The organism is Flavobacterium sp. PLA-DH12 (assembly GCF_059511845.1).
This window is the reverse complement of the sequence record NZ_JCAMPD010000005.1, coordinates 230,686-346,028: the sequence shown is the minus strand read 5'-3', so window position 1 is coordinate 346,028 and position 115,343 is coordinate 230,686. Positions and strand designations below refer to the sequence as shown.

Annotated in this window: 122 protein-coding genes, 2 tRNA genes and 1 pseudogene (2 of these 125 only partly in view); 105 read left to right on the top strand and 20 right to left on the bottom strand. The window is 31.7% G+C overall.

Features of this window, described 5'->3' with window-relative positions:
* From rplB to ctlX, 30 genes are all read left to right on the top strand, one after another.
* Window positions 1-532, top strand: the 3' portion of a protein-coding gene (rplB, locus tag AC5ZCW_RS12505) for a 50S ribosomal protein L2 (protein WP_008464287.1). 293 nt of this gene lie to the left of the window's left edge; 532 of the gene's 825 nt are visible here — the last part of the coding sequence; its start codon lies beyond the left edge, outside the window; the stop codon is at window positions 530-532.
* A gap of 6 nt (window positions 533-538) precedes the next feature.
* Complete coding sequence (rpsS, locus tag AC5ZCW_RS12500) at window positions 539-817, top strand: 30S ribosomal protein S19 (RefSeq protein ID WP_008464288.1); 279 nt, start codon at window positions 539-541, stop codon at window positions 815-817.
* An 8-nt stretch (window positions 818-825) separates the two neighbouring features.
* Window positions 826-1,239: a 50S ribosomal protein L22 gene (gene rplV / locus AC5ZCW_RS12495; protein ID WP_343544807.1), complete on the top strand. Its 414-nt coding sequence runs from the start codon at window positions 826-828 to the stop codon at window positions 1,237-1,239.
* Window positions 1,240-1,244: 5 nt separating this feature from the next.
* Window positions 1,245-2,003 carry a 30S ribosomal protein S3 gene (gene rpsC / locus AC5ZCW_RS12490; RefSeq protein ID WP_008464292.1) on the top strand — a complete coding sequence of 253 codons (759 nt, stop codon included), beginning with the start codon at window positions 1,245-1,247 and terminating at the stop codon, window positions 2,001-2,003.
* Window positions 2,004-2,022: 19 nt separating this feature from the next.
* On the top strand, window positions 2,023-2,448 hold the full coding sequence (gene rplP / locus AC5ZCW_RS12485; RefSeq protein WP_008464295.1) for a 50S ribosomal protein L16: 426 nt from the start codon (window positions 2,023-2,025) through the stop codon (window positions 2,446-2,448).
* A gap of 12 nt (window positions 2,449-2,460) precedes the next feature.
* Entirely contained in the window at window positions 2,461-2,652 is a 192-nt protein-coding gene (gene rpmC / locus AC5ZCW_RS12480; RefSeq protein WP_008464297.1) for a 50S ribosomal protein L29, read from the top strand.
* Between the two features lie 17 nt (window positions 2,653-2,669).
* A complete protein-coding gene (rpsQ, locus tag AC5ZCW_RS12475; RefSeq protein WP_012022485.1) occupies window positions 2,670-2,930 on the top strand; it encodes a 30S ribosomal protein S17 in 261 nt (86 codons plus the stop codon).
* A gap of 2 nt (window positions 2,931-2,932) precedes the next feature.
* Window positions 2,933-3,301, top strand: coding sequence for a 50S ribosomal protein L14 (gene rplN / locus AC5ZCW_RS12470; protein WP_007803649.1), 369 nt, complete (start codon window positions 2,933-2,935; stop codon window positions 3,299-3,301).
* Between the two features lie 11 nt (window positions 3,302-3,312).
* On the top strand, window positions 3,313-3,627 hold the full coding sequence (gene rplX, locus AC5ZCW_RS12465; RefSeq protein WP_496120122.1) for a 50S ribosomal protein L24: 315 nt from the start codon (window positions 3,313-3,315) through the stop codon (window positions 3,625-3,627).
* A 2-nt stretch (window positions 3,628-3,629) separates the two neighbouring features.
* Window positions 3,630-4,181, top strand: a complete 552-nt coding sequence (gene rplE / locus AC5ZCW_RS12460) for a 50S ribosomal protein L5 (protein ID WP_012022484.1) — start codon at window positions 3,630-3,632, stop codon at window positions 4,179-4,181.
* Between the two features lie 3 nt (window positions 4,182-4,184).
* Complete coding sequence (rpsN, locus tag AC5ZCW_RS12455; RefSeq protein ID WP_008464305.1) at window positions 4,185-4,454, top strand: 30S ribosomal protein S14; 270 nt, start codon at window positions 4,185-4,187, stop codon at window positions 4,452-4,454.
* Between the two features lie 104 nt (window positions 4,455-4,558).
* The gene (rpsH, locus tag AC5ZCW_RS12450; protein ID WP_008464306.1) at window positions 4,559-4,957 is read left to right on the top strand and encodes a 30S ribosomal protein S8; all 399 of its coding nucleotides are present in this window, start codon (window positions 4,559-4,561) and stop codon (window positions 4,955-4,957) included.
* A gap of 18 nt (window positions 4,958-4,975) precedes the next feature.
* Window positions 4,976-5,518 (top strand): 50S ribosomal protein L6, encoded by a 543-nt coding sequence (gene rplF / locus AC5ZCW_RS12445; protein WP_263522122.1) that lies wholly within the window; start codon window positions 4,976-4,978, stop codon window positions 5,516-5,518.
* 11 nt (window positions 5,519-5,529) lie between these two features.
* Complete coding sequence (rplR, locus tag AC5ZCW_RS12440; RefSeq protein WP_008464310.1) at window positions 5,530-5,880, top strand: 50S ribosomal protein L18; 351 nt, start codon at window positions 5,530-5,532, stop codon at window positions 5,878-5,880.
* A 3-nt stretch (window positions 5,881-5,883) separates the two neighbouring features.
* Window positions 5,884-6,408, top strand: coding sequence for a 30S ribosomal protein S5 (rpsE, locus tag AC5ZCW_RS12435; RefSeq protein ID WP_085949269.1), 525 nt, complete (start codon window positions 5,884-5,886; stop codon window positions 6,406-6,408).
* An 11-nt stretch (window positions 6,409-6,419) separates the two neighbouring features.
* Window positions 6,420-6,602 (top strand): 50S ribosomal protein L30, encoded by a 183-nt coding sequence (gene rpmD, locus AC5ZCW_RS12430; RefSeq protein ID WP_008464315.1) that lies wholly within the window; start codon window positions 6,420-6,422, stop codon window positions 6,600-6,602.
* An 11-nt stretch (window positions 6,603-6,613) separates the two neighbouring features.
* On the top strand, window positions 6,614-7,066 hold the full coding sequence (gene rplO / locus AC5ZCW_RS12425) for a 50S ribosomal protein L15 (RefSeq protein ID WP_109190654.1): 453 nt from the start codon (window positions 6,614-6,616) through the stop codon (window positions 7,064-7,066).
* 13 nt (window positions 7,067-7,079) lie between these two features.
* Window positions 7,080-8,426 (top strand): preprotein translocase subunit SecY, encoded by a 1,347-nt coding sequence (gene secY / locus AC5ZCW_RS12420; RefSeq protein ID WP_007803669.1) that lies wholly within the window; start codon window positions 7,080-7,082, stop codon window positions 8,424-8,426.
* 7 nt (window positions 8,427-8,433) lie between these two features.
* Entirely contained in the window at window positions 8,434-8,649 is a 216-nt protein-coding gene (gene infA / locus AC5ZCW_RS12415; RefSeq protein ID WP_007136545.1) for a translation initiation factor IF-1, read from the top strand.
* Window positions 8,650-8,661: 12 nt separating this feature from the next.
* Window positions 8,662-8,778 (top strand): type B 50S ribosomal protein L36, encoded by a 117-nt coding sequence (ykgO, locus tag AC5ZCW_RS12410; RefSeq protein WP_002987490.1) that lies wholly within the window; start codon window positions 8,662-8,664, stop codon window positions 8,776-8,778.
* A gap of 2 nt (window positions 8,779-8,780) precedes the next feature.
* The gene (gene rpsM, locus AC5ZCW_RS12405; protein ID WP_008464322.1) at window positions 8,781-9,155 is read left to right on the top strand and encodes a 30S ribosomal protein S13; all 375 of its coding nucleotides are present in this window, start codon (window positions 8,781-8,783) and stop codon (window positions 9,153-9,155) included.
* 8 nt (window positions 9,156-9,163) lie between these two features.
* Window positions 9,164-9,547 (top strand): 30S ribosomal protein S11, encoded by a 384-nt coding sequence (gene rpsK, locus AC5ZCW_RS12400; protein WP_026727866.1) that lies wholly within the window; start codon window positions 9,164-9,166, stop codon window positions 9,545-9,547.
* Window positions 9,548-9,639: 92 nt separating this feature from the next.
* Window positions 9,640-10,245: a 30S ribosomal protein S4 gene (gene rpsD, locus AC5ZCW_RS12395; RefSeq protein WP_008464326.1), complete on the top strand. Its 606-nt coding sequence runs from the start codon at window positions 9,640-9,642 to the stop codon at window positions 10,243-10,245.
* A 21-nt stretch (window positions 10,246-10,266) separates the two neighbouring features.
* The gene (locus AC5ZCW_RS12390) at window positions 10,267-11,259 is read left to right on the top strand and encodes a DNA-directed RNA polymerase subunit alpha (protein ID WP_008464329.1); all 993 of its coding nucleotides are present in this window, start codon (window positions 10,267-10,269) and stop codon (window positions 11,257-11,259) included.
* A 62-nt stretch (window positions 11,260-11,321) separates the two neighbouring features.
* Window positions 11,322-11,813, top strand: a complete 492-nt coding sequence (gene rplQ / locus AC5ZCW_RS12385) for a 50S ribosomal protein L17 (RefSeq protein ID WP_095931493.1) — start codon at window positions 11,322-11,324, stop codon at window positions 11,811-11,813.
* 245 nt (window positions 11,814-12,058) lie between these two features.
* Complete coding sequence (gene carA / locus AC5ZCW_RS12380; protein WP_343544809.1) at window positions 12,059-13,168, top strand: glutamine-hydrolyzing carbamoyl-phosphate synthase small subunit; 1,110 nt, start codon at window positions 12,059-12,061, stop codon at window positions 13,166-13,168.
* Window positions 13,169-13,279: 111 nt separating this feature from the next.
* A complete protein-coding gene (gene eno / locus AC5ZCW_RS12375) occupies window positions 13,280-14,572 on the top strand; it encodes a phosphopyruvate hydratase (protein WP_177212028.1) in 1,293 nt (430 codons plus the stop codon).
* A 153-nt stretch (window positions 14,573-14,725) separates the two neighbouring features.
* Window positions 14,726-16,003: a citrate synthase gene (locus AC5ZCW_RS12370; protein ID WP_111379752.1), complete on the top strand. Its 1,278-nt coding sequence runs from the start codon at window positions 14,726-14,728 to the stop codon at window positions 16,001-16,003.
* Window positions 16,004-16,065: 62 nt separating this feature from the next.
* Window positions 16,066-16,980, top strand: a complete 915-nt coding sequence (locus AC5ZCW_RS12365; RefSeq protein WP_496120113.1) for a dimethylarginine dimethylaminohydrolase family protein — start codon at window positions 16,066-16,068, stop codon at window positions 16,978-16,980.
* Between the two features lie 68 nt (window positions 16,981-17,048).
* Complete coding sequence (ctlX, locus tag AC5ZCW_RS12360; protein WP_496120111.1) at window positions 17,049-17,984, top strand: citrulline utilization hydrolase CtlX; 936 nt, start codon at window positions 17,049-17,051, stop codon at window positions 17,982-17,984.
* Between the two features lie 83 nt (window positions 17,985-18,067).
* On the opposite strand, the gene AC5ZCW_RS12355 is transcribed toward ctlX, so the two are convergent.
* Entirely contained in the window at window positions 18,068-18,694 is a 627-nt protein-coding gene (locus AC5ZCW_RS12355) for a MarC family NAAT transporter (protein WP_177212032.1), read from the bottom strand.
* Window positions 18,695-18,846: 152 nt separating this feature from the next.
* On the opposite strand from AC5ZCW_RS12355, the gene AC5ZCW_RS12350 reads away from it, so the two are divergent.
* The 61 genes and pseudogenes from AC5ZCW_RS12350 to AC5ZCW_RS12050 all read left to right on the top strand — a co-directional run bounded on the left by AC5ZCW_RS12350 (window position 18,847) and on the right by AC5ZCW_RS12050 (window position 87,844).
* Window positions 18,847-19,212: a CoA-binding protein gene (locus AC5ZCW_RS12350; RefSeq protein WP_496120109.1), complete on the top strand. Its 366-nt coding sequence runs from the start codon at window positions 18,847-18,849 to the stop codon at window positions 19,210-19,212.
* Between the two features lie 96 nt (window positions 19,213-19,308).
* A complete protein-coding gene (gene recR / locus AC5ZCW_RS12345; RefSeq protein ID WP_281633923.1) occupies window positions 19,309-19,929 on the top strand; it encodes a recombination mediator RecR in 621 nt (206 codons plus the stop codon).
* A gap of 72 nt (window positions 19,930-20,001) precedes the next feature.
* Window positions 20,002-20,793, top strand: coding sequence for a polysaccharide biosynthesis/export family protein (locus tag AC5ZCW_RS12340; RefSeq protein WP_496120106.1), 792 nt, complete (start codon window positions 20,002-20,004; stop codon window positions 20,791-20,793).
* 15 nt (window positions 20,794-20,808) lie between these two features.
* Window positions 20,809-23,256, top strand: coding sequence for a polysaccharide biosynthesis tyrosine autokinase (locus AC5ZCW_RS12335; protein WP_496120104.1), 2,448 nt, complete (start codon window positions 20,809-20,811; stop codon window positions 23,254-23,256).
* A gap of 22 nt (window positions 23,257-23,278) precedes the next feature.
* Window positions 23,279-24,250 (top strand): SDR family oxidoreductase, encoded by a 972-nt coding sequence (locus tag AC5ZCW_RS12330; RefSeq protein WP_343544815.1) that lies wholly within the window; start codon window positions 23,279-23,281, stop codon window positions 24,248-24,250.
* Between the two features lie 28 nt (window positions 24,251-24,278).
* Entirely contained in the window at window positions 24,279-25,670 is a 1,392-nt protein-coding gene (locus tag AC5ZCW_RS12325; RefSeq protein WP_496120102.1) for a UDP-glucose 6-dehydrogenase, read from the top strand.
* Window positions 25,671-25,752: 82 nt separating this feature from the next.
* Complete coding sequence (locus AC5ZCW_RS12320; protein ID WP_496120100.1) at window positions 25,753-26,217, top strand: UpxY family transcription antiterminator; 465 nt, start codon at window positions 25,753-25,755, stop codon at window positions 26,215-26,217.
* A gap of 282 nt (window positions 26,218-26,499) precedes the next feature.
* Complete coding sequence (locus AC5ZCW_RS12315) at window positions 26,500-27,786, top strand: nucleotide sugar dehydrogenase (RefSeq protein ID WP_496120098.1); 1,287 nt, start codon at window positions 26,500-26,502, stop codon at window positions 27,784-27,786.
* Window positions 27,787-27,815: 29 nt separating this feature from the next.
* The gene (locus AC5ZCW_RS12310; RefSeq protein WP_496120096.1) at window positions 27,816-28,823 is read left to right on the top strand and encodes a mannose-1-phosphate guanylyltransferase; all 1,008 of its coding nucleotides are present in this window, start codon (window positions 27,816-27,818) and stop codon (window positions 28,821-28,823) included.
* A gap of 16 nt (window positions 28,824-28,839) precedes the next feature.
* Window positions 28,840-29,886 carry a dTDP-glucose 4,6-dehydratase gene (gene rfbB, locus AC5ZCW_RS12305; RefSeq protein WP_343544820.1) on the top strand — a complete coding sequence of 349 codons (1,047 nt, stop codon included), beginning with the start codon at window positions 28,840-28,842 and terminating at the stop codon, window positions 29,884-29,886.
* A gap of 51 nt (window positions 29,887-29,937) precedes the next feature.
* Window positions 29,938-32,427 (top strand): SLBB domain-containing protein, encoded by a 2,490-nt coding sequence (locus AC5ZCW_RS12300; protein WP_343544821.1) that lies wholly within the window; start codon window positions 29,938-29,940, stop codon window positions 32,425-32,427.
* Between the two features lie 8 nt (window positions 32,428-32,435).
* On the top strand, window positions 32,436-33,512 hold the full coding sequence (locus tag AC5ZCW_RS12295) for a Wzz/FepE/Etk N-terminal domain-containing protein (protein ID WP_343544822.1): 1,077 nt from the start codon (window positions 32,436-32,438) through the stop codon (window positions 33,510-33,512).
* Between the two features lie 107 nt (window positions 33,513-33,619).
* Entirely contained in the window at window positions 33,620-34,570 is a 951-nt protein-coding gene (locus AC5ZCW_RS12290; RefSeq protein WP_343544823.1) for a GDP-L-fucose synthase family protein, read from the top strand.
* Between the two features lie 45 nt (window positions 34,571-34,615).
* On the top strand, window positions 34,616-35,740 hold the full coding sequence (gmd, locus tag AC5ZCW_RS12285) for a GDP-mannose 4,6-dehydratase (RefSeq protein WP_343544824.1): 1,125 nt from the start codon (window positions 34,616-34,618) through the stop codon (window positions 35,738-35,740).
* Between the two features lie 73 nt (window positions 35,741-35,813).
* Window positions 35,814-36,938 carry a non-hydrolyzing UDP-N-acetylglucosamine 2-epimerase gene (gene wecB, locus AC5ZCW_RS12280; protein ID WP_343544825.1) on the top strand — a complete coding sequence of 375 codons (1,125 nt, stop codon included), beginning with the start codon at window positions 35,814-35,816 and terminating at the stop codon, window positions 36,936-36,938.
* Window positions 36,939-36,943: 5 nt separating this feature from the next.
* Entirely contained in the window at window positions 36,944-38,167 is a 1,224-nt protein-coding gene (wecC, locus tag AC5ZCW_RS12275; RefSeq protein ID WP_496120092.1) for a UDP-N-acetyl-D-mannosamine dehydrogenase, read from the top strand.
* A gap of 57 nt (window positions 38,168-38,224) precedes the next feature.
* Entirely contained in the window at window positions 38,225-39,532 is a 1,308-nt protein-coding gene (locus tag AC5ZCW_RS12270; protein ID WP_343544827.1) for a lipopolysaccharide biosynthesis protein, read from the top strand.
* A complete protein-coding gene (locus AC5ZCW_RS12265) occupies window positions 39,525-40,784 on the top strand; it encodes a hypothetical protein (RefSeq protein ID WP_343544828.1) in 1,260 nt (419 codons plus the stop codon). Before AC5ZCW_RS12270 ends, AC5ZCW_RS12265 begins: the two co-directional genes overlap by 8 nt.
* A gap of 21 nt (window positions 40,785-40,805) precedes the next feature.
* The gene (locus AC5ZCW_RS12260) at window positions 40,806-41,900 is read left to right on the top strand and encodes a glycosyltransferase family protein (protein WP_496120089.1); all 1,095 of its coding nucleotides are present in this window, start codon (window positions 40,806-40,808) and stop codon (window positions 41,898-41,900) included.
* Between the two features lie 338 nt (window positions 41,901-42,238).
* Window positions 42,239-42,388 (top strand): annotated as a pseudogene (locus AC5ZCW_RS12255) (DapH/DapD/GlmU-related protein); the annotation flags it as partial.
* A gap of 7 nt (window positions 42,389-42,395) precedes the next feature.
* Window positions 42,396-43,463: a glycosyltransferase family 4 protein gene (locus AC5ZCW_RS12250; RefSeq protein ID WP_496120087.1), complete on the top strand. Its 1,068-nt coding sequence runs from the start codon at window positions 42,396-42,398 to the stop codon at window positions 43,461-43,463.
* Entirely contained in the window at window positions 43,456-44,574 is a 1,119-nt protein-coding gene (locus AC5ZCW_RS12245; RefSeq protein ID WP_343544832.1) for a glycosyltransferase, read from the top strand. Before AC5ZCW_RS12250 ends, AC5ZCW_RS12245 begins: the two co-directional genes overlap by 8 nt.
* Window positions 44,575-44,576: 2 nt before the next feature.
* Window positions 44,577-45,713 carry an N-acetyl sugar amidotransferase gene (locus AC5ZCW_RS12240; protein WP_343544833.1) on the top strand — a complete coding sequence of 379 codons (1,137 nt, stop codon included), beginning with the start codon at window positions 44,577-44,579 and terminating at the stop codon, window positions 45,711-45,713.
* A complete protein-coding gene (gene hisH / locus AC5ZCW_RS12235; RefSeq protein ID WP_496120085.1) occupies window positions 45,710-46,324 on the top strand; it encodes an imidazole glycerol phosphate synthase subunit HisH in 615 nt (204 codons plus the stop codon). Before AC5ZCW_RS12240 ends, hisH begins: the two co-directional genes overlap by 4 nt.
* Window positions 46,324-47,091 (top strand): AglZ/HisF2 family acetamidino modification protein, encoded by a 768-nt coding sequence (locus AC5ZCW_RS12230; RefSeq protein WP_343544835.1) that lies wholly within the window; start codon window positions 46,324-46,326, stop codon window positions 47,089-47,091. Before hisH ends, AC5ZCW_RS12230 begins: the two co-directional genes overlap by 1 nt.
* Window positions 47,092-47,103: 12 nt before the next feature.
* Window positions 47,104-49,215, top strand: a complete 2,112-nt coding sequence (locus tag AC5ZCW_RS12225) for a bi-domain-containing oxidoreductase (RefSeq protein ID WP_343544836.1) — start codon at window positions 47,104-47,106, stop codon at window positions 49,213-49,215.
* A gap of 5 nt (window positions 49,216-49,220) precedes the next feature.
* On the top strand, window positions 49,221-51,098 hold the full coding sequence (locus tag AC5ZCW_RS12220) for an alginate lyase family protein (RefSeq protein ID WP_343544837.1): 1,878 nt from the start codon (window positions 49,221-49,223) through the stop codon (window positions 51,096-51,098).
* Complete coding sequence (locus tag AC5ZCW_RS12215; protein ID WP_343544838.1) at window positions 51,099-52,331, top strand: glycosyltransferase family 4 protein; 1,233 nt, start codon at window positions 51,099-51,101, stop codon at window positions 52,329-52,331. It begins immediately after the preceding gene.
* A 1-nt stretch (window position 52,332) separates the two neighbouring features.
* On the top strand, window positions 52,333-52,938 hold the full coding sequence (locus tag AC5ZCW_RS12210; protein WP_343544839.1) for a sugar transferase: 606 nt from the start codon (window positions 52,333-52,335) through the stop codon (window positions 52,936-52,938).
* The gene (locus AC5ZCW_RS12205; protein WP_343544840.1) at window positions 52,925-53,545 is read left to right on the top strand and encodes an acetyltransferase; all 621 of its coding nucleotides are present in this window, start codon (window positions 52,925-52,927) and stop codon (window positions 53,543-53,545) included. Before AC5ZCW_RS12210 ends, AC5ZCW_RS12205 begins: the two co-directional genes overlap by 14 nt.
* Window positions 53,538-54,683, top strand: a complete 1,146-nt coding sequence (locus tag AC5ZCW_RS12200) for an aminotransferase class I/II-fold pyridoxal phosphate-dependent enzyme (RefSeq protein ID WP_343544841.1) — start codon at window positions 53,538-53,540, stop codon at window positions 54,681-54,683. Before AC5ZCW_RS12205 ends, AC5ZCW_RS12200 begins: the two co-directional genes overlap by 8 nt.
* Window positions 54,684-54,697: 14 nt before the next feature.
* Window positions 54,698-55,246 (top strand): dTDP-4-dehydrorhamnose 3,5-epimerase, encoded by a 549-nt coding sequence (gene rfbC / locus AC5ZCW_RS12195; protein WP_343544842.1) that lies wholly within the window; start codon window positions 54,698-54,700, stop codon window positions 55,244-55,246.
* Window positions 55,247-56,098 carry a dTDP-4-dehydrorhamnose reductase gene (gene rfbD, locus AC5ZCW_RS12190; RefSeq protein WP_343544843.1) on the top strand — a complete coding sequence of 284 codons (852 nt, stop codon included), beginning with the start codon at window positions 55,247-55,249 and terminating at the stop codon, window positions 56,096-56,098. It abuts the gene before it with no gap.
* Window positions 56,099-56,157: 59 nt separating this feature from the next.
* Window positions 56,158-57,042, top strand: coding sequence for a glucose-1-phosphate thymidylyltransferase RfbA (rfbA, locus tag AC5ZCW_RS12185; RefSeq protein WP_343544844.1), 885 nt, complete (start codon window positions 56,158-56,160; stop codon window positions 57,040-57,042).
* 84 nt (window positions 57,043-57,126) lie between these two features.
* On the top strand, window positions 57,127-59,094 hold the full coding sequence (locus tag AC5ZCW_RS12180) for a polysaccharide biosynthesis protein (protein ID WP_343544845.1): 1,968 nt from the start codon (window positions 57,127-57,129) through the stop codon (window positions 59,092-59,094).
* 129 nt (window positions 59,095-59,223) lie between these two features.
* On the top strand, window positions 59,224-60,087 hold the full coding sequence (locus tag AC5ZCW_RS12175) for an ABC transporter permease (RefSeq protein WP_496120081.1): 864 nt from the start codon (window positions 59,224-59,226) through the stop codon (window positions 60,085-60,087).
* A complete protein-coding gene (locus AC5ZCW_RS12170) occupies window positions 60,088-61,374 on the top strand; it encodes an ABC transporter ATP-binding protein (protein ID WP_343544847.1) in 1,287 nt (428 codons plus the stop codon).
* Between the two features lie 9 nt (window positions 61,375-61,383).
* On the top strand, window positions 61,384-62,190 hold the full coding sequence (locus AC5ZCW_RS12165) for a class I SAM-dependent methyltransferase (protein WP_343544848.1): 807 nt from the start codon (window positions 61,384-61,386) through the stop codon (window positions 62,188-62,190).
* Window positions 62,191-62,691: 501 nt separating this feature from the next.
* Window positions 62,692-62,847 carry a hypothetical protein gene (locus AC5ZCW_RS12160; RefSeq protein WP_343544849.1) on the top strand — a complete coding sequence of 52 codons (156 nt, stop codon included), beginning with the start codon at window positions 62,692-62,694 and terminating at the stop codon, window positions 62,845-62,847.
* 335 nt (window positions 62,848-63,182) lie between these two features.
* The gene (locus AC5ZCW_RS12155) at window positions 63,183-63,824 is read left to right on the top strand and encodes a glycosyltransferase (RefSeq protein ID WP_343544850.1); all 642 of its coding nucleotides are present in this window, start codon (window positions 63,183-63,185) and stop codon (window positions 63,822-63,824) included.
* 179 nt (window positions 63,825-64,003) lie between these two features.
* Entirely contained in the window at window positions 64,004-64,915 is a 912-nt protein-coding gene (locus AC5ZCW_RS12150; RefSeq protein ID WP_343544851.1) for a glycosyltransferase family 2 protein, read from the top strand.
* Window positions 64,912-65,874, top strand: coding sequence for a glycosyltransferase family 2 protein (locus tag AC5ZCW_RS12145; RefSeq protein WP_496120077.1), 963 nt, complete (start codon window positions 64,912-64,914; stop codon window positions 65,872-65,874). Before AC5ZCW_RS12150 ends, AC5ZCW_RS12145 begins: the two co-directional genes overlap by 4 nt.
* Window positions 65,871-66,722, top strand: a complete 852-nt coding sequence (locus tag AC5ZCW_RS12140; protein ID WP_496120075.1) for a glycosyltransferase family 2 protein — start codon at window positions 65,871-65,873, stop codon at window positions 66,720-66,722. Before AC5ZCW_RS12145 ends, AC5ZCW_RS12140 begins: the two co-directional genes overlap by 4 nt.
* A gap of 255 nt (window positions 66,723-66,977) precedes the next feature.
* Window positions 66,978-68,021 carry an N-acetylneuraminate synthase family protein gene (locus AC5ZCW_RS12135; protein ID WP_496120073.1) on the top strand — a complete coding sequence of 348 codons (1,044 nt, stop codon included), beginning with the start codon at window positions 66,978-66,980 and terminating at the stop codon, window positions 68,019-68,021.
* A 95-nt stretch (window positions 68,022-68,116) separates the two neighbouring features.
* Complete coding sequence (neuC, locus tag AC5ZCW_RS12130) at window positions 68,117-69,274, top strand: UDP-N-acetylglucosamine 2-epimerase (RefSeq protein WP_496120071.1); 1,158 nt, start codon at window positions 68,117-68,119, stop codon at window positions 69,272-69,274.
* Window position 69,275: 1 nt separating this feature from the next.
* Window positions 69,276-69,974: an acylneuraminate cytidylyltransferase family protein gene (locus AC5ZCW_RS12125; protein ID WP_496120070.1), complete on the top strand. Its 699-nt coding sequence runs from the start codon at window positions 69,276-69,278 to the stop codon at window positions 69,972-69,974.
* Window positions 69,940-70,890 (top strand): NAD(P)-dependent oxidoreductase, encoded by a 951-nt coding sequence (locus tag AC5ZCW_RS12120; RefSeq protein WP_496120068.1) that lies wholly within the window; start codon window positions 69,940-69,942, stop codon window positions 70,888-70,890. The genes AC5ZCW_RS12125 and AC5ZCW_RS12120 overlap by 35 nt, the downstream gene beginning before the upstream one ends.
* A gap of 36 nt (window positions 70,891-70,926) precedes the next feature.
* On the top strand, window positions 70,927-72,645 hold the full coding sequence (gene asnB / locus AC5ZCW_RS12115) for an asparagine synthase (glutamine-hydrolyzing) (RefSeq protein ID WP_496120066.1): 1,719 nt from the start codon (window positions 70,927-70,929) through the stop codon (window positions 72,643-72,645).
* Between the two features lie 9 nt (window positions 72,646-72,654).
* Window positions 72,655-73,440, top strand: a complete 786-nt coding sequence (locus AC5ZCW_RS12110) for a glycosyltransferase family 2 protein (protein WP_496120064.1) — start codon at window positions 72,655-72,657, stop codon at window positions 73,438-73,440.
* Window positions 73,433-74,332 (top strand): FkbM family methyltransferase, encoded by a 900-nt coding sequence (locus AC5ZCW_RS12105; protein WP_496120062.1) that lies wholly within the window; start codon window positions 73,433-73,435, stop codon window positions 74,330-74,332. Before AC5ZCW_RS12110 ends, AC5ZCW_RS12105 begins: the two co-directional genes overlap by 8 nt.
* A 15-nt stretch (window positions 74,333-74,347) precedes the next feature.
* Window positions 74,348-75,745: a UDP-glycosyltransferase gene (locus AC5ZCW_RS12100; RefSeq protein ID WP_496120061.1), complete on the top strand. Its 1,398-nt coding sequence runs from the start codon at window positions 74,348-74,350 to the stop codon at window positions 75,743-75,745.
* Between the two features lie 31 nt (window positions 75,746-75,776).
* Window positions 75,777-77,210: an MBOAT family O-acyltransferase gene (locus AC5ZCW_RS12095; RefSeq protein WP_496120059.1), complete on the top strand. Its 1,434-nt coding sequence runs from the start codon at window positions 75,777-75,779 to the stop codon at window positions 77,208-77,210.
* Window positions 77,210-78,091 (top strand): hypothetical protein, encoded by an 882-nt coding sequence (locus AC5ZCW_RS12090; protein ID WP_343544862.1) that lies wholly within the window; start codon window positions 77,210-77,212, stop codon window positions 78,089-78,091. Before AC5ZCW_RS12095 ends, AC5ZCW_RS12090 begins: the two co-directional genes overlap by 1 nt.
* Window positions 78,092-78,093: 2 nt before the next feature.
* Complete coding sequence (locus tag AC5ZCW_RS12085) at window positions 78,094-79,251, top strand: glycosyltransferase family 4 protein (RefSeq protein ID WP_496120057.1); 1,158 nt, start codon at window positions 78,094-78,096, stop codon at window positions 79,249-79,251.
* Window positions 79,251-80,798 (top strand): glycosyltransferase family 2 protein, encoded by a 1,548-nt coding sequence (locus AC5ZCW_RS12080; protein ID WP_496120055.1) that lies wholly within the window; start codon window positions 79,251-79,253, stop codon window positions 80,796-80,798. Before AC5ZCW_RS12085 ends, AC5ZCW_RS12080 begins: the two co-directional genes overlap by 1 nt.
* Window positions 80,795-81,805: a glycosyltransferase family 2 protein gene (locus AC5ZCW_RS12075; RefSeq protein WP_496120053.1), complete on the top strand. Its 1,011-nt coding sequence runs from the start codon at window positions 80,795-80,797 to the stop codon at window positions 81,803-81,805. Before AC5ZCW_RS12080 ends, AC5ZCW_RS12075 begins: the two co-directional genes overlap by 4 nt.
* A 39-nt stretch (window positions 81,806-81,844) precedes the next feature.
* Window positions 81,845-82,975, top strand: coding sequence for a glycosyltransferase family 4 protein (locus tag AC5ZCW_RS12070; RefSeq protein ID WP_496120051.1), 1,131 nt, complete (start codon window positions 81,845-81,847; stop codon window positions 82,973-82,975).
* A gap of 3 nt (window positions 82,976-82,978) precedes the next feature.
* Entirely contained in the window at window positions 82,979-83,968 is a 990-nt protein-coding gene (locus tag AC5ZCW_RS12065) for a glucosamine inositolphosphorylceramide transferase family protein (protein ID WP_343544867.1), read from the top strand.
* Window positions 83,953-85,041 (top strand): glycosyltransferase, encoded by a 1,089-nt coding sequence (locus AC5ZCW_RS12060; RefSeq protein WP_343544868.1) that lies wholly within the window; start codon window positions 83,953-83,955, stop codon window positions 85,039-85,041. The genes AC5ZCW_RS12065 and AC5ZCW_RS12060 overlap by 16 nt, the downstream gene beginning before the upstream one ends.
* A gap of 1 nt (window position 85,042) precedes the next feature.
* Window positions 85,043-86,392: an O-antigen ligase family protein gene (locus tag AC5ZCW_RS12055; RefSeq protein WP_496120048.1), complete on the top strand. Its 1,350-nt coding sequence runs from the start codon at window positions 85,043-85,045 to the stop codon at window positions 86,390-86,392.
* Window positions 86,393-86,449: 57 nt separating this feature from the next.
* Window positions 86,450-87,844 carry a sugar transferase gene (locus AC5ZCW_RS12050; protein ID WP_343544870.1) on the top strand — a complete coding sequence of 465 codons (1,395 nt, stop codon included), beginning with the start codon at window positions 86,450-86,452 and terminating at the stop codon, window positions 87,842-87,844.
* Window positions 87,845-87,846: 2 nt separating this feature from the next.
* Here the strand turns inward: AC5ZCW_RS12050 and AC5ZCW_RS12045 are convergent, their stop codons facing one another.
* The gene (locus AC5ZCW_RS12045) at window positions 87,847-88,983 is read right to left on the bottom strand and encodes a lipoprotein N-acyltransferase Lnb domain-containing protein (RefSeq protein ID WP_496120046.1); all 1,137 of its coding nucleotides are present in this window, start codon (window positions 88,981-88,983) and stop codon (window positions 87,847-87,849) included.
* A 35-nt stretch (window positions 88,984-89,018) separates the two neighbouring features.
* On the bottom strand, window positions 89,019-90,086 hold the full coding sequence (locus AC5ZCW_RS12040; RefSeq protein WP_496120044.1) for a putative type IX sorting system protein PorV2: 1,068 nt from the start codon (window positions 90,084-90,086) through the stop codon (window positions 89,019-89,021).
* Between the two features lie 192 nt (window positions 90,087-90,278).
* Here AC5ZCW_RS12040 and AC5ZCW_RS12035 point away from each other — a divergent pair, with 192 nt between their 5' ends.
* The gene (locus AC5ZCW_RS12035; RefSeq protein ID WP_496120042.1) at window positions 90,279-90,989 is read left to right on the top strand and encodes a CDP-alcohol phosphatidyltransferase family protein; all 711 of its coding nucleotides are present in this window, start codon (window positions 90,279-90,281) and stop codon (window positions 90,987-90,989) included.
* Window positions 90,990-90,998: 9 nt separating this feature from the next.
* Window positions 90,999-91,853 (top strand): glycoside hydrolase family 25 protein, encoded by an 855-nt coding sequence (locus AC5ZCW_RS12030; protein WP_343544873.1) that lies wholly within the window; start codon window positions 90,999-91,001, stop codon window positions 91,851-91,853.
* A gap of 13 nt (window positions 91,854-91,866) precedes the next feature.
* Here AC5ZCW_RS12030 and AC5ZCW_RS12025 read toward each other — a convergent pair whose 3' ends face one another.
* The 5 genes from AC5ZCW_RS12025 to AC5ZCW_RS12005 form a co-directional block, all read right to left on the bottom strand.
* Window positions 91,867-92,094: a DUF5808 domain-containing protein gene (locus tag AC5ZCW_RS12025; RefSeq protein ID WP_343544874.1), complete on the bottom strand. Its 228-nt coding sequence runs from the start codon at window positions 92,092-92,094 to the stop codon at window positions 91,867-91,869.
* 155 nt (window positions 92,095-92,249) lie between these two features.
* Window positions 92,250-92,990: an LPS export ABC transporter ATP-binding protein gene (lptB, locus tag AC5ZCW_RS12020; protein ID WP_132036427.1), complete on the bottom strand. Its 741-nt coding sequence runs from the start codon at window positions 92,988-92,990 to the stop codon at window positions 92,250-92,252.
* A gap of 235 nt (window positions 92,991-93,225) precedes the next feature.
* A complete protein-coding gene (locus tag AC5ZCW_RS12015; RefSeq protein ID WP_111379891.1) occupies window positions 93,226-93,576 on the bottom strand; it encodes a carboxymuconolactone decarboxylase family protein in 351 nt (116 codons plus the stop codon).
* Entirely contained in the window at window positions 93,569-94,387 is an 819-nt protein-coding gene (gene tatC / locus AC5ZCW_RS12010; protein WP_202005759.1) for a twin-arginine translocase subunit TatC, read from the bottom strand. The genes AC5ZCW_RS12015 and tatC overlap by 8 nt, the downstream gene beginning before the upstream one ends.
* Window positions 94,387-95,352, bottom strand: a complete 966-nt coding sequence (locus AC5ZCW_RS12005) for a KpsF/GutQ family sugar-phosphate isomerase (RefSeq protein ID WP_496120039.1) — start codon at window positions 95,350-95,352, stop codon at window positions 94,387-94,389. The genes tatC and AC5ZCW_RS12005 overlap by 1 nt, the downstream gene beginning before the upstream one ends.
* 86 nt (window positions 95,353-95,438) lie before the next feature.
* Between AC5ZCW_RS12005 and recQ the strand changes: the two genes are divergently transcribed.
* A complete protein-coding gene (gene recQ / locus AC5ZCW_RS12000; RefSeq protein WP_177212110.1) occupies window positions 95,439-97,634 on the top strand; it encodes a DNA helicase RecQ in 2,196 nt (731 codons plus the stop codon).
* 71 nt (window positions 97,635-97,705) lie between these two features.
* On the opposite strand, the gene AC5ZCW_RS11995 is transcribed toward recQ, so the two are convergent.
* Window positions 97,706-97,945 (bottom strand): hypothetical protein, encoded by a 240-nt coding sequence (locus AC5ZCW_RS11995; protein WP_354591603.1) that lies wholly within the window; start codon window positions 97,943-97,945, stop codon window positions 97,706-97,708.
* Between the two features lie 428 nt (window positions 97,946-98,373).
* On the opposite strand from AC5ZCW_RS11995, the gene AC5ZCW_RS11990 reads away from it, so the two are divergent.
* The 3 genes from AC5ZCW_RS11990 (at window position 98,374) to AC5ZCW_RS11980 (ending at window position 101,820) form a co-directional block, all read left to right on the top strand.
* Entirely contained in the window at window positions 98,374-99,933 is a 1,560-nt protein-coding gene (locus AC5ZCW_RS11990) for an NAD(P)/FAD-dependent oxidoreductase (RefSeq protein WP_496120037.1), read from the top strand.
* A gap of 76 nt (window positions 99,934-100,009) precedes the next feature.
* A complete protein-coding gene (locus tag AC5ZCW_RS11985) occupies window positions 100,010-100,711 on the top strand; it encodes an SMI1/KNR4 family protein (RefSeq protein ID WP_496120035.1) in 702 nt (233 codons plus the stop codon).
* A 23-nt stretch (window positions 100,712-100,734) separates the two neighbouring features.
* Window positions 100,735-101,820, top strand: coding sequence for a DUF6630 family protein (locus AC5ZCW_RS11980; RefSeq protein WP_496120033.1), 1,086 nt, complete (start codon window positions 100,735-100,737; stop codon window positions 101,818-101,820).
* Window positions 101,821-101,912: 92 nt separating this feature from the next.
* Here the strand turns inward: AC5ZCW_RS11980 and AC5ZCW_RS11975 are convergent, their stop codons facing one another.
* The 3 genes from AC5ZCW_RS11975 to AC5ZCW_RS11965 form a co-directional block, all read right to left on the bottom strand.
* Entirely contained in the window at window positions 101,913-102,872 is a 960-nt protein-coding gene (locus AC5ZCW_RS11975; protein WP_496120031.1) for a quinone oxidoreductase family protein, read from the bottom strand.
* 106 nt (window positions 102,873-102,978) lie between these two features.
* Window positions 102,979-103,506 carry a hypothetical protein gene (locus tag AC5ZCW_RS11970; protein ID WP_496120029.1) on the bottom strand — a complete coding sequence of 176 codons (528 nt, stop codon included), beginning with the start codon at window positions 103,504-103,506 and terminating at the stop codon, window positions 102,979-102,981.
* A 10-nt stretch (window positions 103,507-103,516) separates the two neighbouring features.
* Window positions 103,517-104,929, bottom strand: a complete 1,413-nt coding sequence (locus AC5ZCW_RS11965; protein WP_496120027.1) for an aminopeptidase P N-terminal domain-containing protein — start codon at window positions 104,927-104,929, stop codon at window positions 103,517-103,519.
* A 259-nt stretch (window positions 104,930-105,188) separates the two neighbouring features.
* Between AC5ZCW_RS11965 and AC5ZCW_RS11960 the strand changes: the two genes are divergently transcribed.
* Window positions 105,189-105,626, top strand: coding sequence for an META domain-containing protein (locus AC5ZCW_RS11960; protein ID WP_496120025.1), 438 nt, complete (start codon window positions 105,189-105,191; stop codon window positions 105,624-105,626).
* A 250-nt stretch (window positions 105,627-105,876) separates the two neighbouring features.
* On the opposite strand, the gene AC5ZCW_RS11955 is transcribed toward AC5ZCW_RS11960, so the two are convergent.
* From AC5ZCW_RS11955 to msrB, 5 genes are all read right to left on the bottom strand, one after another.
* Complete coding sequence (locus AC5ZCW_RS11955; RefSeq protein ID WP_496120023.1) at window positions 105,877-107,121, bottom strand: RNA polymerase sigma factor; 1,245 nt, start codon at window positions 107,119-107,121, stop codon at window positions 105,877-105,879.
* Between the two features lie 63 nt (window positions 107,122-107,184).
* On the bottom strand, window positions 107,185-107,523 hold the full coding sequence (locus AC5ZCW_RS11950) for a YciI family protein (protein ID WP_308068737.1): 339 nt from the start codon (window positions 107,521-107,523) through the stop codon (window positions 107,185-107,187).
* 81 nt (window positions 107,524-107,604) lie between these two features.
* Entirely contained in the window at window positions 107,605-108,057 is a 453-nt protein-coding gene (locus tag AC5ZCW_RS11945; protein ID WP_496120021.1) for a carboxymuconolactone decarboxylase family protein, read from the bottom strand.
* A 337-nt stretch (window positions 108,058-108,394) separates the two neighbouring features.
* Window positions 108,395-109,000, bottom strand: coding sequence for a peptide-methionine (S)-S-oxide reductase MsrA (msrA, locus tag AC5ZCW_RS11940; RefSeq protein ID WP_343544888.1), 606 nt, complete (start codon window positions 108,998-109,000; stop codon window positions 108,395-108,397).
* Between the two features lie 7 nt (window positions 109,001-109,007).
* Complete coding sequence (gene msrB / locus AC5ZCW_RS11935) at window positions 109,008-109,562, bottom strand: peptide-methionine (R)-S-oxide reductase MsrB (RefSeq protein WP_496120018.1); 555 nt, start codon at window positions 109,560-109,562, stop codon at window positions 109,008-109,010.
* 295 nt (window positions 109,563-109,857) lie between these two features.
* Here msrB and idi point away from each other — a divergent pair, with 295 nt between their 5' ends.
* From idi to AC5ZCW_RS11900, 7 genes are all read left to right on the top strand, one after another.
* Window positions 109,858-110,385: an isopentenyl-diphosphate Delta-isomerase gene (gene idi, locus AC5ZCW_RS11930; protein ID WP_177212124.1), complete on the top strand. Its 528-nt coding sequence runs from the start codon at window positions 109,858-109,860 to the stop codon at window positions 110,383-110,385.
* A 21-nt stretch (window positions 110,386-110,406) separates the two neighbouring features.
* The gene (locus AC5ZCW_RS11925; RefSeq protein WP_343544891.1) at window positions 110,407-110,817 is read left to right on the top strand and encodes a 6-carboxytetrahydropterin synthase; all 411 of its coding nucleotides are present in this window, start codon (window positions 110,407-110,409) and stop codon (window positions 110,815-110,817) included.
* A gap of 3 nt (window positions 110,818-110,820) precedes the next feature.
* Window positions 110,821-111,279, top strand: a complete 459-nt coding sequence (locus AC5ZCW_RS11920; protein WP_343544892.1) for a peroxiredoxin — start codon at window positions 110,821-110,823, stop codon at window positions 111,277-111,279.
* Between the two features lie 56 nt (window positions 111,280-111,335).
* Entirely contained in the window at window positions 111,336-112,304 is a 969-nt protein-coding gene (locus AC5ZCW_RS11915) for a type I phosphomannose isomerase catalytic subunit (RefSeq protein WP_496120015.1), read from the top strand.
* A gap of 57 nt (window positions 112,305-112,361) precedes the next feature.
* Entirely contained in the window at window positions 112,362-112,628 is a 267-nt protein-coding gene (locus AC5ZCW_RS11910; RefSeq protein WP_012022371.1) for a hypothetical protein, read from the top strand.
* 76 nt (window positions 112,629-112,704) lie between these two features.
* Window positions 112,705-112,778 (top strand) — tRNA-Thr (locus tag AC5ZCW_RS11905).
* Between the two features lie 112 nt (window positions 112,779-112,890).
* A tRNA-Thr gene (locus AC5ZCW_RS11900) sits at window positions 112,891-112,964 on the top strand.
* Between the two features lie 247 nt (window positions 112,965-113,211).
* On the opposite strand, the gene AC5ZCW_RS11895 is transcribed toward AC5ZCW_RS11900, so the two are convergent.
* From AC5ZCW_RS11895 to AC5ZCW_RS11885, 3 genes are all read right to left on the bottom strand, one after another.
* On the bottom strand, window positions 113,212-113,964 hold the full coding sequence (locus AC5ZCW_RS11895) for a DUF4369 domain-containing protein (RefSeq protein WP_343544896.1): 753 nt from the start codon (window positions 113,962-113,964) through the stop codon (window positions 113,212-113,214).
* 132 nt (window positions 113,965-114,096) lie between these two features.
* Window positions 114,097-114,930, bottom strand: a complete 834-nt coding sequence (locus AC5ZCW_RS11890) for a hypothetical protein (protein WP_281633841.1) — start codon at window positions 114,928-114,930, stop codon at window positions 114,097-114,099.
* A gap of 145 nt (window positions 114,931-115,075) precedes the next feature.
* On the bottom strand, window positions 115,076-115,343 hold the 3' portion of the coding sequence (locus AC5ZCW_RS11885) for a patatin-like phospholipase family protein (RefSeq protein WP_496120012.1). Its footprint extends 998 nt past the window's final position; only the last 268 of its 1,266 coding nucleotides appear in the window; its start codon lies beyond the right edge, outside the window; the stop codon is at window positions 115,076-115,078.

Sequence of the window (115,343 nt, the reverse complement as noted above, 5' to 3'; positions counted from 1 at the left end):
TGGAGAGAAAACTTATATTATCGCTCAAAACGGATTGAAAGTTGGTCAGAAATTAGTTTCTGGGCCAGAATCTCAACCAGAGATTGGTAATACATTACCTTTAAGCAGAATTCCTCTTGGAACTGTTATATCTTGTATTGAGTTACGTCCAGGACAAGGAGCTGTTATTGCTCGTTCAGCTGGAACTTTTGCTCAGTTAATGGCAAGAGACGGGAAATATGCAACAATTAAAATGCCATCTGGTGAGACAAGATTGATCTTGTTGACTTGTTCGGCTACAATTGGAGCTGTTTCTAACTCTGATCATCAATTAGTTGTATCTGGAAAAGCAGGTAGAACAAGATGGTTAGGAAGAAGACCTAGAACTAGACCAGTAGCGATGAACCCAGTTGATCACCCTATGGGAGGTGGTGAAGGACGTTCTTCTGGAGGGCACCCACGTTCAAGAAACGGATTGCCAGCTAAAGGTTACAGAACTCGTTCTAAGAAAAACCCGAGTAACAAGTATATCGTAGAACGTAGAAAGAAATAATAAGATATGGCACGTTCATTAAAAAAAGGACCTTTCGTTCATTATAAATTAGACAAGAAAGTTCAAGAAAACGTAGAAAGTGGTAAGAATGCAGTTGTAAAGACTTGGTCTAGAGCTTCAATGATTACTCCAGATTTCGTTGGACAAACTATCGCAGTTCATAACGGTCGTCAATTTGTACCAGTTTACGTAACAGAAAACATGGTAGGTCACAAATTAGGAGAGTTTTCGCCAACTAGATCTTTTAGAGGTCATGCTGGAGCAAAAAATAAAGGTAAAAAATAAAAGAAGCAATGGGAGTTCGTAAAAGAGAAACAGCAGATGCGAGAAAAGAGACTAATAAGTCTATCGCTTTCGCAAAATTGAATAACTGCCCTACTTCACCTAGAAAAATGCGCTTAGTAGCGGACTTGGTAAGAGGTCAGAAGGTAGAAAGAGCACTTAACATTTTAAGATTCAGTTCTAAAGAAGCTTCAAGAAAATTAGAAAAACTATTATTATCTGCAATCAATAACTGGGAGCAAAAAAATAGTGAAGGTAATTTAGAAGAGGCTGGATTATTTGTTAAAGAGATCAGAGTAGATGGTGGAATGATGTTGAAAAGACTTCGTCCAGCTCCACAAGGTCGTGCACACAGAATAAGAAAACGTTCTAATCACGTAACAATCGTGCTTGGAGCTATCAATAACACACAAAGCAATTCTTAAGCAGCATGGGACAAAAGACAAATCCAATTGGAAATAGACTTGGTATCATCAGAGGATGGGACTCAAACTGGTATGGTGGAAATGATTACGGTGATAAATTAGCCGAAGATCACAAAATCAGAAAGTATATCCACGCTCGTTTATCAAAAGCTAGTGTATCAAAAGTAATCATCGAGAGAACTTTGAAACTTGTAACCGTTACTATCACTACTGCTAGACCTGGTATTATTATCGGAAAAGGCGGACAAGAGGTAGACAAGTTAAAAGAAGAACTTAAGAAAGTTACTGACAAAGAGGTTCAAATTAACATCTTTGAAATTAAAAGACCTGAGTTAGATGCTTATCTTGTGGCGACAAGCATCGCTCGTCAAATCGAAAGCCGTATTTCTTACAGACGTGCAATCAAAATGGCTATTGCTGCTTCTATGCGTATGAACGCTGAGGGTATCAAAGTTTTGATTTCTGGTCGTTTGAATGGTGCTGAGATGGCGCGTTCGGAAGGTTTCAAAGAAGGTAGAATTCCTCTATCAACTTTCAGAGCTGACATTGATTATGCTCTTGCTGAAGCTCATACTACTTACGGTAGAATGGGAATTAAAGTATGGATCATGAAAGGTGAAGTTTACGGTAAGAGAGAACTTTCTCCACTTGCTGGAATGGATAAAAAACAATCTGGTACAGGTGGTGGAAAAGGTGGAGATGCTCCTAGAGGCAAATCTAACTTTAACAAAGGTGGAAAACCAGACGCTCGTAAAAGAAAGTAAATTTTTAAACTAAAGAAAAATGTTACAGCCTAAAAGAACAAAATACCGTAAGGTACAAAAAGGTAGAATGAAAGGTAACTCTCAAAGAGGGCATGAGCTTTCAAATGGAATGTTTGGTATTAAATCTGTACATGAAGATGGAATGTTCTTAACTTCTCGTCAAATTGAAGCTGCGCGTATCGCTGCAACTCGTTACATGAAAAGAGAGGGACAATTATGGATTAAAATTTTCCCAGACAAACCTATTACTAAGAAGCCTCTTGAAGTACGTATGGGTAAAGGTAAAGGAGCAGTTGAGTATTGGGCTGCTGTTGTTAAACCAGGAAGAATTATGTTTGAAGTTGGAGGAGTTCCATTGTCAGTTGCAAAAGAGGCTTTGCGCCTTGCAGCTCAAAAACTTCCAGTAAAAACTAAGTTCGTCGTTGCTAGAGATTTCGAAGCATAATTTATATTTATTATGAAACAATCAGAAATAAAAGATCTTTCTGCAGCGGAGTTGCAAGAAAAGCTTAGTCAAACTAAGAAAGTATATGCTGACCTAAAAATGGCTCACGCAATCTCTCCAATTGCTAACCCACTTCAGATTAGAAGCGTTAGAAGAACAGTTGCAAGATTAGCTACAGAGTTAACTAAAAGAGAGTTACAATAATTGTATTCTGCTGAAAGATGGAAGAAAAAAGAAATTTAAGAAAAGAAAGAATAGGTGTTGTTACTTCAAACAAGATGGATAAATCTATCGTGATTTCTGAAGTAAGAAAAGTAAAACACCCATTATACGGTAAGTTCGTGTTGAAAACTAAGAAATATGTTGCACACGACGAAACAAACGACTGTAACATTGGAGATACTGTAAGAATTAGCGAAACGCGTCCTTTAAGTAAAACAAAATGTTGGAGATTAGTTGAAATCTTAGAAAGAGCTAAATAATTATGGTACAACAAGAATCAAGACTAAAAGTAGCAGATAACACGGGAGCTAAAGAAGTTTTAACTATTCGTGTTTTAGGAGGTACTAAAAGAAGATATGCCTCTGTTGGTGACAAAATTGTAGTTTCTATCAAAGATGCAACTCCAAACGGAAACGTGAAAAAAGGAGCTGTTTCAACTGCAGTTGTTGTACGTACCAAAAAAGAAGTGAGAAGAGCTGATGGTTCTTATATCCGTTTCGATGACAATGCATGTGTTCTTTTGAACGCTGCAGGGGAAATGAGAGGAACTCGTGTTTTTGGTCCGGTAGCAAGAGAACTTCGTGAAAAACAATTCATGAAAATTGTATCATTAGCACCAGAAGTGCTTTAATTCGTTTTAAGATGATAAAGCTAAAAATAAAATCAGGAGATATCGTAAGAGTTATTGCTGGAGACCATAAAGGTGCTGAAGGTAAAGTTTTACGTGTTTACCGTGAGAAAAATAAAGCGATAGTTGAAGGTGTGAACATGGTTTCAAAACATACAAAACCAAGTGCTAAAAACCCTCAAGGTGGTATCGTTAAGAAAGAAGCTTCTATTCAAATTTCTAACATTTCTCTAATTGATCCTAAAACTAAGGAGACAACTAGAGTTGGTATTAGAATAGAAGGAGATAAGAAAGTAAGATTTTCAAAAAAATCTAATCAAGTACTATAGTAATGGCATATACACCTAGACTAAAAGAAGAATATAAGAGTAGAGTGATCTCTGCTCTTAAAGAAGAGTTCGGATATACAAACGTAATGCAAGTTCCTAAACTTGAAAAAATCGTTTTGAGCCGTGGAGTTGGTGCAGCTGTATCTGATAAAAAACTTATTGACTATGCTGTTGATGAGTTAACAAAGATCACTGGACAAAAAGCAGTTTCTACAATCTCTAAGAAAGACGTTGCGTCTTTTAAATTGAGAAAGGGAATGCCTATTGGAGCAAAAGTTACATTACGTGGAGAAAGAATGTATGAGTTTTTAGATAGACTTATCACTTCAGCTTTACCACGTGTTAGAGATTTCGGTGGTATTAAAGCTACTGGTTTTGATGGAAGAGGTAACTACAATCTTGGAGTTTTAGAGCAAATCATTTTCCCAGAAATTGATATTGACAAAGTAAACAAAATTTCAGGAATGGATATTACTTTTGTTACTACTGCAAAAACAGACAAGGAAGCAAAGTCATTATTGGCTGAATTAGGATTACCTTTTAAAAAGAATTAAGACATGGCTAAAGAATCAATGAAAGCCCGCGAGGTTAAAAGAGAGAAAACGGTAGCTAAATATGCTGAGAAGAGAAAAGCTTTATTAGAAGCTGGAGACTACGAAGGTTTACAAAGATTACCTAAAAATGCTTCACCAGTTCGTTTGCACAATCGTTGTAAATTAACAGGTAGACCTAGAGGTTATATCCGTCAATTCGGTATTTCACGTGTAACTTTCCGTGAAATGGCTAACAATGGGTTAATTCCAGGAGTTAAAAAGGCTTCTTGGTAATCTCGCAATAAGTTATTACTTTTGCAAACCAGAAAATAATTTTAATTGATTAAAGGTTCGGGAGACGGGTGTCTCCCGAAAACCATAATCGCAATCAAATACATATGTATACAGATCCTATTGCAGATTATTTGACTAGAGTTCGTAACGCTGTGGCTGCAAACCACAAAGTTGTTGAAATTCCAGCATCTAATCTTAAAAAAGAGATAACTAAGATCTTATTTGATCAAGGTTACATCTTAAGTTACAAATTTGAGCAGAACACTGTACAAGGTTCTATCAAAATCGCTTTGAAGTACGATAAAGATACTAAAGAGCCTGTAATCAAAGATATCCAAAGAATTAGTAAACCAGGTTTACGTAAGTACGCTGGTGCTGCCAAATTACCTAGAATCCTTAATGGATTAGGAATTGCTATTGTTTCTACATCAAAAGGTTTGATGACAGGAAAACAAGCTAAGCAATTAAATGTAGGTGGTGAGGTAATTTGTTACGTATACTAATTTTAAACACTAGATAAGATGTCAAGAATAGGTAAAAGTCCAATTGTAATCCCTGCTGGTGTAACTGTTGAAGTTAAAGATGGTATTATTACAGTAAAAGGAAAAAGAGGTCAACTAGTTCAGGAGTTTTCGGACGTAAATGTAACAGTTGAAGGCGATCAAGTTTTAGTAGAAAGATCGTCTGATCATAAAGACCATAGAGCAAAACACGGATTATTCAGATCTTTGATCAATAATATGATTGTTGGTGTTTCTGAAGGTTTCACAAAAGAACTAGAATTAGTTGGAGTTGGTTATAGAGCTTCAAACCAAGGTCAAAAGTTAGATTTAGCTCTTGGATATTCTCACAATATTGTTTTAGAGATTGCTCCAGAAGTATCTTTAGAAACAGTATCTGAAAAAGGTAAGAACCCAATCGTAAAATTAACATCATTTGATAAACAACTTTTAGGACAAGTTGCTGCGAAAATCAGAAGTTTCCGTAAGCCAGAGCCATACAAAGGTAAAGGTGTTAAATTTGTGGGTGAAGTATTAAGAAGAAAAGCAGGTAAATCAGCTTAAAATATAAGATTATGTCATTAACAAAATCTGAAAGAAGACAGAGAATTAAATTCAGAATTAGAAAATCGGTTAGTGGTACTGCTGCAAGACCTAGACTTTCTGTTTTTAGAAGTAATAAAGAAATTTACGCTCAAATCATTGATGATGTAAATGGAGTTACTATATTAGCTGCATCTTCAAGAGAAAAAGAAATAGGAAAAGGTACTAACGTTGAAGTAGCTGCTGCTGTTGGAAAACTAGTTGCAGAGAAAGCGTTAAAAGCTGGGATTGATACCATCACTTTTGATAGAGGTGGATATTTGTATCACGGTCGTATTAAATCATTAGCAGAAGGCGCAAGAGCCGCTGGACTTAAATTCTAATATATTATGTCTAAATACAAAAATGTAGAATTGGTAAAACCTAGTGGTCTTGAATTAAAAGATCGTCTAGTTAGTGTTAATCGTGTTACTAAAGTTACAAAAGGTGGTAGAGCTTTCGGTTTTTCTGCTATTGTAGTTGTAGGTGATGAAAATGGAGTAGTTGGTCATGGATTAGGAAAATCTAAAGACGTTTCTGAAGCAATTGCGAAAGCAGTAGAAGATGCTAAGAAAAATCTAGTTAGAATTCCTTTGAATGGACAATCTGTTCCTCACGAACAAAAAGGTAAATTTGGTGGTGCACGTGTATTCTTAATTCCAGCATCTCATGGTACTGGAGTTATTGCTGGTGGAGCTGTTCGTTCAGTTCTTGAGTCAGTAGGTATTCACGATGTATTGTCTAAATCTCAAGGATCGTCAAATCCACATAACGTAGTAAAAGCAACTTTTGATGCTTTATTGCAAATGAGAAGCGCTCATACTGTTGCAAAACAAAGAGGTGTTTCTTTAGAGAAAGTTTTTAAAGGTTAATTCAGGAAATTATGGCTAAATTATTAGTAAAACAAGTAAGAAGCAAAATCAACTGTCCTCTTTCTCAAAAGAGAGGGTTGGAAGCTTTAGGTCTACGTAAAATTGGACAAGTTGTGGAGCATGAGTCAAATCCTGCTATCCTTGGGATGATAAACAAAGTTAAACACTTAGTTTCTGTAGAAGAAGCTAAATAACAAATACTGTTATGAATTTAAGTAACTTACAACCTGCTGAGGGATCTACACACAATCAAAATAAAAGATTAGGTAGAGGAGAAGGTTCTGGAAAAGGTGGTACCGCTGCACGTGGACACAAAGGAGCAAAATCTCGTTCTGGTTATTCTAAAAAGATTGGTTTTGAAGGAGGGCAGATGCCACTTCAAAGACGTGTACCTAAGTTTGGTTTCAAAAACATCAATCGTAAAGAATACGAAGGTGTTAATTTAGATACTCTTCAATTATTAGTTGATAACGGTGTAATTACTGATTCTGTTTCTATGACAGATTTCGTAGCAAATCGTCTGGCTACTAAAAATGAAATCGTTAAGATTTTAGGTAGAGGAGAATTGAAAGCAAAATTAAAAGTAACTGCCCACAAATTTACTGCTACTGCAAAAGCTGCTATTGAGGCTGCTGGTGGAGAAGCTGTAACTATATAACTTATCTATTAAGATGAAGAAATTTATTGAATCAATAAGTAATGTTTGGAAAATCGAAGAACTAAAAAATAGAATCTTAATTACGTTAGGATTACTTTTAGTATATCGTTTTGGAGCACACGTTACGCTTCCTGGAATTGACGCAACGCAATTGACTGGATTAGCGGGACAAACTAAAAATGGTCTAGGATCTATTCTAGACATGTTCACCGGGGGTGCTTTCTCTAAGGCTTCAGTTTTTGCTTTAGGTATCATGCCTTATATTTCTGCGTCTATTGTTGTTCAGTTGATGGGGATTGCGATTCCATATTTACAAAAACTTCAAAATGATGGGGAAAGTGGTAGAAAAAAGATTAATCAAATCACTCGTTGGTTGACAATCGCTATCACATTGGTTCAAGGTCCAACTTATATCTATAATTTATACAGAACATTGCCTAGTAATGCATTTTTGCTAGGCTTTAATTCTCCCGAATTTTTGTTCTCGTCTGTTATCATTTTGGTTACTGGTACAATTTTTGCTATGTGGCTTGGTGAGAAGATTACAGATAAAGGTATTGGAAATGGTATTTCATTGTTAATTATGGTTGGTATTTTAGCTCGTTTACCACAAGCTTTTATACAAGAGTTTACAACTCGTGTTACCAATAACAATGGAGGTCCAATGTTATTAGTTATTGAAATTATTGTGTGGTTATTAGTTATTATATCTTGTGTATTGCTTACAATGGCAGTACGTAGAATTCCTGTACAGTATGCTCGTCGTACAACTACAGGAGATTACGAACAAGATTTGGCTGGAGGTAATAGACAATGGATCCCTCTTAAGCTTAATGCTTCTGGGGTTATGCCAATTATTTTTGCTCAGGCAATTATGTTTATTCCTGCTGCTGTAGCTGGATTGTCTAAATCAGATACATCACAATCTATTGTTGGTGCATTTAGTAATATGTTTGGTTTTTGGTATAATTTTGTTTTTGCAACTTTAATTATTGTATTTACATTCTTTTATACTGCAATCACTGTACCTACTAATAAAATGGCTGATGATTTAAAGAGAAGCGGTGGTTTCATTCCTGGAGTTCGTCCTGGAGCAGAAACTTCTGATTTCCTTGATAAGGTGATGTCTTTAATAACTTTCCCAGGATCTTTATTCCTTGCTTTGATTGCTGTGTTCCCAGCTATTGTTGTAAGTATTATGGATGTACAACAATCTTGGGCAATGTTTTTTGGAGGTACCTCATTAATAATTATGGTTGGAGTTGCAATAGATACTATTCAACAAATCAATTCATACTTGTTAAACAAACATTATGATGGTTTAATGAAGACTGGTAAAAATAGAAAAGCGGTAGCTTAATATATTTATGGCAAAACAATCAGCAATAGAACAAGACGGATCAATTATTGAAGCATTATCAAATGCGATGTTCCGTGTAGAGTTAGAAAATGGACATATTGTAATTGCTCATATTTCTGGAAAAATGCGAATGCATTATATCAAATTATTACCTGGTGATAAAGTGAAACTAGAAATGAGTCCTTACGATTTGTCAAAAGCAAGAATTACTTATCGATATTAAAGGATATTCACTATGAAAGTTAGAGCATCAGTAAAAAAGAGAAGTGCCGAGTGCATTATCGTGCGTAGAAAAGGGAGACTGTACGTAATAAACAAAAAGAATCCTAGATTTAAACAAAGACAAGGATAATTATGGCAAGAATAGCAGGGGTAGATATCCCAAAAAACAAAAGAGGTGTTATCGCACTTACCTATATCTTTGGATTAGGAAAAAGTAGAGCTATTGAGATTTTAGAAAAAGCTCAAGTTAGCCAGGATAAAAAAGTTCAAGATTGGAATGATGATGAAATCGGAGCGATTCGTGAAGCTGTTTCATTTTACAAAATTGAAGGAGAATTACGTTCTGAAATTTCTTTAAACATTAAACGTTTAATGGATATCGGATGTTACAGAGGTATTCGTCATAGATCTGGTCTTCCATTAAGAGGGCAAAGAACTAAAAACAACTCAAGAACAAGAAAAGGTAAAAGAAAAACTGTTGCTAACAAGAAAAAAGCAACTAAATAATAAGTAATATGGCTAAAGCAACTGCAAAAAAACGTAAAGTTATCGTTGAATCAACGGGTGAGGCTCATATTTCTGCCACTTTTAATAACATTATTATTTCTTTGACTAATAAGAAAGGTGAAGTTATCTCTTGGTCTTCAGCTGGTAAAATGGGTTTCAGAGGTTCTAAAAAGAATACTCCTTATGCAGCTCAAATGGCAGCAGAAGATTGCGCTAAAGTAGCACTTGAGGCAGGACTTAAAAAAGTGAAAGTTTATGTAAAAGGACCAGGTAACGGACGTGAGTCTGCTATCCGTTCTATTCATAACGGTGGAATCGAAGTTACAGAGATTATCGATGTTACTCCAATGCCACACAACGGATGTCGTCCTCCAAAAAGACGTAGAGTTTAATTTTTTATTTTTATAGTATAAACAAGGTAGAACATAGATTATCGAAGGATTAGACCTGAATTCATAATTTCTACCTTAAAATTTTTTTTAAAATGGCAAGATATACTGGTCCTAAAACCAAAATCGCTCGTAAATTTGGCGAGGCAATCTTCGGAGATGATAAATCTTTCGAAAAAAGAAATTACCCACCTGGACAACACGGGATGGCTAAAAAAAGAGGAAAAAAATCTGAGTATGCTGTTCAGTTAATGGAAAAGCAAAAAGCTAAATATTCTTACGGAATTTTAGAAAAACAATTCAGAAATTTATTCGAAAAAGCATCAGCTACTAAAGGAGTTACTGGTGAAGTTTTATTACAATTATGCGAAGCAAGATTGGATAATGTTGTTTTTAGAATGGGAATTGCTCCATCTAGAAGAGGTGCGCGTCAAATCGTTTCTCACAGACACATTACTGTAAATGGAGAGGTTGTTAATATTCCTTCTTACCACCTTAAGCCTGGTGATAAAGTTGCAGTTCGTGAAAAATCTAAATCTTTAGAAGCTATCGAACGTTCTTTATCAAATTCAAGTCATGTTTATGAATGGATTACTTGGAACAATGATCTTAAAGAAGGAACTTTTGTTTCTGTACCTGCGAGACTTCAAATTCCAGAAAACATTAAAGAACAATTAATCGTAGAGTTGTACAACAAATAATAATTGACTTAGTCGAAATTTATGGCAATATTTAATTTTCAAAAGCCCGATAAAGTTATCATGATCGATTCAACCGATTTTGAAGGTAAATTTGAGTTTAGACCTTTAGAACCTGGTTATGGATTGACAGTTGGTAATGCACTTAGAAGAGTTTTGCTTTCAGCGTTAGAAGGTTATGCAATTACATCTGTTCGTATCGAAGGTGTAGATCATGAGTTTTCTACTATTTCAGGTGTTGTTGAGGATGTTACCGAAATTATCCTTAATCTAAAACAAGTACGTTTCAAACGTCAGATTGAAGATATCGATAATGAATCAGTTACTATTTCTGTTTCTGGTAAAGATCAATTAACAGCAGGTGATTTTCAAAAATTTATCTCAGGTTTTCAAGTTTTGAATCCAGACCTTGTTATCTGTAATTTAGATTCTAAAATCAAATTGAACTTCGATTTAACAATCGAGAAAGGTAGAGGATACGTTCCTGCTGAAGAGAACAAAAAACAGAATGCTGCAATTGGAACAATTTTTACAGATTCTATTTTTACTCCGGTAAAAAATGTAAAATATGCAATCGAAAATTTCCGTGTAGAGCAAAAAACAGATTACGAAAAATTAGTTTTTGAAATCAAAACTGATGGATCTATTAATCCAAAAGATGCTCTTACTGAAGCTGCTAAAGTTTTAATTCACCATTTCATGTTATTCTCTGACGAAAGAATTACACTTGAGGCTGACGAAATTGCACAAACAGAATCGTATGATGAAGAGTCATTGCATATGAGACAATTGCTTAAAACTAAGCTTGTTGATATGGATTTATCTGTGAGAGCATTAAATTGCTTGAAAGCGGCTGAAGTTGATACACTTGGTGATTTAGTATCGTTCAATAAAAATGACCTAATGAAATTCCGTAATTTTGGTAAAAAATCTTTAACTGAACTTGATGAACTTGTTGCAGTGAAGAATTTAACTTTCGGAATGGATTTAGCTAAATACAAATTAGATAAAGAATAATTTACTTCATATTTTGCTCTCCATAGTGGATTGTAGCAAGATGAAGATAAAAAAAACACGTCATGAGACACGGAAAAAAATTCAACCACTTAAGCAGACAGACTGGACATAGAAAAGCTATGTTGGCTAATATGGCTTGTTCTCTTATTGAGCACAAACGTATTAATACTACTGTTGCTAAAGCTAAAGCGCTTAAACAATTTGTTGAGCCTTTAATCACAAAATCAAAAGAGGATACGACTCATAATCGTCGTATTGTTTTTGCTTACTTGCGCAGTAAATATGCAGTAACTGATTTGTTCAGAGATGTAGCTGCTAAAGTTGGAGACCGTCCAGGAGGATACACTCGTATCATTAAAGTTGGAAATCGTTTGGGAGATAACGCTGATATGGCGATGATCGAACTTGTTGACTTCAATGAACTTTACAACGGAGGTAAAAAAGAAGTTAAAAAAGCGAAAAGCCGTCGTGGTGGTAAAGCTAAAAAAGCTGAAACTGCTGCTCCAGAAGCTCCTGCTGCTGAAACAGAAACGACTACTGAAGCTTCTGAATAATTATGAAAGTAATCATTCTATAGAAATCAAGGATAAACTAATTTTTAGTTTATCCTTTTTTTTTGATTTTTTTGAAACGGAAGAAATGTAACTTATTTAAAATGATAGGTTTTATTTTTACGAATGAAAGTTTTAAAAAATCTTGGAAGGGCTATTTTAAAGAAGTAAATTTGCAAAATTCTAATTACACTTAAAACCTATATTTTGGTTTTATAACTTGATTAAAAAACAATACAAATTAAATAATGAAATACACAACACGACAAAGCGCCATTTTATTACTTAGTGACGGAACAATCTTTCACGGAAAATCTATCGGAATTAGCGGTAAAACTTTTGGTGAAGTTTGTTTTAATACGGGAATGACTGGGTATCAGGAAATTTTTACTGATCCTTCTTATTTTGGACAAATAATGGTTGCGACAAATACACATATCGGAAACTATGGTGTTAATGATTCTGAAGTTGAATCTGATAGTATTAAAATTGCCGGTTTAGTTTGTAAAAACTTTAGTTTTAATTATTCTAGAGAAAATGCTTCTGGAAGTTTAGAAGATTATTTCACTAAACAAAATTTAATCTGTATTTCTGATGTTGATACGCGTGCACTTGTAAGCTACATCCGTGACAATGGTGCTATGAATGCTGTTATTTGTACAGATGGGACTTCAATAGAGGATTTGAAGAAAGAGTTGGCTAATGTGCCAAATATGGAAGGTTTAGAATTAGCGTCTAAAGTTTCGACTAAAGAGCCATATTTCTTTGGTGATGAAAATGCTACTTACAAAATCTCGGCTTTAGACCTTGGAATTAAAAAGAATATTTTAAGAAATCTTGCTAAAAGAGATTGTTACATTAAAGTGTATCCTTTTAATTCTACTTATAAAGATATGTCTGAATTTAATCCAGATGGTTACTTCTTGTCAAATGGGCCTGGAGATCCAGATCCGTTGTTCGGGGCTATTCAAGTTGCTAAAGATATATTAGCAGATAACAAGCCTTTGTTTGGAATCTGTTTGGGGCATCAGGTAATTGGTCTTGCGAATGGGGTTGAAACTTATAAAATGTTTAACGGACACCGTGGAATTAATCATCCTGTAAAAAATATTATTACAGGTAAAGGTGAAATAACTTCACAAAATCACGGTTTTGCTGTTAAAAAAGAACAATTAGATAATCATCCTGAGTTAGAAATTACACACGTACATTTAAATGATGGAACTGTGGCTGGAATGAGAATGAAGAATAAGAATTGTTTCTCGGTTCAATATCACCCAGAGGCGAGTCCTGGACCACACGATTCATCATATTTATTTGATCAATTTGTGGAGAACATAAAAACTGCAAAAGCCTAAAACGATGTAGTTAATAAATAAACGTGTTTAATGACGAGAGTGCGTTTATAGTATTAAATATTTTTATAATTTCGAAAAAAAAATATAATTTATTAATAAAAAACAAAAATAATGAGTATTATAATTAAAGTTCACGCAAGACAAATTCTTGATTCTAGAGGTAATCCTACTATTGAAGTTGATGTAGTAACTGAAAATGGAGTTTTAGGTAGAGCTGCTGTTCCATCTGGAGCATCAACTGGAGAGCACGAAGCTGTTGAATTACGTGATGGAGGTAAAGCTTATCTAGGTAAAGGTGTTTTGAATGCAGTGAATAATGTAAATACTATTATTGCTGAAGAATTAGTTGGAACTTCTGTTTTCGAACAAAACACAATTGACCAATTAATGATTGATTTAGATGGTACTCCAAATAAATCTAAATTAGGAGCTAATGCTATTTTGGGGGTTTCTTTAGCCGCTGCAAAAGCTGCTGCTAACGAACTTGGTTTACCATTATACAGATATGTAGGTGGTGTTTCTGCTAACACACTTCCTGTTCCAATGATGAACATTATAAATGGTGGTTCTCACTCTGATGCGCCTATCGCATTCCAAGAGTTTATGATTTTCCCTGTAAAAGCAACTTCTTTTACACATGCAATGCAAATGGGAACTGAAATTTTCCATAATTTGAAAAAGGTATTACACGATAGAGGTTTGAGTACTGCTGTAGGTGATGAAGGAGGTTTTGCTCCAAACTTAGCTGGAGGAACTGAAGATGCTCTAGATACCATTAAATTAGCTGTTGAAAAAGCAGGATATTCTTTCGGTGACGAAATTATGATTGCTCTTGACTGTGCTGCTTCTGAATTTTATGTAAATGGAAAATACGATTATACTAAATTTGAAGGTGAAACTGGAAAAATCAGAACTTCTGCTGAGCAAGCTGAATACTTAGCTGAACTTGCTTCTAAGTACCCAATCATTTCTATCGAAGACGGTATGTACGAAGATGACTGGGATGGATGGAAAGCTTTAACTGAAAAAATCGGAGATAAAGTGCAATTAGTAGGAGATGATTTGTTTGTTACTAATGTTGCTCGTTTGTCAACTGGTATCGAAAAAGGAATTGCTAACTCTATTTTGGTAAAAGTAAACCAAATTGGAACTTTAACTGAAACAATTGCTGCTGTAAACATGGCGAAAAACGCTGGATATACATCTGTAATGTCTCACCGTTCTGGAGAAACTGAAGATAACACAATTGCTGACTTAGCAGTTGCTTTAAACTGTGGCCAAATTAAAACTGGTTCTGCTTCTCGTTCAGATCGTATGGCAAAATACAATCAATTATTAAGAATTGAAGAAGAATTAGGAAGTACTGCTTATTTCCCTGGTTTGAATGCTTTTAAAATCAAATAATTGTACAAATTATATATTAGAAAAAACCATCTGTTTTTGCAGATGGTTTTTTTTTGGAGTTTTAACAAATTCATAGCAGTATTCTTTTTTTAATTAGTCTTAAATTCATTAGATTTGATAAATTATTATTTAAAGAATTATTTCCAGTATATTATGTCAAAAATAGCTACATTAGAAATAGATGGTAAAAAGGTTGAGCTTCCAGTAATCACAGGAAGTGAAAACGAATCAGCTATCGATATCAACAAATTACGTGATTTAACAGGTTATATTACACTTGATCCAGGTTATAAAAACTCAGGATCTTGTACAAGTGAAATCACTTTCCTAGATGGAGAAGAAGGGATTTTGCGTTACAGAGGATATTCAATCGAAGATCTTGCTGAAAAAGCTAGTTTCTTAGAGGTTTCATATCTTTTGATTTTTGGTGAATTGCCTACAGCTAAACAATTAGAAGATTTTGAAAATGGTATTAAAAAACATTCTTTGGTAAACGAAGAAATGAAAAATATCATTGATGGTTTCCCTAAAACAGCTCACCCAATGGGCGTGTTGTCTGCTTTAACTAGTGCTTTAACAGCTTTTAACCCAAAAGCGGTTAATGTAGATAACGAGAAAGAAATGTACGAAGCTATTTGTAAAACAATGGCAAAGTTTCTTGTAATTGCTACATGGACTTATAGAAAATCTATGGGGTATCCTTTAAATTACTACGATAATACAAAAGGATATGTAGAAAGCTTCATGCAATTAATGTTTAAATTGCCTACTGGACCTTATGCTGCAAATCCAGTAATTGTAAACGCTTTAGATAAATTATTTATTCTTCATGCTGATCATGAGCAAAACTGTTCTACTTCTACAGTTAGAATGGTAGGTTCTTCTCATGCAGGTTTATTTGCTTCAGTTTCTGCGGGAGTTTCTGCGCTTTGGGGGCCTCTTCATGGAGGTGCAAACCAAGCAGTACTTGAAATGCTTGAAGAAATCAACAAAGATGGTGGAGATACAGATAAATTTTTGGCAAAAGCAAAGGATAAAAATGATCCATTCCGTTTAATGGGATTTGGACACAGAGTGTACAAAAACTTTGATCCAAGAGCTAAAATCATCAAAAAAGCAGCAACAGAAGTATTAGAAACTTTGGGTGTTGAAGATCCAATTTTAGATATTGCAAGAAAATTAGAAAAAGCAGCTCTTGAAGATGAATACTTCAAATCAAGAAACTTATATCCAAACGTTGATTTCTACTCTGGAATTATCTACAGAGCTTTAGGAATTCCAACCGATATGTTTACTGTAATGTTTGCTATTGGAAGATTGCCAGGTTGGATCGCGCAATGGAAAGAGATGCGTGAAAATAAAGAACCAATCGGAAGACCAAGACAAATTTATACAGGACATCCTTTACGAGAGTTTAAGTCTAATAAATAAAAAACGAAAGCTTCACTTAACTGTGAAGCTTTTTTTATATTTGCTCAAAATACAATAGAGTTATGTTGCAATTAAATGTAAAGAACGAAACGTCTCGACTTCGTGCTGTAGTTCTGGGTTCTGCTGTTCATAATGGACCAACTCCAACTATAGAAGAGGCTTATGATCCTAAATCATTGGAACATATTAAAGCAGGAACTTATCCTGTAGAAAAAGATATGGTTGCTGAAATGGAAGCTTTTAATGCTGTTTTTCAGAAATATGATGTAACTGTTTATCGTCCGCAGATGATTGAAAATTACAATCAGATTTTTGCTAGGGATATTGGGTTTGTAATTGATGATATCTTTGTGAAATCGAATATTCTTCCAGATAGAGAACGTGAATTAGATGCTATTCAATATGTAATTGATCAGATTGATCCATTAAAAGTAGTTCGTCCTCCAGAAGAAGTTCATATCGAAGGAGGAGATGTGATGCTTTGGAATGACCATATTTTTATTGGAACTTATAAAGGAAGCGATTATAAAGATTATATTACTGCAAGAACAAATATGCACGGTGTAAATTATATTAAATCGCTGTTTCCAAATAAAATTGTTAAAGAATTTGATTTAGTGAAATCTAAATTGGAAGCAAGAGATAATGCCTTGCATCTAGATTGTTGTTTTCAGCCGGTTGGAAAAAACAAAGGCATTATTTATAAACGAGGTTTTCGTGAAGAAGCAGATTATCTTTATTTAGTGAAACTTTTTGGTAAAGAAAATCTATTTCATATTGAAAGAAACGAAATGTATAATATGTTTTCAAATGTGTTTTCAATTGATGAAAATGTGGTGGTTTCTGAAAAGAATTTCACAAGATTAAACAACTGGCTTCGTGAAAATGGTTTTGTCGTTGAAGAAATTCCGTATGCTGAAATTTCAAAACAAGAAGGTTTGTTGAGATGTTCGACGCTTCCATTAATTAGAGACTAAAGAAGAATTTTAAATTTCAGGCTTCTAGAAAAACTTGAAACCTGAAACTTGAAACAAAAAAATAAAGAATGAGACAGACTACTAATGCGATCGTAATGATTCGCCCAGTTGCATTCAGGATGAATGAACAGACGGCTGTAAATAATTATTATCAAAAAGTATTAGACGGACTTTTACCAAGTACCGTTAATGCAAAAGCGCAACAGGAATTTGATGCCTTTGTAGAAAAGCTTAGGGCGGTCGGTGTAGATGTAACGGTTGTCGATGACAATTTAGAGACTGATACTCCAGATAGTATTTTTCCAAATAATTGGGTTTCATTTCATGAAAATGGAGACGTTGCACTTTATCCGATGTTTGCTGAGAATCGTCGTCAAGAACGTCGTGAAGATATCTTGGATACTTTGGAAGAAAAAGGATTCGAAATTGCGAATATCATGGATTACACTTCTGCAGAAGAAGATGGCATTTTCTTAGAAGGAACAGGAAGTTTGTTATTAGATAGAGCAAACGGAAAAGCGTATTGCGCATTATCGCCAAGAGCAGATGAAGAATTGTTTATAGAATTCTGTGAAGATTTTGATTATGCTCCTGTAATTTTTGAAGCTTTTCAAACTGTTGATGGTGAGCGTAAATTAATTTATCATACCAATGTGATGATGTGTTTAGGTGAAACTTTTGCAGTTATTTGTGCAGATTCTATTGACGATAAAAAAGAACGTAAAATGGTTCTGGATAATCTTAAACAAGATCAGAAAGAGGTAATTCTAATATCAGAAGATCAAGTGAATAACTTTGCTGGAAATATGCTGGAAGTTAGGGGGAAAGATGATAAGAGATATATTGTAATGAGTGCGTCGGCACATCAAAGCTTAACTCCGAAACAAATTTCGCAATTAGAAAACCACGCAGAAATTTTAAGTTCGAGTTTAGATACAATTGAGGCTTGCGGTGGTGGAAGTGCCAGATGTATGATGGCTGAAGTTTTCTTGCCAAGAGCTTAAAAAAAAAGGATATTTCAAAAGAAAAAGGGATGAAATTATATAAATTTCATCCCTTTTTCTTTTGGATAGTACAGTGATATTTGTTAAAAATTTCCTTTAATAATATTGATTATAGCACTTACTATATATTGAATTCCAATTGAAATAACTATAAAGCCAACAATTCTAGAAATTGCAACAATACCCGAGGCTCCCAATATTCTAGCTAAATAATGTGCGCTTTTTAGAATAGCAAAGATGGCAATTGCAATTGCAAGGATTGCAAGGGTTGAAATTATAACTTCATTTATTTCATGGTGTTCTTGATAAAAAGCAATTAAAAGTGACATAGATCCAGGACCCGCAAGCATCGGGATTGCGAGGGGTGTAAGTGCAATATCATTTCTGTGCTGTGCTTCGTTTTCAATTTTTTTATTGATTCCTCGTTTCTTGTTGAATTTTCCAGATAATAAAGAGAATCCAGAATTTACAATTACGATCCCTCCAGCAATCCTTAAGGCATCGATACTAATGCCAAAAAAAGTTAAAACATATTGTCCTATAAAATAAGAGACCAATAATATGATAAAAACATTAATTGCAGTCCAAAGAGAGATTCGAGATCTTTCTTTTTGCGAATCGTGTTGGGTTAAACCAACAAAGATCGGAACGGTGCCTATAGGGTTTAGTACTGAAAATAAAGCAGCAAATAAGTAAATAAATAATTCCATATTACATTGGTTAGTTAAGTAAATGTAGTTATTTTTTGATGCTTTTGTATGAAATTATGTTATGATTATGTTTTTATTGCTATTGATTCTGAATCAAAGACATAAGGTTTAATCGTTCTTTTTTGATTACTTTTGCAATCTAAATAAAAACTATGAAAAGCAAAAAAACATTAGTTATAGGAGCTTCAACAAATCCAGAACGTTATTCATTCAGAGCTGTAAATGTGCTTGTAGGAAAAGGGCACTCGGTGTTAGCAATAGGGCAAAAAGCAGGTGAGGTTGCTGGAGTGAAAATTCAAACTAAAGCAATACCGGTTAAAAATATTGATACGATTACATTGTATTTAAATCCCTCTCGTCAAAGGGATTATTATAATTATATTATTGAGGCACATCCTAAGCGTGTAATTTTTAATCCTGGAACTGAAAATCCAGAATTGTATCAATTATTAGAATTAAATGATATTCAAATTGAAGTGGCTTGTACATTAGTTTTGCTAGCTACAAATCAATATTAAATAAAATAATTGATTAGTGATTTCCTACTATCATTAAGGTTTGAATTTAATAGTTGTAATGTAGGCTAAACCATTAAAAGTATTACTTTTGTCGTCATGGAATTTTCATCAAAATTAATCGAAAAAGCAGTAAACGAAATGTCACAATTGCCAGGGATTGGTAAGCGTACAGCTCTTCGATTGGTTCTTCATTTGTTGAAACAGCCTAAAGAACAAACAGCCTTTTTATCTCAAGCGTTATTAAATATGCGTGAGGATATTAAGTTTTGTGAAAGTTGCCATAATATTTCTGATACTAAAATTTGTGAAATCTGCGCTAATCCTATTAGAAATCATGAAACGATATGTATTGTAGAGGATATTAGAGATGTCATGGCAATTGAAAATACTGGGCAATTTAAAGGAATATATCATGTGCTTGGTGGAAAAATTTCTCCTATTGAAGGCGTTGGACCCAATCAATTGAATATTTCTAGTTTGGTGACAAAAGTGAAATCTGGAAGTGTATCAGAGATTATTTTTGCATTAAGTTCAACAATGGAAGGTGATACGACAAATTTTTATATTTATAAACAAATTGCAGATTCTGAGATTATAATCTCAACGATTGCGAGAGGAATATCGGTTGGTGATGAATTGGAATATGCAGACGAAATAACATTAGGGCGAAGCATTTTGCACAGAATCCCTTTTGAAAAAACATTTAAAAATAATTAACCAACCCAAAATAATAACTTGGTTTTCCTGAACACTGTAAGGAAAAGCTATGTTTGCGATAAAATTGAACGAATGACAAAAAAAAGCTTTTTTCTGTTTCTATTAATTTCAATGTTGTTTACCTCATGCATTCCGATTAAAGATTTGGTTTATCTTCAGGATAAAAATGATTCTGGCGAACAATCAGCGATTGCAGCGGTAGAGGCGAAACCATATAGATTACAGGTAAATGATGTTTTGAGCATTAATATAAAAGCAATAGATCCTAAATTAGTTTCTATTTTTAATACCACAGAAAATCAATCAACTCAAACGGGTAAAACTGAATCTAGTTTGTATTTTGATGGGTTTACAGTTGATGATCATGGAAATATTAGAATGCCAATTTTAGGAGAAATAAATGTAATTGGCTATACTCTTGAAGAAGTTCGTTTAAAAATCGAAAAGAAATTATTAGAAGAGTATTTTAAAAGCGAAGCTAATGTTTTTGTTACAGTGAAGTTGGCAGGTTTTAGATATACTATTAATGGAGAGGTTGGAAGTACTGGAACAAAAACATTGTTTAAAGATAATGTAACCATTTTGGAAGCTGTTGCAAATGCAGGAGATATTACGACTGTTGGCAATAGAAAAGAAGTAACAGTAATTCGTCAAACTCCGACTGGTGTGCAAATGCATAATCTTGACCTTACAGATGTGAATGTAATGAAGTCACCTTATTATTATTTACAGCCAAATGATTATATATATGTAAAACCGCTGAAACAAAAAACTTGGGGAACAGGTCAGACGGGAATACAGTCAATAGGAACAATAATTACATTATTGTCTTTAGCTACTACAGTTTACCTAATTATAAAGTAAAAATAGATTTTTAAAATGTTAGATATTAAAGACTTTGCCATTTTTGAAAATCATTCTCATTTTGATTTTAAAGGTTTTTTGTTAAAAATTGTAGGCTATTGGAAATGGTTTCTTGCAAGTTTGATTATTGCGTTCACTATCGCTTATCAGATAAACATTCGTAAAGAGAAAATTTATGAAATGCAGACCTTGGTTTCTATTAAAGAAGAAAACAATCCTTTTTTTACTGCAAATACAAGTTTGGTCTTCAATTGGGGCGGGATTTCTGATCAAGTAAATGGTATTTCGACAATCTTACAATCGCGATCTCATAATGAATTGGTGGTAGATAAGCTTCAATTTTATACTGACTATTTAGAACAAGGAAAATATAATTTAATAGATTCATACGGAGCTGTACCATTTTATGTTGACATTGATAAAACAAAAGGACAGCTTGCAAATACATTAATTAGCATAAAGTTTTTAAGTGAAAATGAATATCAAATCGAGATTCCATTTGAAAATAGCTCAGTTTCACTGATTACTTATGGCAATAATTCTTATAGTAATACTTCTGTACAACCGATAACTTTTATAAAGAAATACAAAGTAGGTGAGAGTGTTAATCTTCCATTTTTGAATTGGAAACTTCAAATAAATGACAATCCAGGATTTTATAAAGGAAAGGAATACTTTGTTAGATTTAATGATTTTGATGGAACTGTATCTCGATATAAAAGTATAAATGTTGATACCGGAAGAAGTGGAGGGTCGATATTAACTTTATCGCTGCAAGGAACAAATAAGGCAAGGCTGGTTGATTATTTGAACTCTACTGTAAAAATGCTTATTAAAATTCAACTTGATGGGAAAAATCAATTTGCGACAAATACTATTAGATTTATTGATAGCACACTTGTGGCAATGGAATCTCAGCTCAAACAGACAGGAAACGAATTAAAATCTTTTCAAAAAGATAAAAATGTTTACGAAATAGAAGGAGGTGGCTCTAAAGTTTCAGAGAAAATCATGGATTTCGATGTTGAAAAAGACCAGCTAACGAGAAAAATAGCGTACTATAATTCGCTAAAATCATACTTAAATAATAGCGTTGATTATTCTAGATTACCAGCGCCTTCTGTTGCTGGAATTGAAGATCCAAATATTGTAGCGAATGTATCAAAACTTATAGCGCTTTCAACCCAAAGATCAGAAATGGCTTATGCAGTAAAAAGTGAAAAAATATTTAAAGATTTTGACAACCAGATGGCAGCAGTAAAAAATGTTCTTCAAGAGAATATTATTACTGCAAAAGCATCTTTATTGTATGATTTATCTTTGATAAATGCAAAAATTGGTCAGGCGGAAAGTACAGTAAGAAGACTCCCAGCAGAACAGCAGGAATTGCTAAAGATTAAAAGAAAATATGATTTAAATGATAATATTTATACAGAATTCCTTCAGAAGAGAAATGAAGCAGAAATTGTAAGAGCATCTAACCTGTCAGATATTCATTTTATTGATCCAGCAAAAGATATAGGAGAAGGTTTAATTGGTCCCAAAACCTCTGTAAATTATATAATGGCTTTGTTTTTAGGGGTTTTAATCCCGTTGTTATTTGTATTGATAATTTTTTTCATTAATAATTCAATTCAAAATAGTGAAGATATTAGTAAGCTAACTCAGATTCCACTGCTTGGAGTTATTGGGTTTAATAAGGATTCTAGTAGTTTGGCAGTTTTTGACAAACCTAAATCGGCTCTTTCAGAAGCTTTTAGAGGGATACGTTCTTCGCTCCAGTTTTTATATAAAAAACAGCAAGTTAGCGGATCAAAAACACTACTGATTACCTCTTCAATTAGTGGTGAAGGTAAAACATTCTGTTCGATTAATATTGCTACAGTTTTTGCTTTAAGTGAAAAGAAAACAGTAATTGTTGGTTTAGATTTGCGAAAACCAAGATTGGCGGGTGAATTTCAAATAAAGTCGTCTTTGGGAGTTGTCAATTATTTAATTAAACAAAATAATTTGGAAGAGATAACTAATTCGACTCCAATTCCAAATTTAGATGTAATTCTTTCTGGACCAATTCCCCCAAATCCTTCGGAGTTAATTTTAAGCGATGCGATGAAAGAAATGGTTGATGAACTGAAAAAGAAATACGATTATATCATTTTAGATACTCCACCAGTTGGTTTAGTGGCAGATTCACTAGAATTAGTTCAGTTTGCAGATGTAACATTGTATATAGTAAGACAGAATTATACTAAGAAAGATATGATAACGTTGTTAAATACCAGACTTAAGCGTGGAGAGCTAAACAATGTGAGTATTGTGTTGAATGGTTATGAAAATAAAGCAAAATATGGTACAGGCTACGGATATGGATATGGTTATGGAGCTTATTCAAATGGTTATCATGAAGAGGAAGTCAAAGTTGGTTTTTGGAAATCATTTATGAATCGGTTTAAAAAAAGCTAAATTTGAATAAATGGGAAGAGAAATGAAAAGTACAATTTTGATTACAGGAGGAGCTGGATTTATCGGTTCGAATTTGACGGAGTATTTTTTAGGCTTAGGTTACAAAGTTGTTTGTTTGGACAATTTTGCTACTGGACATCGCCATAATCTGAAAGATTTTTTGAATAATCCAGATTTTAAATTGGTAGAAGGAGATATTCGAAATATGTCTGATTGTGTTTTAGCGGTTCAAGGTGCTGATTATGTTTTGCATCAGGCAGCTTTAGGTTCTGTTCCTAGATCAATTAAAGATCCAATTACGACCAATGATGTAAATGTTTCTGGGTTTTTAAATATGCTTACGGCAGCGCGCGATGCCAAAGTAAAACGATTTGTATATGCAGCAAGTTCATCTACTTACGGCGATTCTCAAGGACTGCCAAAAGTTGAGGATGTTATCGGGAAACCACTATCACCTTATGCAATTACTAAATATGTAAATGAGTTATATGCAGAAATTTTCAGTAAAACTTATGGCTTAGAAACAATAGGTTTGCGTTATTTTAATGTTTTTGGAAGAAAGCAAGATCCAAATGGAGCTTACGCGGCGGTAATACCGAAATTTGTAAAACAATTTATGAATCATGAAAGTCCAGTGATCAATGGAGATGGAAATTATTCTCGTGATTTTACCTATATTGATAATGTTATTCAGATGAATGAATTAGCAATGACCTCACAAAATTCAGAAGCGATTAATTCTGTTTACAATACTGCATTTGGTGATAGAAATACATTAAATGATTTAGTTAAATATTTAAAAGAGTACCTGTCGGAATTTGATCCAGAAATAAAAGGTATTCCAGTCATTTATGGTGAAAATAGAGCCGGAGATATTCCGCATTCATTGGCAAGTATTGAAAAAGCAAAAAAAAATCTAGGGTATAATCCAAAGTATTCTTTGCAAGAAGGTTTAAAAGAAGCTGTTGGATGGTATTGGAATAATTTAAAATAAAATTTAAGATCAAGATAAAAGAGATCAAATGAAAATTACAAAAATTTGCTGCATTGGTGCAGGATATGTTGGTGGGCCTACCATGGCAGTTATTGCTCAAAAATGTCCACACATTCAGGTTACAGTTGTTGATTTAAATGAACAAAGAATAGCTGATTGGAATGATCCAAATCCTGAAAATATTCCAATATATGAACCAGGCCTTTCTGAAGTTGTGGCAGAAGCAAGAGGGAGAAACCTGTTTTTTTCGACAAATGTTGATGAAGCAATAGATGACGCTCAAATGATATTTATTTCAGTTAATACCCCAACCAAAACTTATGGTAAAGGGAAAGGTATGGCGGCTGACTTAAAGTATATTGAATTATGTGCGAGACAAATAGCACGAGTAGCAAAACAAAATAAAATTGTAGTTGAGAAATCAACTTTGCCAGTTCGAACAGCTGAAGCAATTAAAAGTATTTTAGATAATACGGGAAACGGTGTTCAATTTCAGATTCTTTCAAATCCAGAATTTTTGGCAGAAGGAACAGCAGTTACAGATTTATTAAATCCAGATAGAATTTTAATTGGTGGTGATACAACCCCAGAAGGAGAAGAGGCAATTAATTCATTGGTAGATGTTTATTCAAATTGGGTAAGTAAAGGTCGAATTTTGACAACAAATGTTTGGTCATCAGAATTATCAAAACTTACTGCAAATGCTTTTTTAGCGCAACGAATTTCTTCGATTAATGCAATGTCGGAATTATGTGAACAAACGGGAGCAGATGTAAGTGAAGTAGCGAGAGCAATTGGAATGGATAGCAGAATTGGACCTAAATTCTTAAAAGCTTCAGTAGGATTTGGCGGTTCTTGTTTTCAGAAAGATATTCTAAACTTAGTTTACATAGCAAAGTCATACGGATTGAATGAAGTGGCAAATTATTGGGAACAGGTTATTATTATGAATGATCACCAAAAAAGAAGATTTTCTAATAAAATTGTTCAAACATTATATAATACTGTCGCAGATAAAAAAATTGCATTTCTTGGTTGGGCTTTCAAAAAAGATACCAACGACACAAGAGAATCGGCAGCAATTTATGTGGCTGATGATTTAATAAACGAACAAGCTAAAATTTCAGTTTACGATCCTAAAGTGTCTGAAAATAAAATGTTGAGTGATTTAAATTATTTGGAAACAAGATCTAGTCAAGAAAATACAAATGCATTAAATGTGTTTGAAAATGCTTATGAAGCATGTAAAGATGCTCATGCAATTGCAGTCTTAACTGAGTGGGACGAATTTACGACTTATGACTGGCAAAAGATTTATGATTCTATGCATAAGCCAGCTTTTATTTTTGATGGAAGAAATATTTTAGATGCGAAGTTACTTGGGGCTATTGGCTTTGTATATAAAGGAATAGGATCTTAAATTGTTTTTTGTATTAAGTGAAGTGAAATGATGTAAAAATGTGAAGTAGTATTTGAGTTTTACTTCTTTAATAAATAAAAAAATGAATTGGTACGTAGTTTATACAAAACCTAAATGGGAAAAAAAAGTAGCCGATAAGCTAAATCAATTAGGAGTTGAATGTTATTGTCCTATTATTACTCAGGTTAAACAATGGTCAGATAGAAAGAAAAAGATTGAGACGCCACTTTTCAACTCGTATGTTTTTGTTCAATTGTCAGATTCAGAGCGGAGTTCTGTTTTTAACGTGGCAGGGGTAATTCGGTATTTGTTTTGGCTAGGAAAACCCGCAATTGTAAAAAATGAAGAAATAGAAACAATAAAGAAAAGTCTTAAGGCACCTAATATTAGTGATGTTTCAGTTTCTACTATACAGGTTGGGGATAAAATTAAATTAGAATCGGGGGCGTTTAGTAACCAAAGCGCAATAGTGCAAGAAGTTTCTAATAATTATTATACTCTAGTTCTGGAAAGTCTCGGATGTATTTTGAAAATAAAATATAAATAATAGCGTTATCCTAATAAAATTAACAGAAGAGAAAGTCTTTTTTTAGATTTTTTTCTTCTGTTTTTTTTATAAAGTAATTATTTACAGCCTGATTAATAAGGTATTGTAGTTAAGTGTTTTTTTATTAACAATTAGTTTTTAAGTATTACGGGAAACCGTATTGAATAACTAGAGTTATTGTACTATATTTGCCGAAAATGATTAATTTAGGTAGCTGAGTCAGAGGTATGTGACTTGGAACGGCGAAGCCGTGAATTTTAATGACCTAAATAAATTGAAGAAATGGAATTAGAAAGAAATGTGAAAATTGCGGTTATTGGTTTAGGATATGTAGGCCTGCCTTTAGCGCGATTATTCGCGACAAAATATGCGGTTGTAGGTTTTGACATAAACGAAGCAAGAGTTGCGTCATTAAAATCTGGAACAGATTCAACTTTAGAAGTTGAAGATGATATTCTGCAAAAGGTTTTAGTTGAAAAACCTAACGAAAAAGGATTGTATTGCACGACTTCAGTAGATGATATTGCAAGTTGTAATTATTATATTGTTACGGTTCCTACTCCAGTCGATAAAAATAATAGACCTGATCTGACTCCGTTATATAAATCGAGTGAGACAGTTGGTAAAGTATTAAAAAAAGGAGATATTGTAATATATGAATCTACAGTATATCCAGGAGTTACAGAAGAACAATGCGTTCCTGTTTTAGAGCGAGTTTCTTCTTTAAAATTCAATGAGGATTTTTTTGCTGGATATTCTCCAGAAAGAATAAATCCTGGAGACAAAGAACATACTGTTGAAAAAATCCTAAAAGTTACTTCTGGCTCAACCCCGGAAATAGGATTAAAAGTTGATGCTTTATATAAATCTGTTATTACAGCAGGAACTCATTTAGCTCCAACAATAAAAGTTGCAGAAGCTGCAAAAGTTATTGAAAACTCACAGCGAGATATTAATATTGCTTTTGTAAATGAATTGGCTAAAATATTCAATTTAATGAATATTGACACCCAAGAAGTATTAGCAGCAGCAGCGACAAAATGGAACTTTTTGCCATTTAAGCCTGGTCTGGTTGGAGGACATTGTATAGGCGTAGATCCATATTATTTAGCTCAAAGAGCACAAGAATTTGGATATCATCCTGAAATTATTTTAGCAGGAAGACGTTTGAATGACAGTATGGGAGAGTATGTAGCGTCGCAAATAGTGAAGCTAATGATAAAAAAAGGCATTTCTGTCAATGGTGCTGAGTTATTAATGCTCGGTATTACTTTTAAAGAAAATTGTCCGGATGTTAGAAACACAAAAATAGTAGACGTTGTAAAAGCGTTAAAAGATTACGGAATAATTGTTACTATTTTTGATCCGTTAGCTAGCCCAGAAGAAGTTAATAGAGAATATAGTTTAAAGACTATCAATTGTATTCCGAAAGAGAAATTTGATGCATTAGTATTAGGAGTAGCTCACTCGGAGTTTCTTCAGATCGAGTTTTCAAATTTGCAAAAGGAGAAAAGTTTAATTTATGATGTAAAAGGAGTTTTAGGATCTTTAGCTGACAATAGGCTTTAGTTCTAGAATTCTTTTTTTATATAGAATATATGAGTTCGGATAAATCTATCACACATGTAATCCTTACAGGAGGAGTTGGGAGTCGCTTATGGCCACTTTCGCGTAAAAGTAGACCAAAACAATACCTTGAAATATTTGATGGTAAATCTTTATTTGAAATGACAGTTGAACGTAATAGTCATCTGGCAAATAAAGTAATGGTTGTTGGAAATATTGACAATCATCAATTAAGTGGAAAAGTGATGAGTAAAACCAATACTCAGTATGTAAATATTATTGAAGCAACTCCACGAAATACTGCAGCGGCAATTGCTTTCGCAGCATTTGCATCAAATCCAGAAGATATTTTAATTATCACTCCATCAGATCATATTATAGATCAAATGGAAAATTATAATCAAGCAATCAATGAGGCGGTTACAAAAGCTAATGATGGTTTTATTGTAACCTTTGGTGTTATTCCAACTAAACCGGAAACAGGTTATGGTTACATAGAAGCAGAAGGAGACAATGTAATCTCTTTTCGTGAAAAACCAAACGAAACCACAGCAAAAGAATTTATCTCAAAAGGAAACTTTTTGTGGAATAGTGGAATGTTTTGTTTTAAAGCAAGTGTCCTTTTAGAAGAATTAAAGAAATTTCAGTTTGAAGTTTATGAAAAATCAAAAATAGTTTGGGAATCAAGTAAAAATGGATTTTTAAATTTGGATTTATCTATGCAAATCCCTTCCATTAGCATTGATTATGCAGTTATGGAACGTAGTAAAAAAATTAAAGTTGTTCCTGCGTCTTTTTCTTGGTCAGATTTAGGTTCATTTGAATCGGTTTATGATTATTTATACTCAAAAGGTCATTCAACAGATTCTAACGGTAACATGGTTATCGGATGTGATAAACATACAACTTTTCTTGGTTTGAAAAATACTATTTTTGTTTATACTAAAACTGCAAATCTAATTTTGCAAAAAGAAAATTCGCAAGATGTAAAAGATATATATAACGAATTAGAAAAGCAAAATTCAGATTTGTTAAATTAATAAAAAGCATTTAAAAATGAAAAAAATTCTAATAACTGGTGGTGCTGGTTTTATAGGTTCTCACGTAGTAAGACGTTTTGTAAACAAATATCCAGAATATCAGATTTTTAATTTGGATGCATTAACTTATGCTGGAAATCTGGAGAATATAAAAGACATTGAAGATAAATCGAATTATATTTTTGTAAAAGGAGACATTGTTGATGAGAGTTTTATTAATGATCTTTTTGATCTTCATAAATTTGACGGGATTCTACATTTAGCTGCAGAATCACATGTTGATCGGTCTATTGAAGATCCTCTTGCATTTGTTAAAACTAATGTTATTGGAACAATGAATTTGTTAAATGCAGCTAAAAATCAATGGAAAGGAAACTTTGAAGGAAAAAGGTTTTATCATATTAGTACAGATGAAGTTTATGGTTCTTTAGGAGCTACAGGATTATTTACAGAGGAAACTCCGTATACTCCAAATTCCCCTTATTCAGCTTCTAAAGCAAGCTCAGATCATTTTGTACGAGCATATGGAGAAACTTATGGATTACCATATGTACAAACCAATTGTTCAAATAATTATGGACCTTATCATTTTCCTGAAAAACTAATTCCGCTTTTTATAAACAATATTATCAATAACAAATCTCTTCCAGTTTATGGTGATGGGAATTATACAAGAGACTGGCTGTTTGTAGAGGATCACGCTATTGCAATAGATCTTGTTTTTCATGAGGGTAAAAATCATGAGACATACAACATTGGGGGTTTTAATGAATGGAAAAATATTGATTTAGTAAAACTGTTATGTGAGGTTATGGATAGTAAATTAGGAAGAGAAAAAGGAACTTCTGAGAGATTAATTATCCACGTAAAAGATAGGCCTGGGCATGATTTACGTTACGCGATTGATGCATCAAAAATTAATAAAGAATTAGGATGGAAACCACAAGTGAATTTTAAGGAGGGATTGGAAAAAACAATTAATTGGTATTTAGATAATGGAGAGTGGTTGAACAATGTCACTTCAGGAATGTATAAGGAATACTATAAAAAACAATATTCATAAAATTTACGATGCTAGTACGGCATTTGATTAAGATAAATTACTCTTACATATATGAAAAAAACAACATATTTTTTTACCTTACTTTTTGTTTTGTTAATGTCAATCAATGCTAATGCGCAAGATTTCATGAAAACGAAAGATTTATCTACTGTAAATGTAGATTATATTTCTGATGACGAATTAGCTAAAATTAGTGCTCAGTTAAAAAGCAATAATACAACTATCGACCAGGTGGAACCAATGGCTTTAGCTAAGGGAATGAGCCAGACAGAATTTAATAAATTAAGTGTTAAACTTAAAGAATATGAAAAAAGGAATATTGGGAAAGACTTCAAATCTAGTAATTCATCCAAAAAATTAGATAAAGAAATAGATTTAGGAAGAAAACAAGAAAAAATACTAAATGAAAAAGTAAAAGATTCTGCAAATTCTTTAATTTTTGGTTCTGAATTATTTGATAATCCAAAACTAAATTTCGAACCTGATTTGAAATTGGCCACCCCCATGAATTACATTTTAGGGCCAGGAGACGAATTGCAAATTAGTGTTTATGGAGTTCAGGAATATGACGGAAATATTCCTGTAAGTGTTGAAGGAAAAATAACGATTGATTACGTTGGACAAATTTCTGTGTCGGGAATGACAATAGAAGCAGCTTCCCAAAAAATAAAAGCAGCTATAGCAAGAGTTTATAGTACAGTACGTTCTGGACAATCTCAGGTAAGCGTAAGTTTAGGTCAAATACGAACAATTAAGATTACTATTGTTGGTGGTAAACAACCAGGTAACTATTCTATTTCTTCTTTAGCAACAGTTTATAATGCCTTGCATTTAGCAGGAGGACCAGGTAAAAATGGTAGTTATAGAAATATAGAATTAATTAGAAACAATAGGATATATAAAAATATTGATATTTATAGGTTTTTAGTAAAAGGTGATCAATCTGACAACGTTAGTTTAAAAGAAAATGATGTAATTAGAATTCCTGCATATACTCAAAGAGTTACTTTGCAAGGAGAAGTAAAGCGACCAGGGATTTTTGAAATGAAAAAGGGTGAAAAATTCTCTGATTTGTTAAACTATGCATCTGGTTTTAATGAATTTGCTTACACTAGTTCTGTAAATGTTTTACAAAAGACAGGGAAAGAGTATAAGGTTCATGATATAAACGAAAGCGAATATAATTCTTACCAACCTCAATCTGGAGACGTTTTTAGGATTACTAAGATTTTAAATCGATTTGAAAATCGTATCAAGATTGAAGGGGCCGTTTTTAGACCAGATTATTATTCCTTTACAGAGGGAATGAGAATTTCGGATCTTGTTACAAGAGCAGAAGGATTAAAAGAAGATGCTTACAGTAAAAGAGCAAGAATTATTCGTTTAAAAACTGATTTGACAACAGAAATTGTTAATGTAGATTTAGGTGCTGCTTTATTAGGTGATTTAAATGCAGACATAGAATTAAAAAGAGAAGATATTGTAACAGTGTATTCTATTTTAGATTTTAGAGAAGAATATAAAATTACAATTGATGGAGAAGTAAAAAATCCTGGTGAATACGAGTATTTTGAGAATCTTACGTTAAATGATTTAGTAGTTCAGGTTGGAGGATTGACAGGTTCAGCTTCGAAAAGAGTTGAAATTGCAAGAATGATAAAATCTGATGCGATTGACGATTCGAATCCTAAACGTATAGAATTGGTGGAGTTGGAGATAACGGCAGATAATAATGAGCAAATTAAAAACTTCGTTTTAAAACCATTTGACGTCATAAATATTCGTAGGATGGCGGTTTACGAAAAACCCGAGATGGTTAAAGTTAGTGGTGCAATTACTTATCCAGGGAAGTATGTACTTGCTAATAAAAAAGAGACAGTTTATAATATTGTAATGCGAGCGGGGGGGTTAACATCGATTGCTAATCTAGATGGTATGAAAATAAAAAGACCTATAAAAGAAGAACAGATTGAGCAATTAGAGAATATAAATCTTAATCTAGATAAAAAAGAAACTCTAGATAAAAAAGAAGGAGTAGCAGAGGAATCTAATTTAAGATCTAAGGATACTCTTAACTCGAAATTATCTAGAAAATTAAGAGATGAATTGAAATATGCAACAATACCAGTTAATTGGGAAAAAATAGTGAAAGATAAAAACCATTATTCAAATGTTACTCTATTTCCAGGAGATGAAATAGAAGTATCTGTTTATAATGAAGGAGTTAAAGTAACAGGAAATGTTCTGTTAACTTCTGAAATTCCGTACAGAAAAGGAAAAGGATTTAAATACTATTTGAATGCAGTCGGTGGCGTAGATAACAAAGGATGGAAGAAAAAAGCTTATATAATTTATCCAAATGGAAAAGCTTCAGTGACAACTTCATTTTTGTTTTTTAGATCTTATCCACAAGTTGAACCTGATTCTCAAATAGTGATTCCTGAAAAACCTGAAACTAAAAAAATGTCAACGGGTGAATGGGTTGGTATTGGAAGTGTTGTTTCAAGTTTAGCTTTATTAATCGTAACAGCATTTAAATAAAAAAATTAATGGAGAATACAACAGAAGAAATAGAAGAAATATCGTTAAAAGAACTTATAGAAAAGCTTAAAGAATGGTATATCTACTTGCTTTCAAAAATAAAAATTATTTTCGTAGCAGTAATCATTGGTGCAATTTTGGGATTAACGTATTCATTTATTAAAAAACCTGTTTACACTGCTACATTAACTTTTGCTTTGGAAGATGAAAAAGCTGGTGGTGGAGGCTTAGGTGGAGCTTTAGGCTTGGCTAGTTCATTAGGGTTTGATCTAGGAGGAGGAGGAGGAAGTATCTTTACTGGTTCAAATTTGACTGAATTGTTTAAGTCTAGAACTATGGTTGAGCAAACTTTAATGACTCCTGTAAATGTAAATGGTAAGATAATTTCTTTAGCAGAAATGTATATTCAAAATGTTGAATGGAGAGATAAATGGGCAGACAATAACAAATTAAAGGATATCCAATTTTTGCCCAATACTAAACGTCAAGACTTTACGAGAGTTCATGATAGTATTTTAGGTGTAATTTATAAAGATTTGTCAAAATCATCTTTATCAGTAGCTCAAAAGGATAAAAAAATAGCTATAATATCTATGGATGTTAGTTCAACAAACGAATTGTTTGCTCTGTATTTTTGTGAGGCACTTGCGAAACAAGTTGGAAAATTTTATATAGATACAAAAAGTAAGAAAGCGCGCAATAACATGGAGATTTTGGAACGCCAAACAGATTCTATTCGAAACGAGTTGAATAGTGCAATTACGGGTGTTGCTATTGCAAATGATAATACTTTTAAGTTAAATCCAGCACTTAATGTGCGTAGGACTCCTTCGGTCAGAAAGCAAGTAGATGTACAGGCAAATACAGCCATTTTGACTGAGTTAGTTAAGCAATCTGAACTAGCTAAAGTCACGTTACGAAAAGAAACACCATTAATACAAGTTATTGATCGTCCTATTTTACCATTATACGAGGAACATTTTGGTAAAGTAAAAGGTTTTTTTATGGGAAGTGTTTTGGGTATTTTTTTTTCAATATTAATACTCGTAATACGTAGACTTTTAGAGGGATTGGAAGATCAGTAAATTATTGATAAAATTGTTATTAATAATTAAATGAGCTATTCTCATTTAAAGTTTTATTTTATAAATTATGTATAACTAATTTTTGGAGAAGAAAATTGCTAATTAAAATGAATAAAGATATAAAGATATACATCGCTGGGCACAATGGAATGGTTGGAAGTGCTATTTGGAGAGTATTACAAACTAAAGGATATTCAAATCTAGTAGGAATGTCGAGTTCAGAATTGGATTTGAGAAATCAAAAAGCGGTAAAAGAATTTTTAAATAAAGAAAATCCTGATGTAATAATTGATGCAGCAGCTAGAGTCGGAGGAATACTGGCAAATAGTGATTTTCCATATCAATTTATTATGGAAAATATGCAAATCCAAAACAACTTAATTGATTCAGCTTTGCAATCTGGAGTTGAAAAGTTTATTTTTCTTGGGAGCTCTTGTATTTATCCTAAACTTGCACCACAGCCTCTGAAAGAAGAATATTTGCTAACAAATGAACTAGAACCAACTAATGAATGGTATGCAATTGCCAAAATTGCTGGTGTAAAAGCATGTCAAGCAATTAGAAAGCAATTTGGAAAAGATTATGTGAGTTTAATGCCAACTAATTTATATGGTACTCATGACAATTTTGATTTGAATACTTCTCATGTGTTACCTGCTATGATAAGAAAATTTCATATCGCAAAGGAGAATAATAATTCTACAGTTACACTTTGGGGAGATGGCTCTCCTCTAAGAGAGTTTTTGTTTGTTAATGATATGGCAGAAGCAGTTGTTTTTGCGTTAGAAAATACACTTCCAGATTATCTGTATAATGTCGGTACAGGACAAGATTTGACTATAAAAGACTTAGCTCGAATTATTCAAAAAACTGTTGGTCATCAAGGAGATATTGTTTGGGATTCAACCAAACCTAATGGAACTCCCAGAAAATTAATGAACGTTTCTAAAATGCACGATTTAGGGTGGAAGCACAATGTGAATTTGGAAGAAGGAATTAAAGCAACTTATGATTGGTTTTTGGAAAATGTTAATGAAATTAAAGAAGTAAAAATATAAAAAGTAGAGTTCGTTTTGCTCGAAATTAACAATGATAATTTAAATATGAATACATCTCAAAAAACTGCATTTATCACAGGAGTAACAGGACAAGATGGAGCTTATCTAAGCGAGTTTTTATTAAAAAAAGGATACATAGTACATGGATTAAAAAGACGTTCTTCTTTGTTTAATACAGATAGAATTGATCATTTATATCAAGATCCTCATGTCAATCATCGTAATTTCTTTTTACATTATGGTGATATGACAGATAGTACAAATTTAATTCGATTAATCCAAGAAATTCAGCCAGATGAGATTTATAATTTGGCAGCTATGAGCCATGTTGCAGTTTCTTTTGAAACACCAGAGTATACTGGAAATGCAGATGGCTTAGGAACTTTACGAATTTTAGACGCTGTTCGCTTGCTAGGATTAGAGAAAAAAATTCGAATATACCAGGCGTCCACTTCAGAATTATATGGTAAAGTCCAAGAGGTTCCCCAATCAGAAACAACACCATTCTATCCTCGTTCCCCTTATGCTGTAGCTAAAATGTATGCTTTTTGGATTACTGTAAATTATCGCGAAGCATATGGAATGTATGCTTGTAATGGAATTTTGTTTAATCATGAATCACCAATTCGTGGAGAAACTTTTGTAACTCGTAAAATTACAAGAGCAACTGCAAAAATTGCTTTAGGATTACAAGATAAATTATATTTGGGAAATTTAGATGCAAAACGAGATTGGGGACATGCTAAGGACTATGTAAGGATGATGTGGATGATTTTGCAGGCTGATGAACCTGAAGATTGGGTAATTGCTACAGGAAAAACTACGTCAGTTAGAGATTTTGTTAAAATGAGTTTTGCTGAAGTCGGAATCGAATTGGAATTTGTAGGAGAGGGGATTGATGAAAAAGGGTTTGTTAAATCTTGTTCAAATCCTGAATTTCAAATTGAAAGAGGCAAAGAAGTATTGGCTGTTGATCCAAAATATTTTAGAGCTACAGAGGTTGACTTATTAATTGGGGATCCAACAAAAGCCCAAACTAAATTAGGGTGGGAATGTAAGTATGATTTATTGGCTTTAGTTAAAGATATGATGCAATCTGATTTGAAATTGATGAAAAAAGATCAATATTTAAAAGATGGAGGCTACACTACTTTAAACTATTTTGAATAAGATAGATTAAAAATAAAAACAGAAATACTGATTGTTTTAGATAAATTTTATAATTATATAGAAAAGAATAATTGTGATAAAAAATATAATTGTGTTTGGAACTCGTCCTGAGGCTATAAAGATGGCTCCTTTAGTAAGAGAGTTTAGAAAATATAGTGAATTATTTGATACAAAGGTTTGTGTTACAGCTCAACATCGAGAAATGTTAGATCAAGTATTAGATTTTTTTGAAATTGTTCCAGATTTTGATTTGGATTTAATGAAACCAAATCAAAATTTATATTCTTTGACTACAGATATTATTTTAGGTTTGAAGCCGTTATTTGAAGAATTTAAGCCGGACTATGTATATGTTCACGGAGATACAACTACTACGATGGCCACAAGTATAGCTGCATTTTATTCTGGAGCAAAAGTATGTCACGTGGAAGCAGGTTTAAGGACCCATAATAAACTATCTCCTTTTCCAGAAGAAATAAATAGACAAGTGACAGGTAGAATTGCCGATATTCATTTTGCGCCTACAATAGTTTCTAAGAATAATTTATTACAAGAGAATATTGCCGAACATGATATATTGATAACTGGTAATACAGTTATTGATGCTCTTTTAGATAGTACTGCTAGGGTACAAGAAATAAAAAATGAAGAAATTGATTTTTTAAAAGAGCAAATTGATTTTTCAAAAAGAATTATTTTAGTTACTGGCCATAGAAGAGAAAATCATGGTGATGGATTTATAAATATTTGTGCTGCGTTAAAAGAAATTGCTAAGCAGAACTTAGATGTTCAAATTATCTATCCTGTACATTTAAATCCTAATGTTAAGAAACCGGTATATGAGATTTTGGGCAATATAAGCAATATTAAACTTATTAAGCCTCTAGCATATCCTGCTTTTGTTTGGCTTATGAATCAATCAACACTAATCATTACCGATAGTGGTGGAGTTCAGGAAGAGGCACCTAGTCTTGGAAAACCAGTTTTGGTGATGCGTGATACTACTGAACGTCCTGAAGCTGTAGAAGCAGGGACAGTTATATTAGTTGGGACAGACAAAAATAAAATTATTGATCAATGCAACAATTTATTAAAAAATAAAGAGGAATATGAAAAAATGAGTGCTTTGCATAACCCTTATGGTGATGGAAGAGCATGTGAGCGCATTGTTAACTATATAAAAGAAGTTTCAAAATAAAGAAAATGAATACACAAAAAGTTGTTACAATAGGTTTAGGCTATATTGGATTGCCAACATCGGCTCTTATGGCCAATAATAATATATCTGTCCACGGAGTTGATATTAATCAGAATGTAGTGGACACTATAAATGCTGGAAAAATTCATATTGTGGAGCCCGATCTAGATCAGGCCGTTGCAAATGCTGTTAAAGCAGGATTTTTTAGAGCAGATATAAAACCTGTAATTGCTGATACTTACTTAGTGGTAGTGCCAACTCCTTTTAAAGAAAAAAATGAACCGGACATTTCTTTCGTTCAAGCTGCTACAAAAGAAATTATACCTTTATTAAAAGAGGGAGATTTATACATAATTGAATCTACTTCTCCAATTGGGACTACTGAAAAAATGATGCGATATATTTTTTCAAAAAGGCCAGAATTAAAAGATAAAATATATTTAGCTTATTGCCCTGAAAGAGTACTACCGGGGAATGTAATGTATGAATTAGTGCATAATGACCGTGTAATTGGTGGAATTGATGAAGCTTCTACACAAAAGGCAATTTCTTTCTATAGTCAATTTGTAAAAGGGGAATTACACCCAACTAATGCTCGTACAGCTGAGATGTGTAAGTTAACTGAAAACTCTTCACGAGACGTTCAAATAGCATTTGCAAATGAACTTTCATTGATCTGTGCTAAAGCTGATATCAATGTTTGGGATTTAATCACGTTGGCAAATAAACATCCGAGAGTAAATATTTTACAGCCTGGATGTGGAGTCGGAGGACATTGCATTGCAGTTGATCCATATTTTATAGTAGCAGATTATCCAATGGAATCTAAGATAATAGCTTCTGCTAGAGAAATAAATAATTATAAATCTTTTTGGTGTGCTGAACAAGTAAAAACTGCTAAATTGGAATTTCAAATTAAAAATAACAGAAAACCAAGTGTTGCTTTAATGGGGTTGGCTTTTAAACCAAATATTGATGATTTAAGAGAGTCTCCAGCGAAGTACATCGCTCAGAAAGTATTGCAGGATGCACAGGATGAGGAATATTATATTGTCGAACCAAATATTGAAGATCATAAGGTATTTAAAATTTCGCATTATGAAGAGGCAGCAGAAAAGGCAGATATTATAGTTTTTTTAGTTGCACATGATGAATTTAGAAAGCTTAGCAGTTTGAAAAATAAAATAGTACTTGATTTCTGTGGAGTAACTAATAGTAGTTTGTATTAATAAAAATTATCTTGGGATAATTTTTATTGTTAATCCATCATTATTAGTTTTAGTAGAATGAAAATTTTTAAGAATTTATTATTTATAAATATTGCGAAAGGTTTTGTTTGGCAAGGTTTAGGAATTGTGGCTACATTGATTTCTTTGCCTATTAGTATAAAATTTTTAGGTAAGCATGATTATGGACTATGGATAACTATTTATGGAACTGTATTATGGATGAGTAGCTTCGATTTTGGTATCGGAAATGGATTCAGAAATGAATTAACTATTTCTTTTACAAGAGAAGATAACCTCAAATCAACTAAAATAGTGACAAATGCATTCATTGCAATCTCTATCTTATCATTAGGGCTTGTATTAATAGGCTTAATATTAAATTTTATACTTTACAATCGGTTAATATTTAATTTTGACTATATAGAAAATTCTTTTAGTTTGATAAATATTTTACTTATCCTTTTTGGTTTTGAAATGATTTTAAGATTGACAAGTACTATATATACAGCAGATCAACGTTCATCTATTGCTCCTTTGATTACTGGAATAAATAATATTTTAATTCTTATAGCTGTTTACGTTTTTTATTGTATTAAAGATGTTTTTTCTCATGATAAGTTATTTTATTATGGAATAACTATTGGAAGTATTCCAGTAATATCTAATGGAACACTTACGTTAATTGGGTTTGCAGGGAAATATAAATACCTTTTGCCAAAATTTGATTATTTTGACAAGGAATGGATTAGGGCAATTCTGAAAACAGGAATCAAATTTTTTGGGATACAAATATCAATGATATTTTTATTGCAATTATCTAATATTTTAGTTTCAACTTGGAGTAATCCGGAATTTGTTACTGTAATTAATATTGCAGACAAATATTTTGGGATTATTTCAATCATTGGCACAATTATTCTTTTTCCTTTTTGGTCAGCTTTTACTGCTGCCAACGAAAGAGGAGATACTATTTGGATAAAAAAAACAATTAGAAAATTGGAGTTAATATTTGGAGGGTTAACTTTTGTGAGTTTAATACTGTTACTGTTGTTTCCACTTGCTGTAAAGTTTTGGTTTAAAGAAAGTATTGAAGTACCACAGATTTATGCATTAATAATAATGTTAAAAAATCTTTTTATAATTTTGAATAGTATTTACTCATATTACTTAAATGGTATAGGACGAATTAAGTTACAATTAATTATGTATGTTGTTTTAGCTATTCTTAATGTGCCAATCAGTTGGATTTTATTTATAAATTTTGGAACTGTTGGTATAATTCTTTTTATGCCACTAGCTATGTTGATTATGGCTCTTTCTCAAAAAAAATACATATTAAATATTTTAGGCAAAGAAAATGTTTAAAAAATGGAATGTTAGTTTTTCAATTTGCTTATTTGCTTTTTTCTTTTTTGTAGATCCAACGGTCTTTTTTAGAGTTATAGTCGGCAATGATGTTGTATCAATTATGTTTGTTTTAATCTTTTTGATATTAATTTCTATAAAATGCTATAGCATTGCAAAAAAAAAATTGCTATCAAATCGTTACTTGAAAGAGTGCTATTTAGTATTGGCATATATAATTATTAGTACCTTAGTTCATGTTTTGCTAGGGCAGGACTTCAATTATCTTATTCAACATGAAATAGTATTGATTCAATGTCTATTTCTTTTCATATTACTTATTGAACCAAAATATCAAAAAAGTTTGTTAGATGCTTATTTTTTTGCCAGTTTTATTCATTTATTAACGTTGCTTCCAATCTTTAGTTTCTTGACAGATAGTCTATCTGAGAATACATCATACGGTGACGGCGAATATTCAATAGGAATTTTTAGCAGAAGAGCTACGGGTTTTTTTAATTCTCCAGGTCAATTATCACTATTTGCTATAGGAGCATTTTCATTAGCATTGTTTTATATAAAGAGTAAAAAAAATTTAAGAGGAACATTACTTTTGATTTGTTCAATTGTTTTGGGGATAGCGGCTTTAAGTAGAAGCTTTTTTGTGACAAGTATATTCGTTCTTTTAATATTTATATTTAAAAGTTCATTTAAGATTAAACTAAAGTTTACAGTTTTCGTAGCTGTTTTAATTTTTTTTCTCTTGAGTAATGAAACTTTTTTAAGTTATTATGATTTGATTACTGAAAGATTATCAACTGTTTTTTCTTCTAGTGACAATGATAGATTAACAGGAGAGACAGGTCTTTACGAAGTATTGAAAGTAATTGAGCGAAATCCCTTTTTTGGTAATCCAATTTTAATAGATGGTAAAGCTTTATTCGCTTGGAATGGTGAAATCGCTGTTCGTCCTCATGTTGGATTATTATGTGTTTTATGTTATTATGGATTTATATTGGGATTCCCGATTTATTATTTAGTTTTGAAAGGTACCAAAATTTCATTTAAAGAATTATTCTTAGTACGTTCAAAAAAGATTAAAGGTATTGTAATAAATGAGAATCCATTTTTATATGGTTTTATAGCAGTGTCTGTAGTAACCCTTGTTGAACCTTTGTTAGAGCATCCTATATTTTTTCTTTTTCTATTTGGTATGATGCATCATTATAAACAAAGATCAGATTACAAATTTAATAGTCAAAAAATAGGTTAATTAATAAAAGTTATATTTAAGTTGGAGAAAAAAATAATTTTTGTTGGAAGTTTTGTATCTTCCTCAGATTCATTATCGCATTTTGGTTTTTCACAAGCAGCAAATTTGTATCAAGAAAAGTTTATAAATTTTACGAATCCAGAGCTCATAATATCAGTTTTGCCTATTTTTTTTAATGAAAAAAAGAAATTTACTTATCAGAAGAATGTTCGTTTTATAAATAATCAATCTGGTCTAAAAAATAAATTTAATTACCTCTATAGATTATTGGTAGATACTTTAGAAATTTTCAATACTATTCGTAAAAGCAATGTAAAAGATGTATTTTTTTACAATCTAGACTATCAAAATTTTATAGTAGTTAGTTTAGTTAAATTTATTTTGAATAAAAATGTATTTGTTATAATTGCCGATTATGATAATTATAAAGGGAGATTAATTGATAAAATATATATCAAGATATTTAAAAAAATTAATGGAGTTATTGCTTTGAACTCTAATATTAAATCTAACATCAATTCGAAATTGCTTCTTGGACTCCTCTATAGAAGCGAAATAGAAGTAAATAATTCAAAACTTTTGAATAGAAATGTTATATTGTCAGGCTCGTTAGGAAAAACTACTGGCTTAGAATTTGCTTTGGAATTTTTTAGTAAAAATCAGCAGTATAATTTGTTTATTACAGGAAGACCATTTCGATACGACGAAAAAGATTTTAATTCATTGATTCAGAGGTATCAAAGTAATTTTAATAACATTAAATATTTAGGTTTATTGGACTATAAAGAGTATGTTCAGTTATTAAAGGATTGTGATGTAGCCTTAAGTTTTAGAAATCCTTCTGATGATGAGCATAATTATAATTTTCCTTCGAAAATTTTAGAATATTTATCAAAGTCTAAAATTGTTATCTCGACGAAGAAATATCCAGATCTAGAAGATGGACTTTTATTTTATACCGATTACACTATTGATTCATTGTCTCAAATATTTGAACGTATATATTCTTTAGATGGCGACGAAGTTTTAAATGTTAGAAATAATATTTATCAGTATTTAAGAGCTAATTTTACGGAAGAGCATACTGTAGAAATTGTAAATGAATTAATAAAATGATTAGAGGAATTTTAAAGGTTTTTGCGAGATTTCTATTAAGATTTTTACCGCTAATTAAAATGCCAAAATTAAATGTTTATTTATTTAGAACTCTTGGCTATCAAATAGATAAAAGTGCGAGAATATATTCCTCAGTTCAAATTTTAGGAAATATTGAAGTAAAAATTGGAGCAAAAACATTTATTGGTCATGAATCAATAATAACTGGAGGGCTTGCAAAAATTGAAATTGGATCAGATTGTGATATTTCAGATCGAGTCTCTATATTTTGTGGGACTCATGAAATTGATTGTCAAGGAATTCGAGTTGCAGGGAAAGGTATTGGAAAAAATATTAAGATTGGTAATGGTGTTTGGATAGGTTATGGAGCGTTGATACTTCCTGGCGTTACAATTGGTAATAAAGCTATAATTGCAGCTGGATCAGTAGTTCATAAAGATGTAGAAGAAAATACTATTGTAGGAGGTAATCCTGTTAAAATAATTCGAAAAATCCATGATAGATAAAATTAAAATTCTGTACTTGTATTCAGAATTAGTTGGTTATCAAATACCAATTTTAAAAGAATATGTTTCTCAATATAATGCAGAGGTTCATGTAATGAGCTGGGATAAAAAGAAAATTAAACCTTATGTGCCAGAACTAGTTGAGGGTGTCACTTATTATAAGAGGTCAGAGTACAATAATGAACAAATTTTGTCTTTAACGCTAGATATTAATCCAGATATTATCTATATATCAGGATGGATGGATAAAGGTTATTTGTATGTTACAAAAAGAATGAAAAAGCAAAATGTTCCTATTGTTACCGCATTTGACGATATTTGGAAAGGAACTTTAAGACAAAAAGTTGGCGCATTTATTTTTCCATTTTATTTTAAAAAGTTTTTTACACATGCTTGGGTTGCTGGAGCATACCAATTTGAATTCGCAAAAAAAATGGGGTTTAAAAATAGGGAAATTGTATTTGATATGCTTTCGGCTGATACTTCTCAATTTAAATATGATGCTAACTCATTGAGAAAAGAAAATACGCAGAAATCTTTTTTATATGTAGGTAATTTTAGAAAAGTTAAAGGTGTAGATATTTTAATAAATGCATTTGAAATTTATAAAAGTAAGTACAATGGAACTTGGAATTTAATTTGTGTTGGAAATGGAGAATTAGAGCCATCTTTAAAGGAATGTTCAAGAGTAAAATTGTTTCCATTTTCAACCAGTAAAGAAATTATTGAAATTTCTAAAAACGCTAATGTTTTCATTTTACCCAGTAGAAATGATCAATGGGGAGTTGTTGTGCACGAATTTGCTTGTCTTGGGATGCCATTATTACTAGCTGAAAATGTTGGAGCAAAAGCATCTTTCTTTATTAATGGTTTTAATGGTTATGGGTTTAATAATGATTCTGCTGAAGAATTAGCTAAACAAATGTACCGTTTTGAAAAATTGGATAATAACGAACTATTAAGTATGGGGGAAAATAGCTACGCTTTATCCAAAAAAATTAATGTTGCTACATCTGCAGCAAATTTCATTTCAATCTTAAAACAATACAATGGCTAAAATATTAATTAATGCTTTGAATTTAAGTATTGGAGGAGGAAAAAACATACTTGATAATTATATAAGAGAATTGAGTAATGCAGATTTAACAGATACTTATTATGTACTTACACCAAATTTTAAAATGTATAGTTCATATAGTAAAGATAAATTGAATGTTATTGATATTGAATCAATTTTTAAAGCTAATGTTTTTTTTATTGGGCTATACTTTTTCAAATTTCCAATACTCTTAAAGAAATATAAAATTGACTTAGTTTTTAATTTTGGCGATATAGTTATTCCAACATCTATCCCTCAAATATATTTTTTTGATTGGCCTTATGCAGTTTATTCTGAGGAATATGTTTGGAGAAAAATGAGTTTAAAAGACTATGTTATTAGAAAGACTAAAATTTTTCTAATAAATAAATATGCCGATAAAGCTGTTTTAACAATAGCTCAAACGAAAAATATTGCTACTCGTTTAATAAAAAAATTCAAAAATCAAAATGTTACTATAATTCCAACACCTGTTGGGATTGATTTATCTTGTAATAAAGAATTTTACGGTTTAGATTTAGATAAAAATAAAAAATACTTTTTTTATCCGGCTAGTTATTCAACACATAAAAACTTTGATGTTGTGTTGGATTTGCTAAAGTTGATCAAGAAAGAAAAGATGCCTTTTGTGTTAATTTTAACTTTAGATTTTGATGTGGCATCAGAATTTTTAGAAAAAATTAAATCAGCCAATTTGAATAATGTAATTAATTTGGGAAAAGTGGACTTAAAATTAATGCCATCATTGTATAAACAAGTGGATGCCTTATTTTTTCCATCACTTTTAGAAACTTATGGATTACCATACATTGAAGCAATGGCTTTTGAAAAGCCGATTCTTGCCTCAAATTTAGATTTTGCCCATGCAATTTGTGATGATATGGCATTTTATTTTGATCCTTTTGATGCAGAGTCAATACTAAATGTTATGATGCATTATGATGACGATAAAGAAGATTTAGAAACACGTATTAGTAAAGGTAAATTAAAGGTAAATACAATTCCTAATTGGGAAGAAGTATTTACTAGGTTTAACAAAGAAATAGAGATTGTATTAAATAAAAAATAGTTATGCAACAGCAATATCAAATATGTACGAATTGTGTTATGGACACGTCAGATTCAAAAATAGTTTTTGATGATAAAGGAATGTGTGATCATTGTAATGATTTTTATACGAATGTACAGCCAAATTGGCATACCGATGAAAAAGGAAGAGCTGAGATGCTGGAAGTAGTGGCTAAAATTAAAAAAGAGGGAGAAGGGAAAGATTTTGATTGCATTTTAGGAATGAGTGGTGGTGTAGATAGTTCTTACCTTTTACATTTAGCTGTAAAGGAACTTGGATTAAGGCCATTAGTTTTTCATGTTGATGGAGGATGGAATTCTGAGTTGGCAGTTAACAATATTCAAGTAATGATTGATAAATTGGGACTTGATTTATATACAGAAGTAATTAATTGGGAAGAAATGAAAGATTTTCAACTAGCTTTCTTCAAATCAGGAGTTCCACATTTAGACATTCCTCAAGATCATGCATTTGTGGCTACGTTGTATAATTTTGCTAATAAATATAATATTAAGTATATTCTAAACGGTGGAAATATCTCTACGGAATGTGTAAGAAATCCTATGGAGTATCTCTACTACGGAACAGACATGGCGCAAATTAGAGATATAAGAAAAAAGTTTGGAAAAAATAAAATGCTTACTTATCCATTTAGTCCCGTGCTGAAACATAAATTTTATTTGAGATATATTAAAGGTGTTCAGGTTGTGAAGCCATTAAATTATATGCCTTATGTTAAAGAAGAGGCTTTGAAATTATTGGCTGATGAATATGGATGGACACCATATCCTCAAAAACATTTCGAATCTAGATTTACTAAATTTTATGAAGGATATTGGTTGCCTGAAAGATTTGGTTTTGATACTCGTCGAGTGCAATATTCAAGTTTGATTTTAACAGGTCAAATGACTAGAGAAAAAGCATTAGAAAACTTACAGAAGACAGCTTATAATCCTGAATTAATAGAAGAAGAGTTTAAATATATTGCTACAAAACTAGGTATTTCTGTAGAAGAGTTGCAAAGCTATTTTACCTCAGAGAAAAAATTCTTTTGGGACTATAAAAATCAGTTGTCTATGTTTAAAACTGGAGCTAAAGTTTTAAAATTTTTAGGAATAGAAAGATCAATTAAGAGATGATAACAATAATTGATTACGGATCAGGAAATATAAAGGCAATTGCTAACATTTATGAAAAATTAAATGTTAAATATTTAATAGCAACTAAGCCTGAAGAAGTAATTGGGGCAAAAAAAATTTTCCTTCCAGGAGTTGGCGCTTTTGATGAGACCATTGCAAAATTAGATAGCACTGGCTTTAGAGAGGTTTTAGATTTAGAGGTATTGCAAAACAAAGTACCTATAATAGGAATTTGTGTTGGAATGCAAATCCTTGCTGAATCTAGTGAAGAAGGAACATTAAAAGGCCTTGGTTATATAAAAGGGAAAGTCAAAAAAATTGATAAAAGTTATTTGGAACATAAACCTAAATTACCTCATTTAGGTTGGAATACTGTTACTTTTAATAAAGAGAATTTTTTACTAAAAGATATTGATCCAGATTTTGGCTTTTACTTTTTGCATTCTTTTTATTTTGAATGTGAGGACAATAACGATATTTTAACAACAACAATTTACGGAAAAGCATTTGCTTCATCTGTTGTTCATGAAAACGTATGCGGCATCCAATTTCATCCTGAAAAAAGCCATCAAAACGGAATTACTTTACTTCATAATTTTGCTAAATTATAATGTTACGATCAAGAATTACACCCTGTCTTCTAGTACATAATAAAGGATTAGTTAAGACGACAAATTTTAAGGATCCAAAGTATGTTGGAGACCCATTAAACGCGGTCAAAATTTTTAACGAAAAAGAAGTTGATGAACTTATTGTTCTAGACATTGATGCTACAGTTGAAGGTAGAGGTCCAGATTTTGAATTAATTCAAAATTTGGCAATTGAATGTAGAATGCCGTTTTGTTATGGAGGTGGGGTAACCACTGTTGAACAAGCAAAAAAAATAATCAGTTTGGGAGCTGAGAAAGTAGCTTTAAGCACGGCAGCTATTTATGATACAGAAGTTCTAAGGAAAATAGCCAATGCTGTAGGCTCGCAAAGTGTTGTTGTTGTAATTGACATAAAAAAGAAAAAACTTTTTGGAGGTTATGAAATAGTCACTCATAATGCTACGAAAAATTCAAGTGTTAAACTCACTGATTTTTTAGAGACATTAAATGAAATTGGTATTGGAGAACTAGTGGTTAATTCTGTTGACAACGATGGAAAAATGCAAGGCCTGGATTTTAAATTATTTGATTTTGTTCGAGATAAAACTGAAATGCCAATGACTATCTTGGGTGGAGTTGGAACATTAGAGCATATTAAAGAAGCAATATCAAGATATAAAACTATTGGTGTTTCGGCAGGAAGCTTTTTTGTCTTTAAAGGAAAATATAGAGCTGTATTAATTAGTTATCCAAAATTTGAAGAACGAAAGCTTCTTTATCAATTATAAAAAAAAAATTAAATGAAACAAATTATACAATCTTTTAAGAGTGGTGAAACTATACTTGAAGAGGTTCCAGCTCCTTTAGTTGCAAAAGGACATATATTAATTCGATCAACACGTTCTTTAGTGTCTTTAGGAACTGAACGTATGCTTGTAGAATTTGGTAAATCAAATTTAATATCTAAGGCTCGGCAACAACCAGATAAAGTAAAACAAGTTTTAGATAAAATTAAAACAGAAGGCCTTTTGCCAACACTTGAGGCTGTATTTAATAAATTAGGAGAACCTTTACCACTAGGATATTGTAACGTAGGTGTTGTCATTGGTGTCGGTGAGGGAGTTAGTGAATTTAAAGTTGGTGATAGAGTTGCTTCCAATGGACAACATGCTGAATATGTTTGCGTTCCTAAAAATTTAGCGGCTAACATACCTGACAATATTAGTGATGAGCAAGCAACTTTTACAGTCATAGGTTCAATTGGATTACAAGGCATTAGATTATTAAATCCAACTTTAGGGGAAACAATTGTTGTTGTTGGCTTAGGATTGATAGGACTGCTAACTGCCCAATTGTTAATAGCAAATGGATGTAAAGTAGTTGGTGTTGATATTGATGAAAGTAAATTAAGTTTAGCGAAAGAATGGGGAATAATTCCATTTAATCCAAAGAATGGAGATGTTGTAAAATTTGTTCAAGAATGTACTGGAGATACTGGAGCAGATGGCGTAATTATTACAGCATCCGCTAAAAATAATGAGATAATTTCTCAAGCAGCAAGAATGTCCAGAAAAAGAGGGCGTATTATTTTGGTTGGCGTTATAGGATTAGATCTTAGTAGAGCTGAATTTTATGAAAAAGAACTTAGTTTTCAGGTTTCATGCTCTTATGGACCAGGTAGATATGATGAGAATTATGAAAATAGAGGAGTAGATTATCCTTTGCCATTTGTAAGATGGACGGAAAAAAGAAATTTTGAAGCAATCTTACAGTCAATTTCTTCAGGAAAATTACAAGTAGATAAAATGATTTCTCAAGTAGTTGCGCTAACAGATTATATGCAAATATACAAAGAGATTGGAGCCAGTAAATCAATAGCCTCTATCTTGAAATATGATGATAATATAAATAATCCTAGAAACACTATTGAGCTAAAATCAGCAAATTATGAAGGTCAGAAAGGAGTAATTGGCGTAATAGGTTCTGGTAATTTTACAAAAATGACAATGCTTCCAGCTTTAAAAGGAAGTGGAGCTATTTATAAATATATTGCAAGCAAAGGAGGGGTAAGTGGAACTGCAATGGCTCAGAAATATCTTTTTTCTCATTCAACTACAAATACAGACGATATCCTTAGGGATAATGAAGTTGATTTAGTATTAATTACAACTAGACATAACCTTCATGCTCCAATGGTTGTTAAATGTTTAGAGGCAAATAAACATGTCTTTGTAGAAAAACCTTTAGCTTTAAATAATGAAGAACTAGTTCAAGTTATTAGCGCACAAAAGAAATCTGGAAAAACTATAATGGTTGGTTTCAATAGACGATTTTCTCCTCATGCCATCAAGATGAAATCTCTTTTAGGAAATTCTCAAATGAATGTGATTGCCACAATGAATGCAGGTGCAATACCAAAAAATGTATGGGTGCACGATATGCAAGTTGGAGGCGGAAGGATTATTGGAGAAGCTTGCCACTTTATAGATTTAATTACCTATTTAACAGGAAGTAAAGTGAAATCTATTTGTATGAATGCAATGGGAGTGAATCCAGAAGAGAACACTGATAACGCAAGCATTTTATTGAAGTATGAAAATGGTTCGACTGGAGTCATAAATTATTTTTCAAATGGTTCAAAAGCGTATTCAAAAGAAAGAATTGAAGTATACTCTCAAGAGAGAACATTAATAATGGATAACTTTATAAAAACAGAAGGATTTGGTTTTAAAGGTTTTTCAAAATTGAAAACGAGATTAGACAAAGGTCATAAAAACCAATTTCATAAGTTAATTGAGCAAACAAAAAATGGAGGTGAATCATTAATACCTTTGGAAGAATTAATAAATACTTCCAAAGCAAGTTTTGCTGCTATTGAAAGTCTAAAAACAAATAGTTGGATCTCTATTTAAAAAAAATGAATATAAAATTAGGAATTCAACTTTTTCGTAATATGGGATTACGGTATACCTCATACCGTATTTTCCATGAATTAGAAAAAAGAAGTGGAATTTTAAAAAAAAGACATCCATTTTCTTTTAAAAATCAAATTTTTTTTTCGTTGGAAAATTGGCGCTTAAATACGCCAGATTTTGTAATAGAAGAAAGAGAAAAGTTAACATTTTTTAAAAGACCTTCAACTTCACTTAAAGAAAAAGTTAATCTTATAAAATCTGGTTCATTATTGTTTTTTAATAGAGAATGGATTGAAATAGGAAAAGACTACGATTGGCTGACAAATCCTATAACAAATTATAAATACGATAGTTCCCTGCATTGGTCTAAAATTGAAGATTTTAGTAAAAAAAATGGAGACATAAAGTATGTGTGGGAAAAATCTCGGTTTTCTTACCTATTGACGATTATTTGTAATGATTACCATAATGATGAAGATAATTCATCTTTTGTGTTTGATGAGATTGAAGATTGGATAAAAGAAAATCCTATAAATAAAGGACCAAACTGGAAATGTAGTCAAGAAATTTCTCTGAGAATTTTTAATTGGTGTTATGCTTTATATTTTTATAAAAATAGTGAATCATTAACGGAAAAACGCTGGGCTAAAATTCAGGAAGTTATCTATGCATCATTACATCACGTATTTAATCATATAGATTTTTCTAGAATAGCAGTCCGTAATAATCATGCTATAACTGAAACATTATTTTTAGCACTTAGTGAATTATTATTTCCTTTTATTTCGGAAACAAAAAAATGGGCGAAAAAAGGTAGGAATTGGTTTGAGCAGGAAATTGAATATCAAATTTATCCTGATGGTACTTTTTTACAATTTTCAATGAATTACCACAGAGTTGTAATTCAATTGTTTTCGTTAGGTCTCTCAATGACCGAAAAGCATAAAAAAAAATTTAGCCCTATTGTCTATAACAGAGCCGAATTGTCTTTAAATTTTTTGTTTCAATGTTTGCAAAGTCAAAATGGATATTTACCTAATTATGGTAATAATGATGGAGCACTTTTTTTCCCATTAACAGAAGCCGATTATCGCGATTATCGTCCACAATTAAATACTTTGCATCATATTCTAAAAGGGACGCCTCTTTTTGAGGATATTGAAGCTTGTCAAGATTTAAATTGGTTATCTAATATTTCAAAAGTACATTCAAGTCCTAAGTTAGAACAAAAAGATGGGATTATTAGCTTCCCTGACGGAGGATATTATTTAATTAGAGACGGTGAGACATTTACTTTTATAAGATGCGGAAAACATAAAGATCGTCCTGCACATGCGGATAACTTACATATAGACATTTGGTATAAAGGCATCAATTATTTGAGAGATTCAGGAACTTATAAATATAATACAACTAATGAAATGTTGCAATATTTTACAGGTACTCAGGCACATAATACTGTAATTGTTGATGATAAGGCTCAAATGCTAAAAGGGAATAGATTTATCTGGTTTTATTGGTCTCAAGCAATAAAAACAAAATTGATAGAAACAGAATCAGCTTATGTATTTGAAGGTAGTATAAGTGCTTTTAAATATCTGAATCCAAAAGCAGTACATTCAAGAACATTGATAAAGAGTAAAAGTAAATTAGGATGGGAAGTTAAAGATAGAGTCGATAGCTTAAAAAATAAAAATAAAAAGCAAATTTGGCACTCTGATGAGAATAACATTACTTTTCAAGCTGCAATTAATGATCTGGAAGTACAATCAAATGATGTAAAATCTTTTAATTCTTTATATTATGGAGAATGTAAAGAAGGAAAGGCGATTTCTTTTTCATTTGAAAAAGAAATAATTACAAAAATTAATATATATTAAATGAATATTTTACTATTACATCAATATTTTCTTGAAGAAGATGATCCTGGGGGGTCTAGATGGAATGAAATGACAAAAACCTGGATCGAAGAAGGACATAGTATTACTGTAATAGCTGGAATGATGCATTATAACGGTAATTCTAAACGTGATGAGTATAAAAAAAAATATTTTGTAAAAAAACAACAAGGGAATGTCACAGTATACAGAACACACGTTTCAGAAGTCTACAATTCAGGTTTTTTAGGACGCTTATGGGGATATTTTTCATTTATGTTTTCCTCTATGTGGGCTGGTTTTTTTAAGGTGAGTGGTAAATTTGATGTTGTTGTTGTTACTTCTCCGCCATTATTTGTGGGATTAAGTGGTTATTTAATTTCAAGAATTAAAAGAATTCCGATGGTATTTGAAATAAGGGATTTGTGGCCGGAGTCGGCAATCGATACTGGAGTATTGACAAACAAATGGATTATTAAAGGTGCATATTGGTTTGAAAAGTTTATATATAAAAAAGCAAAACTAATAAATGTACTTACTCCAGCTTTTTATAATACTTTGCGTGATTTTAAAAATGTTCCTGAAAGCAAGTTGATTATGATTCCGAATGCTGCCGATTTCAGCCTTTCAGAAGAATTACAAGAAATATTTGACAGAGATAGTTTTAGAAAAAAACATAATCTTGAAAATCATTTTGTCATTACATATGTAGGAGCACATGGAGTAGCAAATCATTTGGAACAGCTTCTAGAAACGGGAAAAGTTTTAGAAGATACTAATGTTCTTTTTTTATTAATTGGACAAGGGATGGAGAAGGAGAGATTGATGAAATTAGCCTCTGAGCAAAATGTAATTAATGTAAGATTTATTGATCCTGTTCCTAAAAAAGAAGTTTTTAAATATATTTTGGCTTCTGAGATGGGGGCGTCAGTTTTGAAAAAAGTTGATACATTTAAAACAGTTTATTCCAATAAAACATTTGATTATTTTTCATGTAAAAAACCTATAATTATGGCTATAGATGGAGTTTCGAGAGAACTAGTAGAACAGGCAAGTGCAGGCACATATGTTGAACCTGAGAATATTATAGAATATGAAAGAGTAATTAGACATTATTTAAGTAATCCTTCTCAATTAATTAAGGAAGGGAATAGTGGTTTTCAATATGCTAAATTGAATTTTGATAGAAAAGTCCTGGCTACAAGATATGTTAAGTTAATTGAAGAAATTATTTAAGATGTATAAAAATTTCATTAAAAGAATTCTTGATTTTTCAATTGCATTAATGGGCTTAGTTATTCTTGCCCCTGTTTTTACTGTAATCACTATATTTTTGTTTGCCGCTAATCAGGGTAAACCTTTTTTTGTTCAAGTCCGTCCAGGTAAAGGAGAAAAGGAATTTAAAATTATTAAATTCAAAACAATGAACGATAAGAAAGATTTAGAAGGAAATTTATTGGCAGATGAGTTTCGTTTAACAGCGATAGGAGCTTTTGTTAGAAAGACTTCTCTAGATGAGATTCCTCAGTTATTAAATGTTTTAAAAGGTGACATGAGTTTAATTGGACCAAGACCTCTTCTTCCTGAATATATTAGAATATATAGTGATTTTCAAAAGCAAAGGCATGATGTTAAACCTGGCATAACTGGTTGGGCTCAAATAAACGGAAGAAATGCAATTTCTTGGCAACAAAAATTTGAATACGACGTATGGTATGTGAAAAATTTATCATTTGCTTTAGATCTTAAAGTAATTTTTAAGACTTTTCAAAAAGTGTTTAAAAGTGAGGGTGTAAATGCAACAGGAGTTGCGACTACAGAAAAATTTAATGGAAAAAATTAAATACTTATATGGCGCAAGCGGGCACGGTAAAGTCGTTGTTGACATATTAAAAAGTAAAAATATAGTCATTAATGGAATTTTAGACGATAACCCTAAAATTGACTTTATATCAAATATTCCTGTCTTAAAAGCTGTCGAAGCAAAAATTTCTTTTGATAATGAAATCATTATTTCAATAGGAGATAATGGAATTAGAAAAAAAATAGCATCAAATTTAAAAACTTCTTTTTTTACAGCTTTACATGCAAATGCGGTAGTTTCTGAATATGCTAGAATCAAAAAAGGTTCGGTAGTTATGGCTGGGGTAATAATAAATTCGAGCGTAAAAATCGGAAAACATTGTATTATTAATTCAGGTGCTATTATTGAACATGATTGCGAAATAGGAGACTTTTGTCATATATCTCCAAATGTTTCTTTAGCAGGAAATATTAATGTTGGAGAAGGGACACATATCGGTATTGGTGCTTGTGTTATTCAAGGAATAAAAATTGGAAAGTGGGCTATTATTGGAGCAGGATCAGTAATAATTAATGATGTGCCAGATTTTGCAGTTATTGTAGGAAATCCAGGTAAAATTATAAAATTTAATAAAACAAATGAATAATTCAAAAATATGGTTATCATCTCCTCACATGGGAGGAAATGAACAAAAGTATGTTCAGGAAGCATTTGATACAAATTGGGTAGCACCACTTGGACCAAATGTAAATGGGTTCGAAAAAGATTTAGAAGATTATCTAAATGGTAATGTTTTTGTAGGTGCTTTAAGTTCGGGGACTGCTGCGATACATTTAGGCCTTATTTTATTAGGGATAAAACCTGGGGACGAAGTTATTTGTCAAAGTATGACATTTTCTGCGTCAGCAAATCCAATATTATATTTAGGCGCCACTCCTGTTTTTATAGATAGTGAATCAGAAACTTGGAATCTTTGCCCCGTAGCCTTAGAAAATGCTATTATTGACAGAATTTCAAATGGTAAAAAGCCAAAAGCAATTATTGCTGTACATCTTTACGGAATGCCTTACAAGAAAGATAGTATTCATGACATTGCAAAAAAATATGAAATTCCTATTTTAGAAGATAGTGCAGAAGCATTAGGAAGTAAATATAAAAATAAGAATTGTGGAACTTTTGGAGACATTGGTGTTCTTTCTTTTAATGGGAATAAAATAATTACGACTTCGGGTGGAGGAGCTATTGTAACTCATGATAAGGAAATAAGGGAAAAAGCCGTTTTTCTCTCAACTCAAGCCAGAGATAATGCTCCCCATTACCAACATAGTCAAGTTGGTTACAATTATAGAATGAGTAATATCTGCGCAGGAATAGGTAGAGGACAAATGGAAGTTTTAGATAAACATATTGGTCTAAGGAGAAAAATGCACGATTTTTATGTTAATTATTTTAATGATATTGATGGGGTGACTGTTTTAACCGAACCAAATGAAGATTATTACTCAAATCATTGGTTGTCGGCTATAATTATTGATCCTGCTAAGACTAATAAGAAAACAAGTGAGGATTTAAGACTAGCACTTGAAGAGGAAAATATTGAAAGTAGGCCACTTTGGAAGCCAATGCATTTACAACCAATATTCAAAAACTATCCTTATTATGGCGAAAGCATATCTGAAAATTTGTTTAAAAAAGGATTATGTCTACCATCAGGATCAAATCTTTTGCAAGAAGACCAGAAAAGAATAAAGAATGTATTGGATATTTTTTTTGAAATAAAATAAGAATTTTAGTTGACATGAAAATCGAACAAACATTTATAAAAGATTTAGTAATTATAGAGCCAACAGTTTATGGAGATGAACGAGGCTATTTTTTTGAATGTTATAGCAAAACTAAATTTGAAGATTTGGGAATTAATATTGATTTTGTTCAGGATAATCAATCCTTTTCTAAAAAAGGAACACTAAGAGGGCTTCATTACCAGAATCCTCCTTTTGCCCAAACAAAGTTAGTTCGTGTTTTAGATGGAGAAATTATTGATGTTGCGGTAGATTTAAGAAAAGACTCTCCTACATATGGAAAATCTTTTAGTATTTTGTTATCAGCAGAAAATAAGAAGCAATTGTTAGTCCCGCAAGGATTTGCTCATGGTTTTTCCGTCATTAGTGACACTGCTTCAGTAATGTATAAGTGTGATCAATTCTATAATAAAACCTCAGAAGGCGGAATTAAATTTAATGATCCGTCTTTAAATATTGATTGGGCAATGGATTTAAATGATGCAATTGTGTCAGAGAAAGATCAAGTTTTGCCATTTATTGAAAATTGTAATAGTTTGTTTTAAGTGAAAAAAGTGCTTGTAACAGGAGCAAAGGGGCAATTAGGTTCAGAACTAAGGGTTTTGTCTGAAAATTATAATAATTATAAATGGATTTTTGCAGATCGAACTAAAATAACTTTAGATGATCTAGATCTGCTTAAAACTCAATTAAATGATATTCAGCCGATGGTGATTTTTAATTGTGGTGCCTACACAGCAGTTGATAAAGCAGAAAATGAGAGAGAATTAGCGTTTATAGTAAATCATTTAGCTGTCGAAATAATTGCAAAATTTGCTTCAGAAAATAAAGCTAAATTAATTCACGTTTCAACTGATTATGTTTTTGATGGTACTTCTTCCGTAGCTTTAAATGAAGAAGCAAATACAAATCCTGTAAATGTTTATGGAGAGAGCAAATTGGCTGGAGAAATTGCGTGTTTAAAAGAAAATCCAGATTCTATTATTATTAGAACTTCATGGGTCTATAGTAAATTTGGGAACAATTTTGTAAAAACCATGCAGCGATTAATGCAGGAAAGAGACACTATCAATGTTGTTAATGACCAAATTGGCTCACCAACTTATGCGGCTGATTTGGCGCAAGTAATGATTGATATTCTTGAATCTTCAAAATGGATTCCAGGGGTATATAATTATTCAAACGAAGGCGAAATAAGTTGGTATGATTTTGCACTGAGTATTAAAGAGTTTGGAGGATACAATTGTAATATTGGAGGTATTCCTTCTGCTTCTTATCCAACTCCTGCAAAACGTCCAGAATTTTCATTATTAGACAAGAAAAAAATTAAAGAGCTTTATAATTTAGATATTCCTCATTACAAGGAAAGTTTAAAAAAAATGATTGCTAAATTTTGATTTTGGCTTGATTTTAAAGAAGTCTAAAATTCAAAATCTAAGATCTAAAATCAAAATATATGAAAGGAATTATACTAGCAGGAGGTTCAGGTACTCGTTTGCATCCTTTAACTCTTGCAATGAGTAAGCAAATGATGCCTGTTTATGATAAACCAATGATTTATTATCCATTATCAACGTTAATGATGTCTGGTATTAATGAAGTATTAATTATTTCTACTCCTCATGATTTGCCAAATTTTAAAAAATTATTAGGTGATGGCTCAAGTTTAGGATGTAAATTCAGTTATGCTGAACAAGTAGTTCCTAATGGCTTAGCACAAGCGTTTGTAATAGGTGAAGAATTTATAGGCAATGATAACGTAGCTTTAATTCTTGGTGATAATATATTTTTTGGTTCTAATATGCAGGAACTTTTAAAATCTAATACAAAACCAAAAGGTGGAGTTGTTTTTGCTTATCATGTGTCAGATCCTGAACGATATGGCGTAGTTGAGTTTGATCTAAATTTTAAAGCCATTTCAATTGAAGAAAAACCATTAGAGCCCAAATCCAATTATGCAGTTCCAGGGTTATATTTTTATGATAATTCGGTGATTGAAATAGCTAAAAACATTCAACCAAGTGCAAGAGGGGAATATGAAATTACTGATGTTAATAAAGTTTATCTCGAAAAAGGTAAGCTTAAAGTCGGTATACTAAGTAGAGGTACAGCTTGGTTGGATACAGGAACTTTTAATAGTTTAATGCAAGCTGGACAGTTTGTTCAGGTTTTAGAAGAAAGACAAGGCTTAAAAGTTGGATGCATTGAAGAAATTGCTTGGAGACAAGGTTTTATTGATGATGCTCAACTTGAACAAATAGCCCAACCATTACTTAAATCAGGATACGGAACATATTTGTTGGAATTTCTAAAACAAAAGAAAAAAGGTGTTAAAGTTTAATTTGTACCTTTAAGTAATTATTTAAAACCTTTAATTTGTATTTTTGTATAAAGTTCAAATTTTACTGACTTAAAAAATGCTAAATTGAATACAGAAAAACCAAATAACATAACCTCTTTGTTGTACAAAACCTTTTCTCCAAGAAATCTTAGGGCAAATATCAATAATTTGAGTTATCTGCCTAGGTGGATTATCATTACCATTGATGTAATGGTTCTGTTTTTTTCTTTTTCATTTACTTATTTGCTTTTTGACGGAACTGCAATAGGATACATCATAACGTCCCATGATTTTTATTTTGTAGCAAGTTTAATAATAGTTAATATATTTTTCTTTTGGCTTTTTAGAACCTATTCAGGAATTATCAGACACTCTTCGTATATAGATGCAATAAAACTGCTTTTTTCACAAATGTCAGTTTTGGTTTTCTTCTTATTTATAAATTTAATTTTTGAATTGTATACAGGTCATAAAGCTTTTTTAAATACTGCGCTTTTTATCAATTTAGTTTTATCATTTTGTGGACTGTTTCTATATCGTGTAGTTGTAAAGCAGACATTTGAAATGTATTTTTCTGAAAAAGCGACGACTAAGCTTGTTAGAACAGTTATTTATGGTACTGATGCAAATGCAATTTCTGTTGCAAATGCTTTAAAATTTGAAACACCTTCACGATTTAAAATTGTTGGATTTGTAGATAAGAATAATCAGAATGCATCTAAGCGTATGCTGGATCTTCCGATTTTAATCTTAAGAAAAAAGCTTCCGGCTTTAATGCGATCCGTTGCAGCGGAAGGAGTGATTATTGCTGATAAAAGCTTGACAAAAGATGAACAGCTTATTATTGTAGATCAATGTTTAGAGTTTAACTATAGAGTATATACGGTTCCTTTGATTTCAGATTGGGAAAATCAAAAAGAGATTTCTCAAAAAGTAAAGAATATTCAGATCGAAGATTTATTAGAAAGAAAACCTATAGTTCTAGATAGTAAATCAATTTCTAAACAATTAAAAGATAAAACAATTTTAATTACTGGAGCTGCTGGTTCAATTGGAAGCGAGATTGTAAGACAGGTCTTGAATTTTGGACCAAAAAATGTTATAGTTCTAGATCATGCTGAGACACCATTGCATAATTTGTGTTTAGAAACTCAAACAATGAGTTTTAACACTAAGATTGTAGCCGTAATTGCAGATGTCAGAAGTAAAAAAGCATTAGAAAAAGTCTTTAAAAATTACAATCCACATGTTGTTTTCCATGCTGCTGCATATAAACATGTGCCTTTGATGGAAGAAAATCCTGCTCAGGCAATTCAAACCAACATAAAAGGAACCAAAAACTTAGCTGATTTAGCTTGTAAATATCAGGTAAAGAAATTTGTAATGGTTTCTACAGATAAAGCTGTTAATCCAAGTAATGTAATGGGGGCTAGTAAACGTATTGCTGAGAAATATGTTCAATCCTTATTCTTGAAAAACCAACAAGAAAATGTTGAAGGGGGTACAAAATTCATTACAACTCGTTTTGGAAATGTTTTAGGTTCAAATGGTTCTGTTGTGCCATTGTTTACCAAGCAAATTGCCGAGGGTGGACCAGTAACTATTACTCATCAAGATATTATTCGTTATTTCATGACAATTCCAGAGGCTTGCCAACTTGTATTAGAGGCAGGAGCTATGGGGAATGGTGGTGAAATATATATTTTTGACATGGGTAAACCAGTTAGAATTATTGATTTAGCCAGAAAAATGATTAAGTTAGCAGGTTTTATACCTGATAAAGAAATTAAAATTAAAATTGTTGGTTTAAGACCGGGGGAAAAGCTTTACGAAGAATTGTTAAACGATACCTCTAAAACTCTCCCAACATATCATAATAAGATTATGATTGCTCAAGAAATTCAAGACGAATATGAAAATCTTCATAATGATGTTGATGAATTAATCGGTATCGCTGATTTTTATGAAAATGATGATATCGTTGCCAAGATGAAAAAAATTGTTCCAGAATTTAAAAGTATGAATTCTACTTTTGAAGTTTTAGATAAATAAGAATAAATAAAATATTAAGTCAGATAATCAAAAGGTGTTTTTTTTAAAACACCTTTTGACATTTTTAAACAAATTCTAAAATGTTAAAAATCTTGTTAATTTTAAGGCAAGATTTTTTAGTTCTTTTAAATGGATTCTAAAAACACAAATGACTGGCTGTTTGAAATAACACCCAAGAATAAATTTTTCTCTCTGAATTTTAAAGAAATTTGGCAGTATAGAGATTTATTGATGCTTTTTGTAAAAAGAGACATAATTACAGTTTATAAGCAAACGGTTTTGGGGCCACTCTGGTATCTAATTCAACCCTTATTTACTTCTATAACCTTTACAATAATATTTAATAATGTTGCTGGAATTAAGACTGGGACAATTCCACCATTTTTATTTAATTTGGCAGGAATCATGGTTTGGAATTATTTTACAGCTTGTTTAAATGGAACTTCAGATACATTTAAATCTAACGCATCTATATTTGGCAAAGTATATTTCCCAAGAATTATTACACCTCTATCTATAGTAATCTCAAATTTGGTCAAATTCGGAATTCAATTTTGCATATTTATAGTCTTTTATATAATCTTTTTTTTGCGGGGTGCTGATCTAAGCTTAAATATATCATTATTGCTTTTTCCTATTTTAATTGTATTCATGGGAATTTTGGGATTGGGATTGGGAATGATAATTTCCTCAATGGTGACAAAATATAGAGATTTGAATAATTTAGTCGCATTTGGAGTTCAATTACTAATGTATGTGTCGGCGGTAATGTACCCAATGGAATTAATAAAAGAAAAACTTCCGAAATTTGGATGGATAGTGCAGTATAATCCTTTAGCATATATAATAGAAACTTCTCGTTATATGCTTTTAAATATTGGTAGTATTTCAATTTTTGGTCTATTATATACAGTAGTAGTTACATTGGTTGTTTTCTTTGCTGGATTATTGGTTTTTAATAAAACAGAGAAAAGCTTTATAGATACCGTATAGATGAAAGATATAATATTAAAAGCCGAAAATATTTCAAAACAATATCGTTTAGGAGAAGTTGGCACAGGAACTTTAAGTCACGATTTAAATAGATGGTGGCATATAATTAGAGGAAAAGAAGATCCATATTTAAAGATTGGGGACACAAATGATCGTTCAAAAAAAGGAACTTCAGATTATGTTTGGGCCTTACAAGATATTAATTTTGAAGTTGAAAGAGGTGAAGTTTTAGGTATTATCGGGAAAAATGGTGCAGGAAAATCTACACTTTTAAAAATACTTTCTAAAGTAACAGCTCCTACAACAGGAAGTATAAAATCTCGAGGCCGTATTGCTTCATTATTAGAGGTAGGGACAGGCTTTAATGGAGAAATGACTGGACGAGAAAATATATTTCTAAACGGAGCCATTTTAGGAATGACCAAAAAAGAAATTACATCAAAACTAGATGAAATTATTGAATTTTCAGGTTGCGAACGTTATATAGATACTCCTGTAAAAAGATATAGCTCTGGAATGACAGTTCGTTTGGCATTTGCCGTTGCCGCTTTTCTTGAACCTGAAATTTTAGTTATTGATGAAGTTCTTGCTGTTGGTGATGCTGAATTTCAGAAAAAGGCTATTGGTAAAATGCAAGATATTTCTAAAGGTGAGGGAAGAACAGTTCTTTTTGTAAGCCATAATATGGCGGCGGTGAAAAGTTTATGTACAAAAGGAATTGTTTTGGAGCATGGAAAAGTTGTTTTTGAAGGAAGCATTGATAATTGCATGCAAAAGTATCTTGAAAATGAGAATTCAACTGCTCATCGTATTTGGGAGAAATCAAACGGCAATATTCCTAAAGGCGATTTTATAGAATTAATCGAGGTAAAAGTTCTGAATAAAGAAGAAGAAATTAAAGTAAACCATAATATTTTTGAAGATATAACTATTGAGTTTACTTATGAAATTTTGAAAGAAGGAGAGTTATTTACTCACGGATTTAATTTATTCAATGCAGAAAATATTCACATATTAAGTTCACACGATAAAGAGTCACAGACATTAATTATGCCGCATTCGAAAGGAATACATAAAAAATCAGTTGTTATTCCTGGTAATTTTTTGGCAGAGGGGAATTATTTGTGCAGTTTCGCAATAATGAGATATAATCCGTTTTGTGTAGAGTTTCATGAATTAGAAGTAGTTGGTTTTAATGTCGTTGACGAAATTAGTGGTAAAACTGTGAGAGGAAATTATTCAGGTAAATTCCCTGGTGTTGTTCGTCCATTATTAAATTGGAAATAAAGAGATTAAATGAAAAAGTGGACAGGAGAAAGATTAGAAACTTTTATACAAACAAGAGACTCAATCGAGCATTTGCATAGGTATGCTATTGTAAGTGATTACATAACAGGTAAAGTGGTTTTAGATATAGCTTGTGGAGAAGGCTATGGAAGTAATTTAATGGCTAAAAATGCTTCATTTGTTTATGGAGTTGATATAGATGTTGATACAATTGATAAGGCAAAATCAAAATATCAAAAAGAAAATTTAGAATTTAGAATTGGTAGAGCAGATAAGATACCTCTTGAGAGCAATAGCATTGATGTGGTTGTAAGCTTTGAAACCTTGGAACACCATGATAAACATCAGGAAATGATGGTTGAGGTAAAAAGAGTTTTAAGAAAGGATGGATTATTGATTATTTCGACTCCTGACAAATTACATTATTCAGATGGTAGAAATTTTAAAAATGAATTCCATGTAAAGGAGTTGTATAAAGAAGACTTTAAGAAATTGATAATGACGTATTTTGATAAAATGCAAGTGCTAACTCAAGTATACTGCGGAGGAATGTCTATTATTCAAGATGAAACTGATCAAGATGATATGAGAATATTTTCTGGGAATTTCTTAACAATTAAAAACGAATTTATCAATCCTTTATATCTTATTATAATAGCTTCTGATACAAATTTTATAGAATATAAAAGATCTTTTTTTAATGGAGAAAAGATACAGGAAATAGGTGTAGTGGCTAAGGTTAAAAACAGTAACTCATATAAGCTAGGACATTTTATATTAATTCCATTTAAAGCTTTAAAAAGAAGATTAAGATAAATGTCAGCTATATATTCCATTTTAGAAGCTATTTTTTTTGAGGAAATATTTCTTATTAATCCAATTAGCAAATTTCATTTTATCTTTTTTTAGGTTCTTTCTTTTAATTTATCCTTTTTATAATTATTTTAATATGATCAATTACTGTTTTTTGAAAGAGCATTTACAACTATATAAAAAATCAAAGTAATTAGAAATTTAAAGTATACATTATAAATGATGCCTTTCAATACCTATTGATAGATAGAAAAGAATAACCGTTAATTTGCTTTTGTTCAATTGTATTTATGCTGATTCTTAATCTATACTCATTAAAATAGAATTTTCGATGTTAGGAAATTTAATAAGATAAATTTAGACTGAAAATGCAATGAGATGAGATTGTTGTCAAATCATTAGAAGATTTAAAACGATATGCAGATCTGGCATCCGTAGATTAAAATTCAAAAAATAACTTTGATATCTAAACGTCGAATTAATTATAAAACACCGGTCCATATAATGAAAATTCTCTTCATTTCAATGCCTTGCATTTACACTATTCGATGGATAGAAAATTTAAAAGATACATCTTACGATTTATATTGGTTCGATGTTTTGGAACGAGGAAAGCTAGATACTTTGGGTTCCGTTTATCAATTTACCAATTGGGGGTAAAGAAAAGTTGCTCATGTAAGAGGCGAATATTTTTTAAGTAAAAAATGCCTTTTGTTTATGAAAAAATAAGCCCATTTTTGAGAGTAACTGCAAATGAGGCCTTGGATGAGATAATAAAAGAAATTTGTCCTGAAGTTATTCACAGTTTTGAATTGCAAAGCTGTTCTTAGCCTATCTTAAAAACGATGAAAAAATATCCTAATATAAAATGGATAAATTAATGTTGGGGAAATGATATACATTATTACCAAAAATTTCCTCATCATTTAAAAAAAATAAAACAGGTTTTAAATCGTATTGATTTTTTACATACTGATTGTGAGAGAGATTATGTTTTGGCAAAGCAGTTGGGATTTAAGGGTAAATATACAGGATTAATACCTGGAGGTACTGGATATAAATTGGAAGAGTTATGCCTTTATAAACAGCCAATAGCAGAAAGAAAAATAATACTTGTTAAAGGATATGAGCAGGGTTTTGGTCGAGGTTTATATTGTATTAAGGCATTGCATTCGATCGAACATATTACTCAAAACTATGAAGTAATAGTTTTTGGAGCCCACAAAAAAGTTATTGATTATATTAAAAACAACCAGCTTAATTTTAAATTTTTTGAAAGACATGGGCTTTCTCATGAAGAAGTGATGCATCTAATGGGGAAAGCAATAGTATATATTAGAAATAGTATTTCTGATGGGATGCCAAATGCACTTCTGGAAGCCTTAGTAATGGGGGCATTCCCTATACAATCTAACCCTAGCGGTGTAACTGAAGAAATTATTGAAGATGGAGTTAATGGGTTTTTAATTCAAAATCCAGAAAATGTACAAGAGATTAAAAGTCATTTAGAAAGATCCCTGAGTAATATAGCGCGAATCCAAAAAGCAGAGAAGTTAAATGCAATTATTGCTAAAGAACAGCTAGATTATACTTTTAATCAGGCTAAAGTAATTAATATATATAATAATTTATTTTAAAGGTTATCGAGAATTATACAAATTATAAATTAAGTTTTCTCGTAGAGACATTGTAAACATGATGATGTATGTAAATTGGCGTCACAAGAAATATTTTGATTTATCTAAATCGAGTAATACATTTTGCATCAAAAAAAAGGAAATTTAAATTAACACACTGTACTAATCAATTCATTTTAATGTCAAATAATTTAGTTTCGATAATAGTTCCTACATATAACCGTGCAGATTTAATTGGTGAAACTTTAAATAGTTTAATTCAACAAACTCATTCGAACTGGGAATGTATTATAGTCGATGATGGTTCCTTAGATCAGACAGTAAACGTAGTTAAAGAATTTGTAAAGAAAGATTCTCGATTCTCGCTTTATTGTTTAGAACATAAAGGCGTGAGTTTTGCTCGGAACTATGCTTTAAGTAAAATTTCAGGAGAGTTTATTCAATTTTTGGATTCTGATGATTTATTACATGAAAATAAACTTGCAAAATCATTGGAAATAATAACTACCGATCAAGAATTGAATAATAAAATGGTTATTTCCAATTTTATGATGTTTCGTAGTAATTTACAAAATATTGAGGTTCCTTTTTGCAAACTTTCTTTGTCAAAATTTACTTTTAAAAAAGTTCTTTACGATTGGGATTTTGATTTTAATATACCAATTCATTGCGGTTTTTTTCATAAAAGTATTTTTAAAGATTTCAAATTTTCAGCAGAACTGGGAGCAAAAGAAGATTGGATTATGTGGTTGAAAATTTTCAAAAATAATCCAGAAGTTGTTTTTTTAGATCTCCCTTTGGCATATTACAGATATCACGAAAAAAATATGACCAAAGATTTTATACATATGAAAAGTAATTTCTTTTATTCTTTTCCAATTCTAAAAGCATTATTGACAGAAAATGATTTTGAGAAATTTTTAATTTTTTTAATTGAGAAATATTATCAGCAGTCAAGAGAAAGAGGAATTGAAGTAAAGAAATATAAAAATTCTGGGTCATATAGATTAGGAAATAAGGCTAGAAAAATTCTAATCAATTTACATTTGCTTTCATTTGCAAATTGGATACTTAAAAAGTTTAAAAAGTGATAGCTATAGTAATACCGTATTATAAACCTGAGTTTTTTGATAAGACTTTAGAATCCTTAAAAAAACAAATTGATAAAAGATTTAAGGTTTACATAGGAAATGATTCAAGTCCAGAAAATCCAGTCTTATTATTAGAAAAATATAAAAACGACTTTAGTTTTAAATATCATCATTTTGAGCAGAATTTAGGTGGGATTTCATTGGTAAAACAATGGGAGAGATGTTTAAATTTAGTAGAAAACGAAGAATGGATCATGATTCTCGGAGATGACGATGTTCTTAATGAAAATGTGGTAGCCTCTTTTTATAGAAATTTAGAAGATATAAACAAGAACGAAATAAATGTAGTTCGTTTTGCGACGACAGTTATAAATGAAAAAGAAGAGACTATTTCCCAAAAATATAAGCATCCAGTTTTAGAATCTGGACAGGACTTTTTGACTAGAAAATTTTCAAAAAGAACAAGGAGCTCGTTAAGTGAATATGTTTTTAAAAGAAATAGAATAGAAAATATAAAATTTAAGGATTTGCCTTTGGCTTGGCATTCGGATGATTTGGCGGTTTTAGAATTCTCTATTCCAAATTTTATTTATTCAATCAATGAAGCTCAAGTATTAGTCCGAGTTTCAAATTTAAGTATCACTGGCGACTCTAGTTCAAAAAATCAAAAGAACTGGGCAACTTTCGAATTTTGCGAAATTTTGTTCAAGGATCATACTTTACTTTTTACAAAACTTCAAAAGAAAGTAATTTTAAAAAAACTCGAAGTTGCTTTTTTAAACATTCCGTCTTTTAAAACGTATCAAAAAATAACAAGCTATTATTTTGAACAAATCGGGTTTTGGTCTGCAATAAACTTTCAGTTGCTTTTAATAAAATATCGTATAATTTTGATCTTGCGAAAACTTAAGATTTTTAATGGCATTTATGCGATATATGCCAAATTACTAAATAAATGAAAAACTTTTTTTTAGTTATTCCAACAAGAGACAGACTATCTTATTTGTCTAATTTACTTATTGACTTAAATGCATTCGAAAAACATATTTCTCAAGTTGTTATTGTAGATCAAAGTCAACAGGATATAGAGGCAGATGTAAATGAATTACCGCTGAATTATAAATTTACTTTTGTAAAGAACGCACGAGAAAATTCAGTAAATCATTCTAGAAATCAGGCTTTAAAGTTTTATGAAGAAGAAGAATGGTTATTTTTTCTAGATGATGATTTAAGAATTTCAAGTGTTGCATTTGAGCAAATTGTTGAAACATTAAAACCTAATATTATTGATGTTCTAATACCTGGAATTCAATTTGAGGGAATGGAAACTACAGAATTTAAATATCATACAATTTTAGATACAATCTCTAAACCTAGTAATTTTTCAAAGCCTCGATTTAGACTTCAAGTCTGTTCAGGTTTAAATGTTGTAAAAAGAGAAATTTTTAAGGAAGCAGGTTTTTTATTTGATGAAAATTTTACAATTTGGGGGGATGATTGGGATTATGGAATGCGCTTACTGCAAGCGGGGGCAAATATTTATTTTCAGCCTAAAATTTTAGTTGAACATTTGTCAGCTTCAGTTGGAGGGCAAAGAGATAAATGGACATTGTTAAATACGAAATTAGAAAAAGAGACATTATATTTTTATTTTTTAAAAAAACATTTTTCCAAAACTGTAGTCAAACAACAATTTTTTGTAAAGTTTATTCAGGCTATTAAACGTCTTTTTTCTGCAGGAGAATTATCAAACATTAGAATTTTACTGAAAGCTCATAAAGCCGCATTAAAAATGCCAATTTTGTAATCAGATTGATGCTATAAAATAACTAAATTTAGGCGTAAGATAGATTTAAAAGTAGAAATATCCCTGAAGTTCTGGATTATTGTAACGGAGAAAATTCGTTGAGAAATCTAATTTATAGAAAAGTTATGTAATGATATAAAATCATTTTAGAATGTAATGAAACGGATCATGACAAACATTTATATTTGATGAAAAACGAGAGCGATGAAATGAATAGAATGATTGAAAAGCAAAGAAAAAACTTAATTTAACTTTATGGACACTTTTTTGAAAACAGCTGATAAAAAAAATGAATCAAATTTGCCATTTATTATTGCCGAAATTGGTCAGGCACATGATGGTAGTCTTGGGGTTTTGTATTCATATATTGATGCTCTAGCCCAAACTGGTGTCGATGCTGTGAAGTTTCAAATGCATATTGCCGAAGCTGAAAGCAGTATACATGAACCTTTTCGTGTAAAGTTTTCATTGGAGGACAAAACAAGATTTGATTATTGGAAACGAATGGGATTTTCTTTAGAGCAATGGAAAGCTATAAAAAAGCATTGCGATGAGGTAGGTTTAAGATTTATTTGCTCTCCGTTTAGCAATTTGGCAGTTGATTGGCTAGAAGAATTAGGAGTAGAACAATATAAAATAGGTTCTGGAGAAGTTAATAATTTTTTAATTTTAGAAAAAATAGCTCGAACTGGAAAGCCAGTGATTTTGTCATCAGGAATGAGTTCTTACGAGGAATTAAATAAAACAGTTGAATTTTTAAAAGAAAGAAATGTTGAATTCTCTATTTTGCAATGTACAACAGCTTATCCGACACAGCCAGAGCAGTATGGTTTAAACGTTATTCAAGAGTTAAAAGATCGTTATAATGTTAAAGTAGGGTTTTCTGATCATTCTGCAAAGATCGAAACTTGCATAGCAGCAACAGCTTTAGGTGCTGATATTTTAGAATTTCATGTGGTATTTGATAGACAAATGTTTGGGCCAGATTCAAAATCTTCATTGACCATTTTAGAAACCAAAGAGCTTGTAAAAGCGGTTAGAAATATAAAAACTTCGTTATCCAGTCCAGTAAATAAAAATAACAATGAAGCGTTTTCTTCACTAAAGCAAATTTTCGAAAAATCATTGGCAATTAATAAAGATTTATCAAAAAATCATGTTCTGACTTTCGATGACTTAGAATCTAAAAAACCAAAAGATTTTGGAATTGACGCGTTTCGATTTCATGAGATTATTGGAAAGACTTTAAACAAAGATTTGAAAAAGTGGGATTTTTTAAATGAGACAGATTTGATATAAATCTAGTTTCGACAGTTTAAAAAGAAAGTTAAAATTAATCTTTTTTCAGCATGTTTTTTTTTGACTACTTTTAGCCCAAGTTTAATATAATTAAAATGCCAAAAAGAAAAATAGCTGTAGTCATAACAGCTCGTCCTTCATATAGTCGAGTAAAGACGGTATTATCAGCCATTCAGGAACATCAAGATTTAGAATTGCAATTAATTATTGCTGCTTCTGCATTATTGGATCGTTATGGTTCAGCTGTAAATTATATTGAAAAAGATGGTTTTCATATTGCTGCAAAGGTTTTTAATGTATTAGAAGGAGAAAATCTAACTGCAGCTGCAAAAACTACTGGAATTGGTATTCTTGAATTATCTACTGTTTTTGATAATTTGAAACCAGATATTGTGGTAACTGTTGCAGATAGGTTCGAGACAATGGCAACCGCTATTGCCGCTTCATATATGAATATTCCTTTGGCGCATATTCAAGGTGGAGAAGTAACTGGTAATATTGATGAAAAGGTTCGTCATGCAATTACAAAGTTGGCAGATTACCATTTTGTTGCCTCAGAAAATGCAAAAGAAAGAGTAATAAAACTAGGGGAAGATTCTAAAATGGTTTTCAATACAGGATGTCCTTCTATCGATTTGGCATTAGAAATATTAGAGACTGAAAAACTTCCTTTTGACCCTTATCAAAAATATGGAGGTGTAGGAACAAAACCAGATTTATCTAAAGGTTATCTGGTTGTAATGCAGCATCCGGTTACAACAGAATATCAAGACTCAAGAAAACATATCGAAGTTACACTTGAAGCAATCTATAAATTAAATAAGCCAACACTTTGGTTTTGGCCAAATGTAGATGCTGGAGCAGATGGAACTTCTACGGGAATACGTGCTTTTAGAGAGCAACATTTATTACCAAATGTTCATTTTTTCAAGAACATGGAAGGCAAAGATTTTCTGCAATTGTTGAAACATAGCGATTGTTTAATTGGAAATTCAAGTGTAGGTATACGTGAATGTGCTTTTCTGGGTGTTCCAGTCGTTAACATCGGTTCGCGCCAGAATAGAAGAGATCGAGGAGGAAATAGCATAGATACAGATTATTCAGAAGAAGAAATTGGTTTGGCAATTAATAAAATGATGAAAAAAGGAAAAGTTGATTCATCTTCTATTTATGGTGATGGAAAAGCGGGAGTAAAAATAGCTAAATTGTTGACAGAAGTGCCTTTACAATTTCATAAAACAATTGTTTATTAATATGAAAGTACTGGCTATAGTTCCTGCCCGTGGTGGTTCCAAAGGAGTACCAGGTAAGAATATTAAAGATTTGGGAGGAAAGCCTTTAATATCGCATGCAATAGAATGTGCTTTAGAGTCTAATTTGGTATCTAAAATTGTTGTATCAACGGATGATGATGATATTGCTGCGGTAGCCAATCGGTACGATATAGACGTTTTAAAAAGACCAGATTATTTGGCAGATGATAAGAGCAATGTTGTTGATACTGTTGAGCTTGTCATTGAACAATGTCAGGAAGATTTTGATATTGTTATTCTATTGCAACCAACATCGCCATTGCGTACATATTATGACCTAAATAATATTATCAATCTATTAGCTGAGAAAACCGAAATAGATGGCGTGATTAGTGTCGTGCCAATGAACGATATTAATCCGGCAAGAATGTATAATTTAATGGATGATAATAAATTGATTCCGTTAGATCATAGTGGTGAGACTTCAAGAAGACAGGACATAAAACCTGTATATTATAGAAATGGATGTTTTTATGCTGTAAGAGTTAAAGCTTTTTTGGACCAAAAAACGTTTATGGTCCAAAAAAAAATGGCCTATATAATGAACCCCGACTGGTTGGTGAACATTGATACAATGAGAGATTTTAAATTAGCAACACTTTTATATGACGATTGGCAAAAAGAAGTTATTAATAACTGAATCTAATAATTTTAGTGAAAATGCTTTGACCACTTTGAACGATTTTTTTCAGTTAAAACAGGGAAGAATAGAGAGTCGAGATGAGTTGAAGATAGAAATTGCTGATATAGATATAATTTTTGTCAGATTAGGATTTGTAATTGATAAAGAAATTATTGAAAAAGCACCCAATTTAAAATTCATTTTAACTGCTACAACTGGTCTAGACCATATAGATGTAACTTATTTTGAAAGCATTGGCGGGAAAGTTATTTCACTTAGAAACGAAGTAGATTTTCTTAAAAGTATTCCTTCTACTGCAGAGCATACGTGGGCATTATTGTTAGCATTGCTAAAAAAAATCCCAAGTTCATTTGATCACGTAAAAAAGGGCGAATGGAATAGGAATTTATACATTAATACGAATCTTAAATGTAAAAAAATCGGTATTTTAGGTTTAGGCAGAGTAGGGATGCAAGTAGCAAATTTTGCAAAAACCTTTGATATGGAGGTTGGTTTTTTTGATGTAAAAGATATTGAAAGTCAGTTTAATAAATTCAAAACTTCGCAAGAATTGTTTGCTTGGGCAGACATAATTAGTATACATATTCCTTACACTGAGACAAATAAAAATTTTGTTAATAAAGAATTGCTTTCATATTTGAAAAGTAATTCGGTACTTATTAATACTTCGAGAGGTGGCATTTGGGATGAGGAAGAAGTCGCTTTTTTAATTGAAAAAGGCATCATTAGTGGTGTTGCGACAGACGTTTTGAAGAATGAATTAAATTTAAAATCTATTTCATCAAATCCATTAGTGCTTCTGGCAAATCAAGATTTTAATGTGATTATTACTCCTCACGTTGCCGGAGCATCTAAAGAATCTATGGAAATGACAGAAGAATTCATTGTGCAAAAATTTTTAGATCAGATCTAAAAGTAGGATATTATATAATTAATTAAAAAAATAAGAATGTGTGGGATTGCAGGGATTGTAGGAGATTATAAAGAGCATCAACTAGATGCAATGCTTATAAGTCAGCATCATCGCGGTCCAGATACTACGAAAAAATATAATGACGATTGCTTTGCAACCTTAGGGCATAACCGTTTGGCAATTATTGATTTATCTTCACAATCCAATCAGCCATTCATAGATAATTCAGGACGATATGTTTTGGTATTTAATGGAGAAATTTACAACTATATTGAAATTAGAGAGACTCTAAAAAATCAGTATAAATTTAAGACAGAGTCTGATACTGAGGTCTTGTTAGCAGCATTTATTATTTACGGAGAATCTTGTTTGGAAAAATTCAACGGGATGTTTGCCTTTGCTATTTGGGATAATCAAGAAAAGAAGCTTTTTGCTGCACGAGATCGATTTGGAGTGAAACCTTTTTATTATAGTGTATTGAATAATTCTTTATTTTTTTCTTCAGAAATAAAAGCACTGCATGCTGCTGAAATTCCCAAAAAACCTAATGAAAAAGTTTGGGCTTCTTATTTTGCTTTTGGCTCTTACGGAATGCCAAATGAAACTTTTTGGGAGGATATCATACAACTACCAGGAGGTCATTTTTTGAAATATGAAAACCAGAATATAACTATAAAAAAATGGTACTTTTTTGAAGAAGAAGTTGCTAAACAGCAAAAAAAAACAACTTTAAAAGAAGCTAAGGAATATTACATATCCCTTTTAAAGGATAGTATTAATTTACGTTTTAGGTCAGATGTTTCGGTTGGTTTTAATGTGAGTGGCGGATTGGACAGTTCTGTTTTATTAGCTTTGGTTAATCTTCAAGAGAATAATTCCAGAATTAATGCCTATACTTTTTACACAAATAATTCTGATTATGATGAATTATCCTGGGTTGAAAAAATGATTGCAATTACTAATAATCCATTAGCAGAAGTATTGCTTCAGGCAAATGAAATTCCTGCTTTTACAAAAAAAATGGCTTTGCAACAAGACGAACCATTTGGAGGGATTCCAACCTTAGCCTATGCTAAAATTTTCGAAAAAGCTAGAAAAGATGGCGTTTTAGTTCTTTTGGATGGACAAGGAATGGATGAACAATGGGCTGGATATGATTATTATACTCAAAAAAATGATGCCACAATTCAAGGAGTTGAGAATTCGCCATATAAAATAAAAATGCTTTCAGATTCTTTTTTGTCTAAAGCTGAAAAACCTTTATACCCTAAGATTTTCGATGATGAGATTTTAAATAAGCAATATCGAGATTTATTTTATACTAAAATTCCTCGAGCATTACGATTTAACGATCGTGTTTCAATGATGTATTCTACTGAACTGCGAGAACCTTTTCTAGATCATCGATTGGTTGAATTTGCTTTTTCTTTGCCTTTGGAGTTTAAAATTAAAGATGGGGTTTCTAAATATATTTTAAGAGAAATTGCTTCAGAATTTCTTAGCAACGATGTAGCTTTTGCACCTAAAAGACCTTTACAGACCCCACAGCGTGAGTGGTTGGCAGACGATCTAAAAGAATGGGTTAATGGATGTTTAAAGACTATCGAAAATTCCTGTTTTTCGGAGTGGTTCGTAAAAGCTGAATTAGAAAAAGAATTTGATTTTTACTTTAGTGGTAATATTCAATCCAGTTTTCATATTTGGCAATTTATAAGTTTGTGCCAAATGGAATTGTCTATTCCAATAAGTAATTAAAATTGTAATATGATATCAATAGTTATTAGAAATAAAAACGAGGGTCGAGCCCTTGAAAATACGTTGTCAATCTTAACCAAATTGTATTCAAATGACTTTGAAGAAATAATAATTGTTGATAATAATTCTACAGATAACAGTATTGAAGTTGCAAAAAAATATAATTGCAAAATAATAACCATCGATAATTTTAGTTATGGGCGAGCAATAAATTTTGGTGTTGAAAAAGCCGCTTGCAAGTATATTTTATTATTAAGTTCTCACTCAATTCCTGTTGGTAATAATTTCTTTAAGAATACATTGTTAGCATTGGGCAAATCTGATAATATTGCAGGAGTTAGATATATTAATAGTATTGAAAATTACAATAGAGCCATTCAAAATAATTTTAAAATTCAGAATCCTATAAATTGTGGTTTGCTAGCAAGCTGCTGCATTATTAATAAAGAAATATGGAAAGAAAATAAATTTGATGAAACTCTATTAGCAGTAGAAGATAAAGAATGGTCAGTTAGAGTAATGGAGAAAGGATATGATATTATAGATTTAAACGAAACCTTTTTTTACTTTATTAATAGAGATACCAATGCAAGTTTAAAAAAATATAGAATTGAGACAATCGCTTCATCTCGATTGACAAATAAAAAAGCTCCTTCACTAGCTCGTATATTTGGATCATTTTTTAAAAAAATTATTTTTTTTAATACAATCAATTATTTTAAAACCATTGGATACGCAGTTAAGGTTTTGAGAACTAATTTAGAAATTAGAAAGGGAATAAAAAGTAATGATTAAAACCAACAAGATTTCCAATTTAAAAAGATTGAATTTTAAGAATAAAAGTATTGTATTACTTTATTTGATTAAAACCGCTTTAAAAATAAAGCCGACACAAAATGAAAGGAATGTCTATTTCTACTACAATAATTTGATAAATTCAGACGGTTATTTTCATAAAGAAACAAAAAATGAATATGTGTCAAAATTTACGCATAGTTATTATAAATGTATAAAAACTAGAAAAAAACCAAAATCAAGTGATTTCGATGTTTTTAGAATGATTTATGTTTCTAAAGAATACCTCCCTGTAATTGAAGCTTACCAAGAAAATTTCAGCAATGATAAAGAGTATGTTATAAATATTATTGATGCAGGAAGTAATATAGGTTTGACAGCATTGTTTTTTATAGACCATTTCAAGAAAGCAAATATGATTTGTATTGAACCTGAAATGGAGAATTTTAAAGTGTTAGAATTTAATCTGTTGAATGCAAATGGAAATTCTATTAATAAAATTAATGGAGCAATTTGGAGTTCAAATACAAACTTAAAAATCGTAAATGATTTTGGCGATAGGTTAGATTGGTCTTTCAGAGTTGAGGAAACCGATGATTTAAATTGCGTTCAGGCATTTTCAATTAATCAACTAATTCATGATTATAAGTTTAATTATATTGATATATTGAAAATTGATATTGAAGGTTCAGAAAAAGAAATTTTTGATCCATCAAAATCAAACCTAGATTTTTTAAAATTAACAAAATGTCTTGTAATTGAAATTCATGATTTTTTTGATTGTAGAGAAGCGATCTATAAAATTCTTGATGATTATGACTTTTCTTATTTCAACAAAGGTGAATTGACAATTTGCATCAATCAAAAATTATTAAAAGAGTTAATAAAATAAATTTTTAAGAATATAATGTCTAAGAATAAAATATTTATATTATTGCCAGATGGAATTGGCTTACGTAATTTCGCCTATTCTGGTTTTTATAATCATGCAAGTGAGCAAGGACTTGATGTGGTTTTCTGGAATAATACTCCCTTTCCTGTAGCGGATTTGGGATTTAGTGAAATTCCAATGAAAAATGCCAAAATAAATCCTTGGACAGACATCTATAAAAATGTAAAGATTCAAACGGAAATAAAATTAAATATTAAGAAAACGAAAGATAATGTGTATAATTCCTATCGTTTTCCTTTTTCTTATTCTACTATTAAAAAGACGGCAAAAAGCCTATTGGTTCAAACTTTGAGCCTTTTTTATTTTTCAGATAATGGATTGCTCAAAATTCGAAAAAAGATGAATAAGGCAGAAAGAAAAACTGCCTATTATCAAGATTGTATTGAAACACTCAAAAAAGAAAAACCCGAGTTTGTTTTCTGTACTAATCAGCGTCCTGTTCTAGCAATTGCCCCAATTTTAGCAGCTCAGGATTTAGGGATTCCAACAGCAACATTTATTTTTTCTTGGGATAATTTACCTAAGGCTACTATGGTAATAGAAACTGATTATTATTTTGTATGGAGTGATTTTATGAAAAAAGAATTACTTTTTTATTATCCAAATATTAAAGAAGGACAGGTTTTTGTTACTGGAACTCCACAATTTGAATCTCATTTTGATAAAAGTAAAATACTTTCTAAAGAAGTGTTTTTTGAACAGTATGGCTTAGATATAAATAAAAAATACATCTGTTATTCAGGTGACGATGTGACTACATGCCCAGATGATCCGAAATATTTGGAGGATGTTGCCATTGCGGTAAGAGAGTTGAATAAAAAAGGAGATTCACTGGGAATTATTTTCCGTCGTTGTCCTGTCGATTTTTCGGGTCGTTTTGACAAAGTGATTGACAATTATAAAGATGTTATTAAAGCGATTAATCCTCTTTGGGAAAAGATTAAAGAAGAATGGAATACAATATTGCCAACTCAGGAAGATGTTCATTTGCAAATGAATACAATTGCACATACAGAGTTAGTGGTTAATCTAGGCTCTTCAATGATTTTTGATTATGCGTCTTTTAAAAAACCATGTGTATATCTTAATTATGATGTGACAAATAAGATAGATAAGAATTGGTCTGTTAGTAAGATTTACAATTTTGTTCATTTTCGTTCGATGCCAAATAAAAAGACCGTTATTTGGTTGAACAATGCAAAGGAAATAGAAGATAAAATTAAGTTAGGATTGCAGGAATCTTTTGAAACAGTTGAAAACGCGAAAAATTGGTTTGAAATTATTAATCAACATCCGCCAGAAGATTCTTCGAAAAGAATATGCAAGACAATTCAAACCATTCTTGCAAGTTAGGTCTATTCTATTATAAAATTAAATTAATCTAATGTTTTTTAACTCTTTGGCTTTTGCCGTATTTCTACCAATCGTTTTTTTCTTGTATTGGTTTGTCTTCAATAAAACTAAAAGCACGCAAAATGCTTTGTTAATTGTTGCCAGTTATTATTTTTATTCTTGCTGGGATTGGCGATTTCTATTTTTATTGGTTTTTTCTACATTTTTAGATTATTTCACTGGAATACAAATTGAAAAAAGTAATTCAGATAATAAACGAAAATTCTGGTTCTGGCTTAGCATTTTAGTGAATCTAGGATTTTTAGGGATTTTTAAATACTATAATTTCTTTGCAACTTCATTTGCAGAAATGTTTTCTTCTTTTGGCTTTAAGGTAAGTCCAATGTTATTGAATGTTATTCTTCCTGTTGGAATTTCATTTTACACTTTTCATGGCTTATCTTATGTGATTGATATTTATTATAAAAGAATTAAAGCAGAATACAATTTTATAGATTATTCCTTATTTGTGAGCTACTTTCCACTTTTAGTTGCTGGACCAATTGAAAGGGCAACACATTTATTGCCGGAGTTAAAAGAAAAACGTGAATTTAATATTGAAAAAGCAAAAGAAGGAGTCTATCAAATCGTTTGGGGATTGGTAAAAAAAGTTGTGATTGCAGATACTTGTGCCGTTTATGCAAATGCAATTTTTGACCATTATCACTCAATGAACTCTCTTTCACTGATTTTAGGAGCAGTTTATTTTGCATTTCAGATTTATGGAGATTTTTCGGGATATTCAGATATTGCGCTTGGGGTTTCCAAATTATTTGGTCTAGATTTGTTGAGAAACTTCAACTATCCTTATTTTTCGAGGGACATAGCAGAGTTTTGGCGTCGCTGGCATATCTCGTTGTCATCTTGGTTTAGAGATTATTTATACATTCCGTTAGGAGGAAGTAAAGGAGGACTAATGATGAAAATTAGAAATACTTTCATCATTTTTATTGTAAGTGGTTTTTGGCATGGTGCCAATTGGACCTACATTGTTTGGGGATTTATAAATGCCGTTTATTTTCTTCCTTTATTATTGTCCAATAGTAATAGAAATAACATGGATTCTATTATTTTAAAATGGAATTGGGATTCTGTTAGGGTGCTATTTAGTATTTTAACAACGTTCTTATTGACTTGCGTAGCTTGGGTATTTTTCAGAGCGCGTACAATCACCGATGCTCTTTTATATTTAAAAAGAATATTTACCAGCGGAGAATTTAATTCGCAGTATTTAGATAACGAAAGATATAATTATGAACTGTTATTGATGATTGGCTTATTTGTATTGGTTGAATGGAATAATAAAACCAAAGTTGAACCAATTTCAGGAAAAAGAAGCATGCTAAAAATGGCACTGGCTATTATGGCTATTATTGCTTTTGGGACTTATTCAGATTACAAAGAATTTATTTATTTCCAATTTTAATGAAGAAGTTTTTATTATACATCTTAGGGATTTTTCTTTTAACAGTTTTGATAGCAGTTATTCTAGATGGTTCGTATACTTACGCTTTTATGCAGTCTAGAAACCGTGGAAAAATCGAGACAGTTTTTAATTCTACAGCAAAAAAGTATGACGTAGTTATTTTAGGTTCTTCTAGAGCTAACAATCATTTTGTATCGCAAATGTTTGAGGATAAAGGCTTAAAAACGTTTAATTACGGAATGAGTGGCGGCCATTTGTTTGAAGCTTCACTGCTATTAAAATTAATGATTGAAAGAAAATACGAAATCAAAAATGTAATCCTTGAGGCAGATTTGAATCTTTCAAACGATCAAGAATCCGAAGGAGTTGCAGCTAAGTTTTTGCCGTATATTCATTGTTCAAAAGTTGTAAAAGACCATTTTTCTACTGAAGAAAATTTTAAGGAGTTGTATTACATTCCTTTTTATAGATACATAAAGTTTGATTCGAAAATAGGTTTTCGAGAAGTTGATAAAATAATTGCAGGAGAAAAAACAAATGCATTGGATAACTTGGGATTTTATCCTTTGAAAAAACATAAAAATGGCAATATGAAAAATAACATTGTCAATTTAAATCCACTGCCACACAATAAATATTACGAAGAAATTAAAGACATATGCAAAAAGAATAACATCAATTTTATTGCTGTTATGACGCCAATGTGTGAGAATGTTGTGGGAATGAATTATTTTGATAAAGTAAAAAAGGCATATCCAGAAATTCATAATTATGAAAATACAGTTATTGAAAATAAATACTTTTCTTCTTGCGGGCATATGACAAACGATGGCGCGAGATTATTTACGGCTAGAATTATTAAAGATTTTTTTAATAAGTAATTATGCATATTGCGTTTCTAACCCCAGAATACTCTCATCGTGATATTTTGCAATCTGCAGGAATAGGCTCGAGTATTAAAAACCTGGCAACCTCTTTGTATGAGCATGGAAATGCGATAACAATTTTTATTTATGATCAGCCTGTACAAGAAATAATACATGATAATGGAATTATAATTCATCGTATAAAAAAGAAAAGTTATAAAATTTTGGGATGGTATTTACATCGAAAACACATTGAAAAATATTGTAATCAAATAATACGGCAAGAGAATATTACAATAATTGAAGCGCCAGACTGGACAGGAATTACGGCTTTCATGCATTTTAAAATCCCTTTAATAATTAGATTTCATGGGAGTGATGCTTATTTTTGTCATTTAGAAAACAGAAAACAAAAACTAAAAAATTTCTGGTTTGAAAAACTAGCAATAAATCAAGCAGATGCATTTATTGCGCCAACATCATTCGCAGGAGAAGTTTCAAAAAAACTTTTTAAGATAAAGAAAAAAGAAATCTTAACAATTCATAATGGTCTAGATCTTGAAAAATTTGAAAATAATTCTCCAGAAAAGTTCGCAAAAAATACAATTCTTTACATAGGAACTTTAATTAGAAAAAAAGGAGTTTTAGAACTGCCAGGAATTTTTAATAAAGTCCGTAATGATTTTTCGGATGCCAAATTGATTTTAATAGGAGGCGATACATCAGATTTGAAAACCAAATCCAAATCGACTTGGGAGTTAATGAAAACGTTATTTGACGTAGATGATTTGAAAAATGTAAATTATCTAGGTAAGATTCCATATAGTGAAATCCAAAATTATATAAAGAAAGCTAATGTCTGTGTTTTTCCAACCTATGCAGAAACTTTCGGAATGGTAACAACAGAAGCTATGGCGATGCAAAAAGCTGTCGTGAATAGTAATATAGGTTGGGCTCAAGAGTTGATTATTGATGGAGAAAGTGGCTATCTGGTTTATCCTTCAAATCATGATGAATATGCTGATAGAATTCGTAATATTTTTAAAAGTAATGATTTTAGTTTGAAAATTGGAAAAAATGCCAGACAAAGAGTTGAGAATAAGTTTGATATTAACAAACTTGCAAAAGAAAATATAGCATTTTATTTAAAAGTAATAAACTCAAAATCAATTTAATGCCAGTAATAGTTTATCATCAAAACAATAAAGTTGTTGAAGTTGACTTTGATGGAAATAGTATTCTATTTTCCCAAAAAAGTATAGCAGACAATTTATTTCAGATTGCTGAGCAATATCCTGAATGCCTTATTATTTGGTGTCATTTAGATTTAAAATCAAATTTAAATTGTACCAAACTTGCCGAAATTTTTCACCATAAAAAAATAATGGCATCTTATAATTTGTCGTCAAATTCTTTTTTTTCAGAAGCGATTGGATATTCAGATCTATCTCTATTTTTAAATATTAAAAAAGGAGTTAGTTATCCAACTTGGATGATGAGTAGCCATGTTGGCGGAATTCACGCAGAGGTTTTAAATACTTTAAATAATGAAATTTTTAAAGATTCAAACTTTGATTATTTTTTACATTCAATAGCAAAATTGGCTATGCCATTAGGGTTGTATTGTTACTCTGAACCTAGTTTACTTGAAAAAACGGATGTAATATTTCCAAAATTCAAAGATGATAATTTTCTTTTATTTCGATTTATTAAGCAACATTATAAAGTAAGTTGGATATTTTTGTTATTTATCAATTTATTCCTTTATGAAAGAAATTTTGCTTTTTTGCCTCTCTTTTTCTCGCTATTCTACCGTAAACGATATTTAAAAGATGACTTACTGCAAGTTATAGAAAACCAGTCGCAAAAAAAAATAATAGTAGAGGGGACTCTAGATGTCATAATTCCGACAATTGGGCGTAAAAAATACTTGTACGATTTCTTAAAAGATTTAGCGTTGCAAACGTATTTGCCAAAAAATGTAATAGTAGTAGAGCAAAACCCTTCTGTTGGTTCTGTTTCAGAGCTTGATTTTATTGAAAGTGATAACTGGCCATTTTACATACAGCATATTTTTACGCATAAAACAGGAGCGTGTAATGCGAGAAATTTAGCTCTTGAAAAAATAGAAAGTGAATGGGTATTTATGGCGGATGATGATATCCGAATTGAAAAGAATTTTTTAGAAGATGCTTTTAAAGTGATAAAAAAAGATGGAGCAGAACAAATAACATTTGGATGTTATGCACCTGATTACTCTGAAAATAAAAAAATCAAATTTAGAATTCAATCGAGTAATTTTGGCTCTGGTTGTAGTATTGTAAAATCAAAAAATATAGAATCTGTATCTTATAACACAAGTTTTGAATTTGGTTATGGTGAAGATAGTGATTATGGAGTCCAACTTAGAAACCAAGGTTCTGATGTTATATTTTCTCCCAAACCAGAAATAACCCATCTAAAAGCGCCAATTGGAGGTTTTAGAGAAAAACATATTTTAGCTTGGACCAATGATTTAATTCAGCCAAAACCATCTCCGACAGTGATGTTGTATAATCTTTTAAATGTAACCAAACAACAATTAAAAGGTTATAAAACGACTCTGTTTTTTAAATTCTACCGTGTTCAAAAAATTAAAAATCCTATTAGATATTATAACAATTACAGCATTCAATGGGATAGGAGTTTATATTGGGCGAACAAATTAAACAGCAAAAAATGAGAATTTCGTTAATAATCTGCACTTATATGAGGGCTAAGCCTTTGCAGAGACTGCTTGAGTCGGTTAAAACCCAAGAAAATTATCCAAATGAAATTTTAATTATTGACGGATCTATTAATGATGAGACTAGATTACTTTTGCAGCAATATGAATATGATAATTTAAAATATTTCAAAGTATTAGATCAAGACAGAGGTTTAACTAAACAGCGGAATTTCGGAATTTTAAAAATAGATCCAGAATCTGAAATTGTTTGTTTTTTGGATGATGATACTGTATTAACACCTTCATATTTTAAAGAAATTTGTAATTCATTTAAAAATAATGCTGATGTTGTTGGTGTTGGAGGAATTGCAATTAATGAAAATAAATGGAAGCCTCAAGAGAAGAACAGAAATTACAATAAAAAGAAGTTTTATTTGTTTGAAGGATATTTTTATAAAGAAGGTTTAAGAAACGTTGCAAGAAATTTTCTTGGTTTAGCCTCGAACTTAGGACCAGGCAGAATGCCGCTTTATTCGCATGGAAGAACTTGTGGCTTTCCTTTGACAGGTAAAACTTATGAAGTGGATTTGCTGATTGGAATGTCTATGTCTTTTAAAAAGCACATACTTGATAAAATTAAATTCTCAAAATTTTTTGAAGGATATGGTTTGTATGAAGATGCTGATTTTAGTTTAAGAGTTTTACAATTTGGCAAAAATGTGATTAATACAAATATCAAGTTGTACCATTATCATGACCCATCAGGGAGACCAAATCGATACAAGTATGGGAAAATGGTAGTTAAAAATGGCTGGTATGTTTGGAGAATTAAAAATCCAAATCCAAAATTCATTGATCGCTTTAAATGGAATGCTATTACTATTGTATTGGCTTTAATTCGGTTTGTTAATGTCTTGACTGAGAAAAATAAGAAAGTTCCATTGACAGAAGCAATTGGAAGAATGGTAGGCTATTTCAGTTTGATCTTTGCTAAACCTGCTTTGCCAACTTCTGATAATTAGAAAATAGAGAATCCTAACGATTGTAAAAAAAAACGAAGATTGAAGCCAATTAAATTCGCCATTATTACTCATGTTGTGCATATTAAAAAAGAGGGCAGGTATTTTGGATATTCACCATATGTGAAGGAAATGAATATTTGGTTAAAATACGTCGATAAATTATTTATTGTTGCGCCATTAGCATCCAACAAAGTTCTATCTGAAATTGACGATTTTTACGATTTTGAAGATATTGATTTTAAACAGATTCCTAATTTTAATATTACCAATTTACACAATATTGTAAAATCAATACTGGCATTTCCTGTAATTTTTTGGAAAATTTTCTGGGCAATGAAACGATCGGATCATATTCATTTGCGTTGTCCAGGAAACGTTGGTTTAATCGGATGTTTAGTTCAAATTGTTTTTCCTAAAAAAAGAAAAACAGCTAAATATGCAGGTAATTGGGATCCTAAAAGTATCCAGCCATTTACATATCGTTTACAAAAATGGATTTTGAATAATACTTTCTTAACTCGAAATATGCAAGTTTTAGTTTATGGAGAGTGGGAAGAAATGAGCAAGAATATAAAACCTTTCTTTACTGCATCTTATTTTGAGAGTGAAAAAGTACCTTTAAAAAAAATGGATTTCAAAGATACCATTAATTTTGTTTTTGTTGGAACATTATCCTTTGGTAAAGATCCATTATATGCAATTCAGTTAGTTGAAGGTCTGCTTAAAAAAGGATATAATGTATCTTTGGACTTATATGGAGAAGGTCCAGAGCGTAAAGTTCTAGAAGATTATATCATTACAAATCGGTTACAAAATTATGTTATATTAAAAGGGAATCAAGACAGGAAAACTATTACCAAAGCTTTTCAATATAGTTATTTTGTTATTCTGCCTTCTAAAAGTGAAGGCTGGCCAAAAGCACTAGCCGAAGGAATGTTTTGGGGATGTGTCCCAATTGCAACTTCTATTTCTTGTGTCCCATTTATGCTTGAATATGGCGAAAGAGGTCTTTTATTAGAAAAAAAAATAGAAAGAGATATTCAGCAGTTGGAGGATATTTTGAATAACACAGAGGATTTTCATTTAATGAGAGAAAAAGCATCAAACTGGTCGAGAAAATATACTTTAAATGTTTTTGAATCAGAAATAAAAAAGATAATAAACCAATAATGTATGAAGAGATTAGTTTACATACTCTTGTTTTTAGGTATTTTAACAATTTTGATTATAAATTATAGAACACCCTTCTTTCAAAATGATAGTGGAGGTTGGTCGATAGGATATGGTCAAGACAAGATTTATCCTCAAAATATAGATGTAAAAAAAAATAAAATTTATTCGATTGAAAAGTTAAAAGCAGAAAATGACAGTACATCGTTTCTTGCAGATCCTTTCTTTTTAAAAGAAAAAGATACTTTTTATTTGTTTTTTGAACATCAGAAGACAAAAATAAATGCTGATGTAGGTTTATTGACTTCGACAGATGGGAAAAATTATCAATATAGAGGAACTGTATTAACTCAAAAATTTCATTTATCTTACCCACAGGTTTTTAAGTATAAAAACAATTTTTATATGATTCCTGAAAGTAAGCAAGCTAACGCAGTTTTGTTGTATAAAGCGCAAAATTTTCCATTTAAGTGGAAAGTATGTGACACATTACTGAGTAATGTAAGGTTAAAGGATCCTACAATTTATTTGTCTGATTCTTTAAATATTATGGTAGCATCGGATGATAAATTAAATATGTTTGTTTACCAAGCTGATTCTCTCTTTGGTAAATGGAAGTTACATAAACGACCTATAGCTTTAATGGGAACTGAAGCAAGACCTGGAGGCCGTTTTTTTGCAGATAAGAAAGGTTTAATTTTACCGGTGCAAAACTGTACTAATGGATACGGGTTTGGTTTATCTTTATATCGTTTTTCTTTTAAAGGCGGAAGCTATACAACAAAAAGAATTTCCCCTTATTTTTTAAAATCGCATAAAGAAATTAAAGAATTTAGCGCAGGTATGCATCAGTTTGATATTCAAAAATTAGATGATAATAGCTACTATTATGTTTATGATGGTAATCGACTAAAGAGTCAATCAAAGAGTTTTAATATTGTTGGTCCATTAAAAGGGACTTGGATTGACTTAAAAAATTGGATTTTAAATTAATGAGAATTCTCCAAATTATCGATTCCCTCGATGCTGGGGGAGCAGAGCGTATGGCGGTAAGTTATGCGAATGCATTAGCAGAGGAAATTGAATTTTCTGGACTTATTGCCACACGCAAAGAGGGCCCGTTGCAAAAACAAATTAATCAATCTGTTTCGTATTTATTTTTGAACAAAAAAAAGCAGTTGGATAGAAAAGCTTTTTGTAAATTACGTTCTTACGTAAAAAAAAATAGGGTTAGCCATCTTCACGCCCATAGCACTTCTTTTTTTTTAGCTTTTCTTTTGAAATTGACATTACCATCTCTAAAAATTATTTGGCATGACCACTATGGCAATAATGAATTTTTGGCTGATCGGCCTCATTTTATTTTAAAGCTTAGTGCTTTTTTCTTCAACGGTATAATTGCTGTTAATCAAAATCTCAAAAATTGGTCAGAAACTAGATTAAAGGCTAAAAATGTAGTTTATTTTTCAAATTTTCCCTCAGAAGAAGTAAATGTAGAGGTTCACACAATCTTAAACGGTATTGAAGGGAAAAGAATTATATCTTTGGCTAATTTAAGGCCTCAAAAGAATCACTTTTTGCTATTGAAAGTCGCGAAAAAACTAAAACAATCTCATTCTGATTGGAGTTTTCATCTAGTGGGAAAAGATTTTGAAGATCATTATTCAAGAGAGATTAAGGAGAAAATTGATGAATATGAATTACATGGTAATGTATTTCTATACGGATCAAGGGATGATGTTTCAAATATTTTGAATCAAGCTGATATCGCAATTTTGACATCTAAATCAGAAGGATTACCTGTTACCCTTTTGGAATATGGGCAGAATAGAATGGCAGTTGTGGTAACAGATGTAGGAGAAAATCATTCCATTGTAAAACATAGAATTAATGGGATGCTTGTTCCAAGCATGAATGGAGAACTTTTTTATGAGTCGCTAATCGAGTGTATTGAAAATGTAGAACTTCGTCTGTCTTTTGGAGAGAAGTTATCTGAAACTATTTCAAAAAACTTTTCTAAAAAATTAATTATAAAGAACTATTTAAATTGGCTTCAAGCAAGTTAAAATGAAAAAAGAAGATTCTTCGTATATTTTTCTACTCATATGTCATGCTCTTTTAGGAGTGTTGATATTTGTATTGCCATTTATACCAAAACTTTATACCCTGCTAATATTTTTATTTGGTTTTTACTACATCGTTAAAACTAAAAACAGAAATAATCAAGTTTTAATTATTTCTGCATATATAGTTGGAGTGGAGGTTCTTTTAAGAATGACAAATGGAGGAACTCTGAATGAATTTGGAAAGTATTCGATGTTAATTTTTATGTTTCTTGGAATGGTTTATTCTGGATTTTCCAAAAATGGTTTTTTGTATTGGATTTTTCTGTTATTGCTTGTTCCAAGTATCATTTTGTCAACAGTTTCCTTAAATTTTGACACAGATATGCGTAAAGCAATTGCTTTTAATATTTTAGGACCTGTTTGTTTAGCAATTTCTTCAATATATTGTTATCAAAGAAAAATATCATTTGATAGGTTAAAAGAAATCATGACGTCATTTGCTTTGCCGTTAGTCACGATGGTAATTTATCTTTTTTTGTACACACCAAGTATAAGGGAAGTTATTAGGGGAACAGAATCGAATTTTAGTACATCAGGAGGATTTGGACCAAATCAAGTATCTACTGTATTAGGATTAGGAATGTTCGTTTTCTTTTTTAAAGTGCTCTTTGATTCCAAAAATAAGTTAATTAGATTGATTAATATAGGGTTTGTTTTTGTTTTTGCTTTTAGAGGAATTGTTACTTTTTCAAGAGGTGGAGTAATTACTGCAATTGTAATGATTTTAATTCTTACTACGGTACTGTATTTTCAAGCAAAGCCTAATGTTAAACCTAAAATAGGATTTATTATTTTGATGTTATTTTTAAGTGGATTGGGAGTTTGGGCATATAGTTCTTTTGAAACGAAGGGAATGATTAACAAACGTTATGCAAATGAAGATGCGTTGGGAAGGGAAAAAAAAAGTCGGTTAGGTGGAAGAGAAGTACTTATGGAAACGGAAATTCAAATGTTTTTAGATAACCCAATTTTTGGAGTGGGTGTTGGAAAGAATAAGGAGTTAAGAAGGGAGCAAACAGGTATTGATTTACCTACCCATAGTGAGATTACCCGAATGTTGGCAGAACATGGCTCAATTGGAATTATTGATTTATTGATTTTGATTTTTACTCCTTTATTTGTATTTATGAAAGATCGACAAAATATATTGGCATATTCTTTTTATATATTTTGGATTTTAACAATAAATCACGCCGCAATGAGAACAGCGGCTCCAGCTTTCGTATATGCATTGTGTCTTCTTTCGGTTCAACTAAAAAGTCCTGAAAAAAGCGAAAACTCTATTAGCTAAATTCTTTTTTTATAATACATTTGCCTCAAGTTTACGCCCCTAACAAACTGAAAAATAATGTTGTCAAAGTCTAGAATGCATTTCGAAATTTCGGAGAGGAAAATATTGCTCCTTTTTTTCGATGCTATTTTTATTTTATTTGCTTTATATCTATTAAGCGCGATATTTGATTATCATTATTTCGCTTTTAACATAAATAGCTCGTACAGTATACTTTTGTTAGTGAGCTATCTTTATGTTTTTGGTGTAATTTTCGAAATCTATAACTTGCAGGTAGCAAGCAATCATCTTCAGATTTTGCAGAATGTCATCTTTACTGCTACGGTCACTGTTTTAGCATATTTATTTACACCAGTTCTTTCTCCTATATTGCCCAAACAACGATTAGTAATTGCAATATTTTATTTTACAATATTAATTACATTGCTTTTATGGCGTCTGTTTTATTGTTATTTCTTAGCATCTCATCGGTTTTCTCAAAATGTTGTTTTGATTTGTGATCAAAGTGAAGTCGAGGATTTAGTTTTAGGATTGGAAAGTGTTGATCCGCATTATAAAATTATTGGATTTGTTAATTCTGATTCGAGTACAGATGAAGATTTAGATTTTCATTATGTGAACGAGATCCAAAAAGAAGATTTAGAGTGTTTCGTGTCTACGCATAATGTGTCAGAAATTGTAATAGCTTCTCAGAAAACAGATGGTATTACTCCCGATTTATATCAGCAATTACTTCATTTATTAGAATCTGGAAATAGTATACGTGAGTATACTCAAGTTTACGAAACCAAAACACAGCGAATTCCAGTTCATCATATAGAACGAGATTTTTATAGATTTTTTCCCTTTAGCAGAAGCAATAGCAATAAACTGTATTTGTTTTTCGTGCGTCTTATAGAACTTATGTTTTCTATTCTCGGACTTTTAATCAGTTTAGTTTTTATTCCGATAATTTTTATTTGTAATTTTTTTGCAAATAAAGGGAGTCTTTTTTACACTCAAGAACGAGTAGGAAAAAATGGCGCTATTTTTAAGATCTATAAGTTTAGAACAATGACTGAGAACTCAGAAACAAATGGGGCGGTTTTTGCCGCTCATAATGATAAAAGAGTTACTCCTTTTGGTAAATTTATGCGAAAATCTAGAATTGATGAATTTCCTCAATTTATTAATGTTTTAAAAGGAGATATGGGCGTAATTGGACCAAGACCTGAGCGACCATTTTTTGTTGAAGAAATTGCTGCTGTAATGCCTTTTTATGAAACCCGCCATGTAATTAAGCCAGGGCTTACGGGCTGGGCGCAGGTTAACTATTCGTACGGAGAATCAATAGACGAGAGCTTGGTTAAACTTCAGTATGATTTGTATTATATCAAGCACAGAAGTATATTTCTAGATCTGATTATTACTTTTAAAACCATTACCACAGTTTTATTTTACAGAGGTCAGTAAACTTAGATTATAATAGGAATAGGTTTTTTGTTGCGAATTGCTGTTCGTACTAAAACCACTCCGCTTGTAATGATTAATGGTAAAGTAATAAAGAAATGTGCTTTGTTGATTAAAAATAGAAAGTAAATTACAAGCATTACAAAGTTGATCAACGAAAATCTATAAGTCCACAGTTTGTTTTTGAAAATTGAAAACAAAATTAAAAGCAATAAAAGCGGACTAAAAAGTAATGCGTTATAATTCATTGCCAATTCTTGATGAAACGAATAAAATCCCATAATAACGAAGAATATTCCAATTAAAGATAGAATCAGAAAATAGATTTTATCGACTGTTTTGTTTTTAGCGAAGATTACAAAAAGCAAAATAAAAAGATACGTGTAAATATTATTCCACCAAGATTTAGGTGTTTCCTTTGTAAACTCTAATAGTGTTTTGCTTTTGGTGGCTAAAGGTCTGTTTTGAAAAGTAGTTTTGTCTAAACTGTTTTTTAATTCAAATGGAAGAAAAATTCTAGTTCCCATTTGGTCCACTTTAGTTCCAAAAATAATGCTGGTGCCTAACTGATCGTAAAAATGACCATCAAAGTATGGAAATAAGATAGAACGATATGTTTTGTCTGTGTCTTCTTTTTTTACAATTACATTTCCACCTAGAGTTTTATTCACTACATCAACAACCATTGAGGTACAGTTTTTATCGATGAATTTATAAGTATAATAACGCTCTTCAGAATCTAAAACAGCATTTAGCTGATTGAAAAGTTTTTGTTTTAAATCTTGAGAAATCAGTAATTCCTGTTCATAAATGCTTCTTTTCTCGTAAGTGTATTCATTAAAAAAATCGGCAAACGAATGCACAGTTGCAAAATATTGCAAATCTCCTTTAGCAAACTTCAAAACAAAATTCGGAGTTCTAAAATCAAAAGTTCCGTAATTGTAAACAACGTCAAAATTGTTTATAGGATCTAAAACTCTAATTCCGGTATGTCCAAAATAAGAATAAGTTTCATTTCCAAGACCACAAGTCAAAATACTTATTTTTGCTTCTTTTGATAAAGCTAAACTTTGGCTGAAGCCAATGAAGCTTGATAAAAAGAATAAAATAAAAAGTGCTTTTTTGAAAATGACAGTTTTCATGATTTTAAAATTTTAATTGTTTTATGGTTTCTAAATTATCTAAAGATACCTAAATCTACTTTCAGCGAAAAAATATTAGAATACAATGCAGTGCTTTGATTTCCTAAATCAGTCAGTGCATAATCAATTTGTATGCCTTTATATCTAAAGCCTAAACCAATATTAGGCTGAAAATTTACTTTTTCGGTATTATCCAACTGCATTACATTCTGAAAATTCCCTGCACCTGCTCTTACGAAAACCAAATCGGTATAACCAAACTCAAACCCTAGAGCTGGGTCTATACTTATAGCTTTTGATGAGATAATATCGTTTGTTTGTTCAAATCGCATATTTAAATTTGCAGAAGTTACAAGGCTGCATTCATTATGAAAATCAAATCGTTTTGAAACTCCTAATTGCGCTTTTGGCAATGTAATTTCGGTGCTTTCTGGCAAAGTATTGTTTTCTCCTGGAATAGCGTTGGCAATTTTTTGATATTCTTCTTCATCAATATTCCAGACGTTGTAAGTTGTAGTGATGTCGCGAAGCATTAAACCAAACTTCCAGTCATTTCTTTCAAACTGAAGTCCGATGTCAAAACCAAAACCCCACGAATTGGCAAATTTTCCAATTACTCTTCGAATTACTTTGGCATTTACTCCATATTGAAATCCGTCAACAGGCAGTTTACGCGCATAAGAAAAAGTAAAACCATAATCTGCAGTAGAGAAAAGACTGATTCTATTGTAATCAATATTCCCTTGGTTATCGATTAATTGCGTCGTGTCCATGATATCGTCTACTCCAAAACGAATCATCGAAATTCCCCAAGCACTTCTATCATCAATCGGGCTTGCGTAGCCAATGTAATCGTATTGTGCGATATTGGCAAAGTAACTGGCATGCATTAAAGCAATCTGATGATCTTCTAAATGTGTCAAGCCTGCCGGATTCCAGTAAACTGCATTTACATCATTTGAAGAAGCAGTTACAGCACTTGCCATTCCAAGAGCGGCGGCATCAACCCCAATATTCATAAATTCATTCGAGTATTTTCGAACGGTTTGTGCATATTGAAAAGTACAACTCCAAAGTAATAAAAACACTAAATATTTCTTCAACGTATATGTTTTTGCAGATCGAGGCCTGTTTTAAAATTTTCATCAAAAATATAATATTTTACTCATCTAATAAGTTCCTTTACTTAAATATTCCCAAAGTCCTACTTAGAAATAAAAAACTCTCAAAAAAACTCGTTTTTCATCGAGTTATTATGCTAAATTTGTTCTCTGCGATTATCAAAAATTAAAGCTATGAACATTAAAAAGCATATTCCAAATCTAATTACATTAATAAATCTTTTCTGCGGCTGTGTCGCAATAGTTTATGTTTCTCAGAACAATTATTTAATGGCTTTTTATATGGTTTGTTTGGGAATCTTTTTTGATTTCTTTGATGGCTTTTTTGCCAGATTATTTAAAGTGTCAAGTCCGCTTGGCTTACAGTTGGATTCTCTTGCAGATATGGTTACTAGCGGTGTAACGCCAGGATACGTGATGTATAGTATGTTTACTAATAGCGCTAACGAATTTGGAACACATCCAGCAATTCCGTTTTTAGGATTTATTATCACTTTAGGATCTTGCTACCGTTTGGCTAATTTTAATATCGATACGCGTCAGACCGATTCTTTCATCGGGCTGCCAACACCTGCGAACGCTTTGTTTATTTTAAGTCTTCCTTTAGTTATTTCATTTTCAGATTCTTTGATGGTTTTAGAAATCTTAACTAATCAATGGGTTTTATTAGTAATAACATTATGCAGTACTTATATTTTGAATGCTGAAATTCCATTGTTTGCTTTAAAAATTAAAAAATTCAGTTTGAAAGAAAATGCACTTCAAATTGTGTTTTTGATTATTTCTGTATTGATGATTGTTTTGCTTCAGTATATGGCAATTCCATTAATTATTGCTTTTTATGTATTGCTGTCGATCATTAATAATCTTTTTTTGAAAAAGTAATTCTGTTTAATGGCAAGAAAAACGACTTATCGTAAAACATATTCAAGAAAACCAGCAGGAAGATCTTTTCTGAGCAGACTTTTTAGAGGACTTTTATTGATTTTTTTCGGACTTTTATTCATTGGGATAATTTATCATTATCGCAAAGGACTTGCTTATTACTTAGGTTTTAAAACAGAAAAAGTTTTAGATGAAGATGAAGTAGACAAACATCTTTCTGATGTGCGAAATATTCGAGTTCTAGAAAATCATAAAGGAAAAGTAATTGGAATAGACGTATCTGAATTTCAAGGAAAAGTAGATTGGGAAGAGGTCGAAATTTTGGACGAAAAATATCCCGTTCAATTTGTTTTTATTCGAGCAACTGCAGGAAATGATCGTGTAGACAGGCAATTCAAAAAAAACTGGGAAGGCGCAAAAGAGAATAAAATAATGCGCGGTGCTTACCACTATTATCGTCCTAACGAAAATTCAATAGAGCAAGCTGATCTTTTTATCAAAACAGTAAAATTGCAGAAGGGAGATCTTCCGCCTGTTTTAGATATCGAGAAATTGCCTAAAAATCAATCTTTAGACAGTTTGAAAAAAGGACTAAAGCGTTGGCTTGTTAAAGTAGAAAAACACTATCAAGTTCGCCCAATAATTTATTCTGGAGAAAGATATTATTCTGATTTTTTAAAAGAAGAATTCGGAGATTATTTGTTCTGGATTGCCAATTACAATTTCTACAGAGAAAAAATTGAAGATGACTGGCTGTTTTGGCAGTTTACAGAAAAAGCTTCTTTGCCAGGAATCAAGCATCGTGTTGATGTTAATATCTATAATGGTGATTTAGAACAATTGCATTTTATTACAGTGGAATAAAAGTCTTCAGTTTTTAGAGGGTATTTGATAAAACCAAAATGACAATTATTATAAAAGGCAATAAAAGCATTACAGAATATGGATTGGCAAAATTTACTGTATAGCCCATCCATTGAATTTTTTTGGGAGGAAGTAATCTTTTGTCTTTCGGATTATAGTAAAAGCTATTGAAGAAATACCAATTCTTTGGGTCTTTATGCCAATTATCGTAATCTTCCTGAGTTGGTTTTTCCGATTTCATTCTTAGGATAGTATTTAGTGTTCAGTTATTTAGTGTTCAGTTTTTTGCCAAAAAAATCAGTTTCTTAATTTCAGTTCAAAACTGAATACTAAAAAACTGATTCATAATTATTTTAATGAATTGATCATTAAAAAACTGAACACTGAATACTTTTTTTAAAATTCCAATTTCTTTTTACGAAGCTCGAAGTTTTGTCCAAGATAAACACGACGAACCATTTCGTCTTCTACTAGTTCTTCTGGAATTCCAGCTTTAAGAATTCCTCCTTCAAACATTAAGTATGTTTTGTCTGTAATTGCTAATGTTTCCTGAACGTTGTGATCGGTAATTAAGATTCCGATGTTTTTATTTTTTAACTGCGCTACAATTCTTTGAATATCTTCAACTGCAACAGGGTCAACTCCTGCAAAAGGTTCATCCAATAAAATGAATTTTGGATCGGTTGCCAATGCGCGTGCAATCTCTGTACGACGACGTTCACCTCCAGAAAGCAAATCGCCTCGGTTGGTGCGAATATGTTCTAAACTGAATTCTTCAATTAAACTTTCCATTTTGGCAATTTGCTCTTCTTTAGAAAGTTTAGTTAATTGTAAAACGCTCAAGATATTGTCTTCAATGCTTAATTTTCTAAAAACAGAAGCTTCTTGTGCCAAATAACCAATTCCTTGCTGAGCACGTTTGTACATTGGATAATCGGTGATATTTAAATCATCAAGAAAAATATTTCCTTGATTTGGTTTTACCAATCCTACAATCATATAGAAAGACGTTGTTTTTCCAGCTCCATTTGGCCCCAAAAGCCCTACGATTTCTCCTTGATTTACTTCAACAGAAATTCCTTTTACAACGCTTCGTCCTTTATAGGTTTTGATTAAATTATCGGCTCTTAGCTTCATTTGTTTAATGTGAAAATTAGATAATTTGAAAATGAGATAATTTTTTAAAAAAAAAACTAAATCATGATTAATTTTATAATTTGATTTGAAAGGCAAAATAAGTGTAAAATATTCAATAGAATGAATCAATTAACAAATTATTGCGTTTTCAAAATTTAGAACTTGTATTTCAAAATTAAATAATTAGCGTATTTCAAGAGAAATTATCTAATTATCAAATTGACACATTTTCTAATTATTTGCCTTGCTCTTCAAGCGCTTCCCAGAATTCGTAAGCTCTTCTTAAGTGAGGAACGACAATTGTTCCTCCAACAAGAGTAGCAATTCCCATTGCTTCCATCATTTCTTCTTTAGAAACACCTTCTTTATAGCTAGTTTCTAAATGGTATTTTACACAGTCGTCACATCTTAAAACGGCTGATGCTACCAAACCTAAAAGCTCTTTTGTTTTTACATCAAGAGCACCTTCTGCATACGCATTGGTGTCAAGATTAAAAATTCGCTTTACAATTTTGTTGTTGTCGGCAAGCAGTTTTTCGTTCATTTTAGAACGATAGTCGTTAAATTCTTGAACTATATCAGACATTTTCTTCTTTTAATTTATTTTTATAAACAATCTTCGAAATTAGAATACTAACCTCGTAAATAAGTAACATCGGAATTGCAACAATAGTCTGGCTCACAACATCTGGTGGCGTTACAATTGCAGCAATAATTAAAATAATTACAACAGCATATTTCCAGTACTTTCTTAAGAATTCAGGAGTTACTAATCCTAATTTTGTTAAGAAATAAATAGCAATTGGAAGTTCAAAAAAGATGGCACTTCCAAGAATACTTGTTTTAACCATTCCCATATAAGATTCTAATGTAAACTGGTTTTTTACCACATCACTGATAGAGAAAGTAGCAACGAAGTTTACCGACATAGGAATTACAACAAAGTATCCAAATAATACTCCTAAGAAGAAAAGTAAGGAAGATACGAAGATGAATAGTTTCGCATTTTTTCTTTCTTTCTCATAAAGTGCAGGGCTGATAAACTTCCAAATTTCCCATAAAATATAAGGGAAACTTAAGATGAAACCTGCCAAAAGACACATCCAGACAAAAATATTTACCTGACCTTCCATTTCAGTATTTTGAATAATGAAGTTCAGTTCTGTAATACAGATGCTGTCTGCAAATCCTAATGAATGAGATAAGTCGCAAAACCAAACATACGTAAAGAATGTTGGTCTAATTGGACCTAAAATAATTTGATCAAATAAATAATCACTAATAAAATAAGTAACAATTGCCATGATAATTGTTGCAAGTGTACTTCTAACCAATAACCATCTTAGTTCTTCAAGATGATCCAAAAATGACATTTCGCCAAGATTTTTCTTTGCCATTATACGATTCCTTCTTTTAAAATGTCATGTAAATGTAAAACTCCTTTATATTCTCCTTTATCCGCAACGATCAATTGTGTAATCGAAAAGTCTTCTAAGATGTTTAATGCATCGATAGCCATAGTTTCAGACGAAACTACTTTTGGATTTTTAGACATAATATCCCTTGCGGTTAAGTTGGCAATACTATCTACGTCATTTAGCATTCTTCGGATGTCTCCATCAGTAATAATTCCAACAATTTTATTGTCTTCAATTACTGCAGTAACTCCTAATCTTTTTTCAGAGATTTCAAAAATTGCTTTTTTGATAGAAGTTTCTGGAGTGACAGCTGGTTTTAATGAATGCTCGATCATATCTTTTACACGAAGCAGTAATTTTTTTCCTAAAGCGCCTCCTGGATGATAAACCGCAAAATCTTCTGGTTTAAAATCACGCATTTCCATTAAGCAAACTGCTAAAGCATCACCCATTACAAGCTGTGCTGTTGTGCTATTTGTAGGAGCTAAATTGATAGGGCAGGCTTCTGTGTCAACAGTTGTATTTAAAACTATATCAGAGCCTTTTGCCAAAAATGAAGTTGTATTTCCTGTAATGGCAATCAAAGTGTTTCCGAATCTTTTTAATAAAGGAACAAGGACTTTAATTTCTGGACTATTCCCACTTTTAGAAATGCAGATAATGACGTCATCATTTTGGATCATTCCTAAATCACCGTGAATAGCTTCTGCTGCATGCAAAAACATGGAAGGAGTTCCAGTTGAGTTAAAAGTAGCCACCATTTTTTGTGCAATGATCGCGCTTTTTCCAATTCCTGTAACGATCAGACGACCTTTAGATTCGTATATACGTTGGACAGCTTCGTAAAAATTTTCGTCCAAAAAATCAATTAGTTTTGTAATTGCTTCACTTTCAGAGAGTATTGTTTTCTTGGCAATCGCCAATATATTTTCTTTTGTGATCAAAACAGAATATTTAAAATTTGTATGTATAAAAGAAAGTTGTATCTTTATGTGTTGCAAATTTATACAAAATACAGTTAATATAGAGAATGAATTCAAATGAAATTGAAATACATAAAGAATTAAAGAAGTATTTCGGCTTTAGCCAATTTAAAGGCTTGCAGGAGCAAGTCATTACGAGTATTTTAGACGAGAAGAATACGTTCGTAATAATGCCGACTGGCGGAGGAAAGTCTCTTTGTTATCAACTGCCAGCTTTAATTCAAGAAGGAACAGCAATTGTTGTTTCTCCTTTAATTGCTTTGATGAAAAATCAGGTTGATGCAATTCGAAGCCTTTCGTCTGAAAATGGAATTGCACATGTATTAAACTCCTCTCTAACCAAAACAGAAATTGCTCAGGTTAAAAAAGATATTACGTCTGGATTGACCAAACTTTTGTATGTCGCCCCCGAATCATTAACAAAAGAAGAATACGTAGCCTTTTTACAAAGTGTTCCTATTTCTTTTGTTGCTATCGATGAAGCGCACTGTATCTCAGAATGGGGACATGACTTTAGACCAGAGTATAGAAATCTGAGAAATATAATAAAGCAGCTGGGTAAAGTTCCAATTATTGGACTTACCGCAACTGCAACGCCAAAGGTTCAGGAAGATATTCTGAAAAATCTTGATATGGCTGATGCTAATACTTTTAAAGCATCATTTAACAGACCGAACTTGTATTATGAAGTTCGTACAAAAACAAAAAACATCGAGTCGGATATTATTCGATTTATCAAACAGCATAAAGGCAAATCTGGAATTATTTACTGCTTAAGCCGTAAAAAAGTAGAGTCGATTGCCGAAGTTTTACAAGTAAACGGAATTAGTGCTGTTCCTTATCATGCAGGTTTAGATGCCAAAACGCGGGCCAAACATCAGGATATGTTCTTGATGGAAGATGTCGATGTCGTTGTAGCAACAATCGCATTTGGAATGGGAATTGATAAACCAGACGTTCGTTTTGTAATTCACCATGATATTCCAAAATCATTAGAAAGCTACTATCAAGAAACGGGTCGTGCAGGTCGTGACGGTGGAGAAGGACATTGTCTCGCGTACTACTCTTATAAAGATGTAGAAAAGCTGGAAAAATTCATGTCTGGAAAACCGGTTGCTGAACAGGAAATTGGTTTTGCACTTTTGCAGGAAGTTGTGGCTTACGCCGAAACCTCAATGTCGCGTAGAAAGTTTCTTCTTCATTATTTCGGGGAAGAATTTGACAGCGAAACTGGTGAAGGAGCCGATATGGATGATAACGTTCGTAATCCAAAACACAAAGTTGAAGCCAAAGAACAAGTGGTTAAATTGCTGGAAATTGTTCGCGATACCAAGCATATTTATAAGTCAAAAGAAATTGTCTTTACTTTAATTGGGCGTATTAATGCGGTTATTAAAGCGCATAAAACAGATACACAACCTTATTTTGGTTCGGGTTCAGACCACGACGAAAAATACTGGATGGCATTGCTAAGACAAGTTTTGGTTTCTGGTTATTTGTCTAAAGACATTGAAACGTATGGAGTAATCAAAATCACAAAAGCTGGTTTAGATTTTATTAAAAAGCCAGTTTCGTTTATGATGTCTGAAGATCATGAATACACTGAAGCTGATGATGAAACTATTGTAACAGGAGGTAAATCTTCTGGAACTGCAGATGAAGTTCTAACGGGAATGCTTCGTGAACTTCGTAAAAAAGTAGCAAAAAAACTTGGAGTTCCTCCGTTTGTGGTTTTCCAAGATCCTTCAATCGAAGATATGGCTTTAAAATATCCGATAACAATACAGGAATTATATAATATTCATGGTGTTGGTGAAGGAAAAGCTAAAAAATACGGAAGCGAATTCGTTGCTTTAATCAGCCGTTATGTAGAAGACAACGATATTATTCGTCCAGACGATTTAGTGGTTAAATCTACAGGAGTAAATTCTGCCAACAAATTATATATTATCCAAAATATTGATAGAAAGCTTTCATTAAATGATATCGCTTCCGCGAAAGGACTTACGATGGATGCCTTGATCAAAGAAATGGAACAAATTGTTTATTCTGGAACAAAATTAAATATCAAATATTGGTTAGATGATATTTTAGATGATGACCAGCAGGAAGAAATCCACGATTACTTCATGGAATCTGAATCTGATAAAATCGAAGATGCTCTTAAAGAATTTGATGGCGACTACGATATTGATGAATTGCGTTTAATGCGTATTAAATTTATAAGTGAAGTAGCTAATTAGATATAAGTTAAAAGTGAGATGTGAAATGTGTTCTTTGATACACAAACATCTCACTTTTTTCATTTTACATCTTACTCAGAATAAATTTCTCCTCGGTGCGGTTTCAAAGCATCTCTTACCTGAATCATATTTTCATCTGTTACTACCATAAAAGCTATGGCGTACATTTCGTCTATGATTTTAAATCCTGTAATATTTAAAGGTAGCTTTTCTATTGCAATATATTCTTTCAAATGAATTTCGTGATGTTCTGCTGTTTTTGCAGAAGCTGGCCCACGGAAATCCCAGATTAGTTTTATTTTTCGTGACATTTTTTTAAAGGCGCAAAGGTTCTGAGTAGCAAAGGTACAAAGTCTTTTTTAAAGGATCTAAGGTTCTGAGATACTAAGGTTCTGAGTTTTTTTCTGTAGAGACGCACTGCAGTGCGTCTAAATTTTTTTGAAGAAATCTTTTCAATCCAATTAATCTGTGGCTAAAAATAAATAGTAAAGATTTTAGGAAGAAGAAATTTGCTGCGTAATTAACCGCAAAGGGCGCTAAGATTTAATTTTATTTATGAAAAGTGCAAAGTTCGCAAAGCTTTATCAATACAAAGCTTTGCGAACTTTGTGTTTTTCTACAACCATACCTGTAAAAAAACTTAGCGACCTTTGCGGTTAATTATATAAAGTCAGTTCAAAATAGTACTTTTGCATGTTCTTTTCATAGAAAGAAAAGCTAATAGAATAAAAAAGATAAAATGCCTAAAGAACTTTTACTTCAAGTTACACCAGAAATTGCGGCAAACGAATCATTGCTAAAAGACTATTTGTCTAAGCAGATTAAAGTTTCTGCCCAAGAAATTCAGCATGTTTCAATTTTAAAACGCTCTATTGATGCACGTCAGAAAGCGATTAAAATTAATTTGAAAGTTCTTATTTATTTAAAAGGCGAACCTTTTCAGGAAACCAAAATTGAGCTTCCTATATATAAGGACGTTTCCAATGCACAGGAAGTTATTGTTGTTGGCGCTGGTCCAGCTGGACTTTTTGCGGCATTGCAATTAATTGAACTAGGTTTAAAACCAATTGTACTCGAAAGAGGAAAAGACGTTCGTGGCCGTCGTCGTGACTTAAAAGCGATAAATCGTGAACATATTGTAAACGAAGATTCAAATTATTGTTTTGGTGAAGGAGGAGCAGGAACGTATTCTGATGGAAAATTATATACTCGTTCTAAAAAACGTGGCGATGTAACTCGAATTTTAGAACTTTTAGTTGCTTTTGGAGCTTCTGAAGATATTTTGGTAGAAGCGCATCCGCATATCGGAACCAATAAACTTCCAAAAATTATTGAAGATATTCGAAATAAAATTAGGGAGTTTGGAGGTCAGGTATTGTTTGAAACCCGTGTAAGCGATATTTTGGTAAAGAATAATGAAGTTGAAGGAATCGTAACGCAAAACGGAGATAAAATTCACGCCAATAAATTAATCTTAGCAACAGGACATTCGGCTCGTGATATTTTTGAATTATTAGATAAAAAGAAAATTTTTATAGAAGCAAAACCTTTTGCTTTGGGAGTTCGTGCAGAGCATTCGCAAGAACTAATTGATAGTATTCAGTACAGCTGTGATTTTAGAGGAGAACATTTGCCTCCAGCACCATATTCTATTGTAAAACAAGTTAACGGTCGCGGAATGTATTCGTTCTGTATGTGTCCAGGCGGAGTAATTGCGCCATGTGCGACAAGTCCAAGAGAAGTGGTTACTAATGGGTGGTCACCTTCTAAGCGAGATCAGTCAACAGCAAATTCTGGAATTGTAGTCGAATTAAAATTGGAAGATTTTAAGCCTTTTGCAAAATTCGGAGCTTTGGCCGGAATGGAATTTCAAAAAAGCATCGAACAAAAAGCTTGGCATTTGGCTGGAGAAACCCAAAAAGTTCCTGCACAGCGAATGATTGATTTTACCAAAAGTAAAGTTTCAGCAGATATCCCGAAAACTTCTTATGTTCCAGGAACCACGTCGGTAGAATTGGGACAAGTTTTTCCAGGATTTCTAACTCAGATTATGCGTCAGGGGTTTCAGGATTTTGGAAAATCAATGCGAGGTTATTTAACTAACGAGGCAATCTTGCATGCGCCAGAAAGCAGAACTTCATCACCAGTTCGAATTCCGAGAGATCCTATGACTTTGGAGCATTTGCAAATCAAAGGTTTATATCCTTGTGGAGAAGGTGCTGGTTATGCAGGCGGAATTATTTCAGCAGCAATTGATGGTGAAAAATGTGCTTTAATGATTGCGGAGTCCTTGAAATAATTGGCCTCAGGTTTTTTGCTGTAGTAAAAAGATTGCTATCTTAGTGGTTTGATTGTAATAGAATTTGCCCCAAAAGATGACAATACAAGAAATAGAAAAAAAATACGGATTCCATTTCCCTCTTTTATACAAACAATTAGACGCCGACGGTATGTTGGATGTCGGAGAATATGGCCCGAATTGGTATACAGAAGTTTATCCAACCTTAAAAGATAATCCGCCTTTGCTTTTGCATTCCTACGATTTTGAATCGTTGAATTTGAAATCGGTTGCAGAAGAAATAGAAGAGCTCAGAGATCCTGAGGATTATCGAAATATAAATCCAGAATTTAAATTTATTCCGTTTGCCAAAAGTGGTGGAGGTGATCATTATTGTTTCTTTTTAAACGAAGAAAATAATGGTGATGTTCCGATTGTTTTTGTTTGGCACGACATGAATGAAGTGAATTATCTGGCAAAAAACCTTCAGGATTTTATTTTCAAAGTTTTATTGATTGATATGTCGAAACAAGATGTATACAATGAACTGACCGATGAAGAATTTAGAGATGATATCGAATCGGTTTTTAAATCGCACAAAAAATACCTAACCGATCGTCAGAATACTATTCTATCAGAAATTTTAAAGCGAAATATTATTGATTACGAAATACATGTTTCTCCAAAAATAGTAGAATCTGCAAGAGGATTATTAACTGATTTCGAATTGGAATCTATTGTCAATGAAGTAATTCCTTTTGATAAAATGAATCAGAGTTTTAAATACTCAAACGATTAATTCTTTAGTATAAAATATTTCTCATGGGCTTTTTCTCCAATTTATTCGGTCGTAACAATAATCCAAAATCAATCATTTCTTTTGATGTTATTGATTCAATTTATAGCGGTTTATATCATGAATCTAAAAGTATAGAGTTCAGAATTAAAGGTATTCATGATACGGTTACTGTAAATGTATACTCTATTCCTTCTTCATTAGGTCATGATGAAGGAAAAGCCGAAATTAAAAAAGCAGGATTCAATAATGCTTATGAAGTTTTAAATGAATTATATAAGAAACTCAATATTGGAGGCTTATCAGAAGAAACAATTCAAGAAGAATTAGAATTTGATTTCATTCATGTTCAGTTTTACTCACAGCCAAGTCAAGAGTTGAAAAAACACTTTAAAAGCGTTATTAATAATTTCATGATTTTCTTTTGCTGTACCAATAGTTTAGAAGTGAACGATTTCAGAATATTATATTCTAGCAATCATTTTTCAGATTACACGAAAGGTTTACTAGACTCAGAATACCTAGATTTTAATAATCCTAGAAATGAAACCGAAGAAATAGGAATTAAAGACTTTAAAAAAGTTTTACAGGGAATCTGTCAGTATTTAAATATTGAAATCCCTGCTGATATAGAGCTTCAATCTTCAGAAAATTTACTGTTGGATGAAAAAATAACTGTAGAGGATTTTGAAGAATTTATAAAGTTGATTTCAAGAAATAGTATTGGAGAAAGTGATCTAAAAAAATATGCAGAGAAACTTTTTGAAAACTTCAATGATGAAACCAAAGAATATTACGAAACGACAGAAGATCATTTTAGTTTTTTTGAAGAAATAAATACTTGGCATAGCGATTGGAAATTTGATCCAGAAGATGCAGAATATTTTATTTCTGAGATGCTTGGCGAAGATTTCAAATTCGATTATCCGGAAGAAACCTATAGCCATGATTTGTTCCCGTACATTCAGTCAGAATTAGAAAAATCAAATCTGGAGCTGATGACTTATGAAACTTATGGAGACAGCTATTTGTTTTTTGTTGCAAACAAAAATGAAGTAGAAAAAATTTTAGAATTCTCTGAACTGACCAAAATCGAGGTTACGCAGTTGTAAAGTGTGGTTAATCGCCACGAATTCACGAATTTTATTTAAAAATTTTATGCATAGATTTTAAATAAAACTTGTGAATTCGTGGCGAAAACATTTTACGGAATCAGAATAATTTTTCCCGTGCTTTTTCTGCTTTCTAAGAAATCATGCGCCAGTTTTCCTTCAGATAATTTAAAAGATGTTGGATCTGAAAGTTTGATTTTTCCTTCGATAATCCAATCGAATAATTGAGTAGCTCTTTTGATTCGTTCTTCTTTAGAATTTAAATAACTCCATAAATCGCCTCCTGTTAAAGTTTTAGAACCGTCCATAAGCATTCTTGGATCTACAGGTGCTGGATCTCCGCCTGCCATCCCAAAGAAAACTACTTGTCCGCATTCTTTGGTAACTTCAAAACTTTCCATTAAAGTACTTCCTATACTATCGTAAACAACGTCGACGCCGTTTGAAACAACTTTAAAAACTTGCGATTTCCAATCGTCGGTATAAAGAAAAACATGATCTGCACCTTGTTCAAAACCAATTTTTGCTTTTTCAGCCGATGAGGTTAATCCAATCACGGTTGCTCCAAGAAGCTTACTGATTTGGGTTAGAATCTGTCCAACTCCGCCTGCAACCGCATGTGTTAAAACGGTTTCTCCTTTGATAGTTTTGTGACTGTCTGTTGCAAGATAATGAGCTGTTAAACCTTGAAGTAAAACAGAGGCTGCAGTTTCAAAAGAAATGTTTTCAGATAACGGAATAATGTGGTTCACATTTACGGCAACCAATTCTGCATTGGCAAAAGGAGCATCGGCAAAAGCCACGCGATCACCAACTTTGTATTCCGAATGATTATTGGTATCAACCACAATTCCTGCGCCTTCATAACCAGCAATAAATGGCGGATTTCCTTTTAAATGATAATTACCTTTTCGGCGGTACACATCTGCAAAATTTAACCCGATGGCTTTCATTTCGACTAAAATTTCGTCTTTTTTTAATTGCGGATTAGGGATTTCTATATATTCTAAAACATCTGATTCTCCAAAAGAAGAAAAGGTAAGTGCTTTCATTTTTAATTGATTTAAGAATGTAAAGTTCGGGAAAAATCGTATTCAGTTTTGAAAGCTTTTTTTATACTTCAAAAAAAACCTCGTTTTAAATAAACGAGGTTTTAGATTATTCAAATTTGTATTGTTTTTTGTATTGAAGGTAACTTATGTATGTTTTGAAGATACTTGTCAAGCTGACACTTGATGCTAGTAAAATGGCAATCATATTTTTATACGAAAAAGTCATATTTACATAGGCTCCAGAAATTTTTACGTAAAGCGCTACTAGCATATATAAAATAAGAATACTAAAGAAAATCATCCATAAAAAGAAACTCACTCTAAACAATTTGTAATATCCAACTGCGGTTATAATAAGTAATATTGAGCCAATTGCGAAACCATGTTTAATAGTATAAAAATATCCCATTAATGGTGATAAGGAAAGAATTAATATTATCGAAAAGGAGAATATAAATGGTAAAGATTTTAAAATATCGCTTTTCTCAATTTTCGGATAATAATTAAAGATCTCATTTTTAATTTCATTTAAATAAAATCCTTTACTTAATAATTGTTCAATGGTTTCAGATTGGGTATATCCAATATTTACATAGTTTTCAATTTCTTTTCTTAATTGTGTAATGTTTTCCATTAAGTATAAATTATATTTTAGGGAATTTCATGTCATTAAAAGTGCTTTTTTGTTTGGCCAAAGCTTCGATATCCTGCCATTTTCTTGGAGAATCTGCAGAAAGATTTTCATAAGAATCTTTTAACATCAAGATATCGTCTTCAATACGAACACCAATATTCCACCATTTTTTATCGCATTTACTGTTTGCTGGAATGTAGATTCCAGGTTCTACAGTAAGAATCATGTTTTCTTTTATAAGAGTTTGCGGTCCGTTGTAAGTTCCTTTGTCGTGAACATCTAAGCCAAGAAAGTGTGAACATGAGTGAGGATAGTATAATTTTACATCTTTTGGATCTGTAATAATTCCTAATTTAATTAAGCCTTTTGCTATTACATCTTTTGCCGTTTCATTTAGGGCAACAAGAGGAGTTCCTGCTTTGCATATTTTAAAAACCGCTTCTTGGGCATCATAAACGATTTGATAAATTGCTTTTTGTTCTTCAGTAAATTTTCCGTTTGCAGGAATTGTTCTTGTAACGTCTGCAGAATAACCATGATATTCAGAACCCACATCCATTAGTAATAATTGATTGTCAATTTTTGTAGCGTTGTTTTCCCAATAATGCAAGATGCATCCATTTGCTCCAGCTCCCACAATAGGGCCATAACCTTCGCCTTCTGCGCCGTAATGCTTGTGAATATAAGCGTGAATCCCGTCAGCTTCGTTTTCGCTCATATCTGGACCTACAGCTTTCATCACTTCGTTGTGTGCAACACAAGAAAGTTTTACTGTTTTACGCATCAAGACAAGCTCTTCAGGAGTTTTTATCTCGCGAAGTGAACTGGTAATTTTATTGAATAATTCTGTTGAAGTTTCATTTGCTTGTGTAATTCCAGCTTTAGATTTAAATGATTTGAATAATGCATATAAATTATCAGGATTATTGTTCTCTGCTACATCTGTTGGAATTTTGTCATAAATTATTTTATCGAATTTTGAGAAATCAATGGCAAACGCATTAAAATCTTTTCCATTATAAACAGTTGTAAAACCTAGTTTCGATTTTGCGCCTTCAACTCCTAAGCGTCTGCCTGTCCACATTTCACGAGTTGCATTTCTTTCTCTAACAAAAAGAACTTCATTATACTTTTCGGTTCCTTGCGCTTCTTTAAAAATTAACAACACAGCATCTGGTTCTTTATATCCAGATAAATAATACATGTCAGGATTTGCGTGGTAATTGTAATCTATATCTCTAGAAAAAACTCTTTCGGGATAAGAAAAAACAACGGCAACAGAATTAGCAGGCATTAAAGCTCTAAAAGCTTCGCGACGTCCTTGATGAAATTCTTTTGTTAGGTAATCTGTTGGAAGGTTTTCTTGCGATTGAACAAACGGAGTTGTCAATGCAAACACAAACAAAAATAGAAATTGTTTCATTTTTTGGTTTTTTATTGATGATTTTGGTTTTTTGATCGATGCAAAGTACAAAAAAAGATCCTCGCTTGTTTTATTTTAAACATCTGATTGATAAATTTTTAAATAATTTGTAGTAACTTAGAGATAGAAAATAACAGCTTCGGGTTAGATTTAAACTTAAGAAATGCTGTAACTGGGCATGAATATTGAGAATAGGATTTTATAGAATTATTTTAGTTCAAAAAACAAAACAAATTATAAATCTTTAAAAAACATTTTTATGAAAAAATACGCATTTGCAGTCCTTTCAGTTTTAACGTTATTATTTGCTTCATGCAAGACATCAAAAACAGATAAAAGTGCCGATGATTTATTTGGTACAACCTGGGAATTAGAATATATCTCTGGACCAAGAATTGCTTTTCAAGGATTATATCCGCATAAAAAACCACAACTTACTTTCGATCAAAAAGAAACAAAAGTATATGGAAATAATGGATGTAATGGTTACAGTGCGCCTTATACTTTAAAAGGAAAGTCTTTGACTTTTGGAGAAGCAGGACCAACTACAATGATGTTTTGTGAAGGTGGTGGAGAGCAGGAATTCTTAAAACAAATTAAATTAGTGACAAGTTATTCTGTAGATAAAGACGGAAAACTAAATTTAATTCATGATAATGTACCAGTAATGCGATTTAAAAAAGTAGCTAAACAATAGTACTCAGAATCAAAATAAGGAAAATAGGCTGTCTCAAAAGGACAGCTTTTTTATTGGACGAAATATTTGGGAAATTTATTTTATCTGTTAAAGCCCCAGCGGGGTAAAATATTTATAGAATTAGAATAATACAAATAAAAAGAAGCTCCAGAGGAGCGACATGTTTTTTTTGCAACCTAAATATTTCGCTTCTCCGAATCTTGAAAAAAAAATGGAATTATTTTAAGACAGTTTCTTTTTTATGCCAAAGCTAATTTGTTTCCAACTTCAACTGCATTATGTTCTTACTGATAATGTTCTTGTCGGAAGGCGTTTTGGCTAAACCAAATGCGGTTTCAAAATTTTGTAACGCCTTTTTTGTGTCAATTCCAGAATAGAGATTTCCTAGTAGAGAATAATAAAAATGATTATCAGTTAAATTCAATTTTTCGGCTTCTTTGATTGCTTCTTCTTTGCCTTTTACTTTAGATAGAGCATAAGTTCTGTTTAAAGCTACAATTGGCGAATATTCTAAAATGATTAGATTGTTGTAGAGTTCCAGAATGTTTTCCCATTTTTCTACAGTTTCTGTTTTTATGGTGTGCCAATAGGCAATTCCAGCTTCTAAGTGATATTTTGAAAGTGTATTTCCGGTTGAAGACTGACTTAGGAAATAAGTTCCTCTATCAATTAATTCCTGATTCCAAAGCGATTGATCCTGATCTTCGTATAAAATAATTTCTCCATTTGAACCAGTTCGCGCATCAAACCTTGACGAGTGAAAACACATCAAAGCCATCAAAGCATTGGTTTGCGGCAGATTTGTACTTTCGTTCTGAATTAATAAATACGTCAGACGCATGGCTTCGGTACAAAGATCTTTTCGTAAAGTGGTGTTTTGCGAAATAGAGTAGTAGCCTTCAGAATAAAGCAGATAGATGGTTTTGAGAACTGTTTGTATTCTATCTTTTATTTCAGAATTGTTCGGATGCTGAATTTTAATGTTTTCTTCTTTGAGCTTTTCTTTCGCGCGATTAATTCTTTTATAAATAACTTCTCTGTTGGATAAGAAAGCATCAGATATTTCATTTACCCCAAAACCACATAATAAATTTAAGGCAAGAGCAATTTGAGCTTCTTCAGAATTACAAGGATTGCAAACCGTAAATATTATCGCCAGTTGGCTATCGGCAATATTTTGATCAGACAAATCAATGTCGATTTCTGGATTGTTTAATGGAGTATTGTGTTTTATTTCGGTAACGATTTTGGTTTCAAAAACGTTGTTTCTTTTCAGGTAGTTTTTGGTTTTGTTTTTGGCAACAGTGTACAGCCAAGCAGTTGGATTTTCGGGAATCCCTTTAATTGCCCAAGTTTCTGAGGCTGTTAGAAAAGTATCGCTTACAATATCTTCGGCAATTTCGATATGATGAATGCCAAACAAACTGCAGAGAACCGAAACTATTTTTTGATATTCTGTTCGAAATAAATTGGGTATAAGTTCTTTTTGCTCCATATTTTTAAGAAAAAAAATGCCTAAGTAAAGATACAAAGGCATTTTTATATGTTGGTTTAAAATCTAAACAGCCATTCTAATTTCGACATTTCCGCCAAAATTTAAAACCGGACATCCTTGTGCAATTTCGGCTGCTTCATCATAATCTTTAGCTTTGATGATTATTAGTCCGCCAATAGATTCTTTAATTTCAACAAAAGGGCCGTCAGTAATTCCTTTATTTGAATTTACAAGTTTTCCCTGGCCGTCCCATTTCTGTAAAGGTCTTGCTAGTTTATCTTGAGCGGCAAGACTTCCAAACCAGTTTTGCCATTGCTGTAAATGCTGTTGCAGTTCTTCTGGAGATGGCTGTGTTTCTTTTGTTTTAAAATCTCTTCTGAAAATCAATAAAAACTCATTCATTTTTTATGTTTTTAAATTGAATAATTTGTTTTTGAGTTGTATAAAGTTAATTTTTTTTAGAAAATAAAAATCAATTACTGTTTATCCAAACTGTCCAACTCTATAAGATCCAGGCACATTGGAAAAAGTGATGTTAAGACGATTCCAAGCGTTGATTGCAGCAACTGCAAGCGTAAGATCTATTAATTCTTGTTCTGTAAATTCAACTTTTGCAATTTCGTAGATTTCGTCTGGAACATCGCAGGCATTTACTGCTTCTGCTAGAGCAAGAGCAACTCTTTCTCTTTTTGTATAATAAGGAGTTTCTCTCCAAACACTTAATCCAAATAAACGCTGTGCTGTTTCTCCAGCGGCTAAAGCTTCTTTTGAATGCATGTCTAAACAATAACCGCAGTTGTTGATTTGAGAGACTCTGAAATTTATTAATTCCATAAGAGATGCTTCAATTGTTCCTTTTTTCAAGTAACCGCTGATTCCAAATAATGTGCTAACTGCTTTTTGACCTTGTTCGAATAAATTAAGTCTAGTTTCCATAATGTATAATTTTTAATTGTTTATACCCTAATAACAATCGAACTTTCAGGATTGGACAAAAAAAGAGAAAAAAAATTAAAATATTTTTCAGTTAAAAGAAAATCCTAGTGTTTACAAGGGTTTGTAAAATAAAAAAAGTTGCCTTTTTGAAGTCAGTCTTCGTTGGTTAATAGGAAGTTTCTAATATTATTCTATCAATAAACCCCAGCGGGGTGAAATATTTATAGAATTTTATATAAACAAATAAAAAAAGCTCCTCTGGAGCTTTGTATGGCAGAAACATTCTTGCTATAAATATTTCGCTTCTCCGAAGCTTTACAATACCAATTGTTACTATTTATTTCTTTTTCAGTTTATCTTTAAAAACTTTTTCAAACTTTTCTATTTTGGGCTGAATCACCATTTTGCAATATGGCTGATTTTTATTGTTGGCATAATAGTTTTGATGGTAATCTTCGGCTTTATAGAAAACTTTAAAAGGTTCTACTTTTGTTACAATTGGACTGTTGTAAACCTTCGCTTTATTCAATTCAGCAATAATGCTTTGGGCGGCTTTTTTCTGTTCCTCATTTTTATAGAAGATAACAGAACGATATTGTGTTCCCACATCTGCTCCTTGACGGTTTAAAGTTGTAGGGTCGTGAACTGTAAAAAAGACTTTGAAGATCTCGTTAATATCAGTTATATTTTTGTCATAAGTAATCTGTACTACTTCGGCGTGACCTGTTTCTCCTGTGCAAACTTCTTCATAAGTCGGATTTGCGACTTTTCCGCCAGAAAATCCAGAAACAACAGATTTTACTCCGTCTAGATTTTCATAAACGGCTTCAACGCACCAATAGCAGCCTCCTCCAAGTGTTATAGTTTCTAGATTTGCTTTTTTATTTTGAGAAATGCCATTTAGCGAAAGCGCAAAAAGACATATTAAAAGTATATTTTTCATTTTGGGATTATTTATTGTCAGGAATAAAATCAAGGGCAATCGAATTCATACAGTAGCGTTTTCCTGTAGGAGCAGGACCATCATCAAAAATGTGTCCTAAATGTCCACCGCAGCGTCCACAGAGTGCTTCGATTCTTTCCATTCCAAGAGAATTATCTTCTTTAAAAACAATGCTTTTTTTATTCTCTTGTTCAAAAAAGCTTGGCCATCCACAGCTGCTAGAGAATTTAGCAGTAGATCTAAAAAGCAAGTTACCACAAGAAGCGCAGTAATAAGTTCCTTTTTCGTCGGTATTCCAATATTTTCCCGTAAAAGGTCTTTCTGTGTCAGCTTCACGCATTACGGCGTAAACATCTTCAGGTAAAACCTTTTTCCATTCGGCGTTGCTTACGTTAAGTTTTGTGGTGTCGGTATTTGAATAATAAGGATTTCCGGGCTTACTGATTTTATTTTCCATAACAGCTGTTTTTACAGGTTGTTGTTTTGTGTTTTGTCCGCACGCTTGTAAAATAAAAAGTGGCATTAGAAAACAGAGACTGAAAATTAAATTTTTAGATTTCATAAGTTCTTGGATGCATTAATCTGTATATCAAAGATACGTTGAGAATTAGCTTCAAATTACAGTGTTTGTTATTATTGAGATTTTTTTAAGTGTGTTTTAACTTTTTATTAGTTACGTAAAAGAAGGCAATGTAGTTTTTATGTCTTAATTTTAACAGCTTTTAAATTTTTAATATAAATTATAATGCTGTAAATCAGGAAAATAGAATCGAGGTAAAAAGCTTAGTTTTGAGCAAGCTTAATTAGCATTTTTAAGCCATTTCTTTTTTCGTATTTTTGTTTGCTTAAGAAGCCTTATGACAGAAGAAAACGTAATACTAGTTAATCAAAACGATGAACAGATTGGCTTAATGCCAAAATTGGAAGCACATGAAAAAGCGCTTTTGCACCGTGCCTTTTCGGTTTTTATTTTGAATAGTAAAAACGAAATTATGCTGCAGCAGCGTGCTCATCATAAATATCATTCTCCTTTGCTTTGGACAAACACTTGTTGTAGCCATCAGAGAGAAGGAGAAACAAACATCGAGGCAGGAAGCCGAAGATTGTTTGAGGAAATGGGTTTTAAAGCGGAATTGAAAGAGCTATTTCATTTTATTTATAAAGCACCTTTTGATAACGGTTTGACAGAACATGAACTGGACCATGTTATGATTGGTTACTATAACGACGAACCAAACATAAATCCAGACGAAGTAGAAGACTGGAAATGGATGAGTATTGAAGATGTTAAAGCAGATATTGAAAAACAGCCCGAAATTTATACTGTGTGGTTTAAGATAATTTTTGACGAATTTGATCATTATCTAGAAGACCATAAATTATAGCCAAACTAACCAAAAACATAAATGAGAGTAACCATATCAAGAAAAGCACATTTTAATGCTGCACATCGACTTTATCGAAAAGATTGGTCATTTGAAAAAAACGATGCTGTTTTTGGAAAATGCAATAATCCTAACTTTCATGGTCATAATTATGGTTTAACAGTAAGTGTTACAGGAAAGATTGACCCGGAAACTGGTTTTGTTTTAGATGTGAAAGTATTGGCGGATATTATACGAGAAGAAGTAGAGATTCCGTTTGATCACAAAAATCTCAATCTGGATGTTCCAGAATTTGCAGATTTGAATCCAACTGCAGAAAATATTGCTGTTGTGATATGGAATAAAATTAGACAACGAATTCATGCCGACTTTGATCTTGAAGTCGTGCTGAACGAAACGGACCGAAATTTTGTAACTTATAAAGGAGAATAAAAAATGTCATTAAAAATAGGAGATATAGTTCCGAATTTTACTGCGAAAGACAACAATGGTGAACTTTTTGAAAGCCAAAGCGTTTTAGGAAGAAAGCCGCTGGTGATTTATTTTTACCCAAAAGATAATACGCCAGGATGTACTACCGAAGCTTGCAGTTTTCGGGATCAATACGAAGATTTTAAAGATTTGGGAGCTGAGGTAATTGGTATTAGCAGCGATAGTGTAAAGTCACATCATAAATTTGCTGCGAAACATGAATTACCTTTTATTTTGCTTTCAGATCAGGATAAAAGATTAAGAAAACTTTTTGGTGTCCGTAATATTTTATTTGGACTTCTGCCTGCACGCGTTACCTATATAATAGATAAAAATGGTTTGGTAATTTCGATATTTGATAGTGCAAATGCAGCTAAACATATACCGAAAGCATTAGAAACCGTAAAGGAATTAGTATTATAGATTATCAAAATAGTATCAGAATAGAATTAATTAAACAAATATATTAGCCTAAAAACATGAGTCAGAATTTATACCCTTTGCAATTTGAACCGATTTTGAAAGAAAGAATCTGGGGAGGAGAAAAACTTAAAACAATTTTAAACAAACCAATCGTTTCTAAAATTACTGGCGAAAGCTGGGAATTGTCTACTGTTCAAGGAGATGTAAGTGTGGTTGCAAATGGAGTTTTAAAAGGAAAATCTTTAATGGATTTAATAGATGAAACGCCAGATGCTATTTTAGGGACTAAAGTTTATGAAAGATTTGGAAAGCAATTTCCGTTGCTTTTTAAATATCTAGATGCAAGAGAAGATCTTTCTATACAAGTGCATCCAAATGATAAATTGGCAAAAGAACGTCACAACTCATTTGGTAAAACCGAAATGTGGTATGTAATGCAGGCAGATGCTGATGCTAGAATTATTGTTGGTTTTAAAGAAGATTCTAGTAAAGAAGAATACTTAAAACATTTACATGATAATACCTTAGTTTCTATTTTAGATGACGTAAAAGCAAAAGCTGGAGATGTTTTCTTTTTAGAAACTGGAACAGTTCACGCAATTGGAGCTGGTTTGGTTGTTGCCGAAATTCAGCAGACTTCTGATATCACATATCGATTATACGATTTTGACCGTGTAGATGCACAAGGAAATAAAAGAGAATTACACGTAGATTTAGCTCTTGATGCTATAAACTACAATAAAGTAGATACACAAAAGAAATACGATTCAAAAACCAATACATCAAATGTTGTGGTAGATTGTCCTTATTTCACGACAAACTTTATTCCGTTAGAAGATAAAGTAGAAGTTTCGAAATCTGGAGAAACATTTACTGTTTATATGTGTATTGAAGGAAGCTTTGAAATCGAATATGACGGTTTTAAACATACCTACATTAAAGGTGATACTGTCTTAGTTCCGGCTGCAATAAATGCATTTAATTTGAGCGGAAAAGCTTCAATTTTAGAAATTTACATTTCTTAGCGCTTATTCTAAAGATAATATGTACTTTTGCAGACGCAAATTAAAATTAAAATAAAAATGGCAAACGTTAAAAATTTAAAGAAAGACATCAATTTTGTATTAGGAGATATTATTGAGGCAGTTTACTTGTTTGAGATGTCTACAACAGGAAATCCTACTCCAGAAACGAATGCTTTAATCGATGAAGCTATCGCTGCATTTGATACTTTGATTACAAAAGTGAACGCTAAGAACGTTGAAAATAAAAAAGCACACTTCAAACAAATCAATGTTGAATTAGAACAAACTGCTAATCAATTGATTGAAAAAATCAACGCGCTTTAAGCAAAAAAAAGTGTAAAAAAGTGCAAAAATATTTTGGGAAATTGAAAAACCGCTTTATATTTGCACCCGTAATGACGCCGATGTAGCTCAGCTGGCTAGAGCAGCTGATTTGTAATCAGCAGGTCGTGGGTTCGAGTCCCTCTATCGGCTCAAAAAACGGAAACCATCACAGAAATGTGATGGTTTTTTTAATTATAGAGAGAGGTGTGAAATTTTTTTTGGAATATTAAAAAACATTTATATCTTTGCACTCGCAAAATAGGCCGATGTAGCTCAGCTGGCTAGAGCAGCTGATTTGTAATCAGCAGGTCGTGGGTTCGAGTCCCTCTATCGGCTCAAAAACCATCACAGAAATGTGGTGGTTTTTTTATGCCCGAAAATAAAAATCCAAGAATAAAATTCTAAAACTATAGCATTGTTTTGACCGCGGGACACACATTGAAGGGATAAATCGTGTTGTGATTATTTATTTGCGTTTTAAAGGTTGAAAACTACTAATGGTATATTTTGTATGCCTTGCGGAAATTTAATTGATTTAAGCATAAAAAAAACGCCCTGATAATTCAGGGCGTTTTTTTATGTTTTATTCAGCTGGAGTGGGAGCTGTTGCAGCTGCCGGAGCTTTTTGTTCTTTTTTGATTTCAGCTACATACTTGGTAAGCTTTTTTCCATAAAGTGATTGAGCTACTTTTGGAGTCATCGATTTTTGAATCGTATCTAAGAATTTGATATTGATGTCGTAAATCTCTGCTAAAGCAATGTAAGGCGCTACTTCGTGATCTTTATTGTTAATGGCGAAGTTTGTAGCGTACAAATATTTTCTTTTAATGTTTGAATCTTGTTTTGCCTCAAGGCTATCAAGAGCTTTTTGATCTTGTCTTTTTAAAGCTTTAAACTTTGCTTCAACCATAGATAAGTTCTCATCTCTAAAACGAGTATTTATTTTTTGATATTCTTCGTATAACTCCTGGTTTTTAGATCCAGTAATTTTTGCGCTAGCGATGAAGTTGTCTAAATTGGTTTCAATATTAATATTTCCTGGTTCAGCAAAGAATAAAATATTATTGTCTAATGAATTTGTTACGCCTCTGTCTAAATATAGATATAACATTTCAGGAGATTCTAATTTAATATCTCTTTCAAAAGCAGAGTTTCCATCGATTTTGATGCTATCGATAGCAACAAGGGAAGTGTCAACAATTCTTTGGATATATAAAGTTCCGGTTTTTAAGCCTTTAATGTTTCCTGTGATGTGTAAATTATCAGCAGCTGTTTCTTTTTTGCTGCAAGATGCTAATACTGCAAGAGTAACAAAAGCAATTAATGTTTTTTTCATTGGTTTTTGAGATTTTGGTGCAAAATAAAGAAAATAGTTTAAATGTAAAGAGGCAGATGTTTTATTTTTATAAAAAAAATAAATCCCAATCTATTTCTAAATTGGGATTTTAAAGTCGTGCAATAAAAGGTCTTACATCGATAAATTAAATGAAGAGCCGTTTTCGTGCGTATAAGTGTAAAGCGCGTCACAGTCATTGTTGCCATAATCTACCACGCCGTTTAAAATGCCTCCTTGTACTTTTAATTGTCCTTTAGAAATAAATAGGCAAGAATATTTTTTGATCAATGGTTCTTTTACAGTCAAAGTAAGTGTTTCGCCATTCGAAGCTGTTACTGTATGCGTGCCTTCTGTAACTTCATATACATTGTCAGATAAAACAAAAGGAGTATCTACACCAGCAGTTTGTTTGGTAGTGTAAATTCCAGAGTTGGTATAAACTCCTCCTTGCAAATCGGTTAATTTGCCGTTTGTGACTTTTCTAGTCCATTGCGGTACAGTAGCGACAGTTGTAGTATTGGTGTACTCGATAGTGCCTTCTAGTTTGATGTCTTTTATAGAATAATCAATTCTTTCAATTGTCATTTTACTTCCAGTTGCAGTAATTGGTCCAGAAAGTGTGACTTTTAGTTTTCCTTTTCGCGTAAGTTTGTTGTTGTCTGTACAGCCCGCTGTTCCGAAATCTGCGAGAAAAACTTTTGGATATTCTGTGCCATTTGGGGATGAAATGGTAATCGTTGCACAAACTCCAGGTGCTGTCTCTGTAGTTTTTCCAGTTGTTGAGGTGGTTGTCGAGATTGAAAGACCAGTGTTAAGATCCATTTCATTTGAAGTGTCAACAGCAATTGAGGCTCCAATGCTTGTTAGGTTTGTTGAAACTGTGTCTTCGTGATTGTCGCTTGAGCAAGAAACGTATAAAAGTGCTGTAGCGCAAATAGCTGATAGTAAAATAGCTGTTTTTTTCATAATGGGGTGTTTTGGATTAGATTAATAAGGCAATCAAAAGTAATAAAAAAACGAATTACAATTAAAAAATCCTGTAATGGTTAGTTACAGGATTTTATAACGGTTTTTTGGTGAAAAAATTATGGGAAGTGTTATTGGAAATAATTTAAACAGATTTATAATAATTGCTTTTGGCCTTTCTGATTTTTTTGTATTCTTCCCAGTTAAATCGGTTTAAAAAATCGGCAGCATTTTGAGCGCCACGAATAAATAGGTCAATTTTTGCGTCATCGGTAAGATTAAAGTTTAGCCAATTATGGTTTCCGGTATCAATATACCCAATAAGATTTTTAAAATCTGGATTTTTTTGAAGGAATTCAGAATCGTAACCATAGCGTGAAGTGTCAAACATTGAGCCTATTAAGCTGGAGAAT

Excerpts from the sequence above, each read along its gene's own strand:
- rpsH (WP_008464306.1), top strand. The coding sequence starts at position 4,559 with ATGTATACAGATCCTATTGCAGATTATTTGACTAGAGTTCGTAACGCT.
- AC5ZCW_RS12370 (WP_111379752.1), top strand. The coding sequence starts at position 14,726 with ATGTCAAAAATAGCTACATTAGAAATAGATGGTAAAAAGGTTGAGCTT.
- rfbB (WP_343544820.1), top strand. The coding sequence starts at position 28,840 with ATGAAAAAAATTCTAATAACTGGTGGTGCTGGTTTTATAGGTTCTCAC.
- rpmD (WP_008464315.1), top strand. The coding sequence starts at position 6,420 with ATGGCTAAATTATTAGTAAAACAAGTAAGAAGCAAAATCAACTGTCCT.
- secY (WP_007803669.1), top strand. The coding sequence starts at position 7,080 with ATGAAGAAATTTATTGAATCAATAAGTAATGTTTGGAAAATCGAAGAA.
- AC5ZCW_RS12085 (WP_496120057.1), top strand. The coding sequence starts at position 78,094 with ATGCATATTGCGTTTCTAACCCCAGAATACTCTCATCGTGATATTTTG.
- recR (WP_281633923.1), top strand. The coding sequence starts at position 19,309 with ATGGAATTTTCATCAAAATTAATCGAAAAAGCAGTAAACGAAATGTCA.
- AC5ZCW_RS12320 (WP_496120100.1), top strand. The coding sequence starts at position 25,753 with ATGAATTGGTACGTAGTTTATACAAAACCTAAATGGGAAAAAAAAGTA.
- rpsS (WP_008464288.1), top strand. The coding sequence starts at position 539 with ATGGCACGTTCATTAAAAAAAGGACCTTTCGTTCATTATAAATTAGAC.
- msrB (WP_496120018.1), bottom strand. The coding sequence starts at position 109,562 with ATGAAATCTAAAAATTTAATTTTCAGTCTCTGTTTTCTAATGCCACTT.
- AC5ZCW_RS11910 (WP_012022371.1), top strand. The coding sequence starts at position 112,362 with ATGGCAAACGTTAAAAATTTAAAGAAAGACATCAATTTTGTATTAGGA.
- rfbA (WP_343544844.1), top strand. The coding sequence starts at position 56,158 with ATGAAAGGAATTATACTAGCAGGAGGTTCAGGTACTCGTTTGCATCCT.
- AC5ZCW_RS12365 (WP_496120113.1), top strand. The coding sequence starts at position 16,066 with ATGTTGCAATTAAATGTAAAGAACGAAACGTCTCGACTTCGTGCTGTA.
- AC5ZCW_RS12120 (WP_496120068.1), top strand. The coding sequence starts at position 69,940 with ATGACGATTGGCAAAAAGAAGTTATTAATAACTGAATCTAATAATTTT.
- AC5ZCW_RS11950 (WP_308068737.1), bottom strand. The coding sequence starts at position 107,523 with ATGAATGAGTTTTTATTGATTTTCAGAAGAGATTTTAAAACAAAAGAA.
- AC5ZCW_RS12055 (WP_496120048.1), top strand. The coding sequence starts at position 85,043 with ATGAAAAAAGAAGATTCTTCGTATATTTTTCTACTCATATGTCATGCT.
- rplO (WP_109190654.1), top strand. The coding sequence starts at position 6,614 with ATGAATTTAAGTAACTTACAACCTGCTGAGGGATCTACACACAATCAA.
- AC5ZCW_RS12210 (WP_343544839.1), top strand. The coding sequence starts at position 52,333 with ATGTATAAAAATTTCATTAAAAGAATTCTTGATTTTTCAATTGCATTA.
- AC5ZCW_RS12330 (WP_343544815.1), top strand. The coding sequence starts at position 23,279 with ATGAAAAGTACAATTTTGATTACAGGAGGAGCTGGATTTATCGGTTCG.
- AC5ZCW_RS12105 (WP_496120062.1), top strand. The coding sequence starts at position 73,433 with ATGATTAAAACCAACAAGATTTCCAATTTAAAAAGATTGAATTTTAAG.
- rpsD (WP_008464326.1), top strand. The coding sequence starts at position 9,640 with ATGGCAAGATATACTGGTCCTAAAACCAAAATCGCTCGTAAATTTGGC.
- AC5ZCW_RS12150 (WP_343544851.1), top strand. The coding sequence starts at position 64,004 with ATGTCAAATAATTTAGTTTCGATAATAGTTCCTACATATAACCGTGCA.
- rplF (WP_263522122.1), top strand. The coding sequence starts at position 4,976 with ATGTCAAGAATAGGTAAAAGTCCAATTGTAATCCCTGCTGGTGTAACT.
- rfbC (WP_343544842.1), top strand. The coding sequence starts at position 54,698 with ATGAAAATCGAACAAACATTTATAAAAGATTTAGTAATTATAGAGCCA.
- AC5ZCW_RS11970 (WP_496120029.1), bottom strand. The coding sequence starts at position 103,506 with ATGGAAAACATTACACAATTAAGAAAAGAAATTGAAAACTATGTAAAT.
- gmd (WP_343544824.1), top strand. The coding sequence starts at position 34,616 with ATGAATACATCTCAAAAAACTGCATTTATCACAGGAGTAACAGGACAA.
- AC5ZCW_RS12035 (WP_496120042.1), top strand. The coding sequence starts at position 90,279 with ATGAACATTAAAAAGCATATTCCAAATCTAATTACATTAATAAATCTT.
- AC5ZCW_RS12100 (WP_496120061.1), top strand. The coding sequence starts at position 74,348 with ATGTCTAAGAATAAAATATTTATATTATTGCCAGATGGAATTGGCTTA.
- AC5ZCW_RS12335 (WP_496120104.1), top strand. The coding sequence starts at position 20,809 with ATGTTAGATATTAAAGACTTTGCCATTTTTGAAAATCATTCTCATTTT.
- AC5ZCW_RS12350 (WP_496120109.1), top strand. The coding sequence starts at position 18,847 with ATGAAAAGCAAAAAAACATTAGTTATAGGAGCTTCAACAAATCCAGAA.
- AC5ZCW_RS12200 (WP_343544841.1), top strand. The coding sequence starts at position 53,538 with ATGAATAATTCAAAAATATGGTTATCATCTCCTCACATGGGAGGAAAT.
- rplE (WP_012022484.1), top strand. The coding sequence starts at position 3,630 with ATGGCATATACACCTAGACTAAAAGAAGAATATAAGAGTAGAGTGATC.
- rpsC (WP_008464292.1), top strand. The coding sequence starts at position 1,245 with ATGGGACAAAAGACAAATCCAATTGGAAATAGACTTGGTATCATCAGA.
- eno (WP_177212028.1), top strand. The coding sequence starts at position 13,280 with ATGAGTATTATAATTAAAGTTCACGCAAGACAAATTCTTGATTCTAGA.
- AC5ZCW_RS11955 (WP_496120023.1), bottom strand. The coding sequence starts at position 107,121 with ATGGAGCAAAAAGAACTTATACCCAATTTATTTCGAACAGAATATCAA.
- carA (WP_343544809.1), top strand. The coding sequence starts at position 12,059 with ATGAAATACACAACACGACAAAGCGCCATTTTATTACTTAGTGACGGA.
- rpsK (WP_026727866.1), top strand. The coding sequence starts at position 9,164 with ATGGCTAAAGCAACTGCAAAAAAACGTAAAGTTATCGTTGAATCAACG.
- AC5ZCW_RS11985 (WP_496120035.1), top strand. The coding sequence starts at position 100,010 with ATGACAATACAAGAAATAGAAAAAAAATACGGATTCCATTTCCCTCTT.
- AC5ZCW_RS12080 (WP_496120055.1), top strand. The coding sequence starts at position 79,251 with ATGCCAGTAATAGTTTATCATCAAAACAATAAAGTTGTTGAAGTTGAC.
- idi (WP_177212124.1), top strand. The coding sequence starts at position 109,858 with ATGACAGAAGAAAACGTAATACTAGTTAATCAAAACGATGAACAGATT.
- AC5ZCW_RS11995 (WP_354591603.1), bottom strand. The coding sequence starts at position 97,945 with ATGTCACGAAAAATAAAACTAATCTGGGATTTCCGTGGGCCAGCTTCT.
- AC5ZCW_RS12175 (WP_496120081.1), top strand. The coding sequence starts at position 59,224 with ATGGATTCTAAAAACACAAATGACTGGCTGTTTGAAATAACACCCAAG.
- infA (WP_007136545.1), top strand. The coding sequence starts at position 8,434 with ATGGCAAAACAATCAGCAATAGAACAAGACGGATCAATTATTGAAGCA.
- rpsQ (WP_012022485.1), top strand. The coding sequence starts at position 2,670 with ATGGAAGAAAAAAGAAATTTAAGAAAAGAAAGAATAGGTGTTGTTACT.
- AC5ZCW_RS11925 (WP_343544891.1), top strand. The coding sequence starts at position 110,407 with ATGAGAGTAACCATATCAAGAAAAGCACATTTTAATGCTGCACATCGA.
- AC5ZCW_RS12135 (WP_496120073.1), top strand. The coding sequence starts at position 66,978 with ATGGACACTTTTTTGAAAACAGCTGATAAAAAAAATGAATCAAATTTG.
- AC5ZCW_RS12205 (WP_343544840.1), top strand. The coding sequence starts at position 52,925 with ATGGAAAAAATTAAATACTTATATGGCGCAAGCGGGCACGGTAAAGTC.
- AC5ZCW_RS12265 (WP_343544828.1), top strand. The coding sequence starts at position 39,525 with ATGTTTAAAAAATGGAATGTTAGTTTTTCAATTTGCTTATTTGCTTTT.
- AC5ZCW_RS12110 (WP_496120064.1), top strand. The coding sequence starts at position 72,655 with ATGATATCAATAGTTATTAGAAATAAAAACGAGGGTCGAGCCCTTGAA.
- AC5ZCW_RS12015 (WP_111379891.1), bottom strand. The coding sequence starts at position 93,576 with ATGTCTGATATAGTTCAAGAATTTAACGACTATCGTTCTAAAATGAAC.
- AC5ZCW_RS11895 (WP_343544896.1), bottom strand. The coding sequence starts at position 113,964 with ATGAAAAAAACATTAATTGCTTTTGTTACTCTTGCAGTATTAGCATCT.
- rplQ (WP_095931493.1), top strand. The coding sequence starts at position 11,322 with ATGAGACACGGAAAAAAATTCAACCACTTAAGCAGACAGACTGGACAT.
- rplV (WP_343544807.1), top strand. The coding sequence starts at position 826 with ATGGGAGTTCGTAAAAGAGAAACAGCAGATGCGAGAAAAGAGACTAAT.
- wecC (WP_496120092.1), top strand. The coding sequence starts at position 36,944 with ATGAATACACAAAAAGTTGTTACAATAGGTTTAGGCTATATTGGATTG.
- ctlX (WP_496120111.1), top strand. The coding sequence starts at position 17,049 with ATGAGACAGACTACTAATGCGATCGTAATGATTCGCCCAGTTGCATTC.
- AC5ZCW_RS12125 (WP_496120070.1), top strand. The coding sequence starts at position 69,276 with ATGAAAGTACTGGCTATAGTTCCTGCCCGTGGTGGTTCCAAAGGAGTA.
- AC5ZCW_RS12230 (WP_343544835.1), top strand. The coding sequence starts at position 46,324 with ATGTTACGATCAAGAATTACACCCTGTCTTCTAGTACATAATAAAGGA.
- AC5ZCW_RS12310 (WP_496120096.1), top strand. The coding sequence starts at position 27,816 with ATGAGTTCGGATAAATCTATCACACATGTAATCCTTACAGGAGGAGTT.
- AC5ZCW_RS11980 (WP_496120033.1), top strand. The coding sequence starts at position 100,735 with ATGGGCTTTTTCTCCAATTTATTCGGTCGTAACAATAATCCAAAATCA.
- neuC (WP_496120071.1), top strand. The coding sequence starts at position 68,117 with ATGCCAAAAAGAAAAATAGCTGTAGTCATAACAGCTCGTCCTTCATAT.
- AC5ZCW_RS12240 (WP_343544833.1), top strand. The coding sequence starts at position 44,577 with ATGCAACAGCAATATCAAATATGTACGAATTGTGTTATGGACACGTCA.
- AC5ZCW_RS12315 (WP_496120098.1), top strand. The coding sequence starts at position 26,500 with ATGGAATTAGAAAGAAATGTGAAAATTGCGGTTATTGGTTTAGGATAT.
- AC5ZCW_RS12355 (WP_177212032.1), bottom strand. The coding sequence starts at position 18,694 with ATGGAATTATTTATTTACTTATTTGCTGCTTTATTTTCAGTACTAAAC.
- rplN (WP_007803649.1), top strand. The coding sequence starts at position 2,933 with ATGGTACAACAAGAATCAAGACTAAAAGTAGCAGATAACACGGGAGCT.
- AC5ZCW_RS11915 (WP_496120015.1), top strand. The coding sequence starts at position 111,336 with ATGAGTCAGAATTTATACCCTTTGCAATTTGAACCGATTTTGAAAGAA.
- AC5ZCW_RS12390 (WP_008464329.1), top strand. The coding sequence starts at position 10,267 with ATGGCAATATTTAATTTTCAAAAGCCCGATAAAGTTATCATGATCGAT.
- AC5ZCW_RS12140 (WP_496120075.1), top strand. The coding sequence starts at position 65,871 with ATGAAAAACTTTTTTTTAGTTATTCCAACAAGAGACAGACTATCTTAT.
- AC5ZCW_RS12250 (WP_496120087.1), top strand. The coding sequence starts at position 42,396 with ATGATAGATAAAATTAAAATTCTGTACTTGTATTCAGAATTAGTTGGT.
- AC5ZCW_RS11990 (WP_496120037.1), top strand. The coding sequence starts at position 98,374 with ATGCCTAAAGAACTTTTACTTCAAGTTACACCAGAAATTGCGGCAAAC.
- rpsM (WP_008464322.1), top strand. The coding sequence starts at position 8,781 with ATGGCAAGAATAGCAGGGGTAGATATCCCAAAAAACAAAAGAGGTGTT.
- asnB (WP_496120066.1), top strand. The coding sequence starts at position 70,927 with ATGTGTGGGATTGCAGGGATTGTAGGAGATTATAAAGAGCATCAACTA.
- AC5ZCW_RS11975 (WP_496120031.1), bottom strand. The coding sequence starts at position 102,872 with ATGAAAGCACTTACCTTTTCTTCTTTTGGAGAATCAGATGTTTTAGAA.
- tatC (WP_202005759.1), bottom strand. The coding sequence starts at position 94,387 with ATGGCAAAGAAAAATCTTGGCGAAATGTCATTTTTGGATCATCTTGAA.
- AC5ZCW_RS12225 (WP_343544836.1), top strand. The coding sequence starts at position 47,104 with ATGAAACAAATTATACAATCTTTTAAGAGTGGTGAAACTATACTTGAA.
- AC5ZCW_RS12025 (WP_343544874.1), bottom strand. The coding sequence starts at position 92,094 with ATGAAATCGGAAAAACCAACTCAGGAAGATTACGATAATTGGCATAAA.
- AC5ZCW_RS12090 (WP_343544862.1), top strand. The coding sequence starts at position 77,210 with ATGAAGAAGTTTTTATTATACATCTTAGGGATTTTTCTTTTAACAGTT.
- msrA (WP_343544888.1), bottom strand. The coding sequence starts at position 109,000 with ATGAAAAATATACTTTTAATATGTCTTTTTGCGCTTTCGCTAAATGGC.
- AC5ZCW_RS11920 (WP_343544892.1), top strand. The coding sequence starts at position 110,821 with ATGTCATTAAAAATAGGAGATATAGTTCCGAATTTTACTGCGAAAGAC.
- AC5ZCW_RS11945 (WP_496120021.1), bottom strand. The coding sequence starts at position 108,057 with ATGGAAACTAGACTTAATTTATTCGAACAAGGTCAAAAAGCAGTTAGC.
- AC5ZCW_RS11965 (WP_496120027.1), bottom strand. The coding sequence starts at position 104,929 with ATGAAACAATTTCTATTTTTGTTTGTGTTTGCATTGACAACTCCGTTT.
- hisH (WP_496120085.1), top strand. The coding sequence starts at position 45,710 with ATGATAACAATAATTGATTACGGATCAGGAAATATAAAGGCAATTGCT.
- AC5ZCW_RS12160 (WP_343544849.1), top strand. The coding sequence starts at position 62,692 with ATGAAAATTCTCTTCATTTCAATGCCTTGCATTTACACTATTCGATGG.
- AC5ZCW_RS12170 (WP_343544847.1), top strand. The coding sequence starts at position 60,088 with ATGAAAGATATAATATTAAAAGCCGAAAATATTTCAAAACAATATCGT.
- AC5ZCW_RS12245 (WP_343544832.1), top strand. The coding sequence starts at position 43,456 with ATGGCTAAAATATTAATTAATGCTTTGAATTTAAGTATTGGAGGAGGA.
- rplP (WP_008464295.1), top strand. The coding sequence starts at position 2,023 with ATGTTACAGCCTAAAAGAACAAAATACCGTAAGGTACAAAAAGGTAGA.
- ykgO (WP_002987490.1), top strand. The coding sequence starts at position 8,662 with ATGAAAGTTAGAGCATCAGTAAAAAAGAGAAGTGCCGAGTGCATTATC.
- AC5ZCW_RS12075 (WP_496120053.1), top strand. The coding sequence starts at position 80,795 with ATGAGAATTTCGTTAATAATCTGCACTTATATGAGGGCTAAGCCTTTG.
- AC5ZCW_RS12300 (WP_343544821.1), top strand. The coding sequence starts at position 29,938 with ATGAAAAAAACAACATATTTTTTTACCTTACTTTTTGTTTTGTTAATG.
- rpmC (WP_008464297.1), top strand. The coding sequence starts at position 2,461 with ATGAAACAATCAGAAATAAAAGATCTTTCTGCAGCGGAGTTGCAAGAA.
- rplR (WP_008464310.1), top strand. The coding sequence starts at position 5,530 with ATGTCATTAACAAAATCTGAAAGAAGACAGAGAATTAAATTCAGAATT.
- rplX (WP_496120122.1), top strand. The coding sequence starts at position 3,313 with ATGATAAAGCTAAAAATAAAATCAGGAGATATCGTAAGAGTTATTGCT.
- AC5ZCW_RS12030 (WP_343544873.1), top strand. The coding sequence starts at position 90,999 with ATGGCAAGAAAAACGACTTATCGTAAAACATATTCAAGAAAACCAGCA.
- rpsN (WP_008464305.1), top strand. The coding sequence starts at position 4,185 with ATGGCTAAAGAATCAATGAAAGCCCGCGAGGTTAAAAGAGAGAAAACG.
- AC5ZCW_RS12295 (WP_343544822.1), top strand. The coding sequence starts at position 32,436 with ATGGAGAATACAACAGAAGAAATAGAAGAAATATCGTTAAAAGAACTT.
- AC5ZCW_RS12095 (WP_496120059.1), top strand. The coding sequence starts at position 75,777 with ATGTTTTTTAACTCTTTGGCTTTTGCCGTATTTCTACCAATCGTTTTT.
- AC5ZCW_RS12065 (WP_343544867.1), top strand. The coding sequence starts at position 82,979 with ATGAAGAGATTAGTTTACATACTCTTGTTTTTAGGTATTTTAACAATT.
- AC5ZCW_RS12270 (WP_343544827.1), top strand. The coding sequence starts at position 38,225 with ATGAAAATTTTTAAGAATTTATTATTTATAAATATTGCGAAAGGTTTT.
- AC5ZCW_RS12050 (WP_343544870.1), top strand. The coding sequence starts at position 86,450 with ATGTTGTCAAAGTCTAGAATGCATTTCGAAATTTCGGAGAGGAAAATA.
- AC5ZCW_RS12165 (WP_343544848.1), top strand. The coding sequence starts at position 61,384 with ATGAAAAAGTGGACAGGAGAAAGATTAGAAACTTTTATACAAACAAGA.
- AC5ZCW_RS12340 (WP_496120106.1), top strand. The coding sequence starts at position 20,002 with ATGACAAAAAAAAGCTTTTTTCTGTTTCTATTAATTTCAATGTTGTTT.
- AC5ZCW_RS12220 (WP_343544837.1), top strand. The coding sequence starts at position 49,221 with ATGAATATAAAATTAGGAATTCAACTTTTTCGTAATATGGGATTACGG.
- lptB (WP_132036427.1), bottom strand. The coding sequence starts at position 92,990 with ATGAAGCTAAGAGCCGATAATTTAATCAAAACCTATAAAGGACGAAGC.
- AC5ZCW_RS12215 (WP_343544838.1), top strand. The coding sequence starts at position 51,099 with ATGAATATTTTACTATTACATCAATATTTTCTTGAAGAAGATGATCCT.
- AC5ZCW_RS11890 (WP_281633841.1), bottom strand. The coding sequence starts at position 114,930 with ATGAAAAAAACAGCTATTTTACTATCAGCTATTTGCGCTACAGCACTT.
- AC5ZCW_RS12325 (WP_496120102.1), top strand. The coding sequence starts at position 24,279 with ATGAAAATTACAAAAATTTGCTGCATTGGTGCAGGATATGTTGGTGGG.
- AC5ZCW_RS12290 (WP_343544823.1), top strand. The coding sequence starts at position 33,620 with ATGAATAAAGATATAAAGATATACATCGCTGGGCACAATGGAATGGTT.
- recQ (WP_177212110.1), top strand. The coding sequence starts at position 95,439 with ATGAATTCAAATGAAATTGAAATACATAAAGAATTAAAGAAGTATTTC.
- AC5ZCW_RS11960 (WP_496120025.1), top strand. The coding sequence starts at position 105,189 with ATGAAAAAATACGCATTTGCAGTCCTTTCAGTTTTAACGTTATTATTT.
- AC5ZCW_RS12045 (WP_496120046.1), bottom strand. The coding sequence starts at position 88,983 with ATGAAAACTGTCATTTTCAAAAAAGCACTTTTTATTTTATTCTTTTTA.